Source organism: Nannocystis sp. RBIL2, assembly GCF_026626745.1.
In the GTDB taxonomy this organism is placed as follows: domain Bacteria; phylum Myxococcota_A; class Polyangia; order Nannocystales; family Nannocystaceae; genus Nannocystis.
In genome coordinates this window covers 4,514,607-4,629,949 of the sequence record NZ_JAPNJW010000001.1, presented here as the reverse complement: position 1 = coordinate 4,629,949, position 115,343 = coordinate 4,514,607, and the positions used below count along the sequence as shown (strand labels likewise).

The following is a 115,343-nucleotide window of genomic DNA, read 5'->3' as shown; positions in this document are numbered from 1 at the left end:
GGCCTGATGGTCGGCGGCATGGTCCGCGGCCAGCGCACCGAGGCCGACGGCGCCGCCCTGGTCCAGGCGATGCCGGGGCTGGCGCCCGACGACCCGCAGCTGGCCGAGCTCGAGCGCCGCGGTCGCGGCGACAACGCGATGGCGGTGGTCGGCGGGGTGTTCGGCTCGCTGGCGCTCGGCGCCGGAATTGCCCTGCTGGTGGTCGGGGCGCGCGCGAGGCAGGCGTCCGGGCGACCGGCCACGCCCGAGCCCGCCGCCGTCGCGGTCTGGCCGCTGGCCTCGCCTTCGGGCGGCGGCGCGGCGCTGCGCTGGCGGTTCTGACGGCCGCGCGCGCTCCTGTCTCTCGGGACAGATGAGTCCTGCTTCACCCGCCGCCTGCGAGGATCGCGGCGGGGCGACTTCCGCTATGCTGGGGCGGCCCGATGGCTTCGCGTTCTTTCGGCCCGCGCAGGTCGAGCGGCTCCGGCCGCGGGATGTGGCCCGCCGACGGGCCGGACCCACTGCTCGGCCACACCCTGGCCGACCGCTACAAGCTCGAGCGAGTGATCGGCCACGGCGGCATGGGCACGGTCTACCGCGCCGAGCACGTCGTGATCCGCAAGCCGGTCGCGGTCAAGGTGCTCGACGCGGCCCACAGCGAGCGGCGCACCGAGGTCGACCGGTTCCTGAACGAGGCGCGAGCGGCCTCGAAGATCCGCCACGAGCACGTGGTCGACATCACCGACTTCGGCTCGACCAGCGACGGGCTGGTGTTCCTCGTCATGGAGTATCTCGAGGGCGAGGACCTCTCGAGCACCAGCGCCCGCGAGGGCGCGCTGCCGTGGCGGCGGGCGGCGGCGATCGTGCTGCAGATCGCGGCGGCGCTGGAGGCCGCGCACGCGCAGGGGATCATCCATCGCGACATGAAGCCGGAGAACTGCTTCCGGATCCGCCGCGGCAACGACCCCGACTTCATGAAGGTGCTGGACTTCGGGATCGCCAAGGTGCTCGAGGACAGCGACGTCGAGCGGCCGTCGAGCGCGGCCAGCGGCCTGCTCGGCACGCCCGAGTACGTCGCGCCCGAGCTGATCCGCGGGCTCAAGCCCGACGCGCGCGTCGACATCTACGCCGTCGGGGTGATGTTCTACGACCTGCTGGTCGGCAAGCTGCCGTTCGCCGGCGAGAGCTTCATGTCGACGCTCACCGCCCACTTGATGCAGGTGCCGCCGCCGCCGTCGCAGGCGAAGCCGGGCGCGCAGATCCCCGAGGCAGTCGACACCGTGGTCCTGCGCGCCCTCGCCAAGGACCGCGACCAGCGCTACGACACCATCGGCGAGTTCGCGGCGGCGCTGCGGGCCGCGATCGCCGAGGCCGACGCCGCCCTCGTCCCGCCGCCGCTGCCGGTGCCGCCGCCGCCCGAGCCCGAGCCGGCCGGGATCCGCCCGCGCGTGGCGCTCGCGGCCGGCGCGGCGATCCTGCTGGTGTTCTCGGCTGTCCTTTGGACCATGGCCAAAAGGTTTTATACGAAAGAACAGGTGGCCCCGCCCGCCGCGACCGCGCCCGTGATCGCAGCGGCGCCGGCGGTGGCGCCGGCCGCTGCGGCGATCAACGAGGCGCCGAAGCTCGCGACTCCACCCGTCGTGATGATCAACGAGGCGCCGCCGGTCGCGGCGCCGCCGATCGCGGCGCCGCCGACGGAGGCGGTGAAGCCGGCCCCCGCGCCGCCCCAGGCGCCGGTCGAGGCTGCGGGCGAGACGACGTCCGCGGCCGAGACCGACACGAGCGCCGAGGCCGACGTCGAGCCGGAGCCGGCGGTCCGCAGCGCAGCGCCGAAGAGCCCGAAGATCGGGCCGGCGGCGTTGACTGCGGGCGAGTTTGCGACCGCGATGAACAAGATCGGCGCGCGGGTCAAGCTCGAGTGCTCGCGGTTCTCGCTGCGCAAGATGGAGGTCACGGTGCAGGTGGTGGTGGGGCCCGACGGCGCGGTCAAGAGCGCGGCGCCGACCGGGTCGCAGGAGGGCAGCACTCTCGGCAACTGCGTGGCGCGGGTGGCCAAGACGGCGCTGCTGCGGCCGACGCGGGCCAAGTCGACGCACCGGCACACCTTCACGATGTGATAGCGTCGCGGCGATGAAGCGACTGACGGGCAAGCGGGCGCTGGTCACCGGAGCGACCAGCGGGATCGGGCGGGCCATCGCCCTTCGGTTCGCCGAGGAGGGCGCGAACCTGGCGATCACCGGGCGGCGCCGCGAGCGGCTGAGCGAGACCGCCGAGCGGGCGCGGGTGGCCGGGGCCGAGGTGGTGGCGATCGCCGCCGAGCACACCCGCGGCGAGGACAACGAGCGCGTCGTCAACGAGGCGCTGCAGGGCCTGGGCGGCCTCGACGTGCTGGTCAACGCCGCCGGGGTGATCGGCAACGACTCGATCCTCGACAGCCCGAAGCCCGACGAGTGGCGGCGGATCATGGACGCCAACCTCGAGGCGGTCTACGACCTGACCCGAAGGGCAGCTCCGTCGCTGGTCCACGGCCGCGGGCCGTCGATCGTCAACCTGTCGAGCATCGCCGGCCTGCGCCCGTACCCGACGATCCTGTCGTACTGCGTCAGCAAGGCCGCGCTCGACATGCTGACCCAGTGCCTCGCGCTCGAGCTGGCGCCGCGCGGGGTCCGGGTCAACGCGATCTGCCCGGGCGTGGTCGTCAGCGAGCTGCACACCGCCACCGGGGCGGTCGCCGACTACGCGGCCTTCCTCGAGCGCGCCAAGACGACGCACCCGCTCGGTCGTCCCGGTCAGCCGGAGGAGATCGCAGCGCTGGCGACGTTCCTCGTCAGCGACGAGGCCGGCTGGATCACCGGCGGCCTGCACACGATCGACGGCGGCCGCACGCTGACCTCGTTCCGATGATGTGTCCCCGAGGGCATGTTCTTTTTTTAAAAGAACATGCCCTTCAGGCCAGGTCGATGCCGAGCTTGGCGGCCACTGCGGGATCTGCGACCGGATAGACCTCCTCGCGCGGGGTGACCAGCGCCTCGCGGTCGCCCTCGAACCACACCCGGCGCTGCTCGGCGACGAACGCGGAGATGTCGTCGATCTCGACGATCCACTCGCCCGCGTAGCTGGCGATCGCCGTCCCGCGCAGGCCGAGCTGGATCGCCCGCCGCTCCTGCTTGTCGCCCGACGGCCCGTGGTCGGGGTCCCACTGCAGGCGCACGTCGGAGCGCTTGCCGAGCTGCTCCCACGCCTTGCGCTCGCCGTAGACCTCGGGCACGTGCGTCGAGTGGATCGCCTCGGCCAGCACTTTATCAAAGGCGTCGCGGCGGAGGCGGACGGCCAGAGTCACCTCCTGGCCTTCCTTGGTGCCCCAGCCCGATCGATACATCATCCAGAGAAAATTCGGCTTGATCCACGACATCCGCTCGAGGCTGAACGGGCCGCCGAAGCGCTGGTGCTCGGCGGCGAATCGGCCGATCTCCGGGCGGTAGGCCTGGTAGACGACGATCGTGTCGGCGTCGAACTGCGCCAGGATGTGCCGGCCCCGCTGCGGCCAGCGGGTCTTTTGTGAATAATAGGGTTCGGTGACGAGCTTCATATTGTCTGTATTTCAGGACATGTCCGTCGGGACCTGTCCCTTGTAATGGGAGAACTCCATGTGGACGCGAGCGCCGACGGCGACCATGCGCGCGGTCAGGCCGGGGTCGGCCTCGGCGACGATGCCCATGTCGGGCTTGTCGGCGCGGGCGTGCGGGCGCAGGCCGGCCAGGAGCGGGGCGGCGAACTCTGGGTCGGCGACGCGGAACGGAAAGGCGCCGGGGAAGTCGGGGTTGAACGAGGCGAAGCCGAGGTGGACCGCGCTCGGCTCGGCCGGGTCGACGAGGCGGAGCAGCACGCGCCCGGCAGCGCGCCCGCCCGCGAGCTGCCCGCGCGGGAGGGAGAAGGCGGCCTCGATCGCCGCGTCGTCGGCCGGCTCGATCGCTCGCGTCTCCAGCGATCTCTCGCAAGCGGGCAGGGCGTCGGACTGAGCCCACGCGAAGCGCAGCGCAGTCGAGCGGTAGGCCTCGCGCATGCCGAGGCGCTGGTACAGGCCGACCGCGGGCAGGTTGCCGGGCTTGACGTTGAGGCACCACGTGGCGCACCCGACCGCGCGCAGCTCCGCGGCCGCCGCCCGCAGCATGGCGACCCCGATGCCCTGGCCGCGGCGCTCGGGCGCGACGACGACGTGCCGGATGTAGCCGACGCCGTCGAGGCGCTCGAAGAACAGGTAGCCGACAGCTTCGCCGTCCTGTTCGAAGAGCCAGGTGCCGGGGACGATCTCCGCGGCCCAGTGCGCGGGCGAGGGGATCGGGTCGCCCGTGTCGAGCTCGGGGAAGAGGCGGACGAAGGTCGCGTAGTCGTCGTGGGCCGCGGGCCGGTGCGCGAGGGCCATGCCGCGAGGGTAGCAGGTCGCGTCGCGCCGATCGCAGGGTCGCGGCGAGCAGGGCCCCGTGATCGCGGTGCTCGCCCGCGGGAGGACGGCGGTGTGCTCGCGGGGCGGGACGGTCGTGCTCGGGAAGTCCGGGACCGTTCGCACTCGCGGCGTCGCGGTTCGCACCCCGCGTCGAGGGTACGTTGCGCAGCGGTGAGGCCCCTGGTCCATCGCAGGTTCGCGCCGCGGGCGCGCGTCGCGGGCGAAGGCGGTTGAAATCGCGGGCGCGCGGCACTACGGTCCGGGGTCCGTGTCGGCGCGCGTCCTCTTGCTGGCGATCGGCGTGGCCGCGGGGGCGGCCGGCGAGGCGCGGGCGGCCCCGGCATGGCGGCTGGCGGGCGAGTCGACCCCGGAGGCGCTGGCGCCCGGGCAGCGGGTCAGCGTCCGCGTGGTGCTGCAGAACCTGAGCCGAGAGACATGGTCCGAAGGACAGCAGGACCACCTGTCGTACCACTGGGAGTCCCTCGACGGCGCCGTGATCGTGCGCGACGGGGCGCGCACGCGGCTGCCCTACGCGGTCGGGCCGGGCGAGACGGTGGCGCTGACCGCCGCGCTCCTGGCCCCGGCTGCCGCGGGCCGCTACGTGCTGCGCTGGGCGCTCGTGCGCGAGAACGCCTTCTGGTACGACCCGCCGGTCGGGGGCGGTGACGCGGTCGCGGTCGACGTCGGGCCGGCGCCCGGGACCTGGTCGATCGAGCAGGTCGACGCGCCGCCGGAGCTCGCCGCCGGGGCGCGGGCGACCGCGCGGGTGCGCCTGTGCAACACCGGCGCGAACGCGTGGGCCGACGAGCTCGGCGACGCGCTCAGCTACCACTGGCTCGGCGGCGAGGGCGAGCGGCTCGAGGGCGTGCGCACCTCGCTGCCGGCGCGGGTCGAGCCCGGCGGCTGCGTGGTCCTGCCGGCCGAGCTGCGCGCGCCGGCGCGGCCGGGGTTTTATACGCTGGTGTGGCAGCCGGTCCGCGAGGGCGTCGCCTGGTACGGGCCGGGCAGCGGCGCGGCGACGGCCGAGGTGCGGGTGGGCGCCCCGCGCGACGCGTTCGCGGCCCTGTCGCTGAGCCTGCCGCCGCTGCAGGCCGGGCTGCCGGCGCTGGCCCAGCTCGCGCTCGAGAACCGCGGCGACGAGACATGGCTCCCGGGACAGGGCCTGAAGATCAGCTACGTTTGGACAGGTCCTGAGGGACATGTCCTGGAGGGCATCCGCACTGAGCTGCCGGAGCCGGTGGAGCCGGGCGAGGTGGTGGAGCTCGAGCTGCGGGTGCGCCCGCCCGACGCGCCCGGCAGCTACGAGCTGGCGCCGTGGCTGGTCCGCGAGGGCGAGGCGTGGATCGCCCCCGAACAGGAGCTGGCGGCCGCGGCGACCGTCGGCCCGCCGGCGCTGGCGTGGGAGCTGGTGGCCGCCGACTGGCCGACGCGGCTGGCGGCCTCGGACAGCGACGCCTTCACGGTCACGGTGCGCAACACCGGCGCCGAGGCGTGGTCGCCGGCCGCGGGCGACCGCCTGTCGTACCGTTGGCGCGGCGAGGACGGCACGCCGCTGCAGCACGAAGGCATGCGCACCGAGCTGCCGCACGCGGTCGCCCCCGGCGAGACCGCGACGCTGGCGGTGCGCGTGGCCGGCCCGCCGCGCGCCGGCAGCTACACCCTGGCGCTGGCGATGGTGCGCGAGCAGGTGCGGTGGTTCCCGCCGCCGACCGGCAGTCCTTCGGAACATGTCGTAAAGGTCACATTGCGCGCGGCCTGGTGGCAGTCGGCGCTGGCGCTCGCAACTCTGGCGACGGTGGTGCTGGCGCGGCGCCGGCGGCCCGCGCCCGGCTCGTGGCGGTGGGCCGCGCTCGACCTGATCCCGGCGCTGTGGCTGTGGGCGGCGATGGCGGGGCTCGGCTCCGCGTTCCACGAGCTCGCGGCGATCGATCTGTGGCAGGGCGGCCGCGCGGCCTCGATCAGCGCGGCGGCGGTCCCGGGCCTGTTGGTGCTGCTGGTGCCCGGGCGGCTGCGGCCGTGGCTGGCGTTCGTCCTGTCCCTCGGGACAGCCGTGCTGCTGCTCGCCGATCTGCTGTACATGCACGTGCTCGGGGCGATCGTGCCGGTGCAGGCGCTGATCGGGGCGCACCAGGTCGGGGCCATCGGCGCCAGCGTGCGGGCGCTGCTGCGGCCGGAGTACGCGTGGCTGGCCGCGGCGCCGCTGGCCGGGCTCGTGCTCGCGTGCGCGTGGCCGCGGGCGCGCGCCCAGGCCCGGCCGAGCCCGCGAACGCGCCGACGGGTGACCCTCGCGGGCGCTGCGGCGCTGCTGCTGGCCTCGCTGCCGCTCGCGCTCGGCCTCGGCGGAGCGATGCGCAGCGGCCTCGGCTCGCGCGTGTTCTCCGAGCAGCACAACGCCGGCCGCTTCGGCGTGCTCGGGGCCCATCTGTTCGACGTGGTGCGCACGCTCGCGGGGGCGATCGGCCAGCGCTCGCTGTCGGCGACGGAGCGGGCCGAGATCGCGGCGTTCTTCGCCGAGCGCGACGAGGCCCCGCCGCCCGGGTTCGGCCTGGCGCGCGGGGCCAACCTGCTGGTGATCCAGGCCGAGGCGCTGCAGGGCTGGACGATCGGCGCCAGTGTCGCCGGGCAGGAGATCACGCCGTTTTTGAACCGCCTGCGCGGGCGTGCGCTCTACTACGGCGCGGTGGTCGACATCACCGCCCAGGGTATGACCTCGGACGCGGAGTATGCGATCCTGAATTCACAGTACCCCCTGGGGCAGGGGGCGGTCGCGTTCCTGCGCGCCGGCAACCAGTTCGAGACGGTCGCCCACGCCCTCAAGGCGGCCGGCTACGCGACGCTGTCGGCCCACCCGTTCAAGCGCGGGTTCTGGAACCGCGCGACGCTGCACCCCCGCTACGGCTTCGACCGCTCGCTGTTCGACCGCGAGCTCGGCCCGGGGCCGGTGATCGGCTGGGGCCTGGCCGACGAGGCCTTCTTCGCCCGCATGCTGCCGGAGCTGGCGGCGGCGCCGAAGCCGTTCTTCGCGTTCCTGGTGACGCTCAGCCTGCACCACCCGTACGACGAATTCCCACCCGCCCTGCGCCGGCTGCAGCTCGGCCCGCTCGAGGGCACGAGCCTCGGCAACTATCTTCACGGGATCCACCACCTCGACGCGGCGCTGGCCGAGCTGTTCGCCGGGCTCGAGGCGGCTGGCCTCGCGGACAGCACTGCGGTGGCGATCTACGGCGACCACGACGCCCGCCTGGGGGTGACGCCGGAGATCGCGGCGCTCGCCGGCGAGCCGGCCGGGTCGCCCTCGCTGCGGCTGCGGCTCGAGCGGGTGCCGGGCTTTTTGGTCTTGCCCAAGGGACAGGTGGCCGGCGAGGTCGACGCCGTCGGCAGCCACGTCGACCTGGCGCCGACCTGGCTGCACTACCTCGGCGTGCCGGCGCCGCCCGCCTTCGTCGGCCGACCTCTGGTCCCGGCTCGGGCCGGCCCGGGGGTGGCCGCCCTCCCCGACGGCTCGGCGGTGGGCGACGAGCGCCTGTTTGCGGTCGCCGGGCAGGACATCCCCCCCGGGGGGGCCTGTTTTACGGCCGCCGGGGCCCGTATCGAGCGGGAGGCCTGCACGGGGCTGGTGGAGCGGGCCCGGCGCGCGCTGGCGGTGTCGCGGGCGATCGCCGACCACGACCTCGCCCGCGCGCTCCCTTCGGGGACGGAGCCGGGTCCGTGATAGCCTGAGGCGGAGCGCCGTGAGCTTCGACCTCGCCATCGACGCCGAGCCGGAGGCCGCCGCACCCCAGGGCGACTTCCCCCCGGGCACGATCCTCGTAGACCGTTACCAGGTGCTGCAGGTCCTCGGCCGCGGCGGCATGGGCTCGGTCTATCTCGCCGAGCACGTCGAGGTCGGCCGCAAGGTCGCGATCAAGGTCCTGCTGCCGCAGTGGAGTCAGACCGACTCGATCGTCCGCAGGTTCCGCGCCGAGGCCCGCACCGCGAGCACGATCGGCCATCCGAACATCGTTCAAGTGTTCGACGCCGGCGCGCTGCCCGACCGCCGCCTGTTCCTGGTGATGGAGCACCTCGCCGGCCGCGACCTCGAGGCCGAGCTCATCGAGAACACCACGGTCGAGCCGCCGCGCCGCGCGTGCTCCATCATGCGCCAGATCGCCCTGGCCCTCGGGGCAGGTCACCGCGCCGGCATCGTCCACCGCGACCTCAAGCCGAGCAACATCATGCTCGTGCCGCAGGCCGGCGAAGAGGCCGTCAAGGTGCTCGACTTCGGCATCGCCGCCAACACCGGCCTCATCGTCGCCGGGGCCGAGCGCATCACCAGCCCCGGCTCGCTGATGGGCACGCCCGAGTACATGGCGCCCGAGCAGGCCACCAACATGCCCGCGCGACCGACCTTCGACGTCTACGCGATGGGCGTGATGCTGTTCGAGATGCTGACCGGCGACATCCCGTTCTCGGCCAGCAACGCGTTCGAACTGCTGGCCTTCAAGCTCAACCGCCCGGCGCCCTCGGTCGAGACCCGCCGCCCCGGCCTGCCGGCCGCGCTGGTCCGGCTGATCGCCGACTGCCTCGCCACCGACTCCAACGAGCGCCCGCGCGACGGTGACGCGGTCGCTGCCCGCCTCGACGCGATCTTGCAGGACATGCGGCGCGACTCGCAGAGCCGGCACAAGTCGGGGCCGACCTCGCCGGGCTCGAACTCGCAGCTGCCGCTGCAGGCGACGCTCACGGCCCCGATCCCGTCGGCCGCGGCGTCGCTGACGGCGGCCAAGCCGACGCCCGGGACCACGCTCGCGCCGCTGCGCCGCGAGGCCCCGCGCGGTCGCAACGCGACGATCGTGCTCGCGCTGCTCACCGTGTTGGGTCTCGTCACCGCGGTGTGGCTGCTGCGCGCCGGCCCCGAGACGCCGGCCGAGCTCGCGGCCGTGGTCCCGCCCGCGCCGCCGGTGGTCGATCCTGCACCTGTCCCCAAGGACATCTCGAAGCCCCCGCCCGCGATCGCGCCGCCGCCGACCGATCCGCCCGTGGTCGAGCCGCCGCCGACCGAGCCGACTCCGCCGGTCCCCGAGGGCACGACCGTGAAGCCCACCGCGAAGGCGGGCACGCGCCCCGGCAGCGACGCGCACATGAGCCCACGTTGCCAGCGGGTCCGCACGTCGGCGGAGGAGGCCCGCCGGACCCAGCGCTGGGCGATCTTGCGAGACTATACCCGTCAGCGCGAGTGCTGGGCCTCGAGCGCCGAGGCGCGCAAGCTCGAGACCAAGGCGTTGATGGAGCTCGGTGACTTCACAGGATGCATGTCCGTAGGGAAAGGTCTCAAAGACCAGGAGGCTCAAGGTTGGCTCAAGCTGTGCCAAAAGCGCGTCGGGGGCTGAGCCTCGTCTGCGCCCTGTCCGTCGCCGCGATCCCGTCCGCGCAGGTCCACGCCGCGCCCGCGCAGCCCCAGGCCGCGAAGGCGAGCCCGTCGACCACGACGCCCGCGAGCCCCACCACCGGCGCCGCCGATCCGTCGCTCAACGGGGAGACGATCGCCCGCGCGAGCCTGGCGATCGACACCAACGGGGCCGGCCCCGCGGGCCCCGTGATCCACGAGCGCCTCGACGAGGTCGGCAACCGCCAGCTGCGCCGCGCCGAGGTCCTGCCCGGCCGCGGCCCGCGCGACCCGTGGATCCGCATCATCGTGCGCGCGGTGCCAGGCGAGGAGCCGGGCTACGTGATCGCCTCCGGCCTCTACGTCGGCAGCGACCCGGTCGGCGACAGCGTCCACGAGACCGAGTGCCGTCTGTGCACGGAGGGCGAGGCGGTGGAGCGCGGGACGTCGGAGATCGAGCGCCTGGTCCCGTTCATCCGCGACTTCGCCCAGGCCGAGCGCGAGGCCCGGCTCAAGGCCGCCGCGCCGCCGCCCGAGCTGCCCAAGCCCGAGCCGCCGCCGCCGCCGAAAGGCCTCGGCGGCCGCGGCAAGGCCGGCGTGGCCCTGCTCGCCGTCGGCGGCGTCGGCTTCGTCGTCGGCCTCGGCCTGGCGATCAAGCAGCCGCGCCCCGACCCCGACATGCCGCTCTACTCGATCTCCACCCGCCCCGCCGGCGTGGCCACCCTCAGCATCGGCCTCGCCGCCGCGATCACCGGCGCCGTCCTGCTCGCGCTCGACCGCAAGGCCGCCCAGCGCCGCGTGTCCTGGCTGCCCAGCGTCGGCCGCGGCGCCGCCGGCCTGTCGCTGGCCGGCTCGTTCTGACCGTCGCATCCTAATTGACCTAAGAGACAGGTTGTTCGGAACATGTCCTGGAGAACATTCGCATTCGGGCTCGCCTTCTTCGCCGGGTGCTCGGTCCCCAACGTGAGCCACTGCGGCAACCAGTCCGGCGACGTCAGCTGCGCCGAGCGCGACCCGAACCGGCCGTTCTGCAACCTGTGCGAGGCCAGCAACGACGGCTGCGTGGCCGAGCCGGTGACCGTCGAGGCCTGCCGGCGCGAGTCCGACAGCGGCGCGGTCACGACCACCACCGGGACCCCGTCGACGACGATCCCCACGACCAGCGAGCCGCCGACGACCGGCACGTCGACGACGGCCACGGTCGACACGACCGAGGGGACGACGACGACGACGACGAGCACGAGCACGTCGACGAGCACGAGCACGTCGACGAGCACGAGCACCACCGACGACACGTCGACGACCACGACGACGACGCTCGACACGCTGACGGACACGCTGACGGACACCCTGACCGTCACGCTGACTGACACGACGACCGAGACGACGACCGACGCGACGACCGACACGACGACCATGCCCGGACCGACGTGCGGCAACGACCTCGCCGAGACCGGCGAGACCTGCGACGGCACCGACCTCAAGGGCAAGGAGTGCACGGACTTCCCCAACAACTACGGCGGCGGCGACCTCTCCTGCGCCGCCAACTGCAAGTCCTACAACTTCGCCGGCTGCTGCCGCCTGGCCGGCCAGAGCTGCAACAGCGGCGGCCAGTGCTGCAGCGGGTCCTGCGTGCTGTTCTCGTGCGGGTAGAGGGCGGGCGGGGGCTCTCGAATCCGCCCGCGTCGTCCGCTGCCGCGGCCAGCACGTCGAAGCCGGACGGAAAGTCGGCGCGCGTGAGCTAGGCCGCCGGCGCGTCGCTGCGGCAGGCGCGGCTCGGCGCGATGTCGGCGCTCGCGCGAGCGCATGTCGATTTGCACAGCGTCCTGTCAATCCTCCCCGCGAGGTGACTCGCGTGGCGCAGCGGACATCCGCGAGGACAAATCCCGAGCGCGTCGCCGGATCGAGTTCGTAGACGAGCGGCCCGAGCAAGCCTCGATCAGCGCGCCCGCCGGCTGTCCCACGCCATCCCGGCGGCCGTGATCGCCGCGCCCAGCCCCTCCCAGATCGCGGCGCCGACGAACACCTCCGGAGCTCTACCGGCGGCCATCAGGACGACGAACCCCAGGCACATGGACAGGCGGGCGGCCACCGTGAAGGCGATGAAGCCCGGCCAGGCGAGCGCCACCCCGAGCACGTAGAGGACGCCCATGTTGATCGCCGCGATAGACGTCGTCGCCACGACGGTCGGCGTGTAGTCGCCGGGCCCGCGGTGGTCGACGCGTTCGAAGCCCATCATGTCGAACTGGCTGTCGGGGCTGAGCAGTCCGAGGAGCCCCAGGAGGACGGCCAGCACGCCGAAAACCGCGACGGACCAGCCCGAGAACGAACGAGGGAGTACACGCACGAGGCACCTCCGGGCGGCCGGTCAGGGCGAGCGCGGCAGCGGGGACCGGCCCGGGCTGCTCCGCTGCGCACGACCGCCGCCGTTGCGATTTTACGAATTTACAAAACAGACTCATTCTGTAAAATTGTAAAAGTTGCCTGTGAGCCAGGAAGAGCGCGACCGCGAGCGGCGCCGCGTCATCATCGACGCCGCGCTCGCGTGCTTCCTGCAGTTCGGCTACGCCAAGACGACGCTCGAGGACATCGCCAGGCGGGCCAACCTCTCGCGGCCGCTCCTCTACCAAAAGTTCTCCAACAAGGACGCCATCTTCGCGGCGGCCCACGAGAGCGTGTTCGCGGGCCTCTATCCGCGGGTCGACGAGGTCCTCGCCGGGCGCGGCAGCAAGCAAGCCAAGCTCGCGCGGGTGTGCGAGCTCCTGCTGCTGGGGCCGTGGAAGCTCCTCGAGGGCGCGCCGATGGCGAAGGAGTTCCACGCCGCCTGTGCCACCCTCGCGCCTGCGATCGCCGAGAAGCACGTCAGGAAGCGGCAGTCGATCTTCCACCACATCTTCGGCGACCGGCTCGCGGCCGAGGTGTTCGCCTTCGCGCTGGACGGCCTGACCGTCGACACCCCGAGCCTCGCCGTCTTGCGCAAGCGGCTCGGCGTCCTCGTCGACCGCTTCGCGGCGTGACGGACTCGGCGAGCGTCGCGCGGTTCGGCGTCCTCGTCGAGCGCCGCGGACGTGAAGTCCTCGTCAACCCGTTTCGCGGCTCGCCATCCTCGCCGACAGCTTCGCGGACTGACGCCGCCAGAGTCAGCTCCCGACTGCGATGCGACGCAGTCACGGACCGTCGCCGAGCGGCCGCTGCTTCCGTCAGCTCTCGCCGAGCACCGCCGCCACGTACTCCGTGGGGGGCCGGGTGCGCAGCTCCGCCGCCGTGCCGCGGGCGGTGAGACGGCCGCCCTCGATCACCAGCAGCTCGTCGGCGAGGGCCACGGCGTCGCGCACGTCGTGGCTGACGATCACGCAGATCGCGGCGGCCTCGGCGAGCCAGCCGGCCAGCAGTCGGCGGGCCTGGGCGCGCGCCGACACGTCGAGCGCGGCCAGCGGCTCGTCGAGCAGGAGCAGGGCAGGGCGGGTGATCATCGCCCGCGCCAGGGCGACCCGCTGGGCCTGCCCGCCCGACAGGGCAGCCGGCCGGAGGTCGCCGACCTCGCCGACGCCGAGCCGCTCGAGCCACGCCTGCGCCTCGGCTCGCGCCCGCGCCCGGGCGACCCCGCGGGCCCGCAGCCCGTAGGCGACGTTGTCGCGCGCGCTCATGTGTCCGAACAGACAGTACCCCTGGAACATGACCCCGAGGCCACGTTCTTGCGGGCTCAGGCGCACGTGCGCGGCCGGGCGCTCGAGCGTGCGGCCGGCCAGCACCACCTCGCCGCGCGCGAGCGGGACCAGCCCGGCGAGCGCGTCGACCAGCGTCGACTTGCCGGCCCCGTTGGGCCCGAGCACCGCCACCGTCGCGCCCGGCGCCAGCGCGAACTGCAGCTCGAGCGAGAAAGTGCCGCGCTGCACCGCGATGTCGGCCGTCAGACCTGCGGCCGCAGTCATCGCCGCCGCGCTCCTCCGGCGTCCGCTGCCGGTGCATCGCCGAGCTCGTCGCGCGGGTCCTCCAGCACGAGCTGGTCGTGTACTGCTCGCGTGCTTCTGCGCGCCGCATGCTCGCGCGCGCCTCGCCGCGCGACCTCGTGGTGTACTGCTCGCATGCTTCTGCTGCGCGGCGCATGCTCGAGCGCGCCTCGCCGCGCGACCTCGCCGTGTTCTGCTCGCGTGCTTCTGCGCGCCGCATGCTCGATCGCACCTCGCCGCGCGACCTCGTCGGCATGCTCGCGCGCGCCTCGCCGCGCGACCTCGTGGTGTACTGCTCGCATGCTTCTGCTGCGCGGCGCATGCTCGAGCGCGCCTCGCCGCGCGACCTCGTCGAGCGCCCCGCTCCTGCCTCCGCCCGCGCCGTGCGCCCTCATCCCGCCCCTTTAAAAAAATGCCCGCGCAGGGCGGCGAGGAGGGCCAGGGACACTGCGAGGAGGATCAGGCTGAGGGCCACTGCGCCGTCGGGGCTGTCGTGCAGCGCCTCGTAGACCGCCAGCGGCATCGTCTGGGTGCGGCCCTGGAGGTTGCCGGCGAACGTGATCGTCGCGCCGAATTCTCCGAGGGCGCGAGCCCAGCACAGCGCCAGGCCGGCGATCAGGCTCGGGCGGATCGCGGGCAGCACCACCGTGCCGACGATCCGCAGCCGGCTCGCGCCGAGGGTCGCAGCCGCTTGCTCGAGGCGTGGGTCGAGCCCCCGCAGCGCGCCCTCGACGGTGATCACCAAAAACGGCGCCGCCACGAAGGTGGCCGCCAGCACCGCGGCGCCGGTGGTGTACGGCAAGATGACCCCGAGGCCATGTTCGAGGGCGCCGCCGAGCAAGCCGCGGCGCCCGAACGCGGCCAGCAGGGCCGTCCCCCCGACCACCGGGGGCAGCACCATCGGCAGGGTCACCAGGGCGCGCGCCAGGCCGCGGCCGGGGAACGGCAGCCGCGCCAGCGCGTACGCCAGCGGCAGCCCGAGCAGCAGCGACAGGCCGGCCGCGCACAGCGACACGTACAGCGACAGCCGCAGCGCCGTCTGCACCGACGGCGCCGCCAGCTGCCGCCACAGCTCGGCCGGTGCGACCCGCACCAGGAGCCCGAGCAGCGGCAGGGCGAAGAACACCACCGCCGCGCCGGCGAGCAGGCCGATCGCCAGGTGCGCGTGCCCCGGGCGACCGGGCTTTAAGGACATGTCGTCCAAGACAGGTACCTCGGGACAGCCCGGTCACGGCGGCAGGAAACCGCGCTTGCCGAGCGCCGCGGCCCCGGCCGGGCCGGCGACGCGGTCGACGAAGGCGCCGGCGAGGGCCTGCTGCGGGCTGTCGGCGAGGGCGGCGATCTCGTAGGCCGGCACGACGTCGTCGGCGCCGGCGAAGGCGATCGTGCGCACCTTGCCGGCCAGCTCCTGGGTGATGTCGGTGGCGTAGACGACCCCCGCGTCGGCCTCGCCGCCCGCGACCTTGCCGAGCACCCCGCGAACGTTCTCCTCGTTGGACACCACGTTGGCGAGCGCCGCGTCGCGCACCCCGGCGCGGCTCAGGGCCTCGCGCGCGTAGGCGCCGACCGGGACTGCCTCGCCGGCGAGCACCAGGCGCAGGCCGGGCCGCGTCAGGTCGGCCGGCCCCTGGATCGTCGTGTCGCCGGCGGGCGCGACGATCACCAGGCGGTTCCTGGCGAACACCCGCGCCGGCTGCATGCGGCCCGACGTCGTCGCGCGCTCCATCTGCGCCCGGTCGGCCGAGGCGAACACGTCGGCCGGCGCGCCGGCGACGATCTGCGCCGCCAGGATCTGCGAGCCCGCGAAGTTGAAGACCACGTCGACCTCCGGGTGCTCGGCCTCGAAGCCGGCCTCGAGGTCGGTGAAGGCTTCCTTCAAGGACATGGCCGCAGAGACATGTAGCTCGGTCTTGCCGGCGCCCGGGGAGGACGAGCAGCCGCCGAGCCCGACCGCGGCGAGCAGGACGACGCGGAGCGCGGGACCTCGGAGCCTGGTCATGCCGCGAAGCGTAGCGACGGCGCGCGCCGGCGGGCAAGCGCTTTGTAGGCGCCGCGGAGCCGCGGGCCGGCGACCGTCCGTGACGCGGTCAGGGTCCGCTGCTTCCTGCCGCGGCGTCGTCGCGTGAGGTCGGCGCTCGCCCAGCGCGGACGAAGAGGACGCTTGGGATGCCGACCTCGGCCGACTCGTTCGGCGACCTCGTCCGCGTCACGACGGCGACCTCGCGCTGCCGCATGCGCAAGCAGTCGCCGCCCTGCCGGCCTCAGCCGCGCTCGTCGAGCAGCGCCCGCGCGATCACCAGCTTCTGCACCTCGGTCGCGCCCTCGTAGATCCGGAGCGCGCGGATCTCCCGGTAAAGCCGCTCGGGCACCTGGCCCACGGTCACGCCGAGGCCGCCGAAGCTCTGCACTGCGCGGTCGATGGCGCGTTGCGCCGACTCGGTCGCGTGCATCTTCGCCATCGCCGCCATCTCCGACGTCGCGTGGCCGGCGTCGCGGGCTGCGGCGGCGCGGTAGACCAGCAGCTGCGCCGCCAGCTGTTCGGTCGCCAGGTCGGCGAGGGCGAACTGCAGGCCCTGCTGCTCGGCCAGCGGCTTGCCGAACTGGACCCGGCGCTTCAGGTGGCCGACCGTCTCGGCGAGCGCGCGGTCGGCCAGGCCGAGGGCCGCGGCGCCGACGCTGACGCGGAACACGTCGAGGTTGCCGAGCGCCAGCTTGAGCCCGGCGCCGGGCTCGCCGACGCGGTGGGCGTCGGGCACGAACACTCGCTCGAGCTTGACCGTGCCGATCGGGTGCGGCGCCAGGACGCGGGTGCGGATGACCGAAAGGCCAGGTGCGTCGCCGGCCACGAAGAACGCCGAGAAGCGCGGCTTGCCCTCGCCGGCCTCGCGGGCGAACACCACGTAGCTGTCGGCCAGGCCGGCGTTGCTGATGAAGCACTTGGTGCCCTCGAGCACCACCCCGCCCTCGGCCGGGGTCGCGGTGGTGCGCAGGTTCTTGACGTCGGACCCGGCCTCCGGCTCGGTCAACGCGAACGCGCACACCGTCGCCCCGCTGGCCACGCGCGGCAGGACGTAGCGGCGCAGCGGCTCGCTGGCGGCCAGCGCCAGCGGGTACGAGCCCAGGCCCTGCATCACGAAGGCGGTGTCGAGCGCCCCGCTCTCGCGCGCGAGCCACTGGCGGATCAGGCAGATCGCCGTCGACGACAGGCCGCCCGCGTGGCCTTCCTCGAGCTCGGCGCCGCCGTACGCGGACGGCACCACCCACTCGAGCAGCCCGGCCGTCGCCAGCCGCAGCAGGTAGGTCCGCGCCGCCGCGTCCTCGCCGGCCTCCTCGTCGACCGGCCGGGCCCGCAGGTCGGCCACGAAGGTCGCCAGCGCGTCCTCGAGCGGCCGCCAGCGCGGCCCGTCGAGCAGCCCGAGCGCCCGCTCGGTCACGTAGGGCGTCAGCAGCTGGTTCATCGGGACGTGCCTTTCGAGACGGACCAGGACGGGCCGACGCTCGGGTGAAGGATGTTCATCGGGACATGCTCCTCGGGACAGGGTCCGTCTGCGGGCGATCGGGCGGCGCGCCGGGGGGCGGGGCGGGCTCGGCCTCGACCTCCGCTGCATGTCCCCATGGACATGCCTTTGAAAACATGTGTCTCAGGACATGCTCCTAGCGCCAGCTCGGCGCTCGCTTCTGTTGGCGCGCCCGGTCGGCCTCGGCGAAGTCGGGGTGCTGCATGCAGACCGCCTGGGCCTGGGCCTCGGCCTCGATGGCCGCGGTGAAGTCCATGTCGAGCTCCTGCTGCAGCATCGTCTTGGTCATGCGGGCGGCGAAGTGGGGCCCGTCGGCGATGCGCTTGGCCAGCGCGAACGCGGCGCGGTCGACCGCGTCGCGGTCGGGCTCGTCGTCGACGACCTGGGTGGCCAGGCCGATCTGCGCGCAGCGGTCGGCCGGCACGCGGTCGCCGAGCAGCAGGATCTCGCTGGCGTGGCCGAGGCCGACCACCCGCGGCAGCAGCCAGCTCGCGCCCATGTCGGCGCCCGACAGGCCGACCTGCGGGAACAGGAACGCGAAGAACGAATTCTTGCCCATCACCCGCAGGTCGCTGGCGAGGGCCATCACCGCGCCGGCGCCGGCGGCCACGCGCTTGACGCTGGCGACGATCGGCAGCTTGCAGCGGCGCATGGCGTGGATCAGCTCCCCCGTCATCCGCGTGAACCGCAACAGCCCCTCGGTGTCGCGCTCGAACAGCCGGGTGATGATGTCGTCGACGTCGCCGCCGGCGCAGAACGCCCGCCCCGCGCCCTGCAGCACCAGCGCCCGCGCCCCGCCCTCCGCGTGCGCGCGGCGGTCGACCACCGTGAACAGGTCGGTGAGCTCGCGGTAGACCTGGAACGTCAGCGCGTTGAAGCGGTCGGGCCGCGTCAAGGTGATGACCCCGACGCGCTCGCGCTCCTCGTACGAAAAGCTCTCGGGCCGCGGCAGCGGCAGGTCGCGCAGGTCGGGGTCGGCGGGGCGGGTCACGGAAGCTCTGGTAGCACGGCGAGGCCCTGGATCTCCACCTTCGCCCGCGGTTCGAGCAGCGCCGCGACCTCGACCAGCGCCATCGCCGGGTAGTGGCGCCCCATCAGCTCGCGGTACGCGGCGCCGACGGCGGCCAGCTCGGCGATGTACTCGCGCTTGTCGGTCACGTAGACCGTCAGCGAGATCACGTGCTCCGGCCGCCCGCCCGCCGCCGTCACCACCGCGACCACGTTGGCCAGCGCCTGGCGGAATTGCGCCGCGAACGCGTCGGACACCAGCTGCTCGCGCGCGTCCCAGGCGATCATGCCGGCGATCGCCAGCAGCTCGCCGCGGGCCGCCATGCCGTTGCTGTAGCCCCGCGGCCGCGGCCAGCCGTCGGGGAGGATCGCGCGCGCGTGGACCGGGGCCTCGTCCGTCATCACTCCGGAGCTTCGCACGCGCTCCACAAATCCTCCATCCTTCGCCGCGGCCGGGCTGCTACCGTCGAACGAGAGCCCGCGCATGTCGACCCGTGAACGCAGCGCCCCCGCGGTCCTCGTGGTCGAGGACGACCCCGCGATCGCCGCCGGCATCGTGCGCGGGCTCAAGGGCGCGGGCTTCGACGTCGAGCTCGCGCACGACGGCCGCCGCGGCGCCGAGCTGGCGCTGGCGCGCCCGTTCGACCTCGTGGTCCTCGACCTCATGCTGCCCGAGCTCGGCGGCTTCGAGGTGCTCGAGCTGTGGCGCGGCCGGCTGTCGACCCCGGTGATCGTGCTGAGCGCTCGCACCGAGCTCGACGCCCGCCTGCAGGCCTTCGCCGGCGGCGCCGTCGACTACCTGCCCAAGCCGTTCTGGATCGAGGAGCTGCTGGCCCGCGTGCGCGCCCGCCTGCGCCTGCCCGACGCGGCCGCGCCGACGCGCACCTTCGGCTGGGACGGCGCGCTGCTCGACCTCGACGCCCGCACCGTCACCCTCGCCGGCGAACCGCTCGGCCTCACCGCCCACGAGTTCAACGTCCTCTTGTACCTGGTCGAAAGGCCAGCTCGTGCGATCACCCGGCGCCAGCTGGCCGAGGCCGCGCTGCCGGCCGGCGGCGACCGCAGCGAGCGGACGGTCGATTCGCACGTGGCCCGGATCCGCCGCAAGCTCGGCCCGGCGGGCGCGCGGATCGCCACGGTGTGGGGCATCGGCTACCGCTTCGACGCGCCGGAGCCGGCATGACCCGGATCTTGCGCGGCCTGTCCGGCCGCGTGTTCCTGGCCGCGGCGATCTGCGCCGGCCTCAGCGTCGCCCTCGTCGCGGTGGTGATGCCGTCGCTGTTCATCGAGCAGGCGATCAGGCGGATCGGCGCGCTCGCGCCCCAGCTCGACGCGATCTCGCTGGCCCAGTGCGAGCGCGACCCGGCCGCCTTCACCGCGCAGCACGGGCCGGAGCTCGAGCTCAACGTCTACGACGGCGACACCCTCGCGCCCGCGGTCTCCGGCGCCCCGCCGCTCGACCCGCAGCTGCTCGCGCGCCTGCAGGCCGGCGAGGCCGCGCCGACGCGCATGTACTTCTTCATCGACCCGTGGGGCGGCGCCAGCCTGCGCCGCGCCGCCGACCACGGCCCGTGCGCGCTGGTCCAGCTGCGCTGGAAGCTCAGCACCTCCGAGCGCCGCTACGCGCTGCTGATCATCTTCGGCCTGCTCGCCTTCAGCGTCGCCCTCACCGTCGGCCTCGCCAGCTTCTTCGCGGTGCGACCGATCGCCCTGCGCCTCGAGAAGCTGCGCCGCGCCACCGAGCAGGTCGGTCACGCCGCCGGCTACGCCTCCGCCGGCGACCCCGCGCGCGACGACCTCGGCCAGCTCTCGGCCCTGCTCGACCAGGCCCACGCGCGGATCGCCGCCGACGCCGCGCGCATGGAGGCCCGCCATCGCGCGCTCGAGCAGCACCTCGCCAACATCGCCCACGACCTGCGCACGCCGCTGGCGTCGCTGCAGATCGCGCTCGAGCAGCTGGCCGGAGGCGCGCGCCCGGCCGACGATCAGGGCCTGGTCCGCGGCTCCATCGGCGACGTCGTCTACATGGGCTCGCTGATCGACAACCTCTACCTCGCGTGCCGCCTGCAGGAGGGCGCCGACCCGCTGCACGGCGACCTGCGCGTGGATCTGTGCGCCGTCGTCGACCGCGTCACTCGTCGCTTCGCCGCGCTCGGCCGCACCCGCGGCATCGAGGTCCACGGCGCCCGCCCCGACGCCGCGCTGTGGGCCCGCTGCAACCCGGCGATGGCCGAGCAGGCGCTGGCCAACCTGGTCCACAACGCAGTGGCCCACGGCGACCCCGGCGGCCACGTGGCGATCCTGCTCGAAGAGACAGGTGCCGATTCGTTCAGCCTCACCGTCGTCGACGACGGTCCCGGCGTGCCCCCGGCCGACCTGCCGAAGATCGGCGAGCGGACGTTCCGTACCGACGAGGCCCGCCGCCGCGACCCGAAGGGCGGGGGCCTGGGCCTGGCGATCTCGCAAGAAGTGTGCAGCCGCGCCGGCTTCGTCCTGACCCTCGCCCGCGAGCAGCCCCGCGGCCTGCGAGCGACGATCCACGGCCCCGTCAGCGCCCCGCCGCGGGTCTCCACACTCTCTCCACAACTTGAGTGCTGAACTCGAAGCCATGCAGCGCATCACCGCGATCTTCCCGCTCGGCCTCCTCCTCGTCGCGTGCGGCGACGTCTCCGGCACCAGCGACGGCGGCAGCGACACGGCCGGCAGCTCGACCACCGGCGAGGCCGCGGCGGTCACCTACTGGCGCGACGTCAAGGCGGTCCTCGACGCCAAGTGCGTCGGCTGTCACAGCCCCGGCAACCTCGCCCCGTTCTCGCTCGCCTCGTACGCCGACGCCAGCGCGGTCGCCAGCGCCCTGCCGGCCTCGCTGATGGCCGGCACCATGCCCCCGTGGCCGCCCGACGCCGCCTGCGGCACCTACCTCCACGACCGCTCGATCGACGACGATACGCGCCAGGTCGTGCTCGACTGGGTCGAGCTCGGCGCGCCCGAGGGCGACCCCGCCGACGCGCCTCCGCCCGCACAGGCGCCCGAGCCGATCGAGTTCGACATCGACCTCCAGCTGCCCGAGCCCTACACCCCGACGATCGCGCCCGACGAGTACCGCTGCTTCCTGATGCCCTGGCCCGAAGACCAGGAGACCTTCGTGACCGCGCTCAGCGTGACGCCCGGCGAGCGGCAGATCGTGCATCACGTGATCGCCTTCGCCATCCCGCCCGAGCAGGCGGAGGCCTACCGCGCGCTCGACGAGGCCGACCCCGACCCCGGCTACCTGTGCTACGGCGGCCCGAGCGGCGGCAAGATCAACGACGGCCGCGTGCCCTGGCTCGGCGCCTGGGTCCCCGGCGGCGCCCCGGGCGACATGCCCGAAGGGACAGGCATCAAGGTGCAGCCGGGCTCCCTCGTCGCGGTGCAGATGCACTACCACACCTACCCGGGCGCGGGGCCCGATCAGTCGCGGATCCAGATCCGCACCGCCGCGAGCGTCGACCGGGTCGCGGTGATGATGCCGTTCACCAACCCGGCGTGGGTCCAGGGCAGCGAGCCGATGCTGATCCCCGCGGGCGAGGCCAGCGTCGTCCACAGCTTCGCCGCCGACGTCAGCAACTACCTCCCGCTGCTGTTCCCCGACGGCGGGCTTGCAGCCGGCGATCCCTTCGTCGTCCACGCCGCCGCGCTGCACATGCACACCCGCGGCGTGCGCGGCTCGCTGGCCATCACCGGCGGTCAGGACACCTGCCTTCTCGACATCCCGCGCTGGGACTTCAATTGGCAGGGCAGCTACCAGCTCACCGCCCCGGTGACGGTGCGCCCCGGCGATCAACTGCGCCTGGAGTGCGAGTGGGACAACACCGCCGCCAACCAGCCGGTCGAAGACGGGGTGCAGCAGCAAGCCAAGGACATCCTGTGGGGCGAGGGCACCGGCGACGAGATGTGCCTCGGCATCGTCTACGTCACCGGCAGCTGACTGCGGCGCCGACGAGCTGTTCGGAGGGACATGACTTCATGGACATGTCCGAAAGAACCTACTCGGCGTAGACCATCGCGCGCGTCATCCCGCCGTCGACCACGAAGTCCTGGCCGGTGACGAAGCCGGCGCGGTCCGACAACAGGAAAGCGACCATCGCCGCGACGTCGTCGGGCCGGCCGACCCGGCCCACGGGGTGCTGCGCGTGGTCGATCGGTCGCAGCGGCGGCGGCTCGGGGCGGCCCGGCCCGCGCTCTTCGCGGGTGTCGATCCACCCCGGGCTGACGCAGTTGACGCGGACCGCGGGGCCCAGGCTGCGCGCCAGCGCGTGCGTCAGCGCGACCAGCCCGCCCTTGCTGGCGGCGTACGCCTCGGTGTCGGGCTCGGACTGGTGCGCGCGCGTCGACGCGACGTTGACGATCGCCCCGCGCGTCGCCTGAAGGTGCGGCGCCGCGTGCTTGCAGCACAGCATCGGCCCGGTGAGGTTGACCGCCAGCACCCGCTCCCAGCGGGCCAGCGGCAGCGCCGTCAGCGGCCCGGCGTGAGGGTCGGCGACTGCCGCGTTGTTGACCAGAGCGTCGAGGCGACCGAGCCGCGTCAACGCCTCGGCGACCGCGGCCGCGACCTCGGCCTCGCGGCTCAGGTCGGCCTGCACGAACCATGCGGCGTCCGCTCGCGCGAGGGTCTGAAGCGCGTCCTCGCCGGCCTCGCGGTCGACGTCGACGAGGACCACGCGGTAGCCGTCGGCCAGCAGCGCGCGGGCGATCGCCCGCCCGATCCCGCGGCCCGCTCCGGTGACGATGGCGCCGCGCGTGGAGGGTGAAGAGTTCATGGCCCTGCATATCACTGCCCGCGCCCGCTGCCAGCGGCATCGGCGGCCCGCCGCGGCAGCGTCCGGGCGTCGCCGAAAGCTCGGGCGCGTCCGCTGCAGCCCGGCGCCACGACTTGCGAGCCGAGGCCGCAGCGGAGCCTCCGGGCGTCGCCGAGAGCTCGGCGGTCCGCTGCACCTCGTGCTTGGCCGGAGAGACCGCGCCTTGGATGCGGGTATCCTCCGTCGCGTGACGATCACCAAGACGCTGCTCAAGCGGATCCTCCGCGAAGTCGACGGCCTCGACGTCTTCGCCGCGGTCGACGACGCCGCGCTCGCCGAGTTCTCGCCGCGCGACGAGGGCGAGGGCTACGGCTTCGTGTACTGGAGTCGCGCGGCCGACCAGGCCTTCGACAACAAGGGCGCGCTGATCCGGTCCTTGCCGATGTGGTGGGGCACCTCGCGCGCCGAGCTGCAGACGGCCTTCGCGCGGCGCAAGCTGGTCGTGCGCATCGACGAGAGCGAGGCCAAGCGCGATGACTACGCCGAGCACGGCACGCTCGTCCTCAGCCCGCGCTCCGAGGCGGCGACCTCCGATCTCGTGAAGCTCATCGAAGTGTTCGCCGCGCTCGCCAAGCGCAAGGTGATCGCCCTCGCGTGCGCCGGCTCGACGCAGAGCGCGGGCTGGGAGATCGTCGCCGAGCGCGAGCGCGACCCGGAGCAGACCGCCGTGTTCTGGCACGAGCAGTCGCACGACGCCTTCGACGCGGTCGGGCGCTTGACCTCGAAGCTCCACCTGTACTGGCGCGGCGACGCCGGGCGCGTGTGCGACGCCCTGGTCGAGGCCGGCTTCGCGGTCGAGCGGCCGAAGTCGGAGAATCAGTCGATCGTGGTCCGGCCGACGAAGAGCCCGGCGCCTGACATCGAGCGCTTCGCCGACGCGCTGGCCGCCAACCCGGTCGCCGCCGCGGCCAAGCCCGCTCGCAAGCCGCGGGCCTCCGCGGGGCCGTTCGCGCCGCTGCACCGCTACCGCGGGCCGGACCGCACCAAGCCGATCCACCGCCTGCGCTTCGACCCGAGCGGCACCTGGCTGGTGGTCGCGCAGTCGCCCAACTACGGCGGCCCCGATCACCTGCTGAGCCGCGTCGACGTCGCTACCGGCGAGCGCCAGCGGACCTTCGCGCCGGAGTGCGACGCGTGGGAGTGCGGCGGCATCGACTTCCTGCCCGACGGCCGCATGGTCTTCAGCCTGCAGGACCAGGGCGTGCGCGTGTGGGTGTGGGAGCCGGACGGCGACGTCGAGCGCGAGCTCATGTGCGAGAAGTACTCGCACACGTCGAGCGTCTCGCTCTCGAGCGTCGACGCGGCCGGCACGACCGTCGCGGTGCCGACCGCCACCGGCGTCTCGCTGCGCACTGTCGCTTCGCCCGGCGCCAAGGAGTGGTCCGAGCGCGCGCGCGTCGGCGGGCCGCCCACCGACACCTATTCGCTGGCGCTGCTGTCTCCCGACGGCCGGCACGTCCTCTGGGGCGACTTCGGCGGCAGGGAGTTTCGCTGGGTCGACGTCGAGAGCGGACGCAAGCTGTGGAAGGCGCATCCGCTCGGCGTCCCGTGGGGCGGCGGGGCCACGGACGAGGTGCGCTTCGATCCTGCAGGCGAGCACCTGGTCGCGCTGTGCCGGATGAGCGGTTGGTCGGCCGAGGCGCAGTCGCTGCGGAGCTACGCGCTCGCCACCGGCAAGCCCGCCCACGCCGCGCTCGAGAAAGCGAGCCAGGGCGTGACGACCTTCGCCTTCCACCCCGACGGCGCCCGCGTGGCGATCGGCAAGCTCGACGGCCAGGTCGTGCTGCTCGCCTATCCGGGCGGCGAGGTCCTGGCCAGCCAGAAGGTGCTCGACAAGACGGGCCGTGTCACCGCGATCGCCTTCGACCCCGCCGGCGCGCGCATGGTCGTGGGCTCGGAGAAGGGCGAGATCGCCGTGCTCGCAGTGCCCGCGCGCGCGTGACGGGCGGCGAGTATCCGCCGCGGACCGAGGACTCGCCGTCATTGTCGAGAAGGGGCGTGTGCAGCTCTGGCCGTCGTTCACATGCCCCACCAACTGCTCCAGAGGACCTGTGCCATCGAAGCCGACGACGCCGGAGACGCAATGACACCGCGAGAGCACCTGCACCACGTGGTGCTTCGTCCACGCCCTCCCGCTTCCGCTCGGCTCAGCGTCGGCGACCCGGCACGCGCTCGGCCTGGGCGATGCTCTTCACGGTGAGCCCCGGCAAACACTCTCCATCGCGGGAGCAGACGAGGGCGCGTGCGTGCAACCAGCGGGTGCGTCGGCGGATGCTCTCTTGCAGGACTCCGGTCCCGATACTCTCCCGCTGACGCCTCACCTTGACCGGGCCAGCAAGCCCGGCGTGCTCGATCCACAACACGACCCAAACATTCCCCTTCTCAACGGAGAGCGCGAGCCGGGCCTGCTTCCAGTCCGGATCTCGAGCTGCTCGCGCCGCTCCGATGAGCCCCGCCACGGTATCGCGAACCTTGGCGCCGACAAGCTCGGCCAACCTTTCACCGCTGTTCTCGACCTTGTCGCGCGTCGAGCCGCGGTCTTCACTCGTGCGATAGTCCTTTACTTCGATAAAAAAGAGGTTGGGCTTGCCGGCTCGCACACCGACGAAGTCGACGCCGTGCGAACCGGGGACCCAATCGCGCAGCGTCAGGAACACCGACTCCGTGTCCCACTGGCGAGCGATCGTCCAGGTCGCATCGAAGGTGAAGTCGAGGTCTTCCTCGCGAAAAGTTCGGGCCGGATCGGTCATGACTTCTTCGCGGCCTTCTTCTTCGCGGCCAGCTTCTTCGCGGACTGCTTCTTCGCGGACTGCTGTCTCGGCGGTCGTTCGGCCGACGCCTTCCTCGTTCGGACCTTGTTGGGCGCCCGGCGCGCTGGAGTCGTCGTAGAGGCCCTGCGGACCGGTTTTCCGGACGGCTTTGCTGGGGGCGCTTCGCCTGTCATGTCGCGCCACGAATAGGCACGTTCGTCGTCGTAGTAGCTCGCGAACTCGTCGAGGATGGCGTTGTGTTCGATGTCGGCGAGCGTAGCGCCGGTCTCGACCTCGACCGCAGCGGCTGATTTCGGTCGATACAGCGAGAAAAAGCGGATCGGGACCGCCGACTCGAGCGCGTGCTCGGCCGGTTGTGAAAGGCGGTGCAACAACAAGAAGTCGTGGCTGGCCAGGAACACCTGCACGCCCGCGCGTGCGAGCGCGCGCACGAACTCGACCACCTGCACCACGAGCCGCGGGTTCAGGCTGGCCTCGGGCTCGTCCCAGAACAATACAGTGTCGCGTGTCAGCGAACCGTTCGCGACCAGATAGGCGAGGCCGGCGATCTTCCGCAGCCCTTCGGCGAGCAGGTGGGCCTCCGTCTCGGCGTCGCCTTGTTGGACGTAGAAGCGATCGCCCTTCAGCAATACTTTCCCGCCCAGGATCTTCTCCAACGGTGCGAGCAGGTCGCGAACGGCTTCTGCACGAGCTCCCCTGAGCGGGGCTGCCCCGAGGGCTTTGCAGATGTCGTAGTGCGTCTCGTCGAAGTCGAGCTCGCGGCTCTCGTAGGCCGCCACAAAGCCCTTGTACATCGCCAGGACTTCGCGGGGCGGGACGAACAAGGTGGGTTGCGAGCGCAGGCTAGAGACCACCGACAAGTAGTCGGCGCCCCGCTGCTTGCAGCGCATTTCCAGCCCTTCGCCACCAACAGCGAGGAGCTGGAGCGCCCAAAATTTTTCGCTGCGACGGATCAATCGATGGAGTTCGTGCGAATCCGGGCGAAAAACCGTCGCGATTTTGATGAAATACCGGGCTTCAGGGCGGATCTCGCTGGTCGGTGCGGTCTTCTTGAACTCCGCAACCTCTGCGGCCCCACGCAGCGCCACGTACATCGCCTTGAGCACGTGCGACTTCCCCGTCCCGTTCTCGCCCATGAGCACGTTGATCCCCGGGCAGAACTCGAAGCTGGCCTGCTTGAAGACCGTGAAGTCCGTGAGCTGGAGGCGGGCGATGGGCATGAACGCCGGGCAGCATGCCACCGACATCCGGGCCTGTCACGGGACCGAGCCTGGGGAGCGACTCATGCGGCCGTTCGCTCGCTCTCGGCGAGATACGCGGGCGCCTCGAGCGGAACTCAGGCGCGCTCAGCCTCCGCTCGACGCTCCCGTCGACGTCCAGCAGTCGGTCTCGCAGGCCTCGCACTCGACCCGGCAGTCCTCGAGCTTTTTAAAGGGCACCACCTCACCGCCGCACGTGCCGTAATCGAACGACTTGCACGTCATCGACGTCGGGTCGAAGTAGTAGCCGACGAACATGTTGTCGCACTCGGTGGCCTTCGGCTCGAGCGCGCACGGGCCGACGGGGCCGCCGGTGGTGGTGGTGGTCGCGGTCTCGCCCGCGGTCTCGCTCGTCTGCGGGCCGCAGGCGAGCGCGGCGCAAGCGAGCAGGGCTGCGCGGATGTTCGGGTCCTCATGCCTATGTCCTTCGAGCCAGGTAATAAGGAAGGGGCGGGGCCGCGCGGGGCCGCGCATGCCTTCACGACAGGTTGAGCGAGTAGCCGAGGGTCATCGGGTTGCCGTCGCTGGTCTTGTTGAACTTCCAGCCCTTGGCCTTCTCCTCGATGCAGGAGGTGATGCTGGCCTCCTTGATCGTGCTCGTGTCGGTGAACTTGATCGCGGACACCGAGCCGTCGCCGGCCACCGTGACGTCGAGGGCGAGCTTGCCCGCCAGGTCGGGCTTCGCCTCCTTGGCCTGGGCGAAGCAATCGGCGACGTCGCCCTGCCTGGCCTGCATCGCCTCCTCGAAGGTGTCGGCGGTGAGAGGCTCTTCGCTGGCGCCGTCCGACCCGCCGCCTCCGTTGCTGCCCCCGCCCTCGCCTGCGGCTGCATCACCGCCGCCGGCGCCGTCGGGGGGCGTGGTCGCTTCCTTCTTGCAGCTCGGCAGGGCGACGAGGGTGGCGAGAGAGAGCGCGAGGGTCCACGAGGTCCGCTGGTTCATGTCAACGCTTTTATCACGGCCCGAGGGGAGGATCTCGGCGCGATCTGTACCTGCAAGGATGTGCCCCTCGGGTCAGTCGACTTTTACGGGGATGTCCCGATCGCGGGCGCGGGATCGAGCGCTTCACCTGTCCAAATAGACAGCCCAGGCGCGACGGTGACAGTTGAAAGCGCTCGACCCTTCGCGGCATGCTCCGGCCTCCTCTCTCGGGAGCAGGCGATGGCCCTCGAACTCAGCCTCGATGATATCCGCCGCGCGTGGGACAGCCGGGACCCGGAACTGTCCACCTTGATCGTGAGCCTCGCCAACGCGGCCGACCCGCGACCGGACAAGCCGCCGCGAGAAGGCGCGCTGACCTACGCGACCTTCACCCAGCAGCTGACGAGCTGGAAGTTCACGCGCTCCAAGCCGCAGGAGCGGGCCCGCTACCGCATCGACAGCATGCGCGCGCTCGAGGCCAAGGACGCCGAGACCCCGCTGCCGCCGCGGCTGCGCCTGCACGAGGTGCTGCTCGACCTGTGGCAGCGGTCCGGCGGCGCCTACGAGCGGGCCGCGCTGCTCGACGCGATCCAGAAGGTCCCGCTGCGCTGGGGCCCGTGGCGCGGGCTCAAGCAGATCTTCAAGGAGGCCGAGGCCAAGGGCGACGTCGAGATCCTCGGCGCGCTCGCGGTCCGCTTCGACCACGCGTACGCGACCAAGCAGCGCAAGGTCGGCGAGATTTCGCGGCACACGCTCGGCTACCTGGTGCGGCGGGCGTGGCGATACCTGCGGCGCCTCGGCGAGGCCGCGGCCCCGGCCTACGTCGACGCGGCGGCGGCGGTGCTGCGCCACTACGAGGACAGCACCACGTGGCAGAACACGTGGGTCTACAACCACATCCTCCATCACGAGACGAAGAAGTACACGCGGCGCAACTTCAAGCTGTACCGCTCGGGCGCGCCGCAGCTGAACGAGCGGGCCTTCGCCGAGCTGTGGCGGCGGACCCCGCGGCCGGTGCTGCAGCTGCTCGAGCGGGCGCGCTCGGAGCAGGTGCGCAAGTTCGCGGTGCAGGCGCTGAAGACCGACTTCCGCGCCAACCTGCGCGAGGTCGAGGCGCCGTGGGCGGCGCGGCTGATCGCGGTCGGCTCGGCGACGGTCGACGAGTTCGTGATCTGGCTGCTGAGCAACGTGCCGAAGTTCGACCAGGGCAGCTTCCGCGAGCTCGGCCTGCACGAGCCGGTGCTGCAGCTGCTCGACTCGCGCGCCGACGCGGCCCGCGCCTACGCGGCCAACTACGCCCGCACCCACGCCCGCGACCTGGCGCTCGACCGCCTGATCTTGCTGGCCAACAACAGCAACGCCGAGGTGCGCAAGCTGGTCGCCGACCTGCTCGGCGACCGTGATCCGCGCAAGGACATCGGCCTCGACGCGTGGGGTCGCCTGCTCGGCACGCAGCACGGCCACGACCTCGCGGTCACCGCCCTGAGGAAGCACTTCAGCGCGCGCGAGCTGACGCCGGCGTGGTTCACCGACCGCCTGCTCGACAGCCGGCAGAAGGTGTTCGCGTTCGCCTCCGACCTGCTGACGAAGGTCCACACCTACAAGTCGCTCGGCGCCGAGTACTTCCGCGACCTGCTCGACGACCCGCGGATCTCCGCCAACGCGACGAACTTCGCTCTGGATGCGCTGTCGCGCTTCCCCGGCGAGGAGCTCGGCAAGGACTTCCTCGCGCGCATGGTCCTGCACCCGTACGCGCGCCAGACCCTGCTGAAGTGGATCTCCGAGGAGAAGATCAAGGCGGAGGACATCGACGCCGGGTTCTGGCGCGCGGTCGCGTTCCAGCCGACCTGGGACGCGGACAAGTGGATCGCCGAGCTCATCGCCAGCGGCCGCCCGTGGGCCCGCGAGCTCAAGTTCGAGGAGGGCCTCGCCGCCACCGCGCTCGGCTTCCTCAGCGACGTGCGCCGGTTCCGGCCGAGCCAGCTCGGCTTCGACTGGCTGATGCAGCTGGCGCTGCGGCCCGAGGCGCAGTACCGGGGCTTCGCCCTCGAATACATGACGAAGGCGCTGGTGCCCGCCGACTTCGCGCCGAAGCAGGAGGAGGCGCCGAAGGCCGAGGCCAAGGGCGCGAGCAAGGCGATCGACCTCGGCGGCAAGACCTTCCTCTTCACCGGCAAGCTGGCGACGATGAAGCGCGACGACGCCGAGGAGAAGGTCACCACGGCCAAGGGCAAGAACGCCGGCAGCGTGACGGCCAAGCTCGACTACCTCGTGATCGGCGACGACGGCTCGCCGCTGTACGGCCAGGGCCGCAAGGGCAGCAAGCAGGTCGCGGCCGAGAAGCTGGTCGAGAAGGGCGCGCCGATCAAGATCATCTCCGAGACCGCGTTCTTGCAGATGCTGGCCGGCGAGCAGCGCAGCTTCAGCGGCGACTCGGTGCAGGCCGGCTGCGAGCGGCTGTGGGAGATGGCCACCGGCCCCGGCCCGGCCGACGCGCCGCAGGCCGACTTCGCCCGCCAGTACATCCGCCGCCACCACCCCGACATCAGCCTCGCGCTCACCGATCGCCCCGTCGATCCGGGCGCCGAGATCCCGGCCGAGTTCCTGTCGTGGGCCCGCGTCAAGCCGCTGCTCACCGACAGCCGCGCGCCGGTGCGTCAGTTCGGCCTCGACCTCGCGCGCTGGGAGCTGGCCCGCTGGTCGCCGCCGCTGTCCGAGCTGCTCGGCGTGGTCGAGTCGGCCTACTCCGAGGTCCGCGAGTTCATCGCCAAGGCCCTGTTCGCCGAGGACAACGCCGACAACAAGCGCTTCCGCATCGACCCGACCACGCTGACGCCGGCCGCGGTCTACCCGTTCTGCGAGTCGCTGATCCCCGAGGTGCGGGCGATCGGCATGGGCCTGGTCCGTCGTGACGCTCGCCTGGCGATCCCCGAGGAGCTGTTCCGCCTGAGCGAGAGCCCCGACCGCCACGTCGTCGCCTTCGTGGTGCGGACGATCTGGCACCTCTACCGCGACCGCGGCATCACCGACGGCTGGAAGCCGGCGCCGCGGCCCGAGCAGAAGGCCGCGCCGGGGCCGAAGCCGAGCGCCAGCGCGACGACCAAGAAGGCGGAGATCGAGCCGCCCGAGGGTCCGGGCGCGCCGGCGCGACCGAGCGGGTTGCCGGCGCCGGGCGAGGCGCTGCGCGACTTCATGCGCCGCCTGCTGTTCACGATCCCGCCGACCAAGCCGAGCGCGGAGGCCAAGCAGGCCGACGCCGAGGACGTGGCGGCGCCGGTCGAACATGCCCCGAAGGCCAGGAAGCTGCGGCCGCTGCCGGCGCGCAAGGCCAAGCTGGCGCTGGTCGAGGCGATGCGCGACCTGGCCGAGGCCGACGCCGTGTTCGCGGCGCTGGCCGGGCCGGTGCTGGTCGAATTCATGGGCTCGCGCGGCGCCAGCGAGCGCGCGGCCTGCCTGGTCGCCCTCGCCCGCGTCGGCGCCGCTCACCCTGACCTCAAGCTCTCGCCGGAGGCCGCCTGATGTCGACGCCCGTCACCGATCGCTTCACGAACGACAAGTACACGCAGATCCGCGGCGACCTCAAGGCGATCCTCGCCCACGGCGTCCAGCTGCTGATCGCGGCGGTCCACCCCGAGGGCCAGGCGACCGCGCTGTACCGGCTGAACCTCGACACCGGCGAGCTGGTGGTCGGCGACCTGCCGGCCGGCGGCGTCGCGCTCGCGGCCGACGACGGCCACGTGTTCGTCGCCGGCAGCGACGGCCAGGTCTACAAGGCCGGCCTCGACAAGGGCGAGCCGAAGCCGCTCGGCCCGGTGTTCGACCCGCCGCCGGTCGCCCTCGCCCCGGCCGCGAACGGCCGCCTCGCGGTGGTCGCCGGCAAGCAGCTCGTCATCCTCGCCAAGAAGGACGGCAAGGAGCTGCAGCGCATCGAGCTCAGCGAGTTCGCCACGACGATCGCCTCCGACCCGTCGGGCACCTGGCTGGTGGTCGGCAGCGACCGCGGCACCCTGAGCGTGTTCGACTGCGAGAACAAGGAGGCGTTCTACGCCGGCGAGTCGAAGAAGCTGCACGAGGGCGCGGTCACTGCCCTGTGCTTCGAGCCCGACGAGCTGCGGGTGATGTCGTCCGCGGTCGACCACAAGCTGCTGCTCACGCACGTGCGCGGCGACCTCGACCCCGAGGACCGCTCGGGCAAGAACGGCCACGGCGACAAGACGACCGCGATCGTCAACGGCACCGGCGACCGCTTCTACACCTCCGGCCTCGACTCGCAGATCAAGGCGTGGGTCCGCGGCGCCGGCCAGCGCAAGCCGGCCGCCCAAAAGGAGGGCCTGGCCAAGGTCGTGGCACTCGCGCTCGGCCAGTACAAGGGCAAGGAGCACCTGGTCGCCGCGTGCATCGACAACACGCTGCGGCTGTTCCCGATCGACGCCGAGGGCAAGCTCGGCGACCGCGAGCTGGTCTACTACGGCGCGCACCAGTGGGCCGAGTACGAGCTCAAGCGCCGCGACCCCAAGCTGCGCGAGGCGGCGCTGCGCGCCCTGGCCGGCTGGAACGACGCCAAGTCGCTCGAGACTCTGGCGCAGCGCGTCAGCAGCGACGACGACCACGGCCTCAAGGTGCTGGCGACCTCGCTGCTCGGCGAGTCGGGCAGCCCGCGGGCGATCAAGCTGCTCGAGCCGCTGCTGCGCGCCGGCGAGGACGCCGTCCGCCTGGCGGCCCTCAGTGGCCTGCTCAAGCTCGAGGGCGCCGACTCCCTGCGGATCTTCGACCTCGCGCTGGCCGTCGGCAAGCGCGACATCGGCACCGCGGCGATCACCGCCCTGACCGGGCTCGCGCGCAAGGACGACCTCGCGTTCACGCGCCTGGTCACCGCGCTGTCGGGCCAGCCCCGCGAGGTCCGCGTCGCCGCCCTGGCCGCGCTCGAGGACCTTCACGACGCCAGCTCGCCGGAGGCCGAGCTCATCGCCCTGCGCGCGACCCAGGCCGACATCCGCCGCACCGCGCTGATCCGCTTCTACCAGCGCGACATGCTGGCGCTGCCGGAGGTCCAGGCGGCGCTGCGCCGCTTCTCCGCCGACACCGACGCGGGCGTGCGCCAGGCGGCGTTCCTGATCTCGCTGCTGGCCCGGCCCAAGCTGGCCGCCGCGCTGCGCTGCCGCGACAAGCAGCTGCACCGCCAGCTGCACGACATCGAGACCGCGCGCTCGCCGGTCGACGAGGTCAAGGCGGCCGCCGCCGAGGCCGCTGCCGGAGCTGGCTCTTCGGGCAAGTCCAAAGAGACAGGTTCCAAGGGCAAGGTCGAGGACGAGCTGCCGAAGCCGAAGCAGGTCGCGCTGTCCGAGCTCGACGAGGCCGACAAGCGGCCGCTGCTCGAGGCGATGGCGAGCCGCGCGCTCGACACCTGCCTGGCCGGCGCGGCCGCGCTGGCCTCGCTGCAGGACCCGCGGGCCCTCGGCACGCTGCTGCAGCTGAGCCGCGAGAGCACGCCGTCGGTGCGGGTCGACACCTGCAAGGCGCTGGCCGAGCTGGGTGACCCGCGCGGCGGTGCGCGCCTGCGGCTGATGCTGCGCGACGGCGACGCCAGCGTGCGCGACGCGGCCTTCACCGCGCTCGCCGGGCTGGAGGACGGCGGCCCGCTGGCGGTCGCCGAGGCCGGCCTGTACGCCGAGCACGAGGACGTGCGCCGGCGCGGCCTCGACCTGCTGATCAAGCAGATCAAGAAGGCCAAGTCCAAGGAGGACCCGAAGGCGATCGGCCTGCTCGAGCGAGCCCTGGGCGACGCCGGCAAGACGGTCCGCAGCGAGGCCTTCAAGGCCGCGCTGAGCCTCGAGGTCGGCGGCGGCGGGGCGGGCAGCCTGCGCTTCGTCCTCAAGAGCATCCACGCCGACGTGCGCCGCGAGGTGCTCAACGAGGTGATGGGCCAGATCTCCCAGTCGTGGGCCTGGCCGCTGCTGCTCGAGCTGTTCGGCGACGCCGACCCGAGCCTGCGCAAGGACGCCTTCGAGTTCGCGCTCAAGCGGACCAAGGGCATCGGCGCCGAGCCGCTGTCGGTCGCGCTCGCGGGCCGGTGGATCGACCTGCGCGTCGAGGCGGTCAAGGTGCTGGCCAAGCGCAAGGCGCCCGGCACCCACGAGCTGCTGGTCAAGGCGATCGACGACGAGGACGAGGCGGTCCGCCAGCTCGCAGTCGACGCGCTGCTGACCGGCGAGGGCGAGGAGGCGCTGCCGGCCGCGCTGACCAGCAAGTACCCCGACGTGGTCGTGCGGGCCGCCTGCGCCCTGGCTGTCCACGGGGACAGCTCGGTGCGCGCGCCGCTGCAGGCGATGGTCGAGGCGCCCGAGCCGGAGGTGCCGGCGCTGCGGGCCAAGTGGCTCGATCGCGTGGTACGGGCGCTCGGCGGCCTGGCCGAGCTCGGCGATCCGACGCCGAGCCACGCGGTGCTGCCGCTGCTGCAGCACAAGGAGGCGCAGATCCGCCGCGCCGCCGCGACCGCGCTGTCGTGGATGGCCCGGCCCGACAACGCCAACGCAGTGTTCGCGCTGCAGGCCGCGCTGCAGCACTCGGACCCCGCGGTCCAGAGCGAGGCCGCGCTCGGCCTGGCGTTCATCGGCGACCCGGCCGGCGCCTCGCTGATCTTCACCCCCGGCAAGGCCGCGCCGCCGCCGGCGCAGGCGCTGCTCGCCGCGCTGGCGCTCGGCAACGAGGACCTGCTGGTCTCGTTCCTCGACTCGAACGACGAGAAGATCCAGAGCCGCGCGCTGCTCTTGCTGATGATGCGCGAGATGGTCGAGGGCGACGGCGTGCCCGACCGCTGCCTCGCCGCCCTGGCGTCGGCTCACCCGCGCGTGCGCCTGCTCGCCGCGCAGGCGCTCGAGAGCTTCGGCGACGACGCCGCGTTCTCGAAGTTCGTCACCGACCTGTTCAACGACCGCGGCGAGGGTCGGGCCAAGTGGACCTTCCCCGAGGCGAGCGTGCACGCGCTGGCCGAGCTGGCGACGTTCGGCGACAGCCGCTCGAACCCGCAGCTCAAGGTCCGCGCGGCGCGGCTGCTCGAGGCGCTGCAGGAGGACAAGCAGGAGTCGCTCGACCGCGTGTGGGCCGTGTTCAGCAAGCGGTTCCACCGCGCGCTGGCGGCGGCCAAGCAGCAGGCGAGCCAGAAGGTCGCGGCCAAGCTGGCCTACGCGCCGGAGGAGCTGCGGCAGATCGTGTTCGGCGCCTACGCGGCGCTGTCGCGCCTGCCCGGCGGTTCGGCCGAGACGCGCATCCGCCAGACCGCGCTGTCGCGGGTGCTGGCGCTGGCCGGCTACAAGTCGCAGAAGCCCGGCGCGCCGGAGCACGTCGCCGCGGCCGTCTCGGTGCTGGTCCCCGCGCTCGGCGACGCCCAGGGCTCGATCCGCCGCCAGGCCTTCGACGGCCTCAAGGGCCTCGGCGTCGACAACACCACCCTCGCCGCCGAGGCGCTGGCCACCGGCCAGAGCGACACCGGCTCGTGGGGCCTCGGCCTGCTGTCGCAGGAGGGCGGCGCCGCGGCCGGCCTCAAGGTGCTCGAGGAGACGCTGCTGCAGCGCGACGACGGCCTCGAGCAGGAGGCCGCCAAGCTGCTGGCCGAAAAGAAGAGCGGGGTCCGCCCCGGCTCGCCCGAGGCCGAGAGCGAGGCTGGCCAAAAGGCCAGGCGCGACGCGTGGGTGTTCGTGCACACCCTGTCGCTCGGCGCCCGCGCCGAGAAGCTGCGGCTGGCCGCGGTCCAGGGCCTGGCCACCAACTACGAGCCCGAGGGCAAGGGCGCCGCGGCCAAGGCGCTGCGCGTCGCGCTGACCTCGAAGTACCGCGCGGTCCGCTTCGCCGCGGCGCTGCAGCTGGCCACGCACAAGGACGCGGCCGCGTTCGACGTGCTGGTCGAGATGCTGCGCTCCGACCAGGCCAACGAGCAGAGCGAGGCGATCCGCGCGCTGCAGCGGCTCGGTGACGGGCGCGCCGCGCAGGCGTTCCTCGACCGCATCGACCGCGACCCGGCCGGCACCGCCCGCGTCGACAACCTGCTGCAGGCCGCCGCCGGCTTCCGCCAGGTCGCCGATGTCCCGCGGATCCTCGCCCACGTCGACAACCCCAAGCGCCGCGCCGCCGCCTTCGGCGCGCTGCTCGTGATCTCCGGTTACGACCAGCGCATCGAAGACCCGGAGGACGCCGGCCCGCAGAGCCCGACGTCCCTCCGCGACGCCGGCCTCGACGACGACGACGACGATGATTTCGACGACGACGACGACGACGACGACGACGACGATGTCAGCAGCGACGACGACGACGACGACGACGACGACGACGTGAGCTCCGGCCCGCGGGTCGCCGACTGGGAGTCGAAGCAGTTCGCGCGCCACGACGCGGTGCTGGTCCAGATCGCCGAGGCCGCGCGCCGGCTGTCCGACGACCGCACCCTGCAGACGGTCCTGCCGGCGCTTCGCTGGGCCCGCGGCAAGGAGGTCGACGCCAGCCTCGCGCCGCTGTGGACCTACCCGAAGCCGGAGATCGCCAGCCGCGCGGCCGAGGCGATCGGCTGGCGCCTGCGCAAGCGGTCAGGTCCGGCCGAGCCCATGCTCGCGGCGCTCAAGTCGAGCGACCCGACGGTCTCGTTCCTCGCCGCCGAGGGGCTCGCGCTCGGCGGTCGCGGCGAGGGCAGCAGCGTCCTGCTGACCAGCGTCGACCTGCAGCCCGACCTCGACCTGCGCCGGCGCGCCGTGCGGGCGCTCGGGGCTCTGGCCGACATCCGCGCGCTCGACACCCTGCTGCGGCTCGTGTCCGACGAGGGCCACGCGCTGCAGGAGGAGGCCGCCGAGGCGCTCGGCCACATGGGCAAGGGCGCCGAGGCCCAGCCGGGTCAGCCGCAGCGGATCTTCGGGATCCTCACGCGCCTGGCCAAGGGGACAGGTGGCGTCGCCCGCCGGGCCCTGACCGGCCTGCGCTACTTCGGCACCCGCGAGGCCTGGGACCTGATCCGCGGCCGCGTCGAGGACCCCGATCCGGGCGTGCGCCAGACCGTCGCCGCGCTGCTCGAGCATTGCGCCGACCCGACCACCGCGGATCTCTTGACCGCGCGGCTCGGCGAGGAGCGGCAGAGCGCCGTCGCCCAGGCGCTGGCCTACAGCCTGCGCAAGCACCACGGGCCCGACTCGCTCGAGCCCGACTACGCGATGGTGCTGAGCTACCACGCCCCGCTCGAGCGCGAGCTGCTGAGCCGCCTGCGCGACCGCGGCGACGTGGTCCGGCTGTTCTCGCTGCTGCCGAAGCTGCGCCGCCAGGACCTCTACATGGGGCCGCTGGTGCAGATCCTGACCAACCGCGACCCGCTGCCGATCGACGCCGCGGCGCCGCACCTGTCGCTGGCGCACCCGCGCACGGCGATGGTCGCGGCCCAGGTGATCGGCCGCGCCGGCGCCAAGGCGGCCAAGCACAAGGACGCGCTGATCGCCGCGACGAAGGCCTACCGCGAGGCCTGGCTGGCCGAGTACCGGCGCCTGGTCCACGGCGAGTCGCACCGCCTCGGCGAGCTCGAGGGCCCGTACCTCGCGCTGCTGTGGGCCTGCGCCCGCCTCGACGTCGGCGGCGACGAGCTGGTCGCGGCCGTCTCGCTGGCGGCCGACGGCACCGCTCATGCTGCGCACGGCCGCAAGATCCGCCGCCAGGCGGTCATCGAGCTGGCCGCGGGGGCAGGCGGCGCCGCCGGCGAGAAGGCCCTCAAGGCCGTGCTCGGCGGCAGCGACGGCGAGCTGCGCACGCTGGCCGCCGCGGGCCTCAGCCAGCGCAAGGGCGACGTGGCCCCGCTGGCCGCGACGGTGCTCGACGACGCCGACCCGCTGGCGCGCCTGCTGTCCCAGGGGGCAGACAAGGCCCAGCCCGCGCTGCGCGGGTCCGCCGGCGACGTGCACCGCCAGGGCGTGGTCCTGACCTGGCTGGTCAAGCTGGGCGACGTGGCCGGGCTGACGAAGGCGCTGGCCGACAAGAACGCCAGCGAGACGGCCCGCCTCGGCCTGGTCGAGGCGCTGGGCCAGATCGGCGACGACGCGGCGTTCGAGGCGCTGCGCAAGGTCGGAGCCGACGAGCAGGAAGACGAGGAGCTGCGCAAGGCGGCCTGGCGCGCGCTCAGGCGGGCGAAGCGGATCAAGGCCGCCGCCGCCTCGCCGAAGGTCCGCCGTAGCCGCTGGGAGGTGTCGCTGTGAGCGAGGAAACCAAGGAACCCGAGTCGAGCAAGCCCGAGGAGCAGCTCAGCGACCCGCGGACGCCGGTCCGCCTCGGCTACGCCGGCGCCAGCCAGCTCGAGGCCGGCGAGAGCACGTCGAAGCTGCAGATCTTCGCCAACACCGAGCGCCCGCCGGTGCGGGCCGAGGGCGCGCTCAAGCAGCCGCTGCTGGTGCGCGAGGCGTTGTCGGCGCTGTACGAGGTCGTCAGCTCGGACTTCCGCTATGTCCCGAAGGACAGGACCGCGTACCTCGCCTACATGCGGCTGAAGAAGCAGACCGCCGGGCAGAGCGCGTGGCAGGCCCAGCAGGCCTACTTCGACTGGCTGGCGCGCAACGACCCGTCGGCGTGGGTGGTGCTCGACCCGGTCGTCACCGTGCACCCCGACAAGCTGCTGTTCGAGGTGTTCTCCAAGGACGAGGGCGCCTACGCGCAGATGGCGATCGACTGGTCGGCCATCGAGCGCAGCGGCGAGCTGCAGCACGGCACCACCAACATCGACTTCAGCAAGGCGCTGTTCGACGGGGTGCAGCGGGTCCGCAGCTACCGCGAGACCCGGTTGACGATCGGCACCGACGCGGTCAGCGTCGCCAGCGACGCCGCGCGCCCGCCGGTGATCGAGAAGTCGATCCAGCTGCCCGACAGCTGGCTGCGCGGGTTCTTGCAGGTGCAAGCAGCGGCGACGCTGCCGACCACGGCGGTGCGCATCGCCGCGATCGACCTCTACAACGTGCTGCGCCACCTGCGGCTCAACGCCGACAAGAAGCAGGGCGGCCGCGGCGTCCGCGTCGAGCTGGTGCCCGGCGAGCCGCCGCGGCTGGTGCTCGAGCCGTGGGAGCTGGTGCTCGCCACCAGCGCCGGGCCGTTCACCGGCCGCCAGCCGGCGCTGGTGCGGATCTGGGGCCGCCGGCGACTCGGCCTGCTGCGCCGCCTGCTGCCGTTCGTCGAGACCGTCGACATCCACCTGCTCGGCTCCGGCCTGCCCAGCTTCTACGTGCTGCGCGCCGGCCCGGTCACCTTCACCCTCGGCCTGTCGGGCTTCACCTCGGCCAACTGGTCGCAGGCGGTCGGCTTCGACCAGCTGCTGCCGCGCGACCGCAACGAAGAGGCGGCCGCGGTGCTGTCGGCGGTGCTGAAGAAGCTCGGCGAGGTGTGGGTAGCCTCCGCGGACGAGCTGGCGAAGGCGACCAAGAAGCCGATCGCCGACGTGCGCGCGGCGCTGCAGAAGGCCTGCCAGCACGGCCAGGTGATGTACGACCTGTCCGAGGACCGCTACCGCTACCGCCCGTTGCTCGGCGGCGCGATCGACCTCGGTCGCCTGGTCTACCGCAACCCGCGCGAGAAGGTGGCGCACGACCTCGTGGCCAAGGGCGCGGTCAAGATCGCCAGCGAGAACCGGATCTACGGCGTCGGCCTCGAGCTGACCGGCAAGGTCACCGTCACCGCCGACCGCCGCGACTACCGGCCGCAGCTGACGCTCGACGACGACGGCCGCGTGCGCGGGGCCGAGTGCACCTGCGCGTTCTACCGCAAGCACAAGCTGAAGGAGGGCCCGTGCGCCCACCTGATCGCGCTGCGGATCGCCCAGGCGCAGGAAGAGGAGCGCCGCCGCCAGGCCCGCGGCAGCGAGCGCGGGACGATCACGCTCGAGACCCGCACCTACGCGCGCCGCTTGCCGGTGACGACGGGTGCGACGGGCGAGTCGGAGGAGATCGTGCAGCTCTCGCTCGACCGCCAGCGCCTGCGGATCCGCTGGGGCCCGCGCGGGTCGAAGCTGCGGGTCCAGAACTTCGTGTTCGGCTCGGTCGCCGAGGCGCGAGCGGCCTTCTTCGAGCGCGTCGACGACCTCGAGGCGCGCGGGTTTCTCGACGGGAGCGCGGGGTAGACCATCATGGCGAATACCAACCGCATTGATTACAGCCGCATGCTCGAGACCTGGCGGGCCGTCGAGTCCGCCGGCGGCCGCGACAAGTACATCGAGGCTCAGCTCAAGGAGAAGGGCTATCTGGTCGAGCGCAAGCCGACCGACAGCATGAGCAAGGCCGAGCTCGAGCGCTACAAGAAGTCGCTGAAGGAGGAGGCGGCCGAGAAGCGCCGCCTGGCCAAGGAGGCGTGGCTCGCCTACAAGGCCTCGCACCTGGTCCACCTCGGCGAGGGCGTGTTCTGGAACGACCAGCTCGACCACGACAAGTGGGACCTGCCCGGCGCCGAGGAGCGCCAGGCGGAGAACGAGCTGCCGAAGCTCGACAAGCCCAAGGAGCTGGCCGAGGCGCTCGGCGTCAGCATCGCCGAGCTGCGCCGCCTGGCGTACCACCGCGACGCGGCGACGAAGCTCAACTACTACCGCTTCGAGATCCCCAAGCGCGACGGCAGCAAGCGCGCGATCTGGGCCCCGCACCGCACGCTCAAGGCGGCGCAGCGGTGGATCTTGCGCGAGGTGGTGGAGCGCCTGCCGGTCCACGGCGCGGCCCACGGGTTCCTCCACGGCCGCTCGACCGCCACCAACGCGGCCGTCCACCGCGACTCGCAGATCCTGCTGAAGGTCGACCTCAAGGACTTCTTCCCCACGGTGACGCTGCCGCGGGTCAAGGGCGTGTTCCGCAAGGCCGGCTACCGCGAGCAGATCGCGACCCTGCTGGCGCTGCTGTGCACCGAGGCGCCGCGCCACGTCGCCGACGTCGAGGGCACGACCTACTACCTGTCCCTCGGGCCACGTTGCCTGCCGCAGGGCGCACCGACCAGCCCCGCGATCACCAACACCCTGTGCCTGCGCCTCGACCGGCGCCTGCAAGGCCTGGCGAAGAAGCTCGGCTGGCGCTACACGCGTTACGCCGACGACCTGACGTTCAGCCTGCCGAACGACCACAAGGGCAAGCCCCGCGTCGGCGGTTTGCTCGGCGGGATCTCGATCATCGCCGCCGCCGAGGGCTTCACGGTCCACCCCGACAAGACCCGCGTGCACCGCTCCGGCGGCCGCCAGCAGGTCACCGGCCTGGTCGTGAACGGCAAGCAGGGCCCCCGCGTGACCCGCGAGTTCAAGCGCGAGGTCCGGGCCGCCGTCCACAACCTGGCCCACGGCAAGCCGCTCAAGGACGGCGAGACCCTGTCGAGCCTGGCCGGCCGGATCGCCTACATCTACATGACCGACAAGAAGCTCGGCAAACAGCTGCTCGCCGCGCTCGACCGCGTGTGACCGACCAGGCTCGCCGCGCTCGCGCGCGCCGGGCCGAGTCTCGACCTCCGCCGCCTCGGCTCGCGCCCGGGCGGCGGTCGACGTCGCGGGCCAGGACTTCGCGGCGCGCACGACATGTCCTCGGGGACATGTCGTTCGTCCGGCCGGCAGTCTCTGCTCGCAGCGGAGCGATTCGTGACCTGTCCTTCGGGGCAGGCCGGGTGAGCGGCTATCAGCCCTCGATGGCGACCTCTCGGCCCGGAGCTCGTCGATTCGGCGCGGGCGCTCGCGGAGCGACCCGTTACCTGTCCTTCGGGGCAGGCCGAGCCGGCCGCCTGCCAGGCCTCGATAGCGAACGCCTCGCCCTGGGACCCGTAGATTCGGAGCGGGGCGCTCGTGGAGCGACTCTTGCTCTGTCCTTCGGGTCAGGCCGAGTGGGCCGCTTGCCAGCCCTCGATCGCGCGGACCTCGGGCGCGAACGCCTCGGCGCGGACCTTGTAGATGGCGAGCGCCTTGTCGGCCAGCTCGCGCGCCTCGGAGGCTGCGGCGGGGTCGGCGGCCAGCGCCTTCGCCAGGCTGAATTGCGTCGTGGCGAGGTCGGGGTGATCGGCGTCGAAGTCGGCGAGCGCGAGGGAAGCGGCGCGGCGCAGGTGAGACAGGGCCTCGTCGCGGCGGCCCTGGGCCAGCGCCACCTCGCCGAGCAGCCGCAGCGTCGCCACGATCTCCGGGCTCGACTCGCCCTGCACGCGCTCGTACAGCGCGAGCGCCTGCTGCAGCGGCTCGCTCGCCTCGCCGGCGAGGCCGAGGCGCAGCTTGGCGTCGCCGGTCGCGCGCGCCGCGTCGGCACACAGCACCGCGAGGTCGACGGTCGCCTCCCCGCAGCTGGCGGACACGCGGTCGAACTGCGCCAGCGCCTCGAGCGGGCGATCGCCGTGGAGCAGCCACATCTCGCCGAAGCGCATGTGGGCGATGAGGGCTTCGGGATGGCCGGCGCCGAAGTCACGCTCCAGGCGCGCCGTGATGTCCTCGTAGATCGCCTGCGCCCGCCGTGGGTCGGCGTGAGCGGCGACGTCGCCGAGTCCGAACAGGGGGTCGCGCGCGTGCGGGGTGCCGGCGCCGGCGATCGTCTCGAACAGCTTCTCCGCCTCGGAGAACAATTGTTCGGCCCGCGCGAGGTCGCGGCGCTGCAGCGCCAGGAGTCCGAGCTCCGTGAGCCCCAGCGGGAAGCTCAAGCCGCGCTGGAGGCTCGTGCTCTCGGCGAACAACGCGGCCGCGGCTGCGAGCTTGCCCTGGCGGCGCTTGACGCTGCCGAGGCTGAGCGCGATGCCGACGTGAATCGGGTGCGTCGGCCCGAGGCGAGCCGCGGTCAGGCCCAGCGCGCGCTCGTAGTACGACTCGGCGGCGCGGCGGTTGCCGAGGTGCATCTCGAGGTAACCGAGGTTGCTGAGGGTGAACGCGTTGAGCAGCGAGTCGCCGTGGCCGGCGTGCTCGCGCGAGGTGACTGCCGCGAGCATGCGCGTCCGCCCCTCGGCGTAGTCACCGGCCATCACGTAGACCGCGCCGAGGTTGTTCTCGAACTCGGCGGACAGCGCGACGTCGTCCTGCACGCGGAGGTGCAGCGCCCGCGCGAGGTCGAGGTCTCGCAGCGCCTCGGCCGGCTGGTTCATGCGCGTGGCCTGGAGGAACATCCGCTTCGACACCGCCTGCGCGGCGGTGCGGGCGTCGTCGGCGGCGACTGCGGTCCACAGCGCCTGGCTGAAGGACGCCGCGGCCGCGGGGTAGTCGCTGGCCTCCATCTGCAAGCTGCCCTGACGCAGCATCAGCTCGCCGCGCAGGGGTGCGTAGTCGATCGCCGCCGCCTCCGCCGCCGCGGGCGCGAGCGTGGCGAGCCCGGCGTGATAGCGGCCGGCGTACTCCTGGGCGGCCGCCCGCGCCAGCGTCTCGCGCACCGCCTGCACCCGCACGCGGGCGCGCGGATCTTCGGGCGGCGCGACCTCGGCGGTGAGCGCGGCGACATCGCCGCAGCCTTCGACGGGCGGCAGGCTCGACAGCGCCTGCATCGCCTTCTCCATCACCTCGGCGTCGGCCGAGACCAGAGTGTCGACGAGACCGGCGAAGCCGGCGCGGCGCTGGTCGAGGCAGGCGGTGCGCAGGTCGAACAGGTTGTCCGACTGGTGGCCCGAGGCGTGGGTCGTACACGCCTCGCCGCGCATGGCGACCCACGCGCTCGCGTAGGCCTCGAGCTGGGGCTGTACTTTGGACCAGGTGTCGGCCGCGTACGGCACGCCGGTCGCCGACATGGCCGAACGGACAGCCTCGCTGCGCTCCCCGTTCCACACCCCCGCGAGCTCCTCCCCGGCGGACTGGCAGAGCGGGGCCGCCGCGGCCGGCTGCTGCAGCGCCGCCGCGCCGAAGCCGGCGACGCCGACGAACCCGGCGAACGCGGTCGAGGCGAACAGGCGCCGGCGCCGGGCCTCGGGGTCGCGCTCGAGCTCGGCCAGCAGCTCCGCCATCGACGCGAAGCGGCGGTCGACCGCGACCGACAGCCCGCGCTGCAGGGCCTTGAAGATCCGCGAAGGCACCCGCGAGCCCGAAGGCGGCGGCGCCACGCGGCCGAGGATCGCGTCGCCGATCAGGCTCGCCAGCGAGTCGGTCGAGAACGGGTGGCGCTTGTACACGCCCTCGTACAGCGAGATACAGAACGCGAACTGATCGCTGGCGGCGCTGGCCGGGCGGCCCTCGTGCTGCTCCGGGGCCATGTACGCCGGCGTCCCCATGATCGCGCCGGTCTGCGTCAGCGGCACCATCAGCGCGTGGCCGACCGACTCGCCGCTCTTCGCGGTGATCGCCAGGTCCTCGCTGCCGGCGTGTTCCACCGCGCGGGCGAGGCCGAAGTCGAGGACCTTGACCGAGCCGTCGTCGCCGACGAGCACGTTGTGCGGCTTGAAGTCGCGGTGGATGATGCCGGCCGCGTGCGCCGCCTGCAGGCCTAGGCCCGCCTGTCCGAACACCGCCAGGACCTCGCGCCACGAGCGTGCGCGCCGGCGCATCCACGCGTCGAGGCTCATGCCGCGGACGAACTCCATCGCCACGAACACCTGGTCCTCGTAGTCGCCGACCTCGTGGACGGTGACGATGTTGGGGTGCGACAGGCGGGCCATCGCCTGCGCCTCGCGCATGAGCCGTTGGCGGCCGGAGTCGTCGCTGCGGGTGGCCTCGCCGCGCAGGACCTTGACGGCGACCTTGCGCTCGAGCTTGTCGTCGTAGGCGGTGTAGACCACGCCCATGCCGCCCTCGCCGAGGCGGTCGAGCACGGTGAAGCGGCCGATCTTGATCGGCGTGCTGCGGCCGCGGAACAGCTTGCCCTTGATCAGGGCCTTCATCCGCAGCTCGTCGCCGCTGTCGGCCATGAGCCGCGGCATCGGCTTGTCGCCGAGCGGCGCGTCCGAGCCGTGGGTCTCGTGCATGCCGATGTCGACGGCCGGCGGGCTCGGGACCTCGTCGCCTGCGGTCGACTCGCCGATGCGGGTCTCCTCGAACGCGATCCTCGCCCGCGAGCGCATCGGCGGGGCGGACAGGTGCCCGTCCGCCGAGATGGCCGTCTGCTCGAGGCTGATGTCCTTGTCGGCGGTCAAGATGGGGACGCGGCGGAGAGGGACCATCTCCCCGTTTCAGTGACGCCCGGGCCTCCGGCAATTGCGCCGAACTGCGAGCGCGATCGGCGCGACCCGACGGGCGCGACCCCGATGATAACCCCTACCGCGGCTTCAGAGCCGTGCGCAAATGCTGGGCCCAGCTGTCGAGGTCGGTCACCGTGCTCTGCAAGAGCTGAGGGGTGTCGGCGAGCGCCTCGAGCTGGGCCTCGAGCAACTGCTTGGCCCGGCGGATCCGCGTGCGGGCCGTGCCCTCGGGGACCTCGAGCACGTCGGCGATCTCCTTGGCCGTCATCTGCTCCCAGTAATACAGCTCCAAGATGAGCTGTGATTCGAGCGGGATGTGGCGGAGCGCCTGCAGCAGCAGCCGGGTCTCCTGCGCTTGCGCCATCAGGGTCGTCGGCGTCGGGCCGAGGTCCTCGACCGAGTTCTCGTCGGGCTGGAAGCGCTCGCCGTCGCGCCGCTTGCCGCGGTAGTGCTCGTAGAGCACGTTGCGCGCGATACCGTACAAATAGCAGTGGAAGCTGGTGCCCTCGCGCATCCGCGACTTTGTTTCCAGCAAGATCAGGAACGTGCGCTGGATGAGGTCCGCAGCGCCGTCTCCGGCCTTCGAGCGGAAGAAGCGAGCGAGCCCCTCGTAGTAGTGCTCGAAGAGCTGCTCGCCGGCGTCCTCATCACCTCGGCGCCAGGACTCGAGGAGCTGCTGATCGTCAGGCATCGGCGTCAACATCATACCCCACCGTGAGTGGCTCGTCAGGCCCGGGCGGATCGCCAGTTTCGGCGCGTCGGTACGCGCTGGCGCACGAAATCGGGCGGTTGCCAGCAAATCGAAAAAATTGTCGGCGGCCGCAATTGTTCGCGGGGCCCGGATCACTTGTAAGGAAATCGCGAAAGCGACGCCCCGAACCGGAGCCCATGATGTCCCGCACTCGCTTCCTCCTCGCCCTCGCCCTGTCCCTTTCGGCCGCTTCTGCCTGTGACGAGGCCATTGACAGCGAGTTCGGCGCCCTGGACGAGGTCGAGCTGCGGCCGGGCGGTTTCGGCGGCACCGGAGGCGTGCTGCTCAACACCAGCGCGATCGGCGATCACCCGCTGCACGAGCTCGACCGCTTCGGCAAGCTCCACGAGGACGTCCAGCTCGTCGCCGTCTACCTCAAGATCGTCAACAAGGACCAGATCACATGGCTCAAGCTCGACGAGGTGTGGTCGGAGAAGGGCCAGATCGTCGGCCGGATCAAGGACGTGTACTACAAGGACAAGGCCTTCCTCGGCTCGCGCTGGGACCTCGCCACCTACGGCGGCGGCATCGCCAAGCGCAAGATGTACGTCGACAAGTACCGCTACGACGCGGTCGACGGCAATCACAAGTACGTGTTCGCGTACCCCAAGGACGCGACCTACGGGATGCACTTCTACACCAAGAAGACCCAGCCGATCAAAGAGACCGGGATGCTGGGCGCCTGCGGCGACATCAACGGCGAGGGCCTCGAGGCGGTGGTCTACGAGGACCTGCGCGTCGACATGAAGGACGGCTACGTCGACAACGAGAAGGACCTGATCAACATCGCCTGTCTCGACGGCGGCATCGGCAAGGCCGCGCTGTGGGGCTTCCGCCCGTGGGACATCGGCTATTACGAGTTCATGGGGGCGATCCGGACGATCCGCGCCGACTACTGCGGCGACGGCGACTCGTGGACCCGGCCCGGCACGGCGATCGAGCTCGAGGACAAGTGGGGCTACCACACCTTCGCCGATCCGCTGCTGAAGACCGAGGCGCTGTTCGGGCCCAAGGGCGCCGCCTGCGTCACCCGCCCACGCCGCGCCGAATTCCAGCTCACCGGCGTCGAGTGCAACGGTGCGAAGCTGCCGGACTGCAAGGACGCCGAGCTCGGCGACTTCGCCGACACCTACTACTGGACCAAGGCGCCCTGAGCCCGCGCCCGCCGCGATGACTTCCACTGCCCCGAGGGCCCCTGCGCTCGCGCCTCGCCAGGGGCCCCCGGGCGCGAGGCCGGGCCCGATCGCGCGATCGGGCCCGGCCCCCGCGATTCCCGTCAAGATGTCCCCAGGGACATGTCTGTCTATTCGTATCGCGGTCTCGATGGACGGTAACTGTTATCTGGGTCCATCGAGACAGATTATCTCCTGATTAGGCAGACAGGCTGCCGAGACGCTGCTGCGGACGCGTCTTGCGCAGTTTTCTCGCGATTTTAAAATAATGTCGATGCTCCGAAGCGGCATGTCTTCGGCGCCGGTCGAGGATTAGTATGTCTCTTCGGCCATGTTGCAGAGGCCGGTGAATCATCGCGCCTGTTGTCCGGGCGCTCGACACGCGGCGTCCTGTCTCTCGAGACAGGTCCTGTGAGCACGCCGGGCGCTCAGGCCATGGATGGGCTTTGAGACATGTTCATGGGGGACAGCTCGCGGCGAGGCTCGCCAGCGCCGGGGCTGTCTCTTCAAGCAGATGCTGCGGAGCAGGGCTCCGGCGAGCCTCGTCGGGCCGCTCAGCCCTGGCCCTTGAGCCAGGCGTCGACGCGGGCGAGCGCTTGCGGGTCGGCGTTGGGGTCGCGGGCGTAGTTCTCGCGGGCGAGCTTCGCCAGCTCGAGCGCGCGGGCGCGGTCGTCGAGGGCGCGGGCCAGCAGGAACTGGGCGTGGGCGCGGTCGCCGGGGGACACGTCGGCGGCGGCCTCCAGCAGCTTGACTGCCCGCTCGGCGTGCTCGCGGGCGGCGGGGTCGCGGACGCCGACCTCGACCTCGGCGAGGGCGATCAGCGCCAGGCCGACGTCGGGGTGATCGGGCCCGAGCGCGCGGTCGAGGATCTGCAAGGCCCGCCGCAGCAGCGCCAGCGCCTCCTGCGGGTCGCCGCTGCGGGCGGTGGCGTCGCCGAGATTCAATAGTGTGGCCGCGACGTCGGGGTGGTCGGGCCCGAACGCCTTCTCGCGGATCTGCAGCGCCCGGCCGAGGGTCACCAGCGCCTGCGGCAGCTTGCCGGCGGCCGCCTGGGCCTCGCCGAGGTTGTCGAGGGTGTGGCCGATGGTCGGGTCGTCGGGCGCCAGCGTCTTCTCGCGGATCTGCAGCGCCCGCTCGTAGAAGCGGATGCTCTCGGCCAGGCGGTCCTGCTTGGTGAAGTTGCGCAGGACGAACCCGAGGTTGGTCAGCGAGTAGGCGACCTCGGGGTGCTCCGGCCCGAGCACGCGCTCCTGGATCGCCCGCGCCGCCTCGTAGTGCTCGTAGGCGCGGTCGAGGTCGCCGAGCACGATCTCGGCGTTGCCGAGGTTCATCAGGGCGCCGGCGGTGCGCGGGTGGTCGGGGCCCAGAGCGGCGCTGCGGATCGCGACGGCTCGTGCATAGTGGTCGCGCGCGGCCCGGTAGTCGGCGGTGGCGTAGAACAGCGCGCCCAGGCTGGTCTCGGTGTTGCTGATGTCGGGGTGGCCGGGCCCGAGCACGCGGGTCCGCAGCGCCAGCGCCTGCTCGAGGTTGGCGCGGGCCTCGGCGTAGCGGCCGCGGGCGTAGTCGTTGTCGCCGAGGTCGTTGAGCGCCGAGGCGACGTCCGGGTGGTCCGGGCCCAGGGCTTCGCGGCGGATCGCCAGGACCGACTGGTAGTGGCGGTCGGCGGCCTCGAACTCGCCGCGCGAGTAGGCGGCCTTGCCGAGCATGGTGATCACGTTGGCCCGCTCGAGCTGACGGCCGATGTCGCCGCCGGCCGCTGGCGTCGACGGGTGTTCGAGCAGCCCTAGCGCGCGGGTGGCCAGCTCGGCGGCGTCGGTCGAGTCGCCCTGGTTGAGGCGGATCCGCGCCAGGGCGGTGAGGAACCTGGCCTGAAGGACAGGGTCGGAGCCGTCCCAGGCGAGCGCCGCCTCGGCGGCCAGCTGCAGGCCGAGCGCGCGTTCGGCCTGGGCCTGGCGCCCACCGATGCTGTCGACCAGCTGGACCCACGCCTCGGCGGCGGCCCGCGGGTGGCGGCCCTCGGCGGCGGCCCGGATCGCGTCGCTGTAGGCGGCCTCGGCCTCACGGGCCCTTCCGGACATGGCCTCGAGGTCACCCAGGGCCAGCTGCGCCTCGGCGAGCAGCGGCGCGTAGGCCAGCGCGCGCGCCTCGACCACCACCGCCTGCACCTGCGACAGGCCGGGGCCGTACTGGCCGGAGCGGGCCTCGGCGCGGGCGGCGTCGAGGCGCGAGCGCAGGGCCGAGGCCTCGGCGCGCACGGCCTCGGTGAGGGGCGGGACCACGTTGGAGGTCAGCTGCTGCTCGTCGTTGCAGGCCGACAGGTCGCCGAGGCCGGCGACCACGTTGACCGCGCGCTCGACCACCTGGTGGTCGGCGCGGGCCAGCACGTCGACGACGGAGCGCAGCTCGTTGAGGCGGCGGGCCAGGCAGGCGCTGCGCAGGCCGCCGAGCTCGTCGACGCCGGCGCCGCCCTGTGTGGCCCGGCAGGCGACGATCTGGGTCGACGTCCAGGTCGCGGCGTAGAGGTCGAGCGCGGCCTCGACGCGGCGCCAGGTCTGGGTGGTGAAGGCCGGGTCGCCGGCGGCCGCGAACGCGGCCTGGACCTGCTGCTTGCGCGCCGGGTCCCACACGCCCTGCAGCTCGTCGCGGGCCGCCTCGCACAGCGCGTCCGTCTGGGCCCGCAGCTGGGCCCACCCGGCCGCGCCGAGGGCCACTGCCGCGGCGGCGCCGACAGCCAGCAGCCAGCGCTTGCGCTGCGAGCTGGGGTCGCGCGCGAGGTCGTCGAGCAGGGCGGCGATCGAGGGGTAGCGCTCGGCCGGGTCGACGGCCAGGCCGCGCAGCAAGATCTTGCGCAGCCACGGAGGCACGCGCGCGTACGACTCGCGCGGCGCCTCGGCGACCTCGCCCATCAGCACCGCGGTGGCCAGCGCGGCCATGCTGTCGCCGTGGAACGGCGGGGTGCCGTAGAGCGCCTCGTAGAGGGCGACGCAGAAGCTGAACTGATCGGTGCGGGCGTCGGTGGCCTCGCCGAGGTGCTGCTCGGGGGACATGTACGCCGGGGTCCCGAGGATCGCGCCGACCTGGGTGAGCGCGGTGTTGAGGGACACGCTGCCGCCGGTGGTCGGCCGCTCGGGGAGCGGCCTCTCGCCGTCCTCGGTCTGCTTGGCGAGCCCGAAGTCGAGGACCTGCGCGCGGCCCTTGTCGGACACCAGCACGTTGTCGGGCTTGAAGTCGCGGTGGACGAGGCCGGCCTCGTGCGCGGCCTGCAAGCCGCGGCCGGCCTGGCAGAACACCGCGAGGACCTCCTGCCGGGTCCGCGGACGGGCGCGCAGCCACTGCTTGAGCGTGCCGCCCTCGACGAACTCCATGGCGATGAAGATGCGCTCGTCGTACTTGCCGACGTCGTGCACTGCGACGACGTTGGGGTGGTGCAGGCGGGCCATCGCCTGGGCCTCGCGCAGCAGCCGCTCCTGGCCGTCGATCTTGCTCTGGGTCGCGCCGCTGGCCGACACCGCCTCGGGGTGCAGCAGCTTGAGCGCGACCTTGCGGTCGAGCTGCGGATCGTAGGCCGCGTAGACGACCCCCATGCCGCCGGAGCCCAGTGGGCTGAGGACCATGTAGCGGCCGATCAGCTGGCCGTGCTGGATCTGCCGGTCCGCCGCGCCGGAACGGCGATCGCCGGCGAAGGTCTCGGCGCGGGTGTCGACGAGGGTCGGCGGTCGCGTCGGTTGGGCCGGACCCGCCAGAGTGCGGTCGAAGCTGACGCTCGCGGCCAGGGTCGGGCGGGTGGGCTCCTTGGACTCCAACGGGCCGGCAGTGTACCATCACGCCCGCCGAGGACACTTGAGCGAGGCGCAACAGCCCACCGCATCGCAGCTCGCTCCAGAAGCCGCCGGACGCGCGGTCCGCTGCGTGCTCGATGCGCTGGCCGTGCTCGCCGAGGTCGACGACGTCACGACCACGCGCGCCGCGGTGCAGGCGCTGCAGCGCCGCCTCGGGCTCGCGGCCACCGGCGAGATCACGCCCGCGCTGCAGCAGCAAGCGCAGGCCGCCGCGCAAGCGGTCCACGCCGACGCCCACGCCCGGGCCGCCGCGGCCGCCGAGACCGCAGCCGCGCTTTATGACCAGATCGCCGGCGACCGCGAGCGCGAGATCGAGGCCGTGCGGGCGCGTCACCCCGGACGACCGACCAGCCTCACCGAGGAGGAGGTCGGCGCGTCGCGGCTGGCGGAGGGCCGCAGCGCCCTCGAGGCGGCCCATCACTGGCGCCGCGCGGCGCTCAGCCGCGAGCGCGCCGAGATCGATGCGCCGCGAAACTCTGGAGTGAGCAACCACCTCGTCGGCGCCACTGATTCGTCGCCGACGGCCAACGCTCGCGGCGAGGGCGGGCGCGGCGCGAGTGATTCGCTGCAGGAGGCCAAGGCTCGCGGCCAGGACGGCCAGGCGACGGAGCGCCGCGAGGGTGCGAGTGATTCGCCGCAGCACGCCGCCGAGGGAGCAGCAAGCCGTGCACGACTGCCTGGCAGCGAGGCGGTCGTGGGCTCCGGGCCGCATTCCGACGAGGGGGCCGCGACGGGGCCCGCGGGGGTCGAGCAGGCGCAGGTGTTCGCGGCGCGGGCTCGGGCGCGGGCGTGGCGGGCTGCGGAGGCGGCTGGTCCTTGGTTCAGGTCGGCGGCGGCCGGTCACCTCGCCGCCGGCGATCGTTTGCAGGGGTCGCGCGCGCTCGAGGGGGCGCTCAAGGCCGCGGCGCTGGTGGCCGAGGCCACCGCGCCGACCGAGCCATGGCCTTCGAGCCATGTCCCTGAAAACATGTCCGAAAAACCAGAATGAGGCCCGCGCCCCGCTCGCCGAGGCGGCCTCGACGGCGTGCGCGCGCTCGCGCCGCCGGCCTGCAAAGGCCGCGGGAGCAGCCGTCCGCGACGGTGTAAATACGGACGTTGCCCGTGAAACTGAACGGTCCCGGCGCGTGCCGGGTCACGGTGGGAGGGGGCAGGCGGAGGTAGGAAGTCGCCGGTTTTCTGGCATATCATGCCGCCGATGCAGCACCTCCTCTCTCGGCGCGTCGGGCCGGCGTCGTCGGCCGCGTTCGCGGCGCTTCTCGGCTGTTCGGCGGTCTCGAGCGTCGACTACGCGCCCTGCTCGAGCAGCGCCGACTGCCGCAGCGCCTTCGGCCTCGGGTACGCGTGCGGGGAGCAGGAGCTGTGCGAGAAGTCGGAGGGGTTCGAGCGCTGCGAGGAGGTGTTCCCGGTCGACCTGCTCGAGGCGCCGGAGAAGTACCGCGACGCGATCGTGTTCGGCTCGCTGTTCGACCACACCGAGAGCACGGGCGACCGGGTCCTCGTCAACGCGGCGACGCTGGCGGTGATGGAGGCCAACATGAGCGGCCTCGGCGATCGCAGCTTCGCCATCGTCCACTGCGACTACCAGCAGAACGCGAAGATCGACGACCTCTCGTCCGAGGAGGCCGCGGTCGAGGCCGCCAAGTACCTGGTCGACCAGCTCGGCACCCCGGCGATCGTCGGCCCCGGCACCTCCGGCCTGGCCGAGGCCGTCTACAAGGAGCTGGCCAAGTCGGAGCACGCCCAGCGGACCCTGATCGTCTCGCCGTCGGCGACCAGCCCCAGCCTCACCAGCATCGACACCGACAAGCCGGGGCTGTTCTGGCGCACCGCCCCGCCGGACTCGGTGCTGGGCGCCAAGCTGGCCCAGTACATGGAGGACGAGGTCATCACCAACGCCGTCGTCGTCTACGAGGGCAACACCTACGGCAAGGGCCTGGCGATCGAGCTGCAGAAGAACTTCGAGGACAAGATCGAGCTCGACGAGTACCAGGATCCGAGCCAGATCCCGACGAAGGTGGTCGAGATCGCCAACGGCGCCGGGACGCCCGACAACTTCGCCATCGTCTTCATCGCCTCCGACGTCGCCCAGGTGACCAGCTTCCTCAATGCGGCGGCCGCCAACCCGTTCTACGCCGACCCCGAGGTCAAGCTGTTCTTCGGCGACACCGCCTACAACGGCGATGTCATCAAGCAGACGCAGCTCAAGGCGGCCGCGCTGTACCCCAACGTCCGCGGCGTGTTCCCCGGCGAGCCGACGGCGCGCCAGGTCTTCAAGTTCTTCAACACCACCTACAACGCGACCTTCCCCGAGCTGGCGACGGACGCGTCGTACTCGTCGCACACCTACGACGCGACGTGGCTGGCCATCTACGGCGCAGCCTGGTCGTACTTCCAGAACGACCAGAAGATCGAGGGCCCGGCGATGGCCGAGGGGCTGACGAAGATCAGCGCCGGCGAGACCTACGACATCGTGTCGACGACCTGGAACGGCATCAAGACCGCATTCAAGGCCAAGCGCAGCATCAACGTCAGCGGCGCCTCCGGCGAGCTGGACTACGACCCGATGACGGAGGAGACGACGGCGCCGGTGATCCGCTGGACGATCGTCTCCGACGGGGGCGGCGGCTTTCGGTTCGACACGGCGATGGAGGAGATGTGAGCCAGGCGGCGAGACTGTCCGCAATCGCTGGCTCCATCGCCTCCGGCGTACGGTTCAGGACGGCTCGGCCGAGGTCGGCGGCCGCGGGCGGATTTTTTGCGGCGGGCTCGCCGACTTGGTTTCCTCGTGTAGGCTGAAGGGCGCCGGGAGCTGAAGGTGGCAGGTATCGAGACTCCGAAGACGATGGTCCGAACGTCGGCCGCCGGCATCGCCACGTCCATCAGCGACTCCGGGGACGCCGGACGCGGTTCCGGCATGGGCGCCGACCTCGTCGGGACGCTGCTCCTCGGCCGCTACCAGGTGCTCGAGCGCATCGGCGACGGCGGCATGGGTGCGGTGTACCTCGCCGAGCACACCACGATCCTCAAGAAGTTCGCGATCAAGGTGCTGAGCGCCCAGCTGTCGCTGCGCGAGGACCACGTCGACCGCTTCATGCGCGAGGCCCGGTCGGCCTCGATGATCAACCACCCCAATGTGGTCGAGATCACGGACTTCGGGAAGACGCCCGACGGCCAGCCGTTCTTCGTGATGGAGTACCTGCAGGGCAAGGACCTGGCGCAGGTGCTCGGCGAGGGCGCGATGGCGTGGAAGCGGGCGCGGCCGATCCTGCTGCAGGTCTGCAGCGCGCTGCAGGCGGCCCACGAGCAGGGCATCGTGCACCGCGACATCAAGCCGGGCAACATCCTGCTGGTCAAGCGCGGCAGCACCGTCGACCACGTCAAGGTGCTCGACTTCGGCATCGCCAAGGTCCTCAACCACGAGCCCGACGCCAAGGGCCTGACCCAGAGCGGCGTGGTCGTCGGCACCCCCGAGTACATGTCCCCCGAGCAAGGGTGGGGCCAGTCGGTCGACCACCGCGGCGACATCTACGCCCTCGGCGTCCTGCTCTACGAGCTGCTCACCAGCAAGATCCCGTTCTCCGGCGCCACCATGATGGAGGTGCTCAACCGCCACATGTTCGAGGTGCCCGACATCCGCCACCCGAACATCCCCGAGGAGGTCGGCGCGATCATCCTCAAGGCGATGCAGAAGGACCGCAGCCTGCGGTTCCAGTCGATGAACGAGATGGCCGCCGCGGTCGAGGCCGTCGGCACCGGCGCGAGCCCGGTCACCGTCGTCGACGAGGAGATCAAGACCCCCTGGGGCCCCGTCACCGCCCGCTTCAACGCGGTGCCCGCGGCGCAGCAGCGCAGCTGGGTGTGGCTCAGCGTGCTGTCGGCGGTGGTGGCCGTCGGCGCGGTCGTCTACGCGATGGTGCCGGTCGACGGCGGCCAGCTCCCGCCAGCCCCCGTGGCCGCGCCGGTGATCGTCCCGCCGACCCCGGCGCCGACGCCGGTGGTCGAACAGAAGGTCGTCGCGCCGGAGGCCGAGCGCGTCCGCTTCAAGATCACGACCCCCGGCGTACAGGCGCAGATCCTGGCCGCCGAGGACCAGGGCCAGCTCGGCGTGACGAACGACCCCGACGGCGTCGAGGTCGTGAAGTCCGAGGAGAAGATGAACCTCATCCTCCGCGCCCCCGGCTACGAGGACCAGGTGATCGACGTCGTCCCCAACCAGGACAAGACCTTCGAGCGCCAGATGGTGGTCAAGGCCGCCGCACCGACGCCGACGCCGACGCCGGCGCCGGCGCACACGCAAGCGAAGCCGAAGCCCGACAAGAAGCCGAACAAGCCCCAGGCCGAGACGAAGGTCGAGGCAGCGGCGCCCGACGAGGGCGACGAAGAGATCAAGAACCCCTTTAAAAAGTAGGGGGCGTGGTCGAAGGGACATGCCCGCGGGGGCATGTTCCCTGGGACATGTCTTCGGGAGCATGGCGCGATGGACATGCTTCGCGCCTGGGCTCGGTTCGTCGCTGTCGCTGGTCGCCCGGGCTCGCGCATCGGTATCGAGCCGGTCCACGAGCCGCAGTGGCCGGCCCACTTCGAGATTCGTGACGAGCTTGGGCCCGCACGGAGGGGCGTTCAAATCAGGCTGGAAGGCGCGCCCTGTTCAGTCGCCGTAGCACTCGCCGACACCCGAGTTCGAAGATGCCGCTCCAGACCTCGCTGAGGGTGCAGGCCAGCAGCACATGCTGCTACCACGTGAATCCGCTGATGCCGAGGAGCCAGGCGAGCGCCGCGAGTAGGAAAAAATAGCCCACGAGGCTCAGCGAAAAGAGCGGCGTGCAGATGGCCAGCTCCCAGAACGCATCGGTCGGCAGGAAGCCAAGTCGCTGCGGTGGTAGCGGTGCCTTGAGTGGCACTAATTCTGCGCACCTTCGCATTTGTCCTTGATGTAGTTGAAGACGAAACCGCCCACGGTGGTTGCGACGGTCTTGCACGTACCGAGCTTCTTGGAGAACCACCAGCAGCCGACGCCGGTCGTTCCCCCGATCGTTCCGGCGCTGATTCCGCCGGCGACATCGCATATCACCGAGCGCGGGGGCGCCGCCTCCGCGGCGTCTACCAGCGCCTGCTCGACCTCCGTCGTGGTCCAGACCTGGACGAGGCTGTTGAGAGAGAAACTGCCTCCTCGGGGTCGAGGGTTGCCAGATAATCGGTATTGAATGCTTTCCAGGTCTGTTCGGGCAGCTCGGTCCACTCGCCGCCGAAGTCGAGGATGGTAGTGTCGTCCACGAGCAGGATGACGGCCGCCTGCCCGTCGAGCTCACCATGCGCCGCGAGCCTCACGTGCCCGACGCCCGCGAGCTCGTAGTCGATATCGATGTGCACACCCTCGGAGAGGTCGACGGCGGCGGTCACCGCGTCGGTCGAGAAGTCCACGGCGCCTGGAGGCGGTCCGAAAACTCGTCCGGCGTGGCGGGCACGGGAATGGCAGCGGACGCCGCAAGGAGCGAGGCGGTGACGAAGAATTCGGTGAGCATATGTCTCGTCATGGCAAAGGCTCGGCGGACCACAAGCGGACGACAACAGGGTCGCGGCGAACGCGAGCGGTCCCGCCGAGCCGCGGTCGCTGTCTCCGCCTCTTCGCTCAGATCTGGCCGCCTTTGAGGCGCCACGCAGATACGGCGCTCCTGCATACGTGCGCGCGCGGCGATCTGCAGGCGCAGTATGGAGGGGCATGGTTCATGCCGTTGCCGTCGCGCCCTCGTTGTCGTCCCTCGCGGCCGCTCCTGCGTCCGCTGCGATCGGCGAGGACCTCTGGCTGGCCGTCAGGCGCTGACGACGAGCTCGGGGGCTTGAAGCTGCCCCGATCTCGTGGACACCCTCGATGAGTCCGGAGTAGAGAGGGTTGAAGGGCATGAGCAAGAAGAAGCGAAGAGCATTCACGCCGGAGCAGAAGGCGGAAGCGGTCAAGATCGTGAAGAATTCAGGCAAATCGGTCACGCAGGTGGCCCAAGAGATGGGCCTGACGGTGAGCGCGCTGAGGAACTGGACAAGGCAGGAAGAGATCAACCAGAGCCCGGCCCCGCGAGGACCGCTGACGACGGATGAGCGGGCCGAGCTCGTCCGGTTGCGCAAGGAATTGAAGCGGGTCGAGATGGAGCGCGATTTTTTAAAAAAAGCGGCGGCCTTCTTCGCCAGGGAGACGTGACCGTCTTCCAGGTCATCGCGGCGGAGGAGGCCAGTTTCCCGGTCAGTATGATGTGTGAGAGCCTCGAGGTCTCGCGGAGCGGCTACTATGCATGGAAGACACGTGAACCATCGGCGAGAGCGCAGGAGAACGCGGCGCTCGCCCAGGAGGTCGCGGAGATCCATGCCGCGAGCAGGCGGACCTACGGGAGCCCGCGAGTCCGCAGCGAACTACGAGGACGTGGCCGCAAGGTCAGTCGTAAGCGAGTCGCCCGGATCATGCGCGAAGAGGGGATCCAGGGCCGTCGTAGGCCGAAATTCACGAGGACGACCGACTCGAACCACAGACTCCCCGTGGCCGACAACGTCCTGGATCGCAACTTCACCGCCAGCAAGCCCGACAAGGCCTGGGTCGCCGACATCACGTACGTGTGGACCCTCGAGGGCTGGCTCTACCTCGCGGTGATCATCGACCTGTTCTCGCGCCGCGTGGTCGGCTGGTCGATGGCCGACCACATGCGCACGGAGCTGGTCCTCGGCGCGCTGAGGGCCGCTCTGGGACACCGTGAGCCGTCCGACGAGGGGCTGGTCTTCCACTCCGATCGCGGCTCCCAGTACGCCGCAGACGACTACCGCGAGGCCCTACGCCAGGCAGGCATGACGTGCAGCATGAGCCGCAAGGGCAACTGCTGGGACAACGCGGTCGCCGAGAGCTTCAACAGCACGCTGAAGACCGAGCTCGTCCACCGCACGATCTTCCTCACCCGCGAGAATGCGAGGACGACCATATCGGAGTGGATCGAAGTGTTCTATAATCGCCAGCGTCGCCACTCGTCGATCGGCTACTCGACCCCGATCGCCTACGAGGAGAGCTTCTACGCCGAGCAGGCGCAGACTCGAGCGGCATAAGCAAAGTGTCCACTTTTTCGGGGCAATCCCAGCTGATTCGTGTTGAAGGAAGGTCGGTCAGGTCTCGGTCGTCGTGCGGACGGAGGATGATGGGAGGCCAGGAACAAGTGAGTTCGCGTGAGGCAGTAGAGTTGCAGCAGCGACTGACGCCCTCGCGCCGGCCCTTGCCCGCGCAGCGGTGGGGGTTCTTGCCGACCCAGCCGTTTTGGAACCTCGCGGCGCTGACTCCCGTCTCGTTCGTCTTCTGGTTCCCCGCCGTCCTGTTCTATGACTGGTTGCGTACCCTTGGTTTGCCCTGGTGGCAAAACGGGCTCGGCTGCCTCGTCTTCATGGCGGTCTGGGCCGGCCTCGTGGAGCGGTGGAGCCGGAGATACTTCGTACGTCGCCACCGGTGCGTGCTCCGCTCGTCCGAAGTCCCATCCGAGGCGCCGGGCTCGCTCGCCCTTGCGAGCGAGCCGCAGCGAAAGCCGCCGATCGTGGCGACGGCCGAGTTCTGGGACTACGCCTTCGCGCGGTTGTTCGGCTGGGCGAAGGGCATCGCCCAGATGAGCTTCGAGTTCGTCTTCTTCATGTCGGCGTTCTATCCGTCCTGGAGAGTGGTGCTGGGGTCATTCCTGGTGGTCGTCGCCATGTCGCTCGGTCTCGGGTGGTGGCAGCGGCGGCTGCTTCGCTCGCACCTCGAAGGGGCCGGGGCGGGCAAGGCGCTCGCCGGAGGAGCGATGGCCGTCTCGAGCGGACGAGGGCCGAGCGAAGGCCTCATGGCCGCCGACCGAAATTGAGGGGAGGCGGAACGACTTTCCAGTTGCGAGAAGACGAGGACGCACGACGGCTCGCAGGCGCGAGAACGAGGAGGCGCCACGGCCGAAGAGGGACCGTCCCGTGAGGGGCGAACCGCGGCGGCGCGACCCCTCAGGGGGCAATGCGATAGCTCCTCCCGCGAAGGAGCCAGCCGGGGTAGCGATGCGAACTGCGTCACGTTTTTCGGCGTCCGCGAGTCGAGGCCGATCCAGGGCCCGAGGAGTGACATCATCTGCGGCGCGCGCTAGGCTGAACGTCATGCGCCGTCTCGGGCTCGCCGCGCTCGTCGCCACGTTCGCCTGCAACAACGGGGAAGGGCAGCAGTCGGGGTTCAGTACGAGCATCACGACGGCGCCGGTCACCAGCAGCACGAGTGGTGAGCCGCCCGTCTCCTCGACGACGTCGACCGCGAGCACGACGGGCGAGGACTCGGCGGCGGCCGGTTCGGTGGGGTCGAGCAGCTCGAGCGGCTCGGGGGGTGTGCCCGATCTCGGAGTCATTCCGGACGGGGGGGATGGTCCGCCGCCGGGGTGCAAAGGGAAGGTCGACTTCCTGTTCACGATCAGCAGCCATCCGACGATGGAGGTCAAGCAGGCTCGGCTCAAGGCGAGCTTCCCCGGCTTCATCGCCACGTTGGAGAGCGAGTTCGCGGACTTCGACTATCACATCATGTCCTCGAACACGTCCGGGTTCTGGGGCTATCCGAGCTGTGTCGGCTGCCAGGACGTGTGCGCCGAGCTGCCCGAGTATCCATGCGGCACGTCGCCGGAGCCCTGTGATTCGATCCGCGGCGCGGGCGTCACCTATCCGATCGGCGAGCACGCGAGCAACGAGCGCTGCGAGCTCGCCAGCGGTCTTCGCTACATCACCGCCGGGCAGCCCATGCTCGAGGACGCGTTCACGTGCGTCGCGTCGATGGGGATCAACGGCGCCGATGGCGTCGCCGAGACCACCGTCCTCGCGCTCTCAGACGACCTCGACGGGCCCGGCGGGTGCAACGAGGGATTTCTTCGTGATGACGCGCTGCTCGTCGTCGTCGCCATCCAGGACACCTACGACGAGGGCAGTAAGGGCACCGCGGAGGATTGGGCCGCCGCGCTGGTCGAGGCGAAGGGCGGCGACGCGGACGCGATCGTACTTCTCGTGATCTCGACCGACATCGACATGGCCGGCAGCCTGTGCGGTCCGACCATCGGAGTCGAACACGAACTTCGCACCTGGACCGAGCTCATGCCGCACTCAGTGTTCGGCTCGATCTGCGCCGAGGGGTATTCGGACTACTTCGCTGATGCCGCCGCCAAGATCACGGAGCAGTGCGAAGTGTTCGCGCCGCAATAGCCTCTACGGGTAGAGGCGCAGCGCGAACGCCCGCGGCTGCAACGCATCGAACTCGCTGCCCACGACGTACATGGAACTCCACGTGTCGAGCGCCAGGCTCGCGGCTTCGTCGGGCCCCTGGCCTGGTCCGTTGCGGATCACCTCCCACACGGGCGGACCGACCGGGCCAGGGATGGCGAAAATCCAGGAATCAGCGTCTTGCAGGGGCTTCTTCGTCGCGCCCGCGATGATGATCTTGCCCTCGCGGTCCTCGCCGATCGTGTAGCCGACCGCGTCGCTCGGCGTCGGCTCGATCCGCAGCGAGCCCGCCTCGCCCTCGGCACTGAACCAGCGAGTCAACAACAGGCGGTTGCTGAACCCGACGTCACGGGCCCATCCGGTGACGACGAACCCACCCCCCCGCAGCGGCGCCACGGCCATCGCCGCGTCCTCGTCCATCAGCTCGCCGGGCGACGTCCACTGACCCCACAAGGCGGCGTCCAGGTCGTAACGTAGCACCACGGTCCGCCGACGAAGCTTCATGTCGAGGCCCTTGGTCTCGCGTTCACCGACTACGACGACCTCGTCGCCGACGATCGCCACTCCGCGCCCGACTTCATCGCGTGTGTTGAACTTGTCGTCGTCGCTCGATGCGGCGAACGTCCGTTCGTGCACGAGCTCGGCGTCCGGGGCCGAGATCCACCAGGCCTTGAGGTCGTGCGTGCCCGGGCTGACCTCGTCCGCGCCGACGAGGATCAGCACATCGTCGACGGAGGTCATTGCGTTCACCGACGTCCCGAGCGCGCCGATCCACGTCGGCCCGTGCGGCTCGCCGAATTTTATCTCCGTCACTGCCCACCGCGTCGAGCCGCTGTCGGGGAACGTCCACGCCACGAACGTCGCTTCGTCGCCGGTGACTGCGATCGCCGGTCCGCGACCGCCGCCGATCACCGCGACTGGGCCGAGGTGGATCGGCTCGCCCTCCGGCTGTCCCTTCGTGCCGTCGATACGCACCGCCACGGCTTTGAGCCCGTCGTTCGTCTCGAGGTAACCGGCGACGTCAATGCCGTTGTCGCGGATGGCGGCGCTCGTGAAGCCGTTGATCGGCCCGGGCTTCACGTAGGGCGGCCAGACGTCGGTCCCGCCGGGCTGGACGTCGATCAAGAGTTCCTCGGCGTCCTGGCCGCTGACGCCGTCGGCCGCGTGGGCGACGGCGCGGATCGTGTGCGTGCCGTCGCCGGGGATATCGTCCGAGGTCACCTCGAACACGTGCACGGGATTCACCGGTACCGCGCCGAGCACCAGCGGCACGTCATTGTCGAAGATGTCGATCGACGCGACCGGCCGCGACGTCCAGACCGAGACCTGCACCTCGCCGACGGCGATCATCGGTGAGGGAGAATTGATCACGACCTCGACCTCGACCGGGACCGCCTTGCTGTCGTCGCCAGTCGTTCCCGTGTCGCTGTCGCTCGCGCTCCCGCTGCCGCTGACAGTCACCGGGCTGGACGTCGTCGTGCTGGCGTCGACCGTGCTCGCAGCGGTGCTCGCGTCCTCGCCCGACGAGGTCGTCGCCTCGTCGCTGGTCGAGCTGCTCGTCAGGGGCGGCAGCGCGTGACCTGCCTGCGAGACGTCATCCCAGTCGAGGGTGCAACCGGCGAGGGCGGCGGCGACGAGCGCGAGGCGGGACATGACCGTCAAGCTAGCATGCGCGATTTCGATCGTCGACGGCAGGGGTGCTGGAAGCGCCGCAGAACGAGGCTTGGTCGGCGATGGCGGTCCGCAGTGCTCGAGCGAAGGGAGAAGCCGAATGAATGGTCTGCGTTGCCTTCAGTCGACTGTGAGAGCCGAAGTCGGCGCGGGCAATCTGTTTTTCTTCTTGCTCGTCTCGATGGATGGCGATCGTCTGGGGGCGAAGAGAGGTCGCCTCGAGCACGCGCAACTACGGGTCGCTGCGCCGAAGTTCGCGCGCTCCTTTTTCTTATTGCTCATCTCGATGGATCGCGATCGTCCGAGGGCGAAGAGAGGTCGCCTCGAGCGCGCGCGACTGCTGGCGTCCGCGCCGAAGCTTGCGCGCCCCTCACGACCTCGCCGCGAGTGACTTCCGAAAGCCCGCAGCCGAGAAGCGGAAGCCCGCAGCCTAGAAGCGGAAGCCGAGCGCCAGCCCGGCGCCGCGCGGGCTGCCCCACGGCGTGAGGCGAGCCGTCTGCTCTCTCTTCTTGCGCGACGCCTTGACCGCGACGATCGCGATCACCGCGATCGCGGCGGCTCCGGCGATGGCGAAGCTGATGTCGGCTCCGAGCGCGCGCGACTTCTGGGCGTCGAGGAAGGGCTGGGCGTCGACGTCGCAGAAGGTCTGGTCGCCGACGTCGCTGCAGTGCTCGAGGGCCTTGTTGCGCTGGCCCTGGGCGCTGACGCCGAAGCCGATGCCGAGGCCGAGGCCGACGACGGCGACGCCGGTGAGGGCGGCGGCGGCCGGGCCGAACACGCGGTCCTTCTTCGGCTCGGGCGTGGGCTCGGGCTGCGTGACGGGCGGCGGCGCGACGGGCCCCGGCTCGGCCTGCTTGGCCTCCTGCTCCTGGCGCTCGCGCTCGGCCCGGGCCTTGTCCTCTTGCTCGCGCAGCCGCTGGTCGAGGTTCTGGATCCGCCGACCGAGCAGCTCGCGCTCCTTCTCCGGCGCGAAGGCCCGGTACTGGTCGAGGTACTTGCGGGCGTTGGCGAAGTCGCCGAGCTTTTCGTAGGAGTTGCCGATGTTGTAGAGAATCTCGGGCAGCTTCGACAGCTCGTAGCTCTCCTGGAACGCCAGGATCGCGGCCTCGTACGAGCCCTCCTTGAACAGCTGGCGGCCGTTGAGGAACAGCTCCTCGGCCCGCTTCAGCTTGGCGTCGTCGGCCGTGGCGGCCGGCGCGGTCGCGCTGCTGCTGGTCTCGGCCGCCGGCTTCGTGGTCGGAGAGGCGGGCGCGACCATTGCCACGCTGACGAGGGCGGACACCAGGAGCTGCATCGACATGTGGGGGCCCCGATGATAGAGGCGCTAAGCCGCGCTTGGCAAGCCGGACGCCCGCTTGCGCCGCAAGAACGGGGTGATCGCGGCGGCCAGCGAGTCCTGCTGCTCGCGGCTCAGGTGGCGAAAGCCGCGGATGGTGCCGAAGCACCGCTGGGCGCCGCAGCGGCACTCGAACGCCGCGGCCATGTCCCACTCGGAGGTCAGATAATTGAAGGTGACCTCGTCGCCTGATGCGAGCGGCCGCACGGCCACGAAGCACAGCCGCTCGGCGTCGAGGGCGGCGTTCGGCTCGCAGGCATGGTTGAGGAAGTCGTCGATCTCGCCGGTGCCGGCCTGGTGGCGGTCGTCGTCGAGCTGGATCGTGTACTGCCCGGCCTCGGCGACGAACACGTGCGCCACTGCGATCAGCAGCTCGCCGGCCGCGATCGCCTCGGTCGCGAACACCCCGCGCCCGAGGTCCGTCGTCCGCAGCTCGATCTTCGGCGACGCGACCGACCGCGGCCGCGAGGCCTCACGGTTCTCCCATTCCTTTGTCATGTCCCGCCTCCCGTCCCCGCGCGCCGCGAGGACGCGGCGCGTCATGCCATGGTGACCGGATGTACCCGGCTGCGGACCACCGAGTCGAATTCGTGGCTGAGCCGCGGGTCGCTCTGGATCAGCTCGAGGAACTGGCGGCGCTGCAGGGTCAGCAGGATGCACGGGGTCAGCGTGCGGATGGTCGCGTTGCGCGGGGCGTCGCGCAGCAGCGCGACCTCGCCGAAGTAATCGCCCTCCTGCAGCGTGGCGATCTGCTTGTCGGTGCCGTCCTCCTGGCGCTTGAGCACCGCGACCTTGCCGCGGGCGACGATGTAGAACTTCTCCACCGTCGTGTCGCCCTCGAGGATGACCGGGCGGCCCTCGGTGAAGCGCTCGCTGAGGAAGGTGCGGGCGACCGCGGCGAGCATCGTATCGGACAGGGTGCTGAGGATCGGGATCGCCCGCAGACGATCGGGCTCGACCTCGGCGCGCGTGCCGTCCTCGCTCACGACCAGGCCCTGCTGCTTGTTCCACAGCCGGCGGTACAGGCCGTCGACCGCGAGCAGCTCGCGCTGGTTGCCCTGCTCGACCAGGCGGCCCTTGTCGAACACGAGGATCAGGTCGGCGAGGCGCGTCGAGGCCAGGCGATGGGTCACGCCGATCACGGTGCGGTCGCGGCCGAGCCGCTCGAGAGTGCCGTTGATCGCCGCCTCCGTGGTCGGGTCGAGCGCCGACGTCGCCTCGTCGAGCAGCAAGATCTGGGGATTGCGGAGGATCGCCCGGGCGATCGCCACGCGCTGACGTTGACCGCCGGACAGCCGGCTGCCGCGCTCGCCGACGATGGTGTTGTAGCCCTCGGGCAGGCCGGCGATGAGGTCGTGGATCTCGGCCGCGCGCGCGGCCATCTCGACCTCCTCGTCGGTGGCGTTCAGCCGGCCCATGCGGATGTTCTCGCGGACCGTCGTGTTGAACAGGAAGCTGTCCTGGAACACGATGCCGAGCTGGCCGCGCAGCGAGTCGAACGAGGCGGCGCGGATGTCGGAGCCGTCGAACGCGACCACGCCGCGGTCGGGGTCGTAGAAGCGGGCGAGCAGGCCGAGCACGGTGCTCTTGCCCGAGCCGCTGGCGCCGACGATCGCCACCGTGATGCCGCGGGGGATCTTCAGGCTCACGCGGTCGAGGTTCTTGTCCTCGCCGGTATACGAGAACGACACGTCCTGGAAGGTGATCGCCTCGCGCAGCGGCGAGAGGGCGGTGGCGCCGGGCTTCTCCTGCACCTGCGGGCGCGCGCTCAGCAGCTCTTGAATGCGCTTGATCCCGCCGGCGGCCATCAGCAGCGGCGGCATCACCCGCGTCAGCGCGGTGACGTAGGTGCTGAGGTAGCCGAGCAGGATGTTGAACGCGACCAGCGAGCCGAGCGACAGCTCGCCCTGGAAGGTCTTGAGCGCGCCGAACCCGAACACGGTGATCTGCAGCAGCAGGAAGGTGAGGTTGGGGGTGCGCTCGACCAGGTAGGTGCTGAGGTTGAAGCGCACGCCGATGCGGTAGAGCGAGCGCAGCTTGTAGCGGAACCGGTTGGTCTGCTCGGGCTCGAGCTGGAAGGCGCGCACGACCGCGTGGGCGCCGAGGTTCTCCTGCACCGTGCTGGCGATCTGGGCCTCCTCGTGGCGCACGAGGTAGCTGTCGCGCTCGGCCCGGGGGCCCAGCACCTGCGGGCCGAGCGTCGCCAGCGGCAGGCCGATCAGCGTGATGAGGGCGAGCTGCCACGAGAAGATGAACAGCAGGGTGGCGATCGTGGTGACGCCGAGGATGCCGAGGATCGTCTCGGGGATGGCGAGGATGACCGCGTTCTGCACGGCGCCGAGGTCGGTCGAGAAGCGGGCGAGGATGTCGCCGACCTGCATGCGCGTGTAGAAGTTGTGCGACAGCCGCTGCAGGTGCTCGAACATCCGCAGGCGCAGGTCGTTCATCACCGCGGTGCCGAGGCGGGCGTAGAGGTAGTCGCGCATCACCGCGACGCCGGCGGCGACGACCACGGCGACCAGCAGGGCGACGAGGATGCTGTAGAGCAGCGCCTCGTCGTGCTTGGCGATCGCCTCGTCGATGACGTACTGAAAGCTGAGGCTGAACAGGACGTTGAACGCGAGGTCGATCAGCAGCCCCGCCAGGAGCAGCGACACCTCGAGGCGGTAGGGCCGGAGGTATTCGAGCAGGTGGCGCAGGGCGCTGAACATGGGGCGCGAATTCGGGCGGGCGGCCGCGGCCGGACCCGCATGGTCGCCCACCGGCGCTTGCACGTGCAAGCTGCGGCGCGGCCCGAGGTCGCCCGTCGGCGTTGACGGCCCCCGCGGCCTGTCGTACTGCTCGCGCCACCCATGCGCGACGAAGAGCGACCTCTGTGGCCCGGACGCGCGGCGCCGGCGGCGAGCGCCGAGCGTGCGCGTCGCTTCGGCATGGACGCCCGCCCGCTCGGACGCACCGGCCTCCACGTCGCGCCCGTCGGCTTCGGCGCCTACCGCGTGCACGTCGAGTCGGGGCTGCACCGTCAGGCCTTCGAGGAGGCCGTGCGCGCCGGCGTCAACCTCGTCGACACCAGCGCCAACTACGGCGACGGCGGCAGCGAGATCCTCATCGGTCAGGTCCTGCGCGAGCTGTTCGAGGGGCGCGTCGCCGGCCGCGAAGACGTCGTCGTCGTCACCAAGGCCGGGTACCTGCAGGGCACCGCGCTCGAGCTCGCCCACGAGCGCCAGCCGCCGTACCCGGACCTCGTCCGCTACCAGGACAGCTGCTGGCACTGCCTGCACCCCGAGTTCCTCGCCGACCAGCTGGCGCTCAGCCGCCAGCGCCTCGGGCTGCAGACCATCGACGTGTTCCTGCTGCACAACCCCGAGTACTTCTTCATCGACCGCGAGAACCGCGCCGGCGAGGTCACCGCCGAGGACCGCGAGGAGTTCGACCGCCGCCTGCGCGAGGCCTTCGGGTTCCTCGAGCAGGCCGTGCTGCGCGGCGAGATCGCCTGGTACGGGGTGTCGTCGAACTCCTTCGTCGACCCGCCGGACAGCGGCCAGTACGTCTCGCTCGGCCGCGCGCTGGCGCTCGCGCGCGAGGTGGGTGGGGCGCTGCACCACTTCGCGGTCGCCGAGCTGCCGCTCAACCTCTACGAGCTCGGCGGGCTGACCGAGACCCAGCCCGACGGGTCGCCGTCGCCGCTGGCGCTGGCCCGCCGCGAGGGCCTGGCGCTGCTCGTCAACCGCCCGCTCAACGCGTTCGTCGACGAGGGCGAGGGCCCGCACATGATCCGCCTGGCCGATGCGCCAGGTCCCAAAGACCAGCCGAGAGATCCGCTGCCGATCCTGCGGGCGCTGCAGCGGCTCGAGGGCGAGTGGTCGCAGGGCCTGGGCGCGCGCCTGGCCGCCGAGTACGGCGACGGCATCCGCGACCTGCTGCGCTGGGGCAGCGAGCTGCAGTCCGGGCTCGGGCAGATCCGCGACCTCGGGCACTGGCTGCACCTGCGCAACAACGTGATCTCGGCCCACTGCGCGCAGATCGAGGCCAGCCTGACGAGCGACCTCGACGCGGCGCTGCTGCCCGAGTTCCGCGCGTTCTGGGACGACTACGGGCAGCAGATGCTGGCCGCGCTCGACGCCATCGAGGACGACTTCCGCGCCCGCGCGCAGGCCCTCACCGACGCGATCGGCGACCGCCTCGCCGGCGCGACCCCGGCCGCGTGGCGCGGGCTGCCGCTGTCGCGCCGGGCCGTGCTCACGCTGCTGGCGCTGCCGGTCACGTGCGTGCTGGTCGGCATGCGCCGCCCGGCCTACGTGCACGACATGGCGTCGCTCGGGATGGTCCGGCCGAAGCCGGGCGTCGGCCCCGGCAAGGTCGACGCCGACGCGCTGGTGGCCGCGTTCCGCCGCCGCGCGCAGCACTGATTTCGGGTTACGAACGCGCGCACTTGCGAGCGCCGCGCGCCGGGGCCTACACTTCCGCCGGGTCGTCGTTCGATGCGGATTCATCGGCTGCAGCTCGAGAACTTCCGCGGCTTCGCGGCGCTCGAGCTCGATCTGTCGCACGGCCGCACGACCGCGCTGGTGGGGGTCAACGGGTCCGGCAAGACGTCGGTGCTCGACGCGGTGGCCTACCTGCTGGCGCTCGCGGTGGCCCGCACCGGCCTCGGCGACGACGCGACGCGCCTGACCCTGGCCGACGTGCGCGCCGGCGCCGAGCGCTGCGTGGTCCACGGCGAGTTCGTGTGGACGCCGCCGCCGGCCGCCGCGAAGGACGAGCTGTTCGCCGACCTCGAGCAGGGCGAGGCCTCGTTCGTGCTGCGCCACGAGCTCGCGCACCGCTGGGACCGCTGGACCCACGCGCAGCCGGACACGCCGCAGACCGCGAGCTGGGCCGCGCGCTGGCACGACGCGCTGGCCCGCGGGGTCGTGCTCGACGCGCCGATGCTGGCGACCTACTCGCACGAGCGCTACGTCGAGGCCGAGGAGGACGTGGCCCGCGGCGAGCTGCCGTCGGGCCCGGCCAGCCTCTACGCCGACCACGGCTGGTCGCGCGGGGCCCGGCGCGAGGACTTCTTGCGGTGGTTCTTGCTGCGCGAGGACCTCGAGAACGAGCTCATCCGCGAGCGCCGCGACCACGTCGATCCGCAGCTGACCGCGGTGCGGCGGGCGATCCTCTCGTTCTTGCCCGACTGGACCGACCTGCGGTTCCGTCGCCGGCCCACGCGCGAGCCCGGCGCGGCCCACATCGACTTCGTGGTCGGCCGCCGCCCCGCGCTGATCCTGCGCAAGGGCGGCACGCAGCTGGCGTTCTCGCAGCTGTCCGGCGGCGAGCAGGGCCTGCTGGTGCTGGTCGGGGACATCGCCCGCCGGCTGGCGATCACCCACCCGAACCTCGCCGACCCGCTGCAGGGCCGCGGCATCGTCCTCATCGACGAGGTCGAGCTGCACCTGCACCCGCAGTGGCAGCGCACGCTGATCCCCGACCTCGAGCGCACCTTCCCCAACCTGCAGTTCATCGTCACCACCCACTCGCCGCAGGTGCTGTCGCTGGTGCCGCGCGAGCAGGTCAAGCTGCTGCGCGACTTCCGGCTGGTCGACGAGCCGCCGCACACTCTCGGTCGCGACAGCAACGCGATCCTCTACGAGGTGATGGGCGTCGATACGTACCCGCCTTTCTCGGCCGCCAAGGTCCGCGCGGTCGCCCGGCTGATCGACGAGGAGCGCTGGTCCGAGGCCCGCGCGGCGCTTGCGGGGCTGATCGAAGACTTCGGCCCGCACGACGCCGAGGTGGTCCGCCTGGGCAGCATGATGGCGTTCCTCGCCGAGGACGACGACGAGGCCGGGGGATGAAGAACATCCAGAAAGGCCGCGAGCCGGCGGCGCTGACCCAGCACCGCCAGGCCGGCGGCAGCTTCGAAGATCCGGGCCCCTGGAAGCAGGAGCTGCGGCGCGCCCTGCTGCGCGAGCAGGGCGCGCTCTGTTGCTACTGCATGAACCGCATCGAGCTCGAGTCGCTGCGCATCGAGCACCTGCGGCCGCAGCACGAGCACCGCGGGCAGCAGCTGACGCACCGCAACCTGCTGGCGGCCTGTCCCGGAGGACAGGACAACCCGACGCACGAGCAACGCGACATCCGCCACTGCGACGTGCGCAAGGGGGCGAGCCCGCTGGCGCTCGACCCGGTGGCCGGGGTCGAGCACCGCGTGCGCTACGGCTTCGTCGAGGGCCGGATCGTCGGCGCCGACCCCGAGGCCGACCGCGACCTCGACCAGGTGCTCGGCCTCAACGCGCCGCACCTCCGCCAGCTGCGCCGCCGCGTGGTCGAGGGCCTCATCGCCCGCCTGCGCAAGAAGTACAGCGACAAGACCTGGTCTCGCGCGGCGCTCGAGCGGGAGATCGCGCGCTGGTCGAGCCGCGACGGCCACGAGTTCCGCCCGTTCTGCCAGGTCGCGGTCGAGTTCCTGCGCAAGCAGCTGCCGAAGGCCCGGACATGACGAGGGCGGTTGCGCCGGCCGAATTGTCGCGCATGCAAGCACCCGAGGCGGCGACATGACGCGACGCGCGAGCGGATCGACGGCGAGGTGCAGGGCATGACGCGGCTGGGTTCGGCGGTGGCGACCGCGGTGCGGTTCGGACTCGGCGGGCGCGTGGGCGCCACGGGGCCGCGGCCGACGGGCGAGCTGGTGCTCTACGAGTTCGAGGCGTGCCCGTTCTGCCGCAAGGTCCGCGAGGCGCTGGTGTGGCTCGACCTCGACGTGACGATGCGGCCGTGCCCGCCGGGCGGCACGCGCTTTCGGCCCGAGCGGGTCCCGCCGTTCCCGCAGCTGGTCGACGACGGGCAGCTCATCCGCGAGTCGTCGGTGATCGTGCGCCACCTCGTCGAGCGCTACGGCGACGGTCACGTCCCGCTGGCCCTGCGGCTCGGGCCGCTGACGACGCTGTCGAGCGGCCTCGCCTCGCTGGCGCTGCCGCGAGGGCGGGCGATCGCGTCCGAGGCGCCGGCGCAGCCGCTCGAGCTGTTCGCGGACGAGACCTCGGCCGAGGCGCGGCAGATCCGTCAATGGCTGTGCGCCCGCGAGATCGCCTACCGCTGGCGCACCTGCGGCCGCGGCAGCGCCAAGCTCGCCGAGCTGGCCGAGCGCACCGGTCGTGCCGAGCTGCCCGCGCTGCTCGACCCCGGTCAAGGAGTCGACGTCCGCGGCGCGGGAGCGGCCGTCGCCCACCTGCAGCGCACCTACGGCCGCTGACGCGAGGTCCGCCGCGGGTGATAGCGAGGCGTGTCGCAGTAAGTCCTCGCGCCCGGGAGCACGGGCGCTGCGTGAAGAGTCGATGTTCGCGACGGAGCGAGTCCTCGCGCGCGTGGGCAAGGCCGCCCGCGGCAAGCGGCGGGCGGTGCGTGACGAATCGAAGTTCGTGACGGAGCGAGTCCTCGCGCACGTGCGCAAGGCCGCCCGCCGCAGGCGACAGGCGATGCCGGGCGAGTAGATTTTCGCGACGCAGCACGACCCGCGCGCCGGGCCGCCGGCGCACCGGGGAGACCTCCGCAGACGGCCGGCAGCGGCCGCGATAAGGTGACGGCGATGCCCTTCGACAGGCCCCAGGTCCCGGCGCTGTGTGCGGCGGAGCTGCCCGCCAACTTCCGCGCGATCGCCGAGCTCGACGACGGCTGGCGCGAGCCGAGGCCGGGCTTTCGCCTCGAAGACCTGCGCGCCCGCGGCGAGGCGTTCGCCCGCCGCTTCCGCGCCGATGGCCCGGTCCGCGGCTTCCGCACCATCGACCTGCTGCCGTTCCCGTACCCGGTCGCGTTCGGCTTCTGGCAGGCCCCGCCGACCCGCGCGAAGTACCTCCTGATGCGCAACCGCTGCAACCTGATCGAGTTCGAGGACTGGAGCGGGCAGGTGCGCACCCTCTTCGTCAACCCGAGCGAGGCCGACCTGTCCGCAAGGGCAGGTTTCTTCGACCAGCTGCGGCGCGACCTCGTGCCGTGGGCCCCGGCCGAGCTGCTGCAGCGGGCCGACGGTCCGGCCACGCTCGCGCGCAAGCGGCTCGGCGTCGACCCGGCCAAGATCGACTACGTCACCTTCGACCACCTCCACGTGCAGGACCTGCGGCGCGGGCTGGTCGGCGAGGGGGGGCGGCCGCCGCTCTATCCGAACGCCAGGCTCATCGTCAATCGCCGCGAGATCGAGACCCTGCAGGCGCTGCACCCGCTGCAGCGGCCGTGGTGGATCGAGGAGGCGCTCGACGGCGTGCCGGCCGAGCGCATCCTCGCGGTCGAGGGCTCGGTGTGGCTCGGCAAGGGGCTCGCGCTGGTGTGGACCCCCGGGCACACTCTCGGCAACCACTCGATCGTGTTCCACGCGGCCGGCCGCGGCGTGTTCGCCATCTCCGAGAACGGCCTGTGCCCCGAGAGCTACCTCCCGCGCGCCTCCGGCCTCCGCAGCCTGCGCGAGCACGCCGCCAAGTACGGCGCGGAGGTCGTCCTCAACGGCAACGCGCTCGAGAGCAGCATGTCGCAGTACACCTCGATGGTGCTCGAGAAGTCGCTCGTCGACCGCGGCGACGCCGGCGGGGAGGTCCCCAACATCTACTGCTCGTCGCCCTTCATCCGCTCGCCCCTGGCCTGGGGCATCGGACCCCGCTACACCGTCGCGCCGATCGACGCCGGCGCGCTCAGCCAGTCGCTGGCCTGAAGAACATGTCGTGAGGGACATATGGCAAGCCTGCAGAGCTACCTCCTGTACCAGATGATCCGCTACTGGCGCCGCCGCCACCCGATCGGCGAGTTCGGCCCGGACGGCTACAAGAGCGTGCGCAAGACCATCGAGAGCGGGGTCAAGCAGGGCCGCTTGCCGCCCGGCGTGTACCTCGAGCCGACCCGCGCCGGTGATGTCCCGGGCGAGTGGATCCACGCCGTCGGGGCCCGCGCCGACAAGGTCTTGCTGTACCTCCACGGCGGCGGCTACGTCGCCGGCTCGCCCGCCTCGCACCGGGCGCTGACCGCCGCGCTGAGCCGCGAGGCCCGCGTTCGCGTGCTTGCGATCGACTACCGCCTCGCCCCCGAGCACCCGTACCCGGCCGCGCTCGACGACGCGGTGGCCGCGTATACCTGGCTCTTGGACCAGGGCTATTCGGCCGGGTCGATCACCCTCGGCGGCGACTCGGCCGGCGGCGGCCTGTCCGCGGCCACCCTGGTGCGCCTGCGCGACGGCGGAGTGGCGCTGCCGGCCGCCGCGTTCATGCTGTCGCCGTGGGCCGACCTCGCCGGCACCGGCGAGTCGGTGCGCACGCGGGCCGCCCTCGACCCGATGCTCGGCGGCGACTTGGCGGCGTTCGCCAGCTATTACGTCGGCCCCGACGGCGACCCGCGGCACCCGCTGATCTCGCCGATCCACGCCGACATGCGCGGTCTGCCGCCGATCCTGATCCAGGTCGGCACCCGCGAGGTCCTTCACGACGACGCGATCCGCCTGGCCGAGCGCGTGCGGGCCGGGCAGGGCCGGGTCGAGCTCGAGGTGTGGGACGACATGATCCACGTGTTCCAGGTGTTCCCCAGCCTCTTGCCCGAGGCGCGGCGGGCGATCCGGCGGATCGGCGAGTTCCTGCGGGCGGAGCTCGCCTGAGGTCGAGGACGGCGACCCGGGGGAGCGGCCGCCCGCGCTGACGCGAGGTCGAGGGGGCTCGGGCGCGACGCGCCGGGGCGCGGAGGGCCCGCCGGGGCAGCGTCCACCGGCGGTCGCCTTCGCCGATGCGTGGGCATGACGATCGCGTCGGTCCGACCGCGGCGACCCGGCGCGGGCGCGTGGTAGGCTCGCGCCCGCGTGGTCGCGGCCGACCAGGACAACTTCGTCTCGAGCTCGCACCGGCTCGGCGAGGCCAGCTACACGCTGGTGCGGGGCGACGGCCTGCGGTGGATGGCGGCGCGGCCGGAGCGATCGATCCACGCGATCGTCACCGACCCGCCCTACGGCCTCAAGGAGTACACCGCGCTCGAGACCGCCAAGCTGCGCAGCGGCCACGGCGGGGTGTGGCGGATCCCCCCGGCCCTCGGCGGCAGCACCCGCAGCCCCCTGCCGCGCTTCACCGTGCTCTCGGGCGACGAGCGCGACGCCCTGGAGCGGTTGTTCGCCGACTTCGCGGCCCAGGCGATGCGCGTGCTGGTCCCCGGCGCGCACGTGTTCATCGCCGGCAACCCGCTGCTGTCGCACCTCGTGTACGGGCCGTTCCTCGCCGCCGGCTTCGAGAAGCGGGCCGAGATCATCCGCCTCGTCCAGACCTTGCGCGGCGGCGACCGGCCGAAGAACGCCCACGAGGAGTTCGCCGACGTCACTGTCATGCCGCGCTCCGCGTGGGAGCCGTGGGGTCTGTTCCGCAAGCCGTGCGAGGGCCGCGTCCAGGACAACCTGCGCCGCTGGGGTACCGGCGGGCTGCGGCGGATCAGCGCCGAGCAGCCGTTCGCCGACGTCATCGCCTCCGCCCCGACCCGGCCCGAGGAGCGGGCCCTCTCGCCGCACCCCTCGCTCAAGCCGCAGGCGCTGATGCGGCAGCTCGTGCGCGCCGCGCTGCCGCTCGGGCGCGGCGTGGTGCTCGACCCGTTCATGGGCGGCGGCTCGACGATCGCGGCCGCGGTCGCGGTCGGCTACGAGAGCGTGGGGGTGGAGCTCGACCCCGAGTTCCACGCCGCCGCGGCCGCCGGGATCCCGCGCCTCGCCGCGCTGACGACCCCGCCGCCGCGGCGGGCCCGGTCGCACCAGGGTGATTCTCAGGACATGTCCTGATGCACATGTCCGAAAGGCAACGCTGCCTGCTTGCTCACGGCACCGCGCTGGCGCCGCCGTCGAAGTTGATCGCAGCGCCGGTGATGAAGGCGGCGCGGGCCGACGCCAGGAAGGTGATGAGGTCGGCGGCTTCTTCGGCCTCGGCGACGCGGCCGAGGGGCACCTGGCCCTGGCGGGCCATGTCGGCGTAGAAGCGGTCGCGGTCGAGGGTCGGGTTGCGCTTCTTGTCGTGCTGGGCGCTCTTGACCAGGCCGATGAGGACGGCGTTGACGCGGATCTGCTCGGGTGCGAGCTCCTTCGACAGCGCCTTGGTGAGGGCCAGGCCGGCGGCGCGGCTGACGGTCGAGGGCATCGAGCCGGCGGCCGGCTGGCGGGCGCCGATGTTGAGAAGGTTGACGATGCTGCCGCCGCCGACCTTGCGCATGTGCGGGATGGCGAGACGGATGAGGCGCAGCGCGGCGAACAGCTTGAGGTCGAGGTCGTCCTGCCAGGCGTCGTCGGTGAGCGACTCGAACGCGCCGGAGGCCGCGGTGCCGGCGTTGTTGACGAGGACGTCGATGCGGCCGAGGCGGGCGACGACGCCGTCGACCAGGCGCATGACGTCGGCCGGCTCGCGCACGTCGACCGGCATGGCGAGCACCTCGGCGCCTGTCTCGGTGGACAGGTCGTGCATCGCCTTGGCGAGCACGTCGGCCCGGCGGGCGCAGATGACGACGCGCGCCCCGGCGAGGGCGAGCGCGCGGGCGGTGGCGCGGCCGATGCCCTCGCTGCCGCCGGTGACGATCGCGACTTTGTGCTGGAGACCGAGGTCCATGGCGCGAGGACGTAGCACGATTCACGCGCGCGCGGCACGGCGGTCACAGCGGGGCCTCCGGGGGCAGAGGAGGCTCGGGGAGGAGCCCCAGGGCCAGCATGGAGGTGCAGCCGCCGTCGGTGACGATGAGGTGGTCGACGACCGGGATGCCCATCAACCAGCCGCACTCGACCAGGCGATGGGTGAGGCCGACGTCGCTCTCGCTGGGGTTCGGCTCGCCGCTCGGATGGTTGTGGACGAGGATCACCGAGTGCGCGCCGGCCTGGGTGAGCGGGCGAAACACCTCGCGCGGGTGGACGTGCACGTGGGCGACGCTGCCGAGCCCGACCTCCTTGATCAGGCGGATCCGCCGCCGGCTGTCGAGGCCCAAAATCATGAACACCTCCTGCGAGCGGCCGCGCAGGTGGGCGTGGACGAACCGGCGTACGTCGTCGGAGCCGCGCACCGCGGCCTCGACCGGCAGCTGGAGCTGACCGATCCTTCGCGCCAGCTCGACCGCCGCGCACACGGCGGTGGCCGAGGCCTCGCCGATGCCCGGCGACTCTGCCAGCTCTTGCGGCAGGCCGCGCATCAGCCCGGACAGCCCGCCCAGACGCTGCAGCAGCGCCAGCGCCCGCTGCTCGGCCCGCCCGCCGCCGAGCAGCAGCGCGACCAACTCGACGTTGCTCAGCACTGCCGGCCCGAACGCGTACATGCGCTCGCGGGGCCGCTCGATCGCCCGCGCCCGCGCGCCGGCCTCGGGTTCTTCGCCACGACTCTCGCCGCTCCCTTGAGACATGTCCCAAGAGACTTCAAGCCGCGTGCCAGCGAGAAGCCGCAGGGCGACGCGGACCCGCGGCCTCAGGTGTCCCGCCGGCTGGCCGGGCGTCCCGCCGGCTGGACACGAGAGGGGCCGGCCGGGTGCGTCACCCGACGGCCGTCGCACAAGCGCGGTGACATGTCTTGACCGACATGCCTCTTCAGACCTGCTCGCTCGGACATGCCCTCGCGGACATGTCCCCGAAGCTCAAGAGCTCGTCTCGGCGGCCAGCTCGCGCCCGTGAGCGACCAGGTCGTCGGTGAGGCGGAACATGGCGTCGATCAGGCGCTCGACGCGGGCGATCCGCTCCTTCTCGCTGGCCTGGCCGGCCACGCCCTCGAGCTCACGGGCGAGGCCGAGCAGCTCGCCGGCGCTGAACATCGCCGCGGTGCCGGCGGCGCGGTGGGCCGCCTGGCGCATCACCTCGGGGTCGCTGGGGGCCGACGAGCGCAGCACTTCGGCCAGCTTCGGCGCCTCCTCGCGGGCCATCTCGATCATGCGCAGCAGGGTCGCGCGCGAGCCGGCGACGCGCTTGCTGACGGCGTCCCAGTCTTCGACTGCGCCGTTGGGGCGCTCGCCGATGGTGGCGAGCACTGCCTGCAGGTCGGCGATCTGGACCGGCTTGGTGAGGAAGCCGTCCATGCCGCGCTCGAGGCTGTGGAGGCGGTCGGACTCGGTCGCGCGGGCGGTCATCGCCACGATCGGCACGGCGCGCACGCGCGTGTCGGGGTGCTTGCGGATGGCCGCCGCCGCCTCCCAGCCGTCCATGCCGGGCATCTGCACGTCCATCAGCACCAGGTCGAAGCGGGTCGACTCGACGGCGGCCAGGGCCGCGTGGCCGTCGTGGACCACCGCGACCTCGTGGCCGGCGCCGCGCAGCATCTCGGCCGCGACCAATTGATTGATCGGGTGGTCCTCGGCCAGCAGCACGCGCAGCCGCCGGGTCGCGCGCGACAGCTTGGCTGGCGGCGTGCGCGACTCGGGCCGCGGGGTCTCGCGCGCGCACGGCAGCTCGACCTCGAAGGAGAAGATGCTGCCGACGCCGACCTTGCTGTCGACCGCGATCGCGCCGCCCATCAGGCGCACCAGGCGGTCGGCGATCGTCAGGCCGAGGCCGGTGCCGCCGAAGCGCCGCGTGGTCGAGGCGTCGCCCTGCTCGAAGGGGACGAAGATCGCCGACAGCCGCTCGGGGGCGATGCCGATGCCGGTGTCGCGCACCGCGAAGCGCAGGCGGGCCCGCTCGTCGGTCACCTGTGCGGCGACCTCGACCTGGACCTCGCCGTGCGAGGTGAACTTGATCGCGTTGCCGATCAGGTTGACCAGCACCTGGCGCAGGCGGTCGGGGTCGCCGACCAGCCAGCGCGGGACCGCGGGCGCGAGCGCGGCGGCGAACCGCAGGCCCTGCTCCTCGGCGCGCGGGCGCAGGGCGTCGATGGTGCGCTGCATGGTCGCGTGCAGGTCGAACGGGACCGGCGCGAGCGCCAGCTTGCCGGCCTCGATCTTGGTGACGTCGAGCAGGTCGTTGATGACCGCCAGCAGCGAGCGCGCCGAGTCCTGGATCACGCGCAGGCGCTCGCGCGCGGGCGCCGGCGGGTCATCGAGCAGCGCCAGCTCGACCATGCCGAGGATGCCGTTCATCGGCGTGCGGATCTCGTGGCTCACGTGGGCGAGGAACTCGCTCTTGGCCCGGCTGGCCGCCTCGGCCGCGCGCACCGCCTGGCGCAGCGCATCCTCCTGGCGCCGGCGCGCGCTGATGTCGGTCTGCGTGCCCATCAGCCGCAGGGCTCGCCCGGCGCCGTCGCGCGCGACCACCCGCCCGCGCCCCAGCACCCACCGGTGCCCGCCCTTGGTGCGCGCCCGGTACTCGCAGTGGAACGTGGGTGCCTCTCCGGACATGTGCTTACGGACAGCCTCGTGGAAGGCCTCGCGGTCGTCGGGGTGGACCGCGTGGGCCAGCTCGGCCTCGGAGTAGGTGTGGCTGGCGTTGTCGCGGCCGCGGGTGAAGAACACGGTGCCGGCGACCAGGTCCCAGTCCCACAGCTCGTCGCCGGCGGCCTCGAGGGCCATGTTGAGGCGCTGCTCGCTGTTGCGCAGCTGGACCTCGCTGCGCTTGCGCTTGGTGATGTCGCGGGTGGTGATGGCGACGCCGCCGCCGATGCGCACGGCCTGGTGGCGCAGCCACTCGACCCCGGGCAGCAGCTCCGAGTCGATGCGGATGTCTTCGTCGAGGGATTCGCCGGTGGCGAACACCCGCTCGTACTTGGCGAGGAAGGCCGACATCCGGCGCGCGCCGGCGAACTCCGACACGCGCATGCCGATCAGCTTCTCGCGCGGGCGGTTCATCAGGCGGGTGGTGCCGGGGTTGACCTCGACGATCACGAGGTCGAAGCGGCCGTCCTCGTCGTCGACCCGCTCGGCGACGACGATCGAGTCGGTGCTCGCCAGCAGCGCGCCGCGCAGGCGGTTGGCCAGCCGCTCGTGCTCGGCCTGGGCCACGCGCGAGGCGGTGACGTCGCGCAAGATCCCGACGTAGCCGATCACCTCGCCGGTGGCCTCGCGCAGCGGCGACGTCACGACCTCGACGTACGCGCGGGTGCCGTCGGCGCGGAGGATCGTCGACGAGTGGTCGTCGGAGCCGTACTCGCGGGCGCGCAGGGTGTACGTGTCGAGCTTGGTGGCGGGGCGGCCGAACTCCTGCGACAGCTCGCGGATCCGCTCGTCCACCTCGTCGGGGTCGCTCGGCAGGGTGTCGAAGTGGCGGCCGAGCACGTCCTCGGCGGCCATGCCGTAGATCCGCTCCGCCCCGCGGTTGAAGCGGACGATCCGGCCGGCGATGTCGACCGCGATCAGACCGACCCCGGTGGCGGTGGCCAGGATGCCGCCGATTTGCCCGTGGACCCGCGCCATCTCGCACTGCATGGCGACCCACGCGCTCTGGCCGTCGCGGATCCGGTGCAGCCGCATGTGCAGCTCGAGCCGCCGGCCGTCCTGCGTGACCACCTGCGTGTGGCCGCGGACGTCGGCCTCGCCGGCGAACACCCGGCTGAGGAAGCCGCGCACCTTGTCGCGGTAATCTGGCGCCACGGCCGCCAGCAGGCTGGCCGTTGCGACATGTTCTTCGGACCAGCCGAGCGTCTCGCGGAGCGCGCGGCTACAGACGAGGATGCGACCGTCGGCGTCGACCGCCGCGAACTTTTCGTCGCTATCCTCGAGGAGGTCGCTGAGCGAGGGCGGCATCCTGGAGTGGTGGCATGACAGCACGGCTGCGCGGCGCCGGCAACCGCCCATGAGGGGGCGCACGCGGGCTCCTTTGCCGCCGCGTCGACGCACGCCGGCCCGCTGCTGCTTCGGCGCGGGATCTCGCAGATCGCGCGTGGTATGGTTGCGGGCCGTGACCTCGACCCGCCTGGTCCTCGCGCTCGCCCTCGCACCTGCCGTCGCGGCAGCCGGCGCGCTCCTCCTCCCCGGCTGCGGCGGCGACCCGTCGACCGCCGTTCAACAGCGACCCGCCGGCGAGCCCACGCCGGCGAGCGGCGCCGCGGCTCCGGCCGGGCCCGCGCGCACCGCCACCGCCCCGGCCAACGGCTTCGGCGACGGCATCGCCTGGCGCGGCCTCGAGGAGGGCTTCCGCGAGGCCGCGAGCCTCAAGCGGCCGATCATGCTGGTCGTCCACGCGTCGTGGTGCTCGCAGTGCAAGGCGCTGCGGCCCGCCTTCTCCGACCCGGCGCTGGTGGACCTGTCCGACCGCTTCGTCATGATCAACGTCGACCAGGACCTCGAGCCGGCGAGCCAGCAGTACGGCCCCGACGGCCGCTACGTCCCGCGCGTGCTGTTCTTCGACGCCGCCGGCGAGCTCGACCACGAGCTGCTCAACGCCTCGCGCCGCCGCTACAAGTACTACTATTCGCCGCACGACGACCTCGTCGGCGCGATGCGTCAAGCCCTCGAACGCCATGCCAAGTCCTGAGCCCCGGAACGTGCGTCGCTACGCTCGCCGCGGTGCCGCCGGGTTCGCGCTGCTCGGCGCGCTCGCGCTGCGCCCCGCCGCCGCCGCGCGGCCCGACATCATGCCCGTGGAGGACGTGCGCCCCGGCATGAAGGGTCACGCGGTCACCGTCTTCTCCGGCACCGGCACCGACCGCTTCGAGATCGAGGTCATCGACGTCATCCGCGACTACTTGCCGCGCCAGGACGCGATCCTGTTTCGCTCGTCCGACCCGCGGATGGTCCACTCCGGCATCGTCGGCGGCATGAGCGGCAGCCCGATCTACATCGACGGCAAGCTGGTCGGCGCGCTGGCCTACGGCTACCGCTTCAACAAGGACCCGATCGGCGGCATCACCCCGATCTCCAACATGTTCGCCGTCGGCGAGCTGCCCTTTCGGCCAGAAGTGTTGCCGCACAACAAGGTCCGCGCGACCGCCCGCGACGGCGCGGCCGGGTGGGCCGACGCGATGCTCGGCCTCGGCACCACGCCCTTGCCGCAGCGGCGTCGCCCTGACGACCTGACGCCGCAGGGCGGCCTGGCGCCGCTCGGCGCGCCGATGTCGGTGAGCGGCCTCGGGGCCGAGGCGACCCGCTACCTCGCCGACACTCTCGGCCTCGTGCCCGCGCGCGGCGGCAGCGGCGGCACGGCCGTCGGCGACGCCAAGACCGCGCCGGCCAAGACCTGGCAGGGCGGCGACTCGGTGTCGGTGGTGCTGATCCGCGGCGACAACGCGGTCGCGCCCAACGGCACCGTGACGTGGGTCGGCGGCAAGCAGGGCGAGAAGCTGCTGGCGTTCGGCCACGAGATGCTCGGCGCCGGCCCGAGCAACCTGCCGATCGCCGACGCGCGCGTCCACGTGATCATCCCCAGCGTCGAGCGCTCGGTGAAGCTGTCGAGCGCGCTGCACGTGCGCGGCTCGATGATCCAGGACCGCCAGGCGGCGATCTCGCTGCGCACCGACGTCGGCGCGCCGATGATCCCGGTGACCACCGAGCTGCGCGCGCCGGAGCCCGACATGCCGCCGCGCGTCTACCACAGCGAGGTCGCGCTCGGCGTCGACCTCACCCCGGCGCTGACGGCCAGCCTGCTGGTCGACGCGCTCGGCGAGGGCGCGGCCGACGGCACCGAGGTGGTCGCCGAGGTCGTCCACCACATCGACGTCACCACCAGCAAGGGCCCGCGCACCGTCACCGTCAAGACCGAGGAGTTCTTCCCGGCCGGCGTCGACGCGCGCGCGCTCGGCCGCGGCCGCGGGGCGCTGATCATGGCGGCGCTGCTCAACAACGACTTCGAGGTCGCCAAGCTGCGAGGCGTCCGCCAGACCGCGACCCTGCGCTACGACAGCCCGGTCGAGATCCTCGAGTCGATCCGCCTCGCGGACGCGGACGTCCACGCCGGCGACCTCGTGACTCTCGAACTGCGCCTCCGCGACTACCGCGGCGCCGAGCACACCGAGACCCTGGCCCTGCGCGTGCCCGACGACGCCGCCGAGCAGGACATCCAGATCGAGGTCACCGGCGGCGACAACGCTCGCCCGCCGCGGCCGATGCCGAGCTCGCTCGACGACCTGATCGACACGCTGCAGGACACCTACCCGGCGCGCAGCCTGGTCGCCACCATCTACCGCGAGGCCGAGGGCCTCTCGACCCGCCACGGGCTCTTGCCCGAGCTGCCGGCCAGCGTGCTCGAGAGCCTCGCGCACACCGGCAGCACCACCTCGGCGGTCCGCTTCAAGCAGATGGCGCGGCGGGTGATCCCGCGCCCGGCGCTGATCGAGGGCGAGCACACGCTCAAGCTCAGCGTCAAGCCGAAGCGGAAGTTCGCCGCGCCGGATCCCGATTGACGACTCGTCCAGCCTCGACCATGACTGTCCCTTCGCGCATGTTCCTTCGTACATATGTGCCGTTCGCGGCGCTGCTCGCCCTCGCGCCCGCGAGCGCCGGGGCCGGCGGCACGCGCAGCTTTCACCTCGGCGACTTCGACGACTTCGACGCCGGCGAGGCCGAGGGCGCGGCGATCGAGGGCTCCGGCAAGGTCACCGTCGGCCTCGTGCCGGCGCGCGGCGAGGTGAAGGGCGCGGCGAGCGTGTTCTCGTGCGTGGCCGACCCGAAGGACAAGGGCGCGGTGTACCTCGGCACTGCCGATCGATCCGCGGTGCAGCGGATCAAGCTGACCACCCCGAGCAAGGCCGGCGCGGCCGAGCCGGCGGCGACCAAGCTGGCCGAGCTGCCCGGCGCGGTGGTGTCCGCGCTGACGACCCTGCCCGGCGGCGACGTGCTGGCGGCGACCCTGCCCGGCGGGACGATCCACCGCATCGACGCCAAGGGCAAGGTCAGCGAGTTCGCCAAGCTCGCGGTCGACCAGATCTGGGCCCTCGTGCCGCACGAGGGGCGCCTGCTCGTCGGGACAGGTCCGAAGGGCGAGCTGTTCTCGCTCGACATGAGCGGCAAGGACCCCAAGGTCGTGCTCGACTCCGACGAGAAGGACATCCTCGCGGTGCTGTCGGTCGGCAAGGACGTGGTCGTCGGCACCTCGCCCGGGGCGAAGGTGCTGCAGGTCGGCCCCGCCAGCGACGGCGTGTTGGTCCACGACTTCGCCGGCGACGAGGTCCGCGCGCTCGCGCTGGTCGACGGCGGCCTGGTCGCCGCGGTCAACGACTTCAGCGACCGTGGCCTGTCGTCGGTCCAGGCGCTGACCAAGAACCTCAACCGCACCAGCCTGGTCGGCCAGCCGGCCGAGGGCACGCTCGACGCGACGTCGGGCGGCGGCGGGGCGCAGTCGTCGGCCGACCTGTTCTTCGTCGCCCTCGGCGCCAAGCGCGACCTGGCCCGCGCCTCCGAGGCGACCTGGGAGTCGTGGCTGCACAAGGACAAGCAGTACTTCACCGGCCTGCTCGCCGGCGGCAAGGGCAGCGAGGTGCTGGTGTCCGCCTCGCAGCAGGGCAAGGTCTACCGCGTCCGCGGCCGCCGCGACGTCGCCACGGTCGCCGACCTCGACGAGCGCCAGGCGACCGCGCTGTGCCGCCTCGGCGACGGCGCGGTGCTGGCGACCACCGGCGACGGCGCGGGCGCCTACCGGCTCGCGGTCGCACCTGCCCAAAAGGCCAGGTACAGGACGAAGGTGCTCGACGCCAAGCAGCCGTCGACCTTCGGCGCGGTGTACCTGCGCGGCAAGGGCGTGACGCTGCGCGCCCGCAGCGGCCCGGGCGAGGAGCCCGACAAGCGCTGGAGCGAGTGGAAGCCGGTCAGCCTGAAGAAGGAAGGCGACGCCCTGGCGGGCGCGCTGGCCCTGCCGACGCGCCGCTTCGTCGAGCTCGAGGTGACTCTGGCCGACGGCGGCGAGCTGCGCGACGTGCAGCTGTTCTACGCCCCGGAGAACCTGGCGCCGCTGGTGGCCGGGGTCGACGTCGCCCGGCCCGAGTTCGAGCTCGGCGACGACGACGAGCCCGACGGCAAGCTGACGATCAAGTGGAAGGCCGAGGCGCGCGACGACGACGACCTGGTCTACGAGGTCCGCGTGCGCCCCGAGGGCACCTCCGACAAGGAGTGGATCTCCCTCAGCGGCGCCGAGCAGGTGACCAAGAAGGAGTACAAGTGGGACCTCGACAGCGTGCCCGACGGCGTCTACGAGGCCCAGGTCATCGCCAGCGACGAGCCGAGCAACGGCATCGCCCGCGCGGCCCGTGACGAGGTCGTGTCGGCCCCGTTCGTCGTCGACCACAAGCGCCCCGCGATCGACGGCGTCAAGGTCAGCGGCCTCTCGATCACCGGCACCGCCAGCGACGAGGGCGGCCAGATCCACGACGTCGCCTTCAGCGTCGACGGCGGCCCGTTCCGCGCCGCCAGCCCGAGCGACGGCCTGTTCGACACCGGCCGCGAGGGCTTCCAGCTGACCCTCCCCGAGCCGCTGGCCCCCGGCCGCCACCGCGTGGTCCTGCGCGCCCGCGACGCGTTCGGCAACATCGGCTCGCACGCGGTCATCGCCGACAAGTGACGCCTGTCCCCGCGGACAGGTCGTAGCGGACGCGCCTCGCTCGCGGAGGCGTCGGCTGTCCTTGCGGGCAGGTCACTGGTCGCCGCGTTCCGCGAGCGGCGTCGGCTGTCCTCGCGGACAGGTCGCTGTCACGCCGCCAGGAGCGCGAGCGCCTGCTTGCGGGCGGTGGCGCGGACGGCCTTGCTCAGGGCCGGGTCGTGCGTCGCCCGGGCGAGGACCATGCTGCCGACGCACAGCGTCACGATCAGCTGGACGCGGGTATCGGCGTCGGGGCAGCAGTCCGGCAGCGCGCGGCGCAGGACCCCGGCCATGCTGTGGAGCACCGCAGTGTAGGCCCGCTGCGGCTCGGGGCCGGCGCGGACGACGTCGGACGGCAACGCGTAGAGGGGGCAGTGCTGGTCGCTGTCCTCGAGCACCTCGTCGCTGAGGTAGCGCTCGATCAGCATGCGCGCCAGCTTCGGCGCCTCGGGCGGCGGGCGCCGCGACTGAGCCAGGCGCAGCGCGAACGGGTTGCAGTCGACGTAGCTGCCGACGGCCTCGGCGTACAGCGCGGCCTTGCTGGGGAAGTGATTATAAAAACCGCCGCGGGTGAGCTCGGCGCGGGCCATGATCTGGTCGATCGAGACCGGCTCGAACCCGTGGCGATTGAACAGCGCGCGCGCGGCCATGACGATGCGCTCGCGCGTGCGGGCCTTGTGCTCGGCGGAGTAGGGCATCGCGAGGTTCCTCGTCCGGTGGTAGCACGGCCGAGAATATGTTCTTGAACATATATAGTTGCGGGCTACGTTTGCCGGCGAGCGGTCGATACGAGCCGCTCGTGGAGGATGATCATGCAGATCTACTGGTTCAAGGCACAGGCGCCGCGGCGCGTCGTGGCGCTAGCGAAGCACCTCGGGATCGCGGCCGAGTTCGTCGAGGTCGACCTGGTCGGCGGCGACCTCAAGCAGCCGACGTACGCCCGGCTCAACCCCAACATGAAGGCGCCGACCCTGGTCGACGGCGAGTTCGTGCTGTGGGAGTCTTCGGCGATCATGGCCCATCTGTGCATTCAGGCCGGCTCCCACATGTGGCCCGCGCACGCGCCGTCCGAGCAGGTCGAGGTGATGCGCTGGCTCGGCTGGAACGATTGCCACTGGTCGGAGGCGGTGGGGCCGTTCTACTTCGAGCACATCATCAAACCGTCGTTCGGGTTCGGCGAGCCCGACCGCGAGGAATTGAAGGCGAAGGTCGACAACCTGCGGCGCTTCGCCCGGGTGCTCGACCGGCACCTCGAGGGGCGAGAGTTCGTCGCCTGCGGGCGGCTGACGATCGCCGACTTCCACCTCGCGTCGATGGCGACCGACTGGCGCGAGTCGGAGATGCCGCTGGCGGACTTCGCCCACGTCGTCCGCTGGCTCGAGCGCCTGCGCCAGCTGCCCGCGTGGGCCGACCCATGGCCGCAGCAGCGCGCCGCGGCGTAGCGACCAGGCGCGCGCTCGGGTCCCGAAAGCGCGAAGGGCCGCGGCGATGTGCCGCGGCCCTCCTGGGCTGTCCCTTCAGACAGGCGCTCAGGCCTTCTTCTTCTCGGCCTTCTTCTCGGTCTTCTTGGCCTCGGGCTTCTTGGCCTCGGGCTTCTTGGCCTCGGGCTGCTTGGCCTCGGCCGGCGCCTTCTTGGCCTTGCGGGTCAGGCTCTGGTGCAGGTCGACGAGGCTGGGCAGGCTGAACTTGGCGAGCGCGGCCTTGAAGTCCTTGTCCTTGGCCTGGCCCTTGAGCTCGGCGATCTTGTCGACGATGGCCTGGACGCCGCCCAGCTTCTTGGCCTGCTCACCGATCTCGACGAGGCGGATGAGCTTGCTGTTGGCGACGTACTTCAGGCGCTTCTTGAAGTCCTCGGCCGACTCGCCCGAGAACGAGCTGGGCAGGAGCTCGGCCACGCGGGCGACGAGTTGGTCCTTGGAACCGAAGAGCTTCTTGACGTGTTGCAGGGGTGTGGTCTTGGGCATTGCGATCCGCCTCGATGTTCGCCGCCATCAGCAGCTACGAAGGTGGTTGTCCGGGCCTGACCGGTGTGGACAGGCCCGAAAAGGAGCGGCCCTCTCGACGCGGAGTCGAGAGGGCCGGGACTCTTTAGAGGATCCACGGCCGCGGCGCAAGCGCGCGGCGACGGGGCTCAGTGCGCGGGCGCGGCGGCCGGGTCGGCCGGGGGCGCGGCCGGAGCGGCAGCCGGGTCAGCTGGAGCGGCCGGGGGCGGGATGGCCGGCTCGGCCGAGGGGGGCGGGCCACCGGCGCCGCCGCCGACGAGGCCACCGAGGCCGCCAGCCTTCTCCTGCAGCGTCTTGAGGTCGCTGGCGCTCAGCGAGATCTCGAAGCTGAGGAGGGCGTCCTTGGCGTCGATCTTGACGGTGTCGGCGACCGTGGCGGGCAGGCCGACCATCGCCAGGCCCATCTTCGCCATCGGCAGCGCCTCGTCGGCCTTCTTCTTGAGGCCCGAGGCCTGCTCGGCCGAGCCGAGGCCGGCGGCGAGCTTGACGCCGAGGCCGTCGCTGAGGTCGATCGAGCCCGAGAAGTCCTTCACGTCGACCTGGCCCTGCGCCTTCGCCATGCCGGCGAGCTGCTCGGGGGCGACGCCCGCGAACCAAATGTGGCGGCTCTGGTCGGCGCGGGTGAACAGATCCTTGTGCGGACCATCGACGGCGGCCTTGCCCTTGCCGTCGACCAGATCCTTGACCGCGGCGGCCCACGGCTTGCTGGCGATCACGACGGTGCCGGCGTCGACGATGTAGCCGGTGCCGTCATCGAACTTGAGCGCCTTCTTGCCACCCTCGTCGGCGATCGTGAACGGGACCTTGCCGCCGTTCTTCTCCTTGGCCTTGTCGGCGATACAGGTCAGGTTCTTCTCGTCGCCGATACCGGTGCCGGTGATCACGACCGAGACGCCGTCCTTCGCGTCGGTGCCGACCAGGACGGAAGTGATCGCCTTCTCGGGATCGAGGTTGCAGGCCTTCGCGGCCTCGACAACTTCCTTGTAACCGGCCTGCGACTCGGCGATGGCCTTGTTGTCGGCGTACAGCTTGCTCTTGAGCAAGCCGCCGACGTCGATGCCGGCCATGATGGTGGCTTGCTCAGGGATGAGCTTGCCGCCGGCGGCGCTCGCTCCGCCCTTGCAGGCGGGGATCGCGAGGAGCGCAGTGGCAGCGAGGGTCGTGAGGATCGTCCGCTTCATAGCGGGGCACTAATACGCCACGAATTTTAATCGATCAACCAAAATAACCCGGGTACAGGCCGGGAGAGGATGTGTCTTTCCGCCTGTCGGTCCATAGTGATCCAATCTGCCCAATTCTGCAGCGCGGCCGTACGCTGCAGCGGAACCAGCGGCCGCTCGGTGGCCTGGTTGGAGCTCGCACATGGCGTGGAAACGCTTCGTTTTCAAGGATCAAACAGTGTTCGTTCGCGTCCTCGCGTCCGGCAAGCCCATCGTCCACCGCGGCCGGATCGAGATGCGCTACCGCCTGGGGGCCAGCAAGTCCTATCGCGCCACGCCCGAGAATCTCATCGAGATTCCGGACGATACCGAGATCCTCTCTGACGACGCCTTCTCGGGGACGCCGACCCCCGTGGCGACTGTTCAGGTAGTTCGCGAGGAGCCGACCCGCGCGCCGACCGACGCCACCATCATCATTCATACCGACGGCGCCTGCAGCGGCAACCCCGGCCCGGCCGGCATCGGCGTGCTCATCGAGCGCGGCGAAGATGCCGTCGAGCACAGCGAGTTCATCGGCGAGGGCACCAACAACGTCGCCGAGCTGACGGCCATCCTGCGCGCGCTCGAGATGCTGCGCCCCGAGGACAAGGACGCGCACGTCCTCCTCTACACCGACAGCGGCTGGAGCCTCGGCGTGCTGGTCGGCGGCTGGAAGGCCAAGGCCAACCTCGAGCTGATCGAGAAGATCAAGGAGAAGCTCGGCGAGTTCACCGCCGTCGAGCTGCTCAAGGTGCGCGGCCACGCCGGCCAGTCGGGCAACGAAGAGGCCGACCAGCTGGCGACCATGGCCGTCCGCCGCGAGGACTCTAGGACCCGAACGCGGCGGCGATCGAAGTCGCCCCTCCCCGCCGTTTGATCAGCTCGCGCAGGCGCGCGAGCCGCTGCTCCAGCGGGGTCCGCAGCTCGGGCTGCCGCTTGCGCAGCGCGGGATCGATCGGGTCGTTGTCGGGGTCGGCGAGATCGAGCGCGTGCAGCTCGAGGTGCAGCGCGGGCAGCCGCAGCGCCTCACGGTAGAGCGGGCCGCCGCGCAGCACGAAGGTCCCGACCATCGGCAGGCGCAGCAGCGGGCTGACGCTGATCGGCACCTCCCACATGCCGACGTCGGCCCGATAGTACGGGTGCGCCGGCCCGACGAAGCTCCGCAGGCCGCGAGCCCGCGACTGCGACCGCCGCCCGCGCACGCGGATCCACGCCATGGCCGCCAGCTTGGCCGCGTAGTACGGCAGCGACGGCAACAGCGAGCTGTCGTAGCGGTAGCCGAGCGCGCCGACCTGTTGCAGCAGCAGCTCGTCGTGGCAATAACCCGGCGCGCGGAAGCCCCGCGGCTCGGCGCCGAGCTTGCGCAAGAGGTCGTCGCAGCGCCGCAGGTCGCGATAAACCTGTCCCGAAGGCCAGTCGACCAGATCGTAGGCGTGGCTGTAGCTGTGGTTGGCGAGCTCGTGCCCCGACTGCGCGGCCAGGCCGAGCAGCGCGGCGCCGTGGCCGGGACCGTTCATGTCGCGCTCGAGGTCGCGGCCGACGACGAAGAAGGTGGCGCGCGCGCCGGTCTCGCCGAACAGCCGGAGGAGGCGCGGCAAGCAGCGCCCGAGCACCACGTCGGCCTGCTCCGGCGTCGGCGGCGGCAGGCCGTGGATCGCGTGGTAGCAAGCGAGGTCGTCGAGGTCGACGCTGAGGATCGTGCCGCGCAGCTCGGTCGTCATCACCGCTCCTTCGCGCCGCGCCCGAGGTGGATCGCGGCCATCAGGCGCGCCAGGTTCTTCAACACCCGCGGCACCCGCCGCGCCAGGTGGATCGACGGCGCGCGCTTCTCTTCCAGCTCGACCGGGATCTCGGTGATCGGCACGCCGTCGCGCTGGGCCCGGATCACCAGTTCCGAGGCGAACACGTCGTGACCGACGATGCAGCGCGCCACCACCGGCAGCAGCGCCGCGCGGCGGAACGCCTTGAGCCCGTGCGTGTCGGTGCCGCGATAGCCGAGCGTGACCCGGAGCAGGCCGTTGTAGGCCCGCGTGGCGGCGCGCCGACCGAGCGGCCGACGATCGTGCGCCCCCGGCATCGCCTTCGAACCGACGACGAGGTCGGCCGCGCCCGCGCGCAGCAGCGCCAGCGCGCGCCGGTGGAAGTCGAGGTCGCAGAGATCGATCTCCTCGCAGAGGACGAACTCGCCGGCCGCTTGCTCGATCGCCATGCGCAACGCGGCGCCGTAGTTGGGCGAGGGGCACGAGAACCACTTCACCCGCGGATCGAGAGCGGCGAGCTCGGCCGCGATCTCGCGGGTGCGGTCGCGGCTGCCGTTCTCCGCCAGCCACAGCTCGAACGACAGGCCCTGAGCGTCGAGACCGCGGACGAGGCCCTGCACGCTGTCGCGGAGGATCGCCTCCTCGTTGTAGACGGGGATGACGACGCTGACCTCGGGCCTCGCGGACGACTCGCTCATCGCGGCTCCTGTCCGGCGAGCCGCGCGGCCGCCCACTCGCTGGCGGCGCGCCCGGCCAGCAGACAATCTTCCATGCTGTTGTAGATCCACCCGCCGTAGCGGCCGCAGCTGTGGATGCCCTGTCCTTCGAGCCAGCCGAGGATCGCGGCGCGAGCAGCGGCGTAGGCGGCGTCGAACACGACGTAGGCGTGCTCGACCACGCGGACCTCGACGAAGCGGACGTCCTCGGCCGCGCGCAGCGCCCCGACCTCGACGAGGCCGGCGTAGACGCCGGCGAGGTCGATCGGACCTGTCCGCTCGTTCAGCTCGACGTACAGCCCGCTGCAGCCGGCCGGAGCCATGCGCGGGGCGGCGTTCGAGTAGACGCCGACGCGGAAGAAGGGCAGGCGCGGCTCGGGCACGTAGACCCAGTGATAGTCGCACGGCGCGGGGGCGCCGACGGCGATGTCGAGGTAGCGCCAGCGGACGTGGCGCAGGGCGCCGGCGGCGTCGCGAATCTCCGCCGGGGCGGCGGGGATCCGGCGCACCAGCTCGGGCAGGGGGATGCTCGAGACGAGCGCGTCGTAGCTGCGCCAGTCGGCCTCGGCGCCGAGCTTGATCCGCCGACCGACGACGTCGACCTCGTCGATGTCGCTGCCGAACCGCAGCTCGACCTCCGGCCGGCTGGCGAGACCCGCGCGCATTCGCTCCGGCACCGCGTCGATGCCCCCGGCCGTGGGGACGAGGAAGCTGGCGTTGTAGCCGAGGCCCTCCTGCGACAGGCCGATGGCCCCGCCGATCACCTGCGCGGTGTCGGGGATCGGGATGTAGCGCGAGACCCAATCGGCGGTCAGCCGCTCGAGGTGCTCACCCCACAACTTGCGGTTGTACGGGACGAAGAAGTGCTTGGCGATCCCGGCGCCGAAGCGGGCCTCGGCGAAGCCGACGAAGGTCTGCGGCTCCGGCGCGCCCCTCGCCGCCTGCTCGCACGCCGCCACGTAGCCGACCAGGCACTCCTGCACCACCTCGAGCGGCAGGCCGTGCAGGTTGGCCTGGAACGGGTAGGGCAGCTGCACGCCGTGGCTGTGGATGCAGGTGCGACGCGCCACTGTGGCGAGCTCGCCGGGCCCGAACAGACCCTCGACCAGCGTCTTTATCGACGGGTCGCGCAGGTGCAGCCAGTGCCCGGTGACGTCGAAGGTGAAGCCGTCGCGGCGATAGCTGCGGGCGTGGCCGCCGACGCGAGCCTCGCGCTCGACCAGCAGCACCGGCCCGCGCGCATGCCAGGCCGCCGAGAGCCCGGTCAGGCCGGCTCCCAGCACCACGAGCGGCGTTCGCGGGGGCGATGACATGGGCCGCTCTTGTAGCAGGTCCCGGCGGGCGGCGCCTCGCACTCGGCGATGGACACGCGGATCTGCGGGCGGCACACTCAGCTCGTCCATGGAGCTCCAGAGTCTCGGCAAGTTCCGTCTGGTCCGGCCGCTCGCGGTGCGCAGCTCGGTGTTCCACTTGTTCCTCGCGCGCCACGAGGACGACCCGGAGGCGGCGCCGCCGTCCTACGTCGTCAAGCTGTTGCCGTCGGGCTCGGGCCCCGAGCACGCGATATTGGCGGCCCAATTCGAGCACGAGATCCGCCTCTATCAGGCGTTCAATCACCCGGGCATCCCGAGCGCGCACGCCGAGGGCGCGCAGAACGGCGTGCGCTATCTCGTCCTCGACGCGATCGACGGCTGCGACCTGTCCGTGCTGCTCGGCCACGACGTCGGCAGCCCGCGCGGTGTCAGCAAGGAGATCGCGGTCTACATCATGGGCCAGCTGGCCGACGCGCTGCACCACGTGCACACCGCCGAGACCGACGACAAGGGCAAGCTGGTCGAGCTCAATGTGGTCCACCGCGACATCTGCCCGGCCAACGTGCTGCTGTCGCGCACCGGCCAGGTCATGCTGGCCGACTACAACTCCGCCACCAGCATCTGGCTGGCCCGCGAGAGCGACATGTCCCAGGCCGGTTCGAAGGCCTACATGGCCCCGGAGCGGGTGGTCGGGACGGCCGCCGCGACTGTCTCTTCGGACATCTTCGGCCTGGCCGTGATGCTGTGGGAGATGCTGAAGGGCCAGCGCTGCTTCAAGGCCGACGACGACCTCAAGACGATGGACGCGATCGTCAAGTTCGACGCCGGCCACCCGAGCCGCCGCCTGCCCGGGCTGTCGCCGAAGCTGGCCGAGATCGTGCGCAAGAACCTCGACCGCGATCCGGCGCGCCGCTACGCCAACGCGTACCAGGTGCTGCAGCGCCTGGCCCAGTGCCCCGAGGCGACCGCCGCCGAGCGCGCCCAGCAGGAGCTGGGGGCGCTGGTGGTCGAGGCCAGCGGTCGGGCCATGGTCTGAGGGACATGTCCGCAGGGCCAGGCACCGGCGACCCGCGGCCGGCGCAGGCCGGGCCGGAGCGCGCCGAAGCGCTGGCGACGGCCACAGACGAGCGCGCGGCGCCAGGTGCTGGTGATAGCGACCGCGCGGGCCGGCAAAGCGCGGGTGACCGCGTCGTTGCGACACCCGCGGCGCCAGATGCCGGTGACGGCGTGCGCCGGCGAGACGCGAGCTTGCGCGCGCTGGTGAAGGCGGAGGCGCCGGTGCTGCTCCCGCTGGCGGTGGCGGTGCTGGCGGCGACGTCGTACTTCTCGGGCCCCCCGGCGTGGAACCAGAACTCGCGCCTGGCGCTGACGCGCGCGCTGGTCGAGCAGGGCACGACCGTCATCGACGACTACCACGCGACCACCGGCGACAAGAGCCATCGCGACGGCCACTTCTACAGCGACAAGGCGCCCGGCACCTCGCTGCTGGCGGTACCGGCTTATGCGCTCTACCACGGGGCGCGGCGCCTGGTCGGGGCCGAGCCGCCCGACGTCCGCCTGGTCCCGCTCGACCCCCGCGATCCGAACCGCGACCCCGCGGCCCGCCGCCCCGGCGACCGCCTGGCCTATAACCAGGCCTACCGCACCGCGCTCTACGTCAGCCGCGTGGGCTCGGTCGGCGTGTTCGCGGTGCTCGGGGCCATGGCGCTCTATCTGCTGGCGCTGCGCCGCCTCGGCGACCGGGCCGGCGCGCTGCTGCTGGCGGCCGCCTACGCCCTCGCCACGCCGGCGCTGATCTACGGCTCGGCCTTCTACGGCCACCAGCTGTGCGCCGACCTGCTCCTGCTCGGGTTCGCCGGCATCCTTCTGGGACAGGGTCGATGGACCATGGCCTTCGGGACAGGCATGTGCCTCGGCCTGGCGGTGCTGTGCGAGTACCCGGCTGCGGTGCCGGTGGCGCTGCTGTGGCTGTTCGCCTGGCTGCACCGCGGGCCTCGCTTCGCGGCAGTGGCCGCGCTCGGCGGCGTGCCGGCGGCCGCGGCTCTCGCCGTCTACCACACGGTCGCGTTCGGCGGCCCGCTCAAGACCGGCTACGACTTCGTCTACCTGGCCGAGTTCGCCGAGGGCATGCGCGTCAACTACGGCATCCACGCGCCCGACCCGCGGGTGCTGCTGGAGCTGCTGTTCGGCGCCTACCGCGGGCTGTTCTACCTCGCGCCGGTGCTCCTGCTGGCGCCCTGGGGCCTGGCGTGTGAGCTGCGCGGCTGGCCGCCTGCCCCGAAGAGCATGGTCGATGGGACATGGCCGGTGAGGCATGTCGCATGCGTGTGCCTGGCGGTGGTCGGCTTCTACCTGGCGCTCAACGCCGGCTATTACATGTGGGACGGCGGCGCGGCGATCGGCCCGCGCCACTGCGTGCCGATGCTGCCGTTCCTGGCGCTGGCGCTGGCCCCGGCGATCCGCGCGGTCCCGTGGGCGGTCGTCGGTCTGGCGCTGATCTCGGGCGCGCTCACCCTGCTGCTGGCCGCCGCAGCCCCCGAAGCGCCGCAATTCGGCGACTCGCTGTGGGGCCACGCGTGGCCGCGGATCTGGGCGACCGACACCGGCTACGCGGGGCCCGCCAACCTCGGCCGCATGCTCGGCCTGCCGGGCCCGCTCAGCCTGGTGCCGCTGCTGCTGGTGCTCGCGTGGTGCTACGCGCAGGCGCGACCGCACCTGCGCGCGCGAGGGTGACGGCGGCTCGACCCATTCATGGGCCGATCGTCGCATCACGAATCGGCGGAGTGTCTCTCGCGCGACCCACCCGGTCGTGTGCGAGCGATGGGCGCGGACATGCCGGCGGTCTGCGGTAATCTCCCGCGAGATGCCCGACCTGCTCGTCAACATCGATGTCCCCGACGTCTCCGCCGCCGAGGCGTTTTACGTGCGCGCGTTCGGCTTCACCGTGGGTCGGCGGATCGGGCCCGGGGCGGTCGAGCTGCTCGGCGCGGGTGTCCCTTTGTACCTGCTCGAAAAGTCAGCCGGCACTCCCGCCGCTCCGGTCGGCGCGGCGGTGCGGGACTACGGTCGCCACTGGACACCGGTCCATCTCGACGTCGTGGTCGAGGTGATCGAGCCGGCGCTCGCGCGGGCGCAGGCCGAGGGCGCCACGGTCGAGGGGCCGATCCGCGAGGCAGTGTGGGGCCGCATGGCGCTGCTCGCCGACCCGTGGGGCCACGGCGTGTGCCTCGTCCAGTTCAAGGGCCGCGGCTACGACGAGCTCGTGAGCTCGTGAGCGTCTGCGCCGCAGCGAAGCCGTGAGGCCGGCGCTGCGCCGAAACGCAAAGAGCCTGTCCGAACGGACAGGCTCTTGCTTTTGAACGAGAAGCCGGCTCAGGCCGCGGAGGAGCGCTCGCCCCAGGCCAGCGGGTCGCGGGTCAGGCGGGACGGGGCCGGGGCGTCGGCGACGGCGAGGAGCGCCGCCAGCAGCTCGCTCGCGCTTGGATAACGCTCGGCGGGGTCGGCGGCCACCGATTTGAGGATGACCGCCTCGAAGGCGTCGGGGAGCTCCACGGCCGGCGCGGCGCGGCGGAGGGCGATGGGGCCGCTGGTGGGGCGGCGCGGGACGAACAGGCTGCCGCCCGAGTACGGCATCTTGTTGGTGAGCAGGCGGAACATCAGCACGCCGAGGGCGAAGATGTCGACGCGGTGGTCGTACGGACCGCCGCGCAGCTGCTCCTGCGGCATGTAGCCGGGCGTGCCGATGACGGGGCCCGACGTCGGGCGGACGTCGCCCTCGCGCGCGCCCACGCTGGACACGCCGAAGTCGAGCACTTTGATAAAGTCGTCGGTGCCGTCGCGGCTGATGCGGAAGCAATTGCCGGGCTTGATGTCGCAGTGGACCACGCCGCGGGCGTGCGCGTCGATCAGCGCCCGGCACACCTGGGTGCCGATCGACAGCACGCGTCGCCAGTCGAGCGGGCCGTCGTTCGCCAGGGTCGCCGCGAGGTCTTCGCCCTCGAGGCACTCCATCACCATGTACACCAGCTCGCTGTCGTCGCGGACGAAGTCGATGATGTCGATGATGTGTTCGCTGCGCAGCGCCGCGGCGGCGCGGGCCTCGTGGGTGAAACGCGCGACTGCGTCGGCGTCGGACAGGCCGGGGTCGAGGACCTTCACGGCGACGCGTCGACGGATCTCCACGTGCTCGGCCTCGTAGATGGTGGCGCCGCTGCCGCCGTGGCCGAGGCGGCGGAGCAGCTTGTATCGGCCGCCTAAGACGCGACCGGTGAGGTCGACCGAAGCGCGGCGGCTACATCGGGCGCGCGGCGCGTCGGGTTCGCGATCTCGCTTGAGTTCATGCATTCGGGGGGTGAACAAGAGTAACCACGCCTCACTCGAGGCGGCAATGTCTTCGGGACAGCTCGGTCATCGTCGCGACTCGAGCGCGACGAGCCGACGATCCCCAAACGAGTTCGCGGAGATCCACAGCGACTGTGCACAAGTGTGCGGACCGGCGCGCGAACGTGCGCGCAAGCCCCGGGGCCGCTGCGTCGCGCGTAGACGCACATGGTCTTTGCGACATGTACGAAGAGACCGGCGCCGCGGCCGCGCCGACGTCCCGACGGCCTGCCGACGGCGGGCTCGGCGGGCTCGGTCGCGCGCGTCGTCGCACATGTTCTTCGGGACATGTCATTCGCGACCGCGGCGGCCAGCGGGCTGGGCCGCGCGCGTCGTCGCACATGTTCTTCGGGACATATGACAGTGAGCCGTGGACGCCGATCGGGCGACGCACGAGGCCGCGGTCGTGCGCGTCCACTCACACGGTCTTCGGGACAGGTCCGACGCTCGCGGCGAACACGCCAACGCCCTCGCGCCGCGTGGCGCGAGGGCGACGGGCTTTGCAGCGAACGGGCTCAGCCGGCCAGCAGCTTCGGCATGTCCTCACCGGCCAGCGGGAAGCGGGCGGTGACATCGGCGGTGTCGATGCCGGCCAGCTTGCGCAGCGCGAGGTGGATGCTCTCGGGCGTCAGCTTCTTGCCCTTGCCGACGGCGAGGCTGGCCGGGTCGACGAGGGCGCCGTACTGCTCGGCGTCGGTGGCCCCGACCACGCGGTTCCCCTTGATGCCCTTGCCCATCATCATGACGCTGGTGACCGACCAGTGGTCCTTGCCGGCGTACTCGTTGTCGCCGTTGTAGCCGGGGCCGCGGGCGAAGTCGGAGCCGACGATCACAGTCAGCTTGTCGGCGATGCCGGCCGCCTCGGCCTCTTGCATGAAGAAGTCGACGCCCGCGAGCAGCTTGGCCAGCTGCCGCACGTGGTCGCGGTCGTGGTTGCCGTGGGTGTCGAAGCCGCCGAGGTTGAGGTTGGCTGCCACTGCCATCTTGGCCTTGAAGGCGGCCACGGCGAACTGGCTCTGCTGCATGAAGCCCTGCAGGTCGCCGAGCTGATAGCCGGGCAGCGTCGCCGGCTCGGCCGGCAGCGTCAGGCCCTTCAGCAGCTTCTCGCCGCCGCGCGACAGGAACAGCTCGTTCATCGCCGCCTTGGCCCGCGGCAGCCGGGCCGCGGCCATCTGCGCCTCGAGCCGCGCGGTCTGGGCCTTGCGGATCCGCTCCATCGTCTTGTCGGAGTGGAACTTCTCCGTCTCGGCGCTGTTCGGGTCGGTGAGGTTGGGGTTGGCGATCTTCTTGACCGCGTCGACGCTGCTGATGCGCGTCAGCGGGACGAGGCCCTCGGTGGCGTCGAAGCCGCCGGCGCTGACGTACGCGAAGGTGCTCTCGGGCGCCCGCGCGGCCGCCACCAGGGCGCCGAACGACGGGAAACCCTCCGGCAGGCGGCCGCTCCAGGTCGCCCGCGCGCCGGCGTCGTGGTTGTTGGTCGCCATGTCGACGCCGTTGAGCACGAGCAGCCGGCTGGCGTACTTGGTGAAGAAGTCGGTGTTCGACATCAGGTACGCGACCTCGGCCTCCTCGAGGCCGAGCGCGACCGGGTCGAGGCCGATCGGCGCGTAGCTGATGTTGCCCTGCGTGGCCGCGGCGGAGTACAGGCGATTCAGCGGGCCCTGCTCCTTCGGGTCGCACAGGTACACCGGGTCCCAGCCGCCCGAGGCGCTGATGAGCACGAAGAATGGGCCCTCGTACGGCTCGGCGTCGGCGAGGGCGCGGCGCACCCCCACCGGCGCGGCGACGGCGAGCCCGGTCATGGCGGCGATCTTCAAGAAGTTGCGGCGATCCATGGTGGCTTATCCTTCGTCGTCGTCGTTACTCGTAGAGGAACTCGTAGTCCGACAGCATGTACGTCATCACCGCCATCCACGCGCGGATCGTGTAGTTCTTGTCGGTCTCGATCTTCTCGGCGTCGGGCAGGTCGACGTTGGTGTTGGGGTCGACGCGGGCCTGGCACCACCAGCTCAGCCACTCGTTCTCGGCCCCGCTGGCGACGTTGGCCTTGCCGTCCTTCCATGTCTCGAGGAACAGGTCGTAGGCGCGCCCGACCTCGGCGTCGTCGGCCGCCAGCGCCTCGCCGAGGACGCGCTGGTGCAGGTGGACGATGTTGGCCTTGATCGCGGCGACGTTGTCGGGCACCTCGGCGCCGTTGTCGGACAGCGGGACGGTGTCGAGCGTGACCTCGGGGAACAGCTTGCGCTTGTCGGCCGCGCGCGAGAAGTCGTAGGCAGTGACGGCGCAGGCGACCTCGTTGGCCATGCGCCCGGCGACCGCGCCCATGATGCCGTTCATGTTCGACAGCCGCTGGGTGATGCTGTCGGAGTCGATGCCGCCGTAGAGGATCCGGTAGTCGGTGGTCAACCAGTCCTCGAGGTCCCAGCCGCGGATCCACCGGATCCCGGTGGTCGCCTGGAGCTTGTCGGCCAGCAGCTCGGGCGTCGACAGCCGGCCGTGGCCGACGACCGCGAGCTCCTCGCTCTCGGCCTCGGACAGCTCGGTCTTGTCGAGCGAGACCCCGCGGAAGTACGGGCTCATGACGACGCCGACGATCACCGTCTTGAGGTTGAAGTCGTCGGCCACGAAGTCGTCGCCGATCTGGCGGAACAGCGCGTCCTGGGCCTCCCAGGCGTTCAGCTTGGCGCTGTACAGCGGGTCCTCGGCGTCGGCCGGGAACAGCAGCGGCTCGGTGCCGGTCAGCGCGCGGAAGACGGTGTGGACGGTGGCGATGACGAACCGCGGGTCCTTGACGAGCCGCGCGGCCAGCCACTCGAGCGACTTGGGGAAGTCGGACTTCGGGATGTCCTCGCCGTCGAAGCCGGGCGCGAACATCTCCGGGAACCACTCGCGCGTGGTCAGGACCTCCATGTCGTAGTCGTCGTAGTTCTGGAACGCGCCGGCCACCGGGTCGATGAGCTGGTGGCAGAAGTTGCACTGCTTGTCGTCGCGCGTCGGGTTCGAGTACGCCTCCGACAGCGACGGGTCGATCGGCCGCTCGCCGATCCGCAGCACGTCGGTGGCGAGGAACAGCTTGTAGGTCATCCGCGCGCGGTGGCGGTTGCGGTTGGTCGGCGTGGTCGGGAAGCGGTTGAGGAACATCGGCGAGCTGAGCACGCCGGCGTGCGGCAGCGTCTTCTTGCCGCCGCGCACGCTGAACAGCTTGGCCTCCTTGAACTCGCGCGGGTCGGTCGGATCGGCGAAGCCGAGCTCTTGATTGTAGAGCTGGGCCGAGAACGGGTTCAGCACCGTGTAGTCGGCGGTGAGGATCTCGGTGAAGGGCCGGTCGTTGCGGACGATGTAGTTGATGAGGTCGATCGGCTCGCGCGCGGCGGCGCGGTTGACCTGCTCGCGCAGCTCGTCCTGACCCTCGAGGCCCTCCCACCACGCGCCGGCGTTCGGGAAGTCCTCCGAGTTGAGGATGTTGACCGCGAAGCCGGTGTAGACGAGGTAGCGGTCGGTCAGCAGGAGGTCGTTGAAGATGTCGCCGAGGCGGTCGTAAAAGCCGTCCTCCTCGAGCACGCCGCGGATCGTCTCGGCCAGCGCCTCGTCGCTCGCGGCGGCCTCCTTGAGCTCCTGGGCGCTCGGCAGCCGCCCCGCGAGGTGCAGCGTGGCCTTGCGCAGGGTCTCCTCGGGGCCCATCAGCTCGACCGCGTCGAGGTCGGCGCCGTCGCTGCCGGGGCACTCGCGCGGGGCCTCGAGCTGGTTCAGCAGGCTCTCGAGGATCCGGTACTCCTCGCTGCCGGCTTTGATCACCTCGCCGCCGCCGTGCTTGGTCTTGGCGGTCGGCTTGGCCAGCAGCGCCGAGAGGTCGTCGTAGCTGACCGAGGCGTTCTCGGTGACCGAGGCGAGGTTGGCGTCGAGGAAGCCGGGGTAGGAGGCCGGCAGCAGGCGGAACTCGGCGCCCTGCTCCTCGGCGATGCCGGCCGGCCCGTGACAGGTGATGCAGGTCTTGCCGAGCACCTTGGGCCACACTTCGTTGGCGAAGTACTCGCGGGTCGAGACGCAGCTGTCGCCGTCACCGTCGACGCCGCCGTCCTTGCAAGCGCCGAGCACACCGGCGGCGATGCCGGCGACGCCGAGGGCCATGAGCGTTGGCGCAGAGCGCCGTTTGCCAGTCGAGGTCATACGAAGCCTCCCCCACGCACGGGGCACGGTCGCAAGGTATCGCGGGGCCGGCGAGCACAGCAAGTGTGACGAGCGGGGGTCAGCGGCCTCGCGGCGCGCGGGCCGGTACCCAGGATCGGTGACGCCTCGCAGTTCCGCGCACGATCGACGGCTGACCGTGCGGACATGTGCGAGCAGACGCGCCGCGCTCGTGCGCGAGGTCGCCACGACCTCTGCTCAATTCCCCAGCTTGATCTTCTGGGCGTCGGCGAACTCGACGGTCTCGCCGTCGTCCAGGGCGGTGGCGGACGCGAGGACGTCGACCAGGGCGTTGCCGGGGGCGAAGGCGCCGGTATCGGGGAAGAGCGGGCCCACGCCGTCAGAGACCTCGTAGTTGCAATTGATGGGGCCGAACTCGAAAGGGGCGCTGCGGGTGAGGCCCTTGCTCTTCTGCGTCAGCAGGCCCGAGACGTCGACGGTCGCGGGGCGCGAGCAGGTCACCGTGTAGCCGAGGAACGCATCCTCGATTTCGCCGAGGAAGCCCGAGTCGAACTGGACCGAGAGCTCGAGCGGCGGGTCGACCTCGAAGTTGAACCGCGTCGCGCCGCCGCTGTTGCCCGATCCGAAGGATCCCACCATGAAGAAATAGGTGACGCCCGCGCTGGCCTGGAACTCGATCGCCGACAGGGCGCGCACGGCGTCGTCGTTGCAAGCCACCTGCGTCAGCGGCTCGGTCGAGCCTTCGGTGTAGACGGAGAGCGTGGTGTCGTAGCTGCTGCCGAAGGTGTCGAGGTGGATCCGCTCGTCGACCGCGGGCGTGTAGGCGTACCAGACGGTGGTGCTGTTGCCGAAGCAGACGGGGTCGTCCGGGGCGGTCGTCGCGGCGCCGGTGTTCAGCTTGTCGCTGAAGCTCGGCTCGGTGATGACGATCGCGTTCGTGATGTCGTCGTTCTTCGGGACCGGCGCGGCGTGGGCCGATGCGACGAAAAAGAGTGGAGATAGCGCGACGGCCAGCGCCGCCGTCCAGGTTGTGGATCGGATCATGACTGTCTCGTTCGGGCGGCCGTGGGGATAGGCGCGTCGGTCGGGCCGCTCTGCGACCGCGCGAGGTCTCGCTGAATGTGGGAGGAACGGCGAGCTCCGGCAATCCGACGAGCAGGGGCCGCCGTGGGCGCCCGCACAGGCCGGCCGCGGCGGTTGGAATTCGCTGCGTCTACGCGGTCGCGGGCGCGCGGGTCACGGCTTGATGCGGGCCGTCTCGTCCATCCGCAGCGGGGTCCTGGCCGGGCGCCAGGAGCCGCTCTCGCGCAGGCCGCGGTAGCTGACGGGGACCGTGACGACGAAGGTGGAGCCGGCGCCCGGGTTCGAGGTGACCTCGACCTCGCCGCCCATGAGGCGACAGAAGCGGCGGGTGATGGCGAGGCCGAGGCCGGTGCCGGTGGTCCGACGCGAGCCCGGATCGACGACCTGCGTGAACGGCTCGAACAGGGTGGCGAGCGCCGACTCGGCGATGCCGCGGCCGGTGTCGCGGACGGTGAACACCAGGCAGATGATGTCCGCGGCGCGGCGCTGGCCCAGGCTCAGCACGATCTCGCCGTCCTCGGTGAACTTGGCCGCGTTGCCCAGCAGGTTGAGCAGCACCTGGCGCAGCTTGAGGCGGTCGCTGTACATCGGCGCCGGGTCTTGAGCGATCTGCAGCGTCAGCTTGTTGCGGTTCACCGCCACCAGCGGGCGCACTGTGTCGGCCACCTCGCGCGTCAGCCTGGCGGCGTCGAACTCCTCGAGCACCATGTCCATCTTGCCGGCCTCGATCTTCGAGAGGTCGAGGATCTCGTTGATGATCGTGAGCAGGTGCTGGGCCGCCTGGACGATGTTGTCGGCGTCGCGCGCGTAGCCGTCGTGGCCGTGATCGCGGGCCTGCTCGAGCAGCAGCTCGCCGTAGCCGATGATCGCCGACAGCGGCGTGCGCAGCTCGTGGCTCATGTGCGCGAGGAAGGTGCTCTTGGCCCGGCTGGCGGCCTGCGACTGGTCGCTGGCGGCGCTCAGCTCGCGGTTCAGCGCCTGCAGGCGGCGCTCCTGTTCGCTGCGCTCGGCGACCTCGGCCTGCAGGCGGCGGGTCTGCTGCTCCTGCGCGCGCATGAGGGCGCCGACCTGTTCGGCCATGAGGTCGAAGCGCCGCGCGAGGGCGTCGATCTCGTCGCCGCTGCCGGTGGCCGCGCGCGCCTCGTCGCCGGTGAAGTCGGTCATGGCCGTGGCGAGGCGGGCGATCGGCGCGGCGAGGCGGCGGCTGAGGGCGAACGCGCCGAGGCTGGCGAGCGCGGCGACGAGGAGGGTGATCCACTGGACGCGGCGCGACTGCTCGGCGGTGACTGCGTCGAGGTCGGCCGCGTCACGCACGAGCGCGAGGGTCCAGTCGGCGCCGGCGATCCGCGCGACCCCGGTGATGCGGCCGTCGCTCAGGCGCGCGGCGGCGGTGTCCTCGGTGGCGGACCGCGGCAGCGGCAACTTCGGGCCGGCGGTGGCGACCGGCGGGAGCGCGGCGTAGCCGGGCACGGCGGCGGCGAGGTCGCCCGGGCCGAACAGCAGCTGGTCCTCGCGATCGCGCAAGAGCACTGCGACGCCGGTGGCCGCGAGCTCGTCGCTCCACGCGCGCACGAGGCCGGGTCGCAGGGCGACGGCGAGGACGCACTCGCCGGCGACGGGCGCCGACAAGACGAGGACGTCGCGGCCCTCGCCGTCGACCGCGAACGCGAGCGCGGCGGGCGGCGGGGCGGCGAGCGGGAGCTCGCCCACGCCGAGCATGCGCTGGCCGACTGCGCCCCACAGCCCGGCGGCGCGGACCGGCGAGTCGGAGCGCTCGGTCGTGCCTCGCAGCAGCCGCGTCAGCGCCTCGCGTGGTTCGACCGCGCCGGAGCAGGCGGCCCGGGCCTCGTCGCCGCCGGCGAGGGCGCGCAGCGAGGCCTGCTGTTCGGCGAGGAAGCCGTCCCACGCGCTCGCAGAGCGGGATGCCCTTTCGGACATGTCCGAAAGCACCGTCTCGAGGTCGCTCGCGGCCAGGCGCAGGTGGGCGTCGACGCGGACGACGAAAAGCGGGGCGAGGGCGACCAGGAGGGTGACGAGGGTGAGCTTGATCTTGAGCGGGTAGCGGGAGAAGTCGCGGACGGCCAGGACGCAGGCGACGAGCAGCGCGCCGACGCAGGCGAGGTCGCGCAGGGGCCCGCCGTCGGTGTCGGCGACGCGGGTCGGCAGCGGCGCCAGCTCGAGCGCGCCGAGAGCGAGGGCGGCGAACACCGCGACGGCGGTCCACAGGTCGACGCGCGCCGGCGCGACCACCCGCGGCGCGGTGGCGAGGATCAGGAACGCGGCCGCGCAGGCGAGCACGAGCAGCGGCAGCGCGACGAGCAGGCCGTTGCCCGCGAGCGCGACGAGGACCGTGACGTAGGCGAGCTCGAGCGCGCGGCCCGGAACGACGCGGGCGAGGCGGAGGCCGAGGCCGCACGCGCCGACGAACACCAGGGCGAGGGCGAGGCCGGCGAGGTGCTGCCAGGCGTGACGCGATGGCAGCCTCGCGGCCTCGGCGACGATGAGCAGGCCGCCGCACGCGGTCAGCCAGGCGAGGACTCCCCGGGCGAGTCGGACCCGTCGCTCGTGCTCTCGGTCGGTCCCCATCCCGCGCGTCGCCTACAGACTACACCTCGCGTGGCGGCGGCAGGTCCCGACGCCGCGGGCTCTGCACGAGAGGACGCACCGGTGGGCGCGGGTCACCGCATGCAGGCAGGAGTGAGATGTCCCTGGAGACAGGTGCCGCGTTCACCGGCTGGCGTAGGCCTTCAAGGCCTCGTAGGCCAGGCGTTCACCGCGGAGCTCGGCGTCCGCGACTCCCTCCATGTTGCTGGCGGCCCACTCGCGGCGGCCCGGTGCGTCGTCGGCGAGCTCGCGGGCGACCATCCCAGAGATCGCGCGCATGCCCTTGGTGAGCAGCTTGCTGCGCTGGCCGTCGAGCTCGTCGAGGCGGGCGCGCAGGCGGGCGGGGTCGCGCGCCTGGAGGGCGTCGAGGGCGTCGAGGAAGGCGAGCACCTCGGGCGCGGCGTGGTGGTCGCGGGCGGTGTCTCGCACCTCCTTCCACCAGGCCACGTCGTCGAGCCGGACGTGCGGCACGAGGTTGATGTAGACGCCGTAGGTGGCCTCGACCCAGGCGTTCCAGTCGTCGATACCGGCGACGATCCGCCGCTGCTCGTCGATCCACTGGTTCATGGTGGTGAGGCTGATGTCCTCGGCGAAGCGCTGGGTCGGGTCGGCGTAAAAGCGCAGCAGCGCGACCGCGGTCTCGGCCTCCTCGAACACGTGCGGGTCGCGGCGGTCGCCGATGCCCCCGGCCGGGTAAGGCCGACGCTCGACGCCGCCGAGCACCTCGAGCAGCGGCGCGGGGGTCCAGCGGATCCGGTGGAGGAAGCCGGCCGACTCCTTGAGGAATCGGGCCTTCTCCGCGCCGGTGTCGAGCAGCGGCATGGCGTCGGAGTTGGCCGGGCGGCCGGTGAGGAACGGGTGCAGCATGCGGCGGTTGGCGACGATGAGGTTGTCGATCTGGCCGATGTCGTGGACGCCGAGCAGCTGCAGCTCCGGCTTCATCGCCTCCCACGCGAACGGCTGCTCGCTGAGCCGCCCGAGCTCGCCCTCGGCCACCGAGAGGATGACCCAGTCGCTCGAGCCGACGCGGAGGATCTGGTAGTCGCTGAACTCCTGGTCGAGGGCGGCGAGGACGGTGAGCAGGAGCTCGTCGCTGAGCTCGTAGCCCTGCAGCCACTGGGCCAGGATCCCGCCTGGCTTCAGGTAGCGCTTGGCCTCGCGGTAGAACTCGACGGTGAACAGGCTCGAGACGCCGCTGACCCACGGGTTGGTCGGCTCCGAGACGATGATGTCGAACTGTCGCGCGGCCCCGGCGAAGTAGGCCTTGGCGTCGTCGAACCAGAAGTGATTGCGCGGGTCGTCGTAGGCGCGCGCGTTGGCCGGGTAGAAGTTGCGCGAGCCGGTCACCATCTCGCGCTCGATCTCGATGGTGTCGAGGCGCTGCAGCGTCGGGGAGCCGAGCAGCACGTGCGCGGTCACGCCGGAGCCGAAGCCGATCAGCGCGATGTCGGTGGACTCGGGCCGGGCCATCAGCGGCAGGACGCCGACCAGCACCTGGTTGGGCTCGTCGCCGGCGAAGTCGGGGCCGAGTTCGGGGTCGCGTTCCTTGGGGTAGCGGTTGAGCACGACCGAGGCGTCGGGCTTGCCGTTGGTGTAGATAACGCGGTACTCGCGGTCGTCGGTGAGGCGGATGACCGAGACCGAGGCGGTGCGGCCGTCGACGTAGGACAGCAGCTCGAAGCCCTCGGGCAGGCGGGTGCGGCCGTTGCGGAACACCGTGGCCGACAGGACCATCGGGTCGATCTTGACGACGAACAGGCCGAACGCGAGGGTGAGGAGCGAGCTGCCGGCGGCGAGCCGGCCGAAGCTGCGGATCTTGGCCGGGTTCTTGGCCCGGCGGGCGTCGCCGAACACGAGCGCGAGGCCGAGGGCGACGTCGACGGCGGCGCCGAGGACGATGACGCGCTGGAGGCCGATGATCGGCATGAGCACGAGGCCGGCGAGCACTGCCCCGGCGATCGCGCCGAAGGTGTTGAAGCCGTAGACGCGGCCGATGACGCCCTCGGGCTGGCCGCGGCGCAGCAGCACGTGGGTGATGAGCGGCAGGGTCATGCCGGCGCAGAAGGTCGCCGGGAACATGATGAGCAGGCACAGCGCGTAGCGCAGCACGTTGAACTGCAGCCACAGCGCCTCGCTTCGGTTGCCCTGCGAGTCGACCAGCAGCCAGCCGATCGCCTCGACCGCCCACTGGTAGGCCGGCAAGGTCGCGATCGCGGCCACGCCCATGATCAGCTGGACGATGCCGAGCACCAGCTCGGGGCGCTTGAACTTGTCCATCCGCTTGCGCACCCACAGGCCGCCGATCGCCAGGCCGAACACGAACGCCGACAGCATGACCTCGAACGAGTGGGTCGCGCTGCCGATGATCATCGACAGCAGGCGGATCCACCCGATCTCGTACATGAACGACGACAGACCTGTCCCGAAGGCCACGAGCAGCAGCAGCTTGACGAGGTGGTCGGTGCCGGCCGACGCCGCGGTGTCCTCGACGATCGGCGCGTGCTCACGGCGGTGGGCGAAGGCGATCGCGGCGATGACGATGTTGAGCGCGGCGGCGCAGGCGAGGGTGCCGGGCAGGCCGAAGTTGGCGACGAGGACGAAGCCCGACAGCAGGGCGCCGCAGGCCGCGCCGATGCTGTTGGTGAAGTAGAGGAAGCTGAGGATCTCGCCCGAGCGCTCGGGGTCGCGGCGGAGGATGCCGGCGCTCATCAGCGGGAAGGTCATGCCGAGCAGGACGCACGGCGGGAGGATCAGCAGGCCGGCGACGCTCCACTTGATCGCCTCGACCGCGAAGCCGCCGCCGAGCCCGGGGAACACGTGGTCGTAGCACACGCGCATCGCCAGCTCGCTGAGCCACGGGAACGCCAGCGCGTACAGGCCGATGCCGCCCTCGATCAGGCCGTACGCGCGCACCGGCCGGCGCACGCCCGCGAGCTTGCGTGACGCGAGCAGCGAGCCGAGCGCCATGCCGCCCATGAACAGGCTGAGGACGAGGACCTGGGCGGTGGCGGCGCTGCCGACGAACTGCTTGATGTAGCGCGACCAGATCGACTCGTAGATGAGGCCGCTGATGCCTGACAGGAAGAAGAGGAGGAAGAGCGGGGCGTAGCGGGCCATGGGCCGGGCGAGAGTACCCCACGGGCCGGGCGCCGTGTTCGCCCGCGCGCGGGACTCACGGGCACTTGTCGGCGTACTCGAAGTAGCCCTTCTGCCAGTCGCCGTCGTCGTAGCTGCCGTCGCCGTTCGGGTCGCAGTAGCCGCCGGGCGCGGTCGGAGGGCAGGCCGGGGTGCTCGGCGGCCAGTGGCACACGTTGTTGAAATTCGGGTCGCCGTCCTTGCACGCGCAGGAGGTGCACAGCGACTCGCAGTCGGCCTGGCACGAGCCGCAGGTCTCGGCGCCGTTGCACGTGCCGTCGCCGCACTCGGGCGGGCAGGCGCCGCAGTCCTGCGGGCAGCTGTCACACTCGTCGAGGCCGACGTCGCAGGTGCCGTCGCCGCACGCCGGCGGGCAAGTGTCGCAGTCGGCGGGGCAGCTCGTGCAATTCTCGTCGGGGCCGCAGGTGCCGTCGTTGCAACCGGCGGGGCAGTCGCCGCAGTCGGCGGCGCAGCTCAGGCAGTCCTCGCGGCCGGGCGTGCAGGTGTCGTCGCCGCAGGCCACTCCGCACGGGCCGCAGTCGCTCGCGCAGTTGAAGCAGTTCTCGAGCTGCATGTCGCAGGTGCCGTTGCCGCAGTACGGCGCGCACTCGCAGTCGCTCGCGCACGCGAGGCAGTCCTCGGCGCCGACGCACATGCCGTCGCCGCACACCGCCTCGCAGCCGCCGCAGTCTTCGGGGCACATCTCGCAGTACTCGCCGCCGTCGCAAGTGCCGTCGCCGCAGGCGCCGCCGCCGGTGGTGGGCGCAGTCGTGCCGGTGCCGGTGGTGGTGCCGTCGCTCGTCGCGGTGATCGTCGCGGTCGTCACCCCCGGCGCGCTGCCGAAGCCCGACGCGCTCTCACCCTCGGCGCAGGCAGGGACGACGACGGCGAGGAGCAAGGCGAGGCGGGCGCGCATGCTCCCCACGGTAGAGGATCGTCAGGGCCCCTGCACGACCCACGCGTGGCCGTCGGTGGCGACCTCGCGCTTCCAGATCGGCACGTCCTGCTTGAGCCGCTCGATCGCCGCGCGACAGGCCGCGAACGCCTCCGCGCGGTGCGGCGCAGAGGCGGCCACGATCACCGCGCTGTCGCCGATCTGCAGCACCCCGAGGCGGTGGTGAATCGCCACCCTCACCCCGGGGGTCTCGGCCTCCACCGCGGCGCCGATCTGCTGCATCACCCGCAGCGCCATCGGCTCGTAGGCCTCGTACTCGAGGCGCGCGATGTCGTGGCCGCGGCTCTTGTCGCGCACGTTGCCGACGAAGATGTCGATGCCGCCGGCGCCGGCGTGCGCGACCGCGGCGACGACGTCGGCCAGCGCGAGCGGGCGGTCCTTGATCAATTGATAGGCGGCGGGTCCGTCGTGGCCGCCGCTGACCGGCGGGATGATGGCGACCTCGCTACCCTCGCCGATCACGTGGTCGGCGGCGACGAACTCCTGGTCGACTGCGACGCGACAGACCGAGAGGCTGGCCGAAAGATCAGGTTGTTCGCGGGCGAGGGTGGCGAGCAGGTCGCGGACGCGCGCCCCGACGGGCAGCTCGAGGTCGACGCTGTCGCGGCGGAGGCGCTCGCGGAGGCCCGCGAAGAGCAGGACGCGCAGGTGCATGCGCGGCGAGTGTACTGCCCTGCGGCGGGGCGCCTTCCAGATCGCGCAGAACAGATCAAATTTCGCGCCGCGACCGGCGAGGAGGGGCCGTTACCCCACGAATTCGACGCCGTTGCGTAGGCGGATATCCTACATCCGAGCTCGTTGATCCCATCGAGATCACCGCGAACTCGTAACCTCGACACCGATGCCTATGATGCCGCTCGCCCCGAGAGACTCGACCGCATCCGACCTGCGTGGTCGCCAGGCGCCCGCAGGGCGCTCCGCCGCGATGAAGTCCAACCGCTCCGCCACCGCCCCCGCGCTCCGCCTCGTCGACGCCGAGTCCCCGGCGGAGGCTGACGCCCCCGAGCCGAGCTCGCGCGGCGCCCAGGACGCCGAGGCCCTGCTGGAGGACGATGTCGATGTCGACGTCGACGTCGGCGGCGAGTTCGGCGACGACCTCGAGGAGGCGCTGACTGCGGCAGCGGAGCGCGCGGCGGCCGGCGAGCTCGACCCGGCGACCGAGGACGCGCTGCGCCAGTGGCTGCAGCGGCGGCTGTCCGCCTACCTGAAGGCGGGCCATCGGGCGCGCATCATCTTCACCGACAACGTGCACACCATGCTGTCGGTCAAGCGCGGGCAGGGCGTCTACACCTTGCGCATGCACCGGATGTTCGCGGCGGCTCCGCCCGCGGTGCTGCGGGCGGTCGCCCGCTACGCGCAGTCGCAGGACCGCGACGCCGGCGTGCTGCTCCGCCGCTACATCGACGGCAACGAGCACCTCATCCGCGACGCCGAGAGGCCGCGGTCGCAGCAGCTCGACACCCAGGGCGCGCACTTCAACCTGCAGGAGCTGTTCGACGACCTCAACGCGCGCTACTTCGGCGGGACCATCGAGGCCAAGATCACCTGGGGTCCGCGGACCCGCCGCAAGCCCGGGCGCGAGTCGATCAAGCTCGGCAGCTACTCGATCGAGGAGCGGCTCATCCGCGTGCATCCGGTGCTCGACGCCGTCGACGTCCCCCGCTTCTTCGTCGAGTGGATCATCTACCATGAGATGCTTCACGAGGTGCACGACATGCCCATCGTCGACGGCCGCCGGGTCTATCACACGCCCGAGTTCCGCCGCGCAGAGGCGCTCTTCGACCGCTACGCCGAGGCGGTGCTGTGGGAGCGGACGCAGGTGCACAAGCTGCTCGACCGCTAGCGAGCGCCAGCCTCGACCGTCGCGCGTAGGTGCCTGCGCGCGCCCGTGAACCGGCCTGCGCGCCGGCGTGCGCGCGAGGAACGTGACGACCCGGGGCGCTGCGAGTATCTTGCAGGCCCTATGTCGAACCCCCGTTCCAACCGCGGCAAGGACGCCCTCGAGTTCCACGCGAAGGGCCGCCCCGGCAAGATCCAGGTCGTCCCGACCAAGCCGCTCACGACCCAGCGCGACCTGTCGCTCGCGTACTCGCCGGGGGTCGCCGAGCCGTGCATGGAGATCTTCAAGGACCCCGCCGAGGTCTACAAGTACACGGCGCGCGGCAACCTGGTGGCGGTCATCTCCGACGGCACCGCGGTGCTCGGCCTCGGCGACATCGGGCCGCTGGCGAGCAAGCCGGTGATGGAGGGCAAGGGCGTCCTCTTCAAGAAGTTCGCCGACATCGACGTGTTCGACCTCGAGGTCAAGGCGACGAGCCCCGACCAGTTCATCGAGTGCGTCGCGGCGCTCGAGCCGACCTTCGGCGGCATCAACCTCGAGGACATCAAGGCGCCCGAGTGCTTCTACATCGAGGAGAAGCTCAAGCAGCGCATGAACATCCCGGTGTTCCACGACGACCAGCACGGCACCGCGATCATCAGCGGCGCGGCGCTGCTCAACGCCGTGGTGATCCAGAAGAAGTCGATCGCCGAGCTCAAGGTGGTCGTCAGCGGCGCCGGGGCGTCGGCGATCGCGTGCGCCAAGTTCTACGTCAGCCTCGGCGTCAAGCTCGAGAACATCATCATGTGCGACTCGAAGGGCGTGCTGTCGCACAAGCGCAAGCTCGAGGCCGGCGACCCCAAGATCGAGTGGGTGCGCGAGACCGAGGCGGTGACCCTGGGCGACGCGCTGGTCGGCTCCGACCTGCTGCTCGGGCTGTCGCGCGCCGGCCTGGTGACGCCGGAGATGCTGCTGACGATGGCGCCGCGGCCGATCATCTTCGCGCTCGCCAACCCCGACCCGGAGATCGACTACCCGACGGCCAAGGCGACGCGCCCCGACGCGATCGTGGCCACCGGGCGCAGCGACTACAACAACCAGGTCAACAACGTGCTCGGCTTCCCGTTCATCTTCCGCGGGGCGCTCGACGTGCGGGCGACGCAGATCAACGAGACGATGAAGGTGGCGGCCGCGCACGCGCTGGCCGAGCTGGCGCGCAAGGACGTGCCGCAGGTCGTCAGCGCCGCCTACGGCGAGGAGTTCCACTTCGGGCCCGAGTACATCATCCCCAAGCCGTTCGACCCGCGCGTGCTCCACTGGGTGGCGCCGGCGGTGGCGAAGGCGGCGATGGACACCGGGGTGGCGCAGATCCAGCTCGAGCTCGACGCCTACGTCGAGCGCCTGCAGGGCTTGCTCGGCGGCTCGACCGCGGTGATGCGCAAGTTCGTGCGGATGGCCGCCAGCGGGCCGAAGAAGATCGTGTTCCCCGAGGGCGACGACCCGCGGATCCTCAAGGCCTGCTCGATCATCACCGAGGAGAAGATCGCCCGGCCGATCCTGCTCGGCGACCCCGAGCGCATCAAGCAGATCATCCGCGACCAGGACATCGACCTGCTCGACGACGCCTACGAGATCGTCGACCCGCGCGAGGACGCCGACGCGTCCGCCTACGCCGAGCTGCTGCACCGCCGCCGCGAGCGCAAGGGCGTCACCACCGAGCTGGCACGCCTGCTGATGCGCGAGCGCAACCACTTCGGGATGATGATGGTCGCCGAGCGCCGCGTCGACGGCATCGTCACGGGCCTCAACTTCTCGTACTCCGACACCATCCGCCCGGCCCTGCAGATCATCGGCATCCGCCCCGGGGCGCGGAAGATCTGCGGCATGTACCTCATGCTGCACAAGGGCGGCATGCTGTTCTTCGGCGACACCACCGTGAACCTCGACTTCGACGCGACCACTCTCGCCGACGTCGCCGAGATGACGGCCGACGCGGCCGGCACGTTCGGCGTCACCCCGCGGGTGGCGATGCTCAGCTTCAGCAACTTCGGCTCGGTCCGCGACCCCCGCTCGACGATGGTCGCCGACGCGACGGCGCTGCTCCGCCGCCGCCGCCCCGACCTCGAGGTCGAGGGCGAGATGCAGGCCAACGTCGCCGTCGACTACGCGTTGATGCAGAGCATCTTCCCGTCGACGCAGCTGACCGGCCCGGCCAACGTGCTGATCTTCCCCAACCTCGAGGCCGGCAACGTCGCCTACAAGCTCATGCGCGAGCTCGGCGGGGTCCCGTCGGTCGGACCGGTCCTGCTCGGCATGGCTCGACCGGTGACGGTGCTCGAGCGCGACTGCTCGGTCGACAACATCGTCCACATGACGGCGCTGACGGTCGTCGCGGCTCAGAAGGAAGAGGCCGACGCCGGCGCCTCGCCCGCGCTGGTGTGAGCCGGATCGAAGAACCGTGGGCCGCTCGGAGGACCGAGCGGCCGCGGCGAAGTCACCGCGATGGCGCGGGCTTCAGCGGACCCAAAAGCATAGGCCGCTCGGTGTCCCGAGCGGCCTCGACGAGGTCCGCGCCGGACTGCGGCTCAGACGAGCTCGGGCAGGCTGGGCGTGGCGGCGGCGGGCTTCTCGCCGTCGTGCTCGGCGTGCCAGCGCTTCATCTTGCGCTTGATGACCTCTTTTTTGATCGTGCCGACGAGGTCGATCATCAGCTTGCCGGTGAGGTGGTCGTGCTCGTGTTGGAGGGCGCGGCCGAGGAGGCCGTCGCCGTCGACCTCGACCGTGTTGCCCTCGAGATCGCGGGCGCGGACCTTGGCCCAGCGCGGCCGCTTGATCTCGACGTACACGCCCGGGAAGCTCAGGCAGCCCTCTTCGGCGACCGCGAGGCCCTTGCCGGACTCGACCAGCTCGGGGTTGATGAAGACGAGCGGGGGGCTGTTGTCGTCGCCGCCGGCGGGGACCTTGCCGTCGAGGACGAAGACCCGCTCGAGCCGCCCGACCTGGATCGCGGCGATACCGGCGGCGTTGAGCGAGTACATCGTGTCGATCAGGTCGCGGACGAGCTGACGGATGTCGTCGGTGATCTCGCCGACGTCGAACGTCGCTTCGCGCAGCCGCGGGTCGGGATACTTGACGATGTCGAGGACTGCCATAACCTGTGCGTTGGCTCCGCCGACATTGTAAGCCGGCGCGCCGGCCGAGCAAAGTCCCCGTGCTACAGGTGAGCGCCGCGCCATGAAGCAGCCTTCGCTCGTGTTCGTCTGCCAGAACTTGCGCGACCCTGACGCGATTCAGGGCAGCTGCATGCGTCGTGGCAGCAAAGACGTGCTGGACCGCCTCAAGCAGCTGCGCGTCGAGCTCGGTCTCAAGACGCAGCTGCGCGTGATGGGTTGCACGTGCCTCGGTCCGTGTGAGTCAGGGGTCAACGTGCTGGTCGTCGACGACGAGGGCGGCGCGACCTACTACGGGCGCATGGACGTGGCGACGGCGGACGCGCTCATGCGCGAGCATGTGCTCGCCGGCGAGCCGGGCGAGGCGCTGCGGCGCCACCGCCTGCCCAAGGACAACCTGCTCGACCTGTCTGCGCTCGCGGGGCATGAGGATCCCGACGCACGGGCGGCGGAGGAGAAGAAGGCATCATGAGCGTCACCGTGGAGCAAGTGCTGGCCGCGCTGTCGGGCGTGAAGGACCCGGCGACCGGCCGCGAGATCGTCGCCGACCAAGTCTCGGACGTCCGCGTCGACGCTGCGGGCGAGGCCACGTTCAGGATCGACCTGATCTCGCCGGGCTTCCCGCTGCGCGACGCCCTCGAGGCTTCGGTGCGCGCGGCGCTCGCCGCTCGCAACCTCCGCGGCACGATCGAGTGGGGCCTGAAGGTGCCGCAGAAGCCGGCGCGCCAGGACCTGAACCGCCTGCCGACGGTGAAGAACATCCTCGCGGTCGCGGCCGGCAAGGGCGGCGTCGGCAAGAGCACCGTCAGCGTCAACGTGGCGATGGCGCTGCACCGCTTCGGCGCCAAGGTGGCGCTGCTCGACGCCGACATCTACGGCCCCAGCGTGCCCAAGATGCTCGGCACCCCGGAGCGCGAGACGTCGACCACGCTCGCCGGCGACCGCATCAGCCCCGCGCTGTACCGCGGGATCCCGGTGATGAGCGTCGCCTTCTTCGTCGAGCCCGGCAACGCCGTGGTCTGGCGCGGGCCGATGATCCACAAGCTGCTCAAGCAGTTCCTCGAGGACGTCGAGTGGGGCGACATCGACTACCTGATCGTCGACCTGCCCCCGGGGACAGGTGACGCCCAGCTCTCGCTCGCGCAGCTGATCCCGATCACCGGCTCGATCATGGTCACCACGCCGCAGGAGGTCGCGCTCATCGACGTCCGCCGCGCGGTCAACATGTTCAACAAGCTCGAGGTCCCGGTCGTCGGGGTGGTCGAGAACATGAGCTACTACGTGTGCCCGTCCTGCGGCCACCACGACGCGATCTTCGCCAGCGGCGGCGGTGCGGCCCTGGCCCGCGAGCTCGGCGTCGAGCTGCTCGGCCAGGTCCCCATCGACAACAAGGTGTCCTACGGCGGCGAGTCCGGCGTACCGGTGGTCGAGGGCGCACCCGCCAGCGAGCAGGCCAAGGCCCTGTCCGACGTGGCCGCCCGCGCCGCCCTGGCGCTCAGCAAGCTCAGCGCGACCGGGCCCAAGCGCAGCAGCCTGCTGCGCACGGTGACCTGAGGCGTCGCGGCTTCGACTCGACGGCCCGCTTTCGCTGCGGGCCGGACTCGGCACGCAGGTGGGCCGGTCGGGCAGGGCGCCGACGAGGTACAGGGCGCAGCACAGAGTGCCTGAGCCGAGCGGGTTTTGCGATCGCCCACGCGCCTCGATCGGGAGGCTGGTGGAGCATGCGTCCCGCAACAGGGATGCTCGATCGCACATGCCCTCGCGGACATGTCGTGGCGAACATGCCGCAGGGGACATGTCCGAGAAGACAGCGCTAGTTGAGCAGGATCGAGGCCTCGGTGACCTCGCCGAGGCGGCGGAGGAGCGTGGCGGTGCGGTCGACGAGGAAGCCGAGGCGGTCCTCGGGGGTGTCGGCGGCCAGGCTCTGCTGTTGCAGGTCGACGAGCTCGCGGCGGGCGGCGGCGGACGCGACGTCGTGGCCGCCCATGAGCTCGAGGCTGGGGAGGAAGGCGGTGAGCGCGTAGAGCAGGATCCGCGGGTCGGGCAGGGCGAGCAGCGAGCCGAGCGCGTCGCCGTCGTCCCCGGACAGCCGGGCGAGCCGCTCGATCTGCGAGCGCAGCAGCAGCAGCGTCGACTTGTCGAACACCGGCGCCTCCGGCAGCGCCACGACCTCGACCTGACGGAAGAGGTTGGTCATCGGCAGCTCGCGCACCAGCTGGACCCGGCCGAGGCCCTCGAGGCGGATCAGTCGCCGGCCGTCGGGCATCCGCAGGTGAAACACCAGCTTGCCGAGGCCGAACACCGGTTCGAAGGCGGGCCGGCGATCCGCGGTCCGTTCGCCGCGCGGCCGCAGCAGCGGCACGCCGATGTGCTGGCCTTCATTCAGCGCGTGGTCGACGAGCTGCAGGTACCGCGGCTCGAACACGTTGAGCGGCAACACCATGCCGGGCAGGAGGACGACGTTCGGCAGCGGGAAGATCGGCAACGCCGCCAGAACTTCGGGCAGCGGTGTGGACCTGGCCGTGAGCATGGGCGACGCTGCTTTATACCCCGCGTGCTGCCGGCCGCCACCAGTCCGCGGGCCGACAGGCCGGCCCGGGCACAACCGCGCAGTAATTGCTCTAGCGACTTCGCTCGTTCGCTTCGGTCGCTTCCGGCAGCCAATTGACCAGGCCGATCCGCGTGCCCGCCCATGGGTTCGCTGCGCTCCAGGTGTCCGGGAAGTCGACGCGGCTGAGCGCGCCGTGGGCCTGCTCGAAACGCGGATAGCCGGCCGGTCCGAGGCCCGCGGCGCAGGCCAGGACGACGCGGTTGACGGTGTTGTGAGCGACGATCGCGATCGCCGGAGGCGGGCTGCGACGGGGCTCGTCGGGGCCGCGCAGGTGGCGAGCGACGAGCGTGGTGATGCAGGGAACGACCCGTTCGGCGAGGTCGCGGACGCTCTCCCCGCCGGGGAAGCGGTGCTCGAAGAGGTCGTCGTAGCCGATGCTGGCGAGCTCGGGCGCATGTGCGCGTCCGTCGCGGAAGGCCACGCGCTCGAGCACGCCGAGGTTCATTTCGCGGAGGGCGGGGAGGGCCGGCGGCGCAGGATGCTCAGGTCTGCCGGCGGCGATCCGGGCGGCGCCGATCGTGGCCCGCTCGAGGTCGGAGCTGTAGATCGCCCGCAGCGGGACATCGGCCAGCGCCCGGGCCACTGCCTCGGCCTGTCGGAGGCCGCGCGGCGACAGGCCGACGTCGGCGTGGCCGATGAACATGTCCGAATCGACAGGTTCGCCGTGGCGGACGAGGTAGAGGCGGAGCCCGGTCACGCGAACAGCTGGGCCTGCAGGTCGGGCCGCCCCGACAGCTCGCCGCGCACCGAGCTGGTCACCACCTGGGCGTCGTGCTTGTTGTCGGGAATGCTGAGGCAGGTGTGGCGGCCTCGCATGACGCAGCCGGCCCCGCGCGCGCCGAGGTGCTCGATGAGCGCGTCGACGACGTCGTTGCAGGCGCGCTCTTGCAGCGTGAGGCGGCGCGTGAAGCAGGCGACGAGATCGCCGAGGCG

At 71.7% G+C, this 115,343-nt stretch carries 87 protein-coding genes (2 of these 87 cut by a window edge); 43 read left to right on the top strand and 44 right to left on the bottom strand.

All coding sequences use genetic code 11. The features are described from left to right. The 3 genes from OV090_RS18180 to OV090_RS18170 all read left to right on the top strand — a co-directional run. Positions 1–321, top strand: partial view of a hypothetical protein gene (locus tag OV090_RS18180; protein WP_267704988.1) — the final stretch only. It extends 630 nt beyond the left edge of the window; the window shows 321 of its 951 coding nt (coding positions 631–951); its start codon lies beyond the left edge, outside the window; the stop codon is at positions 319–321. Positions 322–422: 101 nt separating this feature from the next. Continuing rightward, positions 423–2,096: a serine/threonine-protein kinase gene (locus OV090_RS18175; protein ID WP_267704987.1), complete on the top strand. Its 1,674-nt coding sequence runs from the start codon at positions 423–425 to the stop codon at positions 2,094–2,096. 13 nt (positions 2,097–2,109) lie between these two features. Further along, on the top strand, positions 2,110–2,883 hold the full coding sequence (locus tag OV090_RS18170) for a glucose 1-dehydrogenase (protein ID WP_267704986.1): 774 nt from the start codon (positions 2,110–2,112) through the stop codon (positions 2,881–2,883). 43 nt (positions 2,884–2,926) lie between these two features. Here the strand turns inward: OV090_RS18170 and OV090_RS18165 are convergent, their stop codons facing one another. Continuing rightward, positions 2,927–3,568: a DUF4291 domain-containing protein gene (locus OV090_RS18165; protein ID WP_267704985.1), complete on the bottom strand. Its 642-nt coding sequence runs from the start codon at positions 3,566–3,568 to the stop codon at positions 2,927–2,929. A 12-nt stretch (positions 3,569–3,580) separates the two neighbouring features. Continuing rightward, positions 3,581–4,402, bottom strand: a complete 822-nt coding sequence (locus OV090_RS18160) for a GNAT family N-acetyltransferase (protein ID WP_267704984.1) — start codon at positions 4,400–4,402, stop codon at positions 3,581–3,583. Between the two features lie 289 nt (positions 4,403–4,691). On the opposite strand from OV090_RS18160, the gene OV090_RS50735 reads away from it, so the two are divergent. Genes OV090_RS50735 through OV090_RS18140 form a run of 4 tightly spaced genes read left to right on the top strand, consistent with a single transcriptional unit; the run spans position 4,692 to position 11,441 of the window. Next, positions 4,692–8,135 carry a sulfatase-like hydrolase/transferase gene (locus OV090_RS50735; RefSeq protein WP_267704983.1) on the top strand — a complete coding sequence of 1,148 codons (3,444 nt, stop codon included), beginning with the start codon at positions 4,692–4,694 and terminating at the stop codon, positions 8,133–8,135. A gap of 19 nt (positions 8,136–8,154) precedes the next feature. Then, on the top strand, positions 8,155–9,792 hold the full coding sequence (locus OV090_RS18150) for a serine/threonine-protein kinase (protein ID WP_267704982.1): 1,638 nt from the start codon (positions 8,155–8,157) through the stop codon (positions 9,790–9,792). Beyond that, the gene (locus OV090_RS18145; protein WP_267704981.1) at positions 9,768–10,649 is read left to right on the top strand and encodes a hypothetical protein; all 882 of its coding nucleotides are present in this window, start codon (positions 9,768–9,770) and stop codon (positions 10,647–10,649) included. The genes OV090_RS18150 and OV090_RS18145 overlap by 25 nt, the downstream gene beginning before the upstream one ends. Before the next feature lie 42 nt (positions 10,650–10,691). After that, the gene (locus tag OV090_RS18140) at positions 10,692–11,441 is read left to right on the top strand and encodes a hypothetical protein (protein WP_267704980.1); all 750 of its coding nucleotides are present in this window, start codon (positions 10,692–10,694) and stop codon (positions 11,439–11,441) included. A gap of 286 nt (positions 11,442–11,727) precedes the next feature. Here the strand turns inward: OV090_RS18140 and OV090_RS18135 are convergent, their stop codons facing one another. Further along, the gene (locus tag OV090_RS18135) at positions 11,728–12,135 is read right to left on the bottom strand and encodes a hypothetical protein (RefSeq protein WP_267704979.1); all 408 of its coding nucleotides are present in this window, start codon (positions 12,133–12,135) and stop codon (positions 11,728–11,730) included. A gap of 139 nt (positions 12,136–12,274) precedes the next feature. Here OV090_RS18135 and OV090_RS18130 point away from each other — a divergent pair, with 139 nt between their 5' ends. Then, on the top strand, positions 12,275–12,805 hold the full coding sequence (locus OV090_RS18130; RefSeq protein WP_267704978.1) for a TetR/AcrR family transcriptional regulator: 531 nt from the start codon (positions 12,275–12,277) through the stop codon (positions 12,803–12,805). A gap of 183 nt (positions 12,806–12,988) precedes the next feature. Here the strand turns inward: OV090_RS18130 and OV090_RS18125 are convergent, their stop codons facing one another. The 6 genes from OV090_RS18125 to OV090_RS18100 form a co-directional block, all read right to left on the bottom strand. After that, on the bottom strand, positions 12,989–13,720 hold the full coding sequence (locus OV090_RS18125; RefSeq protein WP_267704977.1) for an ABC transporter ATP-binding protein: 732 nt from the start codon (positions 13,718–13,720) through the stop codon (positions 12,989–12,991). Positions 13,721–14,129: 409 nt separating this feature from the next. Further along, positions 14,130–14,933, bottom strand: a complete 804-nt coding sequence (locus tag OV090_RS18120; RefSeq protein ID WP_267704976.1) for an ABC transporter permease — start codon at positions 14,931–14,933, stop codon at positions 14,130–14,132. Positions 14,934–14,966: 33 nt separating this feature from the next. Next, on the bottom strand, positions 14,967–15,737 hold the full coding sequence (modA, locus tag OV090_RS18115) for a molybdate ABC transporter substrate-binding protein (protein ID WP_267704975.1): 771 nt from the start codon (positions 15,735–15,737) through the stop codon (positions 14,967–14,969). Between the two features lie 262 nt (positions 15,738–15,999). Next, on the bottom strand, positions 16,000–17,196 hold the full coding sequence (locus tag OV090_RS18110) for an acyl-CoA dehydrogenase family protein (RefSeq protein WP_267704974.1): 1,197 nt from the start codon (positions 17,194–17,196) through the stop codon (positions 16,000–16,002). A 196-nt stretch (positions 17,197–17,392) separates the two neighbouring features. Further along, positions 17,393–18,247, bottom strand: coding sequence for an enoyl-CoA hydratase family protein (locus OV090_RS18105; protein ID WP_267704973.1), 855 nt, complete (start codon positions 18,245–18,247; stop codon positions 17,393–17,395). Beyond that, a complete protein-coding gene (locus OV090_RS18100) occupies positions 18,244–18,666 on the bottom strand; it encodes a RidA family protein (RefSeq protein WP_267704972.1) in 423 nt (140 codons plus the stop codon). Before OV090_RS18100 ends, OV090_RS18105 begins: the two co-directional genes overlap by 4 nt. A gap of 82 nt (positions 18,667–18,748) precedes the next feature. On the opposite strand from OV090_RS18100, the gene OV090_RS18095 reads away from it, so the two are divergent. The 3 genes from OV090_RS18095 to OV090_RS18085 are packed head-to-tail and all read left to right on the top strand — an operon-like array spanning position 18,749 to position 22,231. Continuing rightward, entirely contained in the window at positions 18,749–19,447 is a 699-nt protein-coding gene (locus tag OV090_RS18095; RefSeq protein ID WP_267704971.1) for a response regulator transcription factor, read from the top strand. Beyond that, on the top strand, positions 19,444–20,862 hold the full coding sequence (locus OV090_RS18090) for a HAMP domain-containing sensor histidine kinase (RefSeq protein ID WP_267704970.1): 1,419 nt from the start codon (positions 19,444–19,446) through the stop codon (positions 20,860–20,862). The genes OV090_RS18095 and OV090_RS18090 overlap by 4 nt, the downstream gene beginning before the upstream one ends. Positions 20,863–20,872: 10 nt before the next feature. Next, on the top strand, positions 20,873–22,231 hold the full coding sequence (locus tag OV090_RS18085; RefSeq protein WP_267704969.1) for a monooxygenase: 1,359 nt from the start codon (positions 20,873–20,875) through the stop codon (positions 22,229–22,231). A 58-nt stretch (positions 22,232–22,289) separates the two neighbouring features. Here the strand turns inward: OV090_RS18085 and OV090_RS18080 are convergent, their stop codons facing one another. Further along, positions 22,290–23,063, bottom strand: a complete 774-nt coding sequence (locus OV090_RS18080; RefSeq protein WP_267704968.1) for an SDR family oxidoreductase — start codon at positions 23,061–23,063, stop codon at positions 22,290–22,292. Between the two features lie 226 nt (positions 23,064–23,289). On the opposite strand from OV090_RS18080, the gene OV090_RS18075 reads away from it, so the two are divergent. Further along, complete coding sequence (locus OV090_RS18075) at positions 23,290–25,044, top strand: hypothetical protein (protein WP_267704967.1); 1,755 nt, start codon at positions 23,290–23,292, stop codon at positions 25,042–25,044. 205 nt (positions 25,045–25,249) lie between these two features. Here the strand turns inward: OV090_RS18075 and OV090_RS18070 are convergent, their stop codons facing one another. From OV090_RS18070 to OV090_RS18055, 4 genes are all read right to left on the bottom strand, one after another. Beyond that, positions 25,250–25,852, bottom strand: coding sequence for a hypothetical protein (locus tag OV090_RS18070; protein WP_267704966.1), 603 nt, complete (start codon positions 25,850–25,852; stop codon positions 25,250–25,252). Then, the gene (locus OV090_RS18065; RefSeq protein ID WP_267704965.1) at positions 25,849–27,093 is read right to left on the bottom strand and encodes an ATP-binding protein; all 1,245 of its coding nucleotides are present in this window, start codon (positions 27,091–27,093) and stop codon (positions 25,849–25,851) included. The genes OV090_RS18070 and OV090_RS18065 overlap by 4 nt, the downstream gene beginning before the upstream one ends. A 126-nt stretch (positions 27,094–27,219) precedes the next feature. Further along, positions 27,220–27,606 (bottom strand): BPTI/Kunitz domain-containing protein, encoded by a 387-nt coding sequence (locus OV090_RS18060; RefSeq protein ID WP_267704964.1) that lies wholly within the window; start codon positions 27,604–27,606, stop codon positions 27,220–27,222. 4 nt (positions 27,607–27,610) lie between these two features. Continuing rightward, entirely contained in the window at positions 27,611–28,072 is a 462-nt protein-coding gene (locus tag OV090_RS18055; RefSeq protein ID WP_267704963.1) for an AgmX/PglI C-terminal domain-containing protein, read from the bottom strand. A gap of 219 nt (positions 28,073–28,291) precedes the next feature. Here OV090_RS18055 and OV090_RS18050 point away from each other — a divergent pair, with 219 nt between their 5' ends. From OV090_RS18050 to OV090_RS18035, 4 genes are read left to right on the top strand one after another with little or no spacing between them, the layout of a single operon-like run. After that, the gene (locus OV090_RS18050) at positions 28,292–31,570 is read left to right on the top strand and encodes a hypothetical protein (protein ID WP_267704962.1); all 3,279 of its coding nucleotides are present in this window, start codon (positions 28,292–28,294) and stop codon (positions 31,568–31,570) included. Continuing rightward, positions 31,570–38,265 carry a HEAT repeat domain-containing protein gene (locus OV090_RS18045; protein ID WP_267704961.1) on the top strand — a complete coding sequence of 2,232 codons (6,696 nt, stop codon included), beginning with the start codon at positions 31,570–31,572 and terminating at the stop codon, positions 38,263–38,265. Before OV090_RS18050 ends, OV090_RS18045 begins: the two co-directional genes overlap by 1 nt. After that, positions 38,262–40,169: an SWIM zinc finger family protein gene (locus tag OV090_RS18040; RefSeq protein ID WP_267704960.1), complete on the top strand. Its 1,908-nt coding sequence runs from the start codon at positions 38,262–38,264 to the stop codon at positions 40,167–40,169. The genes OV090_RS18045 and OV090_RS18040 overlap by 4 nt, the downstream gene beginning before the upstream one ends. A gap of 6 nt (positions 40,170–40,175) precedes the next feature. Further along, on the top strand, positions 40,176–41,477 hold the full coding sequence (locus OV090_RS18035) for a reverse transcriptase family protein (protein ID WP_267704959.1): 1,302 nt from the start codon (positions 40,176–40,178) through the stop codon (positions 41,475–41,477). 404 nt (positions 41,478–41,881) lie between these two features. On the opposite strand, the gene OV090_RS18030 is transcribed toward OV090_RS18035, so the two are convergent. Beyond that, positions 41,882–45,118, bottom strand: a complete 3,237-nt coding sequence (locus OV090_RS18030; protein ID WP_267704958.1) for a serine/threonine-protein kinase — start codon at positions 45,116–45,118, stop codon at positions 41,882–41,884. A 94-nt stretch (positions 45,119–45,212) separates the two neighbouring features. Next, the gene (locus tag OV090_RS18025; RefSeq protein WP_267704957.1) at positions 45,213–45,827 is read right to left on the bottom strand and encodes a sigma-70 family RNA polymerase sigma factor; all 615 of its coding nucleotides are present in this window, start codon (positions 45,825–45,827) and stop codon (positions 45,213–45,215) included. A gap of 197 nt (positions 45,828–46,024) precedes the next feature. Here OV090_RS18025 and OV090_RS18020 point away from each other — a divergent pair, with 197 nt between their 5' ends. Continuing rightward, the gene (locus OV090_RS18020; protein WP_267704956.1) at positions 46,025–47,041 is read left to right on the top strand and encodes an ADYC domain-containing protein; all 1,017 of its coding nucleotides are present in this window, start codon (positions 46,025–46,027) and stop codon (positions 47,039–47,041) included. A 572-nt stretch (positions 47,042–47,613) separates the two neighbouring features. Here OV090_RS18020 and OV090_RS18015 read toward each other — a convergent pair. Continuing rightward, positions 47,614–50,862, bottom strand: a complete 3,249-nt coding sequence (locus OV090_RS18015; RefSeq protein ID WP_267704955.1) for a serine/threonine-protein kinase — start codon at positions 50,860–50,862, stop codon at positions 47,614–47,616. A gap of 106 nt (positions 50,863–50,968) precedes the next feature. Between OV090_RS18015 and OV090_RS18010 the strand changes: the two genes are divergently transcribed. The 3 genes from OV090_RS18010 (at position 50,969) to OV090_RS18000 (ending at position 55,306) form a co-directional block, all read left to right on the top strand. Beyond that, positions 50,969–51,886, top strand: a complete 918-nt coding sequence (locus OV090_RS18010; RefSeq protein ID WP_267704954.1) for a hypothetical protein — start codon at positions 50,969–50,971, stop codon at positions 51,884–51,886. Between the two features lie 207 nt (positions 51,887–52,093). After that, positions 52,094–53,557: an ABC transporter substrate-binding protein gene (locus OV090_RS18005; protein WP_267704953.1), complete on the top strand. Its 1,464-nt coding sequence runs from the start codon at positions 52,094–52,096 to the stop codon at positions 53,555–53,557. A 183-nt stretch (positions 53,558–53,740) separates the two neighbouring features. After that, a complete protein-coding gene (locus tag OV090_RS18000; RefSeq protein WP_267704952.1) occupies positions 53,741–55,306 on the top strand; it encodes a serine/threonine-protein kinase in 1,566 nt (521 codons plus the stop codon). A gap of 325 nt (positions 55,307–55,631) precedes the next feature. Here OV090_RS18000 and OV090_RS17995 read toward each other — a convergent pair whose 3' ends face one another. Beyond that, positions 55,632–55,799, bottom strand: coding sequence for a hypothetical protein (locus tag OV090_RS17995; protein ID WP_267704951.1), 168 nt, complete (start codon positions 55,797–55,799; stop codon positions 55,632–55,634). 199 nt (positions 55,800–55,998) lie between these two features. Beyond that, positions 55,999–56,319, bottom strand: a complete 321-nt coding sequence (locus OV090_RS17990; protein WP_267704950.1) for a hypothetical protein — start codon at positions 56,317–56,319, stop codon at positions 55,999–56,001. 478 nt (positions 56,320–56,797) lie between these two features. On the opposite strand from OV090_RS17990, the gene OV090_RS17985 reads away from it, so the two are divergent. From OV090_RS17985 to OV090_RS17975, 3 genes are all read left to right on the top strand, one after another. Next, positions 56,798–57,978 (top strand): IS3 family transposase gene (locus OV090_RS17985; RefSeq protein ID WP_267704949.1). Its coding sequence is split into 2 segments (ribosomal slippage): positions 56,798–57,053 and positions 57,053–57,978, totalling 1,182 coding nucleotides; the frame shifts between segments, so codons are not numbered across the junction. Between the two features lie 188 nt (positions 57,979–58,166). After that, positions 58,167–58,757: a hypothetical protein gene (locus tag OV090_RS17980; RefSeq protein WP_267704948.1), complete on the top strand. Its 591-nt coding sequence runs from the start codon at positions 58,167–58,169 to the stop codon at positions 58,755–58,757. 277 nt (positions 58,758–59,034) lie between these two features. Beyond that, positions 59,035–60,114 carry a hypothetical protein gene (locus OV090_RS17975; RefSeq protein WP_267704947.1) on the top strand — a complete coding sequence of 360 codons (1,080 nt, stop codon included), beginning with the start codon at positions 59,035–59,037 and terminating at the stop codon, positions 60,112–60,114. A 3-nt stretch (positions 60,115–60,117) separates the two neighbouring features. Here the strand turns inward: OV090_RS17975 and OV090_RS17970 are convergent, their stop codons facing one another. The 4 genes from OV090_RS17970 to OV090_RS17955 all read right to left on the bottom strand — a co-directional run bounded on the left by OV090_RS17970 (position 60,118) and on the right by OV090_RS17955 (position 65,850). Then, positions 60,118–61,785 (bottom strand): hypothetical protein, encoded by a 1,668-nt coding sequence (locus tag OV090_RS17970; protein ID WP_267704945.1) that lies wholly within the window; start codon positions 61,783–61,785, stop codon positions 60,118–60,120. Between the two features lie 448 nt (positions 61,786–62,233). Beyond that, positions 62,234–63,103, bottom strand: a complete 870-nt coding sequence (locus OV090_RS17965) for a tetratricopeptide repeat protein (protein ID WP_267704942.1) — start codon at positions 63,101–63,103, stop codon at positions 62,234–62,236. 24 nt (positions 63,104–63,127) lie between these two features. After that, complete coding sequence (locus OV090_RS17960; RefSeq protein WP_267704940.1) at positions 63,128–63,637, bottom strand: SET domain-containing methyltransferase; 510 nt, start codon at positions 63,635–63,637, stop codon at positions 63,128–63,130. A gap of 41 nt (positions 63,638–63,678) precedes the next feature. Beyond that, positions 63,679–65,850 (bottom strand): ABC transporter transmembrane domain-containing protein, encoded by a 2,172-nt coding sequence (locus OV090_RS17955; protein ID WP_267704938.1) that lies wholly within the window; start codon positions 65,848–65,850, stop codon positions 63,679–63,681. A 219-nt stretch (positions 65,851–66,069) separates the two neighbouring features. On the opposite strand from OV090_RS17955, the gene OV090_RS17950 reads away from it, so the two are divergent. From OV090_RS17950 to OV090_RS17915, 8 genes are all read left to right on the top strand, one after another. Then, complete coding sequence (locus OV090_RS17950; protein ID WP_267704937.1) at positions 66,070–67,548, top strand: aldo/keto reductase; 1,479 nt, start codon at positions 66,070–66,072, stop codon at positions 67,546–67,548. Between the two features lie 72 nt (positions 67,549–67,620). Next, the gene (locus OV090_RS17945; protein ID WP_267704936.1) at positions 67,621–68,976 is read left to right on the top strand and encodes an AAA family ATPase; all 1,356 of its coding nucleotides are present in this window, start codon (positions 67,621–67,623) and stop codon (positions 68,974–68,976) included. Further along, a complete protein-coding gene (locus OV090_RS17940; protein WP_267704935.1) occupies positions 68,973–69,620 on the top strand; it encodes a retron system putative HNH endonuclease in 648 nt (215 codons plus the stop codon). Before OV090_RS17945 ends, OV090_RS17940 begins: the two co-directional genes overlap by 4 nt. Positions 69,621–69,716: 96 nt before the next feature. After that, a complete protein-coding gene (locus OV090_RS17935; protein WP_267704934.1) occupies positions 69,717–70,373 on the top strand; it encodes a glutathione S-transferase N-terminal domain-containing protein in 657 nt (218 codons plus the stop codon). Positions 70,374–70,485: 112 nt separating this feature from the next. Continuing rightward, a complete protein-coding gene (locus OV090_RS17930) occupies positions 70,486–70,611 on the top strand; it encodes a hypothetical protein (protein WP_267704933.1) in 126 nt (41 codons plus the stop codon). 95 nt (positions 70,612–70,706) lie between these two features. After that, on the top strand, positions 70,707–71,819 hold the full coding sequence (locus OV090_RS17925) for a hypothetical protein (RefSeq protein ID WP_267704932.1): 1,113 nt from the start codon (positions 70,707–70,709) through the stop codon (positions 71,817–71,819). A gap of 21 nt (positions 71,820–71,840) precedes the next feature. Further along, positions 71,841–72,749 (top strand): alpha/beta hydrolase, encoded by a 909-nt coding sequence (locus OV090_RS17920; RefSeq protein WP_267704931.1) that lies wholly within the window; start codon positions 71,841–71,843, stop codon positions 72,747–72,749. Positions 72,750–72,947: 198 nt separating this feature from the next. After that, positions 72,948–73,904, top strand: coding sequence for a DNA methyltransferase (locus OV090_RS17915; protein ID WP_267704930.1), 957 nt, complete (start codon positions 72,948–72,950; stop codon positions 73,902–73,904). Between the two features lie 34 nt (positions 73,905–73,938). Here the strand turns inward: OV090_RS17915 and OV090_RS17910 are convergent, their stop codons facing one another. The 3 genes from OV090_RS17910 to OV090_RS17900 form a co-directional block, all read right to left on the bottom strand. Further along, the gene (locus OV090_RS17910; protein ID WP_267704929.1) at positions 73,939–74,718 is read right to left on the bottom strand and encodes an SDR family oxidoreductase; all 780 of its coding nucleotides are present in this window, start codon (positions 74,716–74,718) and stop codon (positions 73,939–73,941) included. 43 nt (positions 74,719–74,761) lie between these two features. Then, complete coding sequence (gene radC / locus OV090_RS17905) at positions 74,762–75,496, bottom strand: DNA repair protein RadC (RefSeq protein ID WP_267704928.1); 735 nt, start codon at positions 75,494–75,496, stop codon at positions 74,762–74,764. A 228-nt stretch (positions 75,497–75,724) separates the two neighbouring features. Continuing rightward, positions 75,725–78,754: a PAS domain S-box protein gene (locus tag OV090_RS17900; RefSeq protein WP_267704927.1), complete on the bottom strand. Its 3,030-nt coding sequence runs from the start codon at positions 78,752–78,754 to the stop codon at positions 75,725–75,727. A 154-nt stretch (positions 78,755–78,908) separates the two neighbouring features. Here OV090_RS17900 and OV090_RS17895 point away from each other — a divergent pair, with 154 nt between their 5' ends. From OV090_RS17895 to OV090_RS17885, 3 genes are read left to right on the top strand one after another with little or no spacing between them, the layout of a single operon-like run. Then, on the top strand, positions 78,909–79,484 hold the full coding sequence (locus tag OV090_RS17895) for a thioredoxin family protein (RefSeq protein ID WP_267704926.1): 576 nt from the start codon (positions 78,909–78,911) through the stop codon (positions 79,482–79,484). A gap of 10 nt (positions 79,485–79,494) precedes the next feature. Then, complete coding sequence (locus tag OV090_RS17890) at positions 79,495–81,348, top strand: SpoIVB peptidase S55 domain-containing protein (protein WP_267704925.1); 1,854 nt, start codon at positions 79,495–79,497, stop codon at positions 81,346–81,348. Positions 81,349–81,386: 38 nt separating this feature from the next. Beyond that, on the top strand, positions 81,387–83,498 hold the full coding sequence (locus OV090_RS17885) for a hypothetical protein (RefSeq protein ID WP_267704924.1): 2,112 nt from the start codon (positions 81,387–81,389) through the stop codon (positions 83,496–83,498). Positions 83,499–83,626: 128 nt separating this feature from the next. Here the strand turns inward: OV090_RS17885 and OV090_RS17880 are convergent, their stop codons facing one another. Further along, positions 83,627–84,214, bottom strand: coding sequence for a TetR/AcrR family transcriptional regulator (locus OV090_RS17880; RefSeq protein ID WP_267704923.1), 588 nt, complete (start codon positions 84,212–84,214; stop codon positions 83,627–83,629). 114 nt (positions 84,215–84,328) lie between these two features. Here OV090_RS17880 and OV090_RS17875 point away from each other — a divergent pair, with 114 nt between their 5' ends. After that, positions 84,329–84,958, top strand: a complete 630-nt coding sequence (locus OV090_RS17875) for a glutathione S-transferase family protein (protein WP_267704922.1) — start codon at positions 84,329–84,331, stop codon at positions 84,956–84,958. 87 nt (positions 84,959–85,045) lie between these two features. Here OV090_RS17875 and OV090_RS17870 read toward each other — a convergent pair whose 3' ends face one another. After that, positions 85,046–85,480, bottom strand: a complete 435-nt coding sequence (locus OV090_RS17870) for a hypothetical protein (RefSeq protein ID WP_267704921.1) — start codon at positions 85,478–85,480, stop codon at positions 85,046–85,048. A 167-nt stretch (positions 85,481–85,647) separates the two neighbouring features. Next, positions 85,648–86,700 carry a hypothetical protein gene (locus tag OV090_RS17865; protein ID WP_267704920.1) on the bottom strand — a complete coding sequence of 351 codons (1,053 nt, stop codon included), beginning with the start codon at positions 86,698–86,700 and terminating at the stop codon, positions 85,648–85,650. A 181-nt stretch (positions 86,701–86,881) separates the two neighbouring features. On the opposite strand from OV090_RS17865, the gene OV090_RS17860 reads away from it, so the two are divergent. Then, on the top strand, positions 86,882–87,595 hold the full coding sequence (locus OV090_RS17860) for a ribonuclease H (RefSeq protein ID WP_267704919.1): 714 nt from the start codon (positions 86,882–86,884) through the stop codon (positions 87,593–87,595). On the opposite strand, the gene OV090_RS17855 is transcribed toward OV090_RS17860, so the two are convergent. From OV090_RS17855 to OV090_RS17845, 3 genes are read right to left on the bottom strand one after another with little or no spacing between them, the layout of a single operon-like run. After that, complete coding sequence (locus tag OV090_RS17855; RefSeq protein WP_267704918.1) at positions 87,546–88,439, bottom strand: polysaccharide deacetylase family protein; 894 nt, start codon at positions 88,437–88,439, stop codon at positions 87,546–87,548. The two genes, OV090_RS17860 and OV090_RS17855, sit on opposite strands and share 50 nt — an antisense overlap. Beyond that, complete coding sequence (locus tag OV090_RS17850; RefSeq protein WP_267704917.1) at positions 88,439–89,176, bottom strand: glycosyltransferase family 2 protein; 738 nt, start codon at positions 89,174–89,176, stop codon at positions 88,439–88,441. Before OV090_RS17850 ends, OV090_RS17855 begins: the two co-directional genes overlap by 1 nt. Next, positions 89,173–90,507, bottom strand: coding sequence for an NAD(P)-binding protein (locus OV090_RS17845; protein ID WP_267704916.1), 1,335 nt, complete (start codon positions 90,505–90,507; stop codon positions 89,173–89,175). Before OV090_RS17845 ends, OV090_RS17850 begins: the two co-directional genes overlap by 4 nt. Positions 90,508–90,595: 88 nt before the next feature. Between OV090_RS17845 and OV090_RS17840 the strand changes: the two genes are divergently transcribed. The 3 genes from OV090_RS17840 (at position 90,596) to OV090_RS17830 (ending at position 93,781) form a co-directional block, all read left to right on the top strand. Then, positions 90,596–91,543 (top strand): serine/threonine-protein kinase, encoded by a 948-nt coding sequence (locus OV090_RS17840; protein WP_267704915.1) that lies wholly within the window; start codon positions 90,596–90,598, stop codon positions 91,541–91,543. A 191-nt stretch (positions 91,544–91,734) separates the two neighbouring features. Beyond that, a complete protein-coding gene (locus OV090_RS17835; RefSeq protein WP_267704914.1) occupies positions 91,735–93,240 on the top strand; it encodes a hypothetical protein in 1,506 nt (501 codons plus the stop codon). 130 nt (positions 93,241–93,370) lie between these two features. Beyond that, entirely contained in the window at positions 93,371–93,781 is a 411-nt protein-coding gene (locus OV090_RS17830; protein WP_267704913.1) for a VOC family protein, read from the top strand. A 98-nt stretch (positions 93,782–93,879) separates the two neighbouring features. Here OV090_RS17830 and OV090_RS17825 read toward each other — a convergent pair whose 3' ends face one another. The 8 genes from OV090_RS17825 to moaD all read right to left on the bottom strand — a co-directional run bounded on the left by OV090_RS17825 (position 93,880) and on the right by moaD (position 107,464). Continuing rightward, positions 93,880–94,851 carry a serine/threonine-protein kinase gene (locus OV090_RS17825; protein WP_267704912.1) on the bottom strand — a complete coding sequence of 324 codons (972 nt, stop codon included), beginning with the start codon at positions 94,849–94,851 and terminating at the stop codon, positions 93,880–93,882. 551 nt (positions 94,852–95,402) lie between these two features. After that, a complete protein-coding gene (locus OV090_RS17820; RefSeq protein WP_267704911.1) occupies positions 95,403–96,722 on the bottom strand; it encodes a DUF1501 domain-containing protein in 1,320 nt (439 codons plus the stop codon). Between the two features lie 25 nt (positions 96,723–96,747). Further along, the gene (locus OV090_RS17815) at positions 96,748–99,015 is read right to left on the bottom strand and encodes a DUF1592 domain-containing protein (RefSeq protein WP_267704909.1); all 2,268 of its coding nucleotides are present in this window, start codon (positions 99,013–99,015) and stop codon (positions 96,748–96,750) included. A 255-nt stretch (positions 99,016–99,270) separates the two neighbouring features. Then, positions 99,271–100,077: a hypothetical protein gene (locus OV090_RS17810; protein WP_267704907.1), complete on the bottom strand. Its 807-nt coding sequence runs from the start codon at positions 100,075–100,077 to the stop codon at positions 99,271–99,273. A 192-nt stretch (positions 100,078–100,269) separates the two neighbouring features. Continuing rightward, a complete protein-coding gene (locus tag OV090_RS17805; protein WP_267704904.1) occupies positions 100,270–102,702 on the bottom strand; it encodes an ATP-binding protein in 2,433 nt (810 codons plus the stop codon). Positions 102,703–102,843: 141 nt separating this feature from the next. Continuing rightward, positions 102,844–105,837 carry a hypothetical protein gene (locus OV090_RS17800; RefSeq protein WP_267704902.1) on the bottom strand — a complete coding sequence of 998 codons (2,994 nt, stop codon included), beginning with the start codon at positions 105,835–105,837 and terminating at the stop codon, positions 102,844–102,846. A 55-nt stretch (positions 105,838–105,892) separates the two neighbouring features. Beyond that, positions 105,893–106,771 carry a hypothetical protein gene (locus OV090_RS17795; protein WP_267704900.1) on the bottom strand — a complete coding sequence of 293 codons (879 nt, stop codon included), beginning with the start codon at positions 106,769–106,771 and terminating at the stop codon, positions 105,893–105,895. A gap of 21 nt (positions 106,772–106,792) precedes the next feature. Beyond that, the gene (gene moaD / locus OV090_RS17790) at positions 106,793–107,464 is read right to left on the bottom strand and encodes a molybdopterin converting factor subunit 1 (RefSeq protein ID WP_267704898.1); all 672 of its coding nucleotides are present in this window, start codon (positions 107,462–107,464) and stop codon (positions 106,793–106,795) included. A gap of 271 nt (positions 107,465–107,735) precedes the next feature. On the opposite strand from moaD, the gene OV090_RS17785 reads away from it, so the two are divergent. Together OV090_RS17785 and OV090_RS17780 are read left to right on the top strand one after the other, a co-directional pair. Then, positions 107,736–108,653 (top strand): SprT-like domain-containing protein, encoded by a 918-nt coding sequence (locus OV090_RS17785; protein WP_267704896.1) that lies wholly within the window; start codon positions 107,736–107,738, stop codon positions 108,651–108,653. Between the two features lie 120 nt (positions 108,654–108,773). Further along, positions 108,774–111,071, top strand: a complete 2,298-nt coding sequence (locus OV090_RS17780; RefSeq protein WP_267704894.1) for an NADP-dependent malic enzyme — start codon at positions 108,774–108,776, stop codon at positions 111,069–111,071. Between the two features lie 143 nt (positions 111,072–111,214). Here the strand turns inward: OV090_RS17780 and def are convergent, their stop codons facing one another. Continuing rightward, a complete protein-coding gene (gene def / locus OV090_RS17775; RefSeq protein ID WP_267704892.1) occupies positions 111,215–111,781 on the bottom strand; it encodes a peptide deformylase in 567 nt (188 codons plus the stop codon). Between the two features lie 82 nt (positions 111,782–111,863). On the opposite strand from def, the gene OV090_RS17770 reads away from it, so the two are divergent. Together OV090_RS17770 and OV090_RS17765 are read left to right on the top strand one after the other, a co-directional pair. Further along, positions 111,864–112,271: a (2Fe-2S) ferredoxin domain-containing protein gene (locus OV090_RS17770; RefSeq protein ID WP_267704890.1), complete on the top strand. Its 408-nt coding sequence runs from the start codon at positions 111,864–111,866 to the stop codon at positions 112,269–112,271. Continuing rightward, positions 112,268–113,353: an Mrp/NBP35 family ATP-binding protein gene (locus tag OV090_RS17765; RefSeq protein WP_267704888.1), complete on the top strand. Its 1,086-nt coding sequence runs from the start codon at positions 112,268–112,270 to the stop codon at positions 113,351–113,353. Before OV090_RS17770 ends, OV090_RS17765 begins: the two co-directional genes overlap by 4 nt. Before the next feature lie 259 nt (positions 113,354–113,612). Here the strand turns inward: OV090_RS17765 and OV090_RS17760 are convergent, their stop codons facing one another. From OV090_RS17760 to OV090_RS17750, 3 genes are all read right to left on the bottom strand, one after another. Next, on the bottom strand, positions 113,613–114,329 hold the full coding sequence (locus OV090_RS17760; protein WP_267704886.1) for an LON peptidase substrate-binding domain-containing protein: 717 nt from the start codon (positions 114,327–114,329) through the stop codon (positions 113,613–113,615). A 91-nt stretch (positions 114,330–114,420) separates the two neighbouring features. After that, positions 114,421–115,107 (bottom strand): histidine phosphatase family protein, encoded by a 687-nt coding sequence (locus tag OV090_RS17755; RefSeq protein WP_267704885.1) that lies wholly within the window; start codon positions 115,105–115,107, stop codon positions 114,421–114,423. Further along, positions 115,104–115,343, bottom strand: the 3' end of a protein-coding gene (locus OV090_RS17750) for a GTP cyclohydrolase I (protein ID WP_267704884.1). Its footprint extends 348 nt past the window's final position; 240 of the gene's 588 nt are visible here — the last part of the coding sequence; its start codon lies beyond the right edge, outside the window; the stop codon is at positions 115,104–115,106. The genes OV090_RS17755 and OV090_RS17750 overlap by 4 nt, the downstream gene beginning before the upstream one ends.

What these genes read in the sequence shown, in the direction of transcription:
- OV090_RS17875 (WP_267704922.1), top strand. Translation starts at nt 84,329, where the DNA reads ATGCAGATCTACTGGTTCAAGGCACAGGCGCCGCGGCGCGTCGTGGCG.
- def (WP_267704892.1), bottom strand. Translation starts at nt 111,781, where the DNA reads ATGGCAGTCCTCGACATCGTCAAGTATCCCGACCCGCGGCTGCGCGAA.
- OV090_RS18030 (WP_267704958.1), bottom strand. Translation starts at nt 45,118, where the DNA reads ATGGTCCCTCTCCGCCGCGTCCCCATCTTGACCGCCGACAAGGACATC.
- OV090_RS17865 (WP_267704920.1), bottom strand. Translation starts at nt 86,700, where the DNA reads ATGAAGCGGACGATCCTCACGACCCTCGCTGCCACTGCGCTCCTCGCG.
- OV090_RS17810 (WP_267704907.1), bottom strand. Translation starts at nt 100,077, where the DNA reads ATGATCCGATCCACAACCTGGACGGCGGCGCTGGCCGTCGCGCTATCT.
- OV090_RS17845 (WP_267704916.1), bottom strand. Translation starts at nt 90,507, where the DNA reads ATGTCATCGCCCCCGCGAACGCCGCTCGTGGTGCTGGGAGCCGGCCTG.
- radC (WP_267704928.1), bottom strand. Translation starts at nt 75,496, where the DNA reads ATGTCTCAAGGGAGCGGCGAGAGTCGTGGCGAAGAACCCGAGGCCGGC.
- OV090_RS17925 (WP_267704932.1), top strand. Translation starts at nt 70,707, where the DNA reads ATGCCCTTCGACAGGCCCCAGGTCCCGGCGCTGTGTGCGGCGGAGCTG.
- OV090_RS17960 (WP_267704940.1), bottom strand. Translation starts at nt 63,637, where the DNA reads ATGACAAAGGAATGGGAGAACCGTGAGGCCTCGCGGCCGCGGTCGGTC.
- OV090_RS18020 (WP_267704956.1), top strand. Translation starts at nt 46,025, where the DNA reads ATGATGTCCCGCACTCGCTTCCTCCTCGCCCTCGCCCTGTCCCTTTCG.
- OV090_RS17955 (WP_267704938.1), bottom strand. Translation starts at nt 65,850, where the DNA reads ATGTTCAGCGCCCTGCGCCACCTGCTCGAATACCTCCGGCCCTACCGC.
- OV090_RS18035 (WP_267704959.1), top strand. Translation starts at nt 40,176, where the DNA reads ATGGCGAATACCAACCGCATTGATTACAGCCGCATGCTCGAGACCTGG.
- OV090_RS17770 (WP_267704890.1), top strand. Translation starts at nt 111,864, where the DNA reads ATGAAGCAGCCTTCGCTCGTGTTCGTCTGCCAGAACTTGCGCGACCCT.
- OV090_RS17880 (WP_267704923.1), bottom strand. Translation starts at nt 84,214, where the DNA reads ATGCCCTACTCCGCCGAGCACAAGGCCCGCACGCGCGAGCGCATCGTC.
- OV090_RS17975 (WP_267704947.1), top strand. Translation starts at nt 59,035, where the DNA reads ATGCGCCGTCTCGGGCTCGCCGCGCTCGTCGCCACGTTCGCCTGCAAC.
- OV090_RS18165 (WP_267704985.1), bottom strand. Translation starts at nt 3,568, where the DNA reads ATGAAGCTCGTCACCGAACCCTATTATTCACAAAAGACCCGCTGGCCG.
- OV090_RS18065 (WP_267704965.1), bottom strand. Translation starts at nt 27,093, where the DNA reads ATGCCCATCGCCCGCCTCCAGCTCACGGACTTCACGGTCTTCAAGCAG.
- OV090_RS17970 (WP_267704945.1), bottom strand. Translation starts at nt 61,785, where the DNA reads ATGTCCCGCCTCGCGCTCGTCGCCGCCGCCCTCGCCGGTTGCACCCTC.
- OV090_RS17940 (WP_267704935.1), top strand. Translation starts at nt 68,973, where the DNA reads ATGAAGAACATCCAGAAAGGCCGCGAGCCGGCGGCGCTGACCCAGCAC.
- OV090_RS18005 (WP_267704953.1), top strand. Translation starts at nt 52,094, where the DNA reads ATGCAGCACCTCCTCTCTCGGCGCGTCGGGCCGGCGTCGTCGGCCGCG.
- OV090_RS18160 (WP_267704984.1), bottom strand. Translation starts at nt 4,402, where the DNA reads ATGGCCCTCGCGCACCGGCCCGCGGCCCACGACGACTACGCGACCTTC.
- OV090_RS18140 (WP_267704980.1), top strand. Translation starts at nt 10,692, where the DNA reads ATGTCCTGGAGAACATTCGCATTCGGGCTCGCCTTCTTCGCCGGGTGC.
- OV090_RS17795 (WP_267704900.1), bottom strand. Translation starts at nt 106,771, where the DNA reads ATGCGCGCCCGCCTCGCCTTGCTCCTCGCCGTCGTCGTCCCTGCCTGC.
- OV090_RS17935 (WP_267704934.1), top strand. Translation starts at nt 69,717, where the DNA reads ATGACGCGGCTGGGTTCGGCGGTGGCGACCGCGGTGCGGTTCGGACTC.
- OV090_RS18050 (WP_267704962.1), top strand. Translation starts at nt 28,292, where the DNA reads ATGGCCCTCGAACTCAGCCTCGATGATATCCGCCGCGCGTGGGACAGC.
- modA (WP_267704975.1), bottom strand. Translation starts at nt 15,737, where the DNA reads ATGACCAGGCTCCGAGGTCCCGCGCTCCGCGTCGTCCTGCTCGCCGCG.
- OV090_RS17950 (WP_267704937.1), top strand. Translation starts at nt 66,070, where the DNA reads ATGGACGCCCGCCCGCTCGGACGCACCGGCCTCCACGTCGCGCCCGTC.
- OV090_RS17760 (WP_267704886.1), bottom strand. Translation starts at nt 114,329, where the DNA reads ATGCTCACGGCCAGGTCCACACCGCTGCCCGAAGTTCTGGCGGCGTTG.
- moaD (WP_267704898.1), bottom strand. Translation starts at nt 107,464, where the DNA reads ATGCACCTGCGCGTCCTGCTCTTCGCGGGCCTCCGCGAGCGCCTCCGC.
- OV090_RS17910 (WP_267704929.1), bottom strand. Translation starts at nt 74,718, where the DNA reads ATGGACCTCGGTCTCCAGCACAAAGTCGCGATCGTCACCGGCGGCAGC.
- OV090_RS17820 (WP_267704911.1), bottom strand. Translation starts at nt 96,722, where the DNA reads ATGGATCGCCGCAACTTCTTGAAGATCGCCGCCATGACCGGGCTCGCC.
- OV090_RS17900 (WP_267704927.1), bottom strand. Translation starts at nt 78,754, where the DNA reads ATGCCGCCCTCGCTCAGCGACCTCCTCGAGGATAGCGACGAAAAGTTC.
- OV090_RS17860 (WP_267704919.1), top strand. Translation starts at nt 86,882, where the DNA reads ATGGCGTGGAAACGCTTCGTTTTCAAGGATCAAACAGTGTTCGTTCGC.
- OV090_RS17765 (WP_267704888.1), top strand. Translation starts at nt 112,268, where the DNA reads ATGAGCGTCACCGTGGAGCAAGTGCTGGCCGCGCTGTCGGGCGTGAAG.
- OV090_RS18100 (WP_267704972.1), bottom strand. Translation starts at nt 18,666, where the DNA reads ATGACGGACGAGGCCCCGGTCCACGCGCGCGCGATCCTCCCCGACGGC.
- OV090_RS18170 (WP_267704986.1), top strand. Translation starts at nt 2,110, where the DNA reads ATGAAGCGACTGACGGGCAAGCGGGCGCTGGTCACCGGAGCGACCAGC.
- OV090_RS18025 (WP_267704957.1), bottom strand. Translation starts at nt 45,827, where the DNA reads ATGCCTGACGATCAGCAGCTCCTCGAGTCCTGGCGCCGAGGTGATGAG.
- OV090_RS18055 (WP_267704963.1), bottom strand. Translation starts at nt 28,072, where the DNA reads ATGAACCAGCGGACCTCGTGGACCCTCGCGCTCTCTCTCGCCACCCTC.
- OV090_RS17830 (WP_267704913.1), top strand. Translation starts at nt 93,371, where the DNA reads ATGCCCGACCTGCTCGTCAACATCGATGTCCCCGACGTCTCCGCCGCC.
- OV090_RS18175 (WP_267704987.1), top strand. Translation starts at nt 423, where the DNA reads ATGGCTTCGCGTTCTTTCGGCCCGCGCAGGTCGAGCGGCTCCGGCCGC.
- OV090_RS18090 (WP_267704970.1), top strand. Translation starts at nt 19,444, where the DNA reads ATGACCCGGATCTTGCGCGGCCTGTCCGGCCGCGTGTTCCTGGCCGCG.
- OV090_RS17885 (WP_267704924.1), top strand. Translation starts at nt 81,387, where the DNA reads ATGTTCCTTCGTACATATGTGCCGTTCGCGGCGCTGCTCGCCCTCGCG.
- OV090_RS17855 (WP_267704918.1), bottom strand. Translation starts at nt 88,439, where the DNA reads ATGACGACCGAGCTGCGCGGCACGATCCTCAGCGTCGACCTCGACGAC.
- OV090_RS18070 (WP_267704966.1), bottom strand. Translation starts at nt 25,852, where the DNA reads ATGACCGATCCGGCCCGAACTTTTCGCGAGGAAGACCTCGACTTCACC.
- OV090_RS17850 (WP_267704917.1), bottom strand. Translation starts at nt 89,176, where the DNA reads ATGAGCGAGTCGTCCGCGAGGCCCGAGGTCAGCGTCGTCATCCCCGTC.
- OV090_RS18120 (WP_267704976.1), bottom strand. Translation starts at nt 14,933, where the DNA reads ATGTCCTTAAAGCCCGGTCGCCCGGGGCACGCGCACCTGGCGATCGGC.
- OV090_RS18000 (WP_267704952.1), top strand. Translation starts at nt 53,741, where the DNA reads ATGGTCCGAACGTCGGCCGCCGGCATCGCCACGTCCATCAGCGACTCC.
- OV090_RS18125 (WP_267704977.1), bottom strand. Translation starts at nt 13,720, where the DNA reads ATGACTGCGGCCGCAGGTCTGACGGCCGACATCGCGGTGCAGCGCGGC.
- OV090_RS17780 (WP_267704894.1), top strand. Translation starts at nt 108,774, where the DNA reads ATGTCGAACCCCCGTTCCAACCGCGGCAAGGACGCCCTCGAGTTCCAC.
- OV090_RS17785 (WP_267704896.1), top strand. Translation starts at nt 107,736, where the DNA reads ATGAAGTCCAACCGCTCCGCCACCGCCCCCGCGCTCCGCCTCGTCGAC.
- OV090_RS18080 (WP_267704968.1), bottom strand. Translation starts at nt 23,063, where the DNA reads ATGAACTCTTCACCCTCCACGCGCGGCGCCATCGTCACCGGAGCGGGC.
- OV090_RS17825 (WP_267704912.1), bottom strand. Translation starts at nt 94,851, where the DNA reads ATGCATGAACTCAAGCGAGATCGCGAACCCGACGCGCCGCGCGCCCGA.
- OV090_RS18085 (WP_267704969.1), top strand. Translation starts at nt 20,873, where the DNA reads ATGCAGCGCATCACCGCGATCTTCCCGCTCGGCCTCCTCCTCGTCGCG.
- OV090_RS17870 (WP_267704921.1), bottom strand. Translation starts at nt 85,480, where the DNA reads ATGCCCAAGACCACACCCCTGCAACACGTCAAGAAGCTCTTCGGTTCC.
- OV090_RS17945 (WP_267704936.1), top strand. Translation starts at nt 67,621, where the DNA reads ATGCGGATTCATCGGCTGCAGCTCGAGAACTTCCGCGGCTTCGCGGCG.
- OV090_RS18060 (WP_267704964.1), bottom strand. Translation starts at nt 27,606, where the DNA reads ATGCGCGGCCCCGCGCGGCCCCGCCCCTTCCTTATTACCTGGCTCGAA.
- OV090_RS17965 (WP_267704942.1), bottom strand. Translation starts at nt 63,103, where the DNA reads ATGTCGATGCAGCTCCTGGTGTCCGCCCTCGTCAGCGTGGCAATGGTC.
- OV090_RS17805 (WP_267704904.1), bottom strand. Translation starts at nt 102,702, where the DNA reads ATGGGGACCGACCGAGAGCACGAGCGACGGGTCCGACTCGCCCGGGGA.
- OV090_RS17800 (WP_267704902.1), bottom strand. Translation starts at nt 105,837, where the DNA reads ATGGCCCGCTACGCCCCGCTCTTCCTCCTCTTCTTCCTGTCAGGCATC.
- OV090_RS17815 (WP_267704909.1), bottom strand. Translation starts at nt 99,015, where the DNA reads ATGGCCCTCGGCGTCGCCGGCATCGCCGCCGGTGTGCTCGGCGCTTGC.
- OV090_RS18095 (WP_267704971.1), top strand. Translation starts at nt 18,749, where the DNA reads ATGTCGACCCGTGAACGCAGCGCCCCCGCGGTCCTCGTGGTCGAGGAC.
- OV090_RS17920 (WP_267704931.1), top strand. Translation starts at nt 71,841, where the DNA reads ATGGCAAGCCTGCAGAGCTACCTCCTGTACCAGATGATCCGCTACTGG.
- OV090_RS18045 (WP_267704961.1), top strand. Translation starts at nt 31,570, where the DNA reads ATGTCGACGCCCGTCACCGATCGCTTCACGAACGACAAGTACACGCAG.
- OV090_RS17840 (WP_267704915.1), top strand. Translation starts at nt 90,596, where the DNA reads ATGGAGCTCCAGAGTCTCGGCAAGTTCCGTCTGGTCCGGCCGCTCGCG.
- OV090_RS18110 (WP_267704974.1), bottom strand. Translation starts at nt 17,196, where the DNA reads ATGAACCAGCTGCTGACGCCCTACGTGACCGAGCGGGCGCTCGGGCTG.